At 40.4% G+C, this 115,343-nt stretch carries 87 protein-coding genes, 2 tRNA genes, 1 other RNA gene and 14 pseudogenes (1 of these 104 running past the window's edge); 56 read left to right on the top strand and 48 right to left on the bottom strand.

Annotated elements, in window-relative coordinates:
* The 5 genes from ispG to AYT27_RS09715 all read left to right on the top strand — a co-directional run.
* Positions 1 to 532: the final stretch of a flavodoxin-dependent (E)-4-hydroxy-3-methylbut-2-enyl-diphosphate synthase gene (gene ispG, locus AYT27_RS07965; RefSeq protein ID WP_011181293.1), read on the top strand. It extends 710 nt beyond the left edge of the window; only the last 532 of its 1,242 coding nucleotides appear in the window; its start codon lies beyond the left edge, outside the window; the stop codon is at positions 530 to 532.
* Positions 533 to 1,633: 1,101 nt separating this feature from the next.
* Complete coding sequence (locus tag AYT27_RS09525; protein ID WP_223396407.1) at positions 1,634 to 1,816, top strand: hypothetical protein; 183 nt, start codon at positions 1,634 to 1,636, stop codon at positions 1,814 to 1,816.
* Between the two features lie 595 nt (positions 1,817 to 2,411).
* The gene (locus tag AYT27_RS09605; protein WP_308743587.1) at positions 2,412 to 2,570 is read left to right on the top strand and encodes a ThiF family adenylyltransferase; all 159 of its coding nucleotides are present in this window, start codon (positions 2,412 to 2,414) and stop codon (positions 2,568 to 2,570) included.
* 76 nt (positions 2,571 to 2,646) lie between these two features.
* The gene (locus AYT27_RS09520) at positions 2,647 to 3,111 is read left to right on the top strand and encodes a ThiF family adenylyltransferase (RefSeq protein WP_308743600.1); all 465 of its coding nucleotides are present in this window, start codon (positions 2,647 to 2,649) and stop codon (positions 3,109 to 3,111) included.
* A gap of 364 nt (positions 3,112 to 3,475) precedes the next feature.
* The gene (locus AYT27_RS09715) at positions 3,476 to 3,736 is read left to right on the top strand and encodes a hypothetical protein (RefSeq protein WP_223396404.1); all 261 of its coding nucleotides are present in this window, start codon (positions 3,476 to 3,478) and stop codon (positions 3,734 to 3,736) included.
* Positions 3,737 to 4,640: 904 nt separating this feature from the next.
* Here the strand turns inward: AYT27_RS09715 and AYT27_RS09510 are convergent.
* The 3 genes and pseudogenes from AYT27_RS09510 to AYT27_RS07935 form a co-directional block, all read right to left on the bottom strand.
* A pseudogene (locus tag AYT27_RS09510) lies at positions 4,641 to 5,007 on the bottom strand (polyprenyl synthetase family protein); the annotation flags it as partial.
* A gap of 123 nt (positions 5,008 to 5,130) precedes the next feature.
* Positions 5,131 to 5,498 (bottom strand): annotated as a pseudogene (locus AYT27_RS07940) (polyprenyl synthetase family protein); the annotation flags it as partial.
* Positions 5,499 to 5,621: 123 nt separating this feature from the next.
* Complete coding sequence (locus AYT27_RS07935; protein WP_011181292.1) at positions 5,622 to 6,524, bottom strand: polyprenyl synthetase family protein; 903 nt, start codon at positions 6,522 to 6,524, stop codon at positions 5,622 to 5,624.
* 324 nt (positions 6,525 to 6,848) lie between these two features.
* On the opposite strand from AYT27_RS07935, the gene rpmF reads away from it, so the two are divergent.
* The gene (rpmF, locus tag AYT27_RS07930; protein WP_011181291.1) at positions 6,849 to 7,028 is read left to right on the top strand and encodes a 50S ribosomal protein L32; all 180 of its coding nucleotides are present in this window, start codon (positions 6,849 to 6,851) and stop codon (positions 7,026 to 7,028) included.
* Between the two features lie 541 nt (positions 7,029 to 7,569).
* Here rpmF and AYT27_RS07925 read toward each other — a convergent pair.
* The 3 genes from AYT27_RS07925 to AYT27_RS07915 all read right to left on the bottom strand — a co-directional run bounded on the left by AYT27_RS07925 (position 7,570) and on the right by AYT27_RS07915 (position 10,384).
* Positions 7,570 to 8,154 carry a CarD family transcriptional regulator gene (locus AYT27_RS07925; RefSeq protein ID WP_011181290.1) on the bottom strand — a complete coding sequence of 195 codons (585 nt, stop codon included), beginning with the start codon at positions 8,152 to 8,154 and terminating at the stop codon, positions 7,570 to 7,572.
* Between the two features lie 308 nt (positions 8,155 to 8,462).
* On the bottom strand, positions 8,463 to 8,801 hold the full coding sequence (gene fdxA, locus AYT27_RS07920) for a ferredoxin FdxA (RefSeq protein ID WP_011181289.1): 339 nt from the start codon (positions 8,799 to 8,801) through the stop codon (positions 8,463 to 8,465).
* 20 nt (positions 8,802 to 8,821) lie between these two features.
* Complete coding sequence (locus AYT27_RS07915) at positions 8,822 to 10,384, bottom strand: hypothetical protein (RefSeq protein ID WP_041583417.1); 1,563 nt, start codon at positions 10,382 to 10,384, stop codon at positions 8,822 to 8,824.
* A gap of 582 nt (positions 10,385 to 10,966) precedes the next feature.
* Between AYT27_RS07915 and AYT27_RS07910 the strand changes: the two genes are divergently transcribed.
* Complete coding sequence (locus AYT27_RS07910; RefSeq protein WP_011181287.1) at positions 10,967 to 11,878, top strand: RNA polymerase factor sigma-32; 912 nt, start codon at positions 10,967 to 10,969, stop codon at positions 11,876 to 11,878.
* A gap of 332 nt (positions 11,879 to 12,210) precedes the next feature.
* Here the strand turns inward: AYT27_RS07910 and AYT27_RS07905 are convergent, their stop codons facing one another.
* Positions 12,211 to 13,656 carry a M48 family metalloprotease gene (locus AYT27_RS07905; RefSeq protein ID WP_011181286.1) on the bottom strand — a complete coding sequence of 482 codons (1,446 nt, stop codon included), beginning with the start codon at positions 13,654 to 13,656 and terminating at the stop codon, positions 12,211 to 12,213.
* A 244-nt stretch (positions 13,657 to 13,900) separates the two neighbouring features.
* On the opposite strand from AYT27_RS07905, the gene AYT27_RS07900 reads away from it, so the two are divergent.
* The 3 genes from AYT27_RS07900 to AYT27_RS07890 all read left to right on the top strand — a co-directional run bounded on the left by AYT27_RS07900 (position 13,901) and on the right by AYT27_RS07890 (position 16,913).
* Positions 13,901 to 14,536 carry a thiamine diphosphokinase gene (locus tag AYT27_RS07900; RefSeq protein ID WP_011181285.1) on the top strand — a complete coding sequence of 212 codons (636 nt, stop codon included), beginning with the start codon at positions 13,901 to 13,903 and terminating at the stop codon, positions 14,534 to 14,536.
* Positions 14,537 to 14,637: 101 nt separating this feature from the next.
* The gene (locus AYT27_RS07895; protein WP_011181284.1) at positions 14,638 to 15,051 is read left to right on the top strand and encodes a glycine zipper domain-containing protein; all 414 of its coding nucleotides are present in this window, start codon (positions 14,638 to 14,640) and stop codon (positions 15,049 to 15,051) included.
* Positions 15,051 to 16,913: an ABC-F family ATP-binding cassette domain-containing protein gene (locus AYT27_RS07890; protein ID WP_011181283.1), complete on the top strand. Its 1,863-nt coding sequence runs from the start codon at positions 15,051 to 15,053 to the stop codon at positions 16,911 to 16,913. The genes AYT27_RS07895 and AYT27_RS07890 overlap by 1 nt, the downstream gene beginning before the upstream one ends.
* 282 nt (positions 16,914 to 17,195) lie before the next feature.
* On the opposite strand, the pseudogene AYT27_RS07885 reads toward AYT27_RS07890, so the two are convergent.
* The 3 genes and pseudogenes from AYT27_RS07885 to AYT27_RS07870 all read right to left on the bottom strand — a co-directional run bounded on the left by AYT27_RS07885 (position 17,196) and on the right by AYT27_RS07870 (position 20,217).
* Positions 17,196 to 17,740, bottom strand: a pseudogene (locus tag AYT27_RS07885) (GNAT family N-acetyltransferase).
* Between the two features lie 993 nt (positions 17,741 to 18,733).
* Positions 18,734 to 19,577: pseudogene (locus AYT27_RS09505) on the bottom strand (tyrosine-type recombinase/integrase); the annotation flags it as partial.
* Between the two features lie 382 nt (positions 19,578 to 19,959).
* Positions 19,960 to 20,217 (bottom strand): DUF2312 domain-containing protein, encoded by a 258-nt coding sequence (locus AYT27_RS07870; RefSeq protein ID WP_011181282.1) that lies wholly within the window; start codon positions 20,215 to 20,217, stop codon positions 19,960 to 19,962.
* 240 nt (positions 20,218 to 20,457) lie between these two features.
* On the opposite strand from AYT27_RS07870, the gene AYT27_RS07865 reads away from it, so the two are divergent.
* The 3 genes and pseudogenes from AYT27_RS07865 to AYT27_RS07855 all read left to right on the top strand — a co-directional run.
* A complete protein-coding gene (locus AYT27_RS07865) occupies positions 20,458 to 20,991 on the top strand; it encodes a DUF1036 domain-containing protein (RefSeq protein ID WP_011181281.1) in 534 nt (177 codons plus the stop codon).
* Positions 20,988 to 22,424: a pyruvate kinase gene (pyk, locus tag AYT27_RS07860; protein WP_011181280.1), complete on the top strand. Its 1,437-nt coding sequence runs from the start codon at positions 20,988 to 20,990 to the stop codon at positions 22,422 to 22,424. Before AYT27_RS07865 ends, pyk begins: the two co-directional genes overlap by 4 nt.
* A gap of 71 nt (positions 22,425 to 22,495) precedes the next feature.
* A pseudogene (locus tag AYT27_RS07855) lies at positions 22,496 to 23,079 on the top strand (pyruvate kinase alpha/beta domain-containing protein); the annotation flags it as partial.
* Positions 23,080 to 23,883: 804 nt separating this feature from the next.
* Here the strand turns inward: AYT27_RS07855 and AYT27_RS07850 are convergent.
* Both AYT27_RS07850 and AYT27_RS07845 read right to left on the bottom strand, forming a co-directional pair.
* On the bottom strand, positions 23,884 to 24,261 hold the full coding sequence (locus tag AYT27_RS07850) for a cell division protein ZapA (protein ID WP_011181279.1): 378 nt from the start codon (positions 24,259 to 24,261) through the stop codon (positions 23,884 to 23,886).
* 12 nt (positions 24,262 to 24,273) lie between these two features.
* Complete coding sequence (locus tag AYT27_RS07845; protein WP_011181278.1) at positions 24,274 to 24,549, bottom strand: DUF4164 domain-containing protein; 276 nt, start codon at positions 24,547 to 24,549, stop codon at positions 24,274 to 24,276.
* A 334-nt stretch (positions 24,550 to 24,883) separates the two neighbouring features.
* Here AYT27_RS07845 and tkt point away from each other — a divergent pair, with 334 nt between their 5' ends.
* The 5 genes and pseudogenes from tkt to AYT27_RS07820 all read left to right on the top strand — a co-directional run.
* Entirely contained in the window at positions 24,884 to 26,890 is a 2,007-nt protein-coding gene (gene tkt / locus AYT27_RS07840; RefSeq protein WP_011181277.1) for a transketolase, read from the top strand.
* Positions 26,891 to 27,219: 329 nt separating this feature from the next.
* The gene (gene gap, locus AYT27_RS07835) at positions 27,220 to 28,227 is read left to right on the top strand and encodes a type I glyceraldehyde-3-phosphate dehydrogenase (RefSeq protein WP_011181276.1); all 1,008 of its coding nucleotides are present in this window, start codon (positions 27,220 to 27,222) and stop codon (positions 28,225 to 28,227) included.
* Between the two features lie 506 nt (positions 28,228 to 28,733).
* Entirely contained in the window at positions 28,734 to 29,927 is a 1,194-nt protein-coding gene (locus AYT27_RS07830; protein ID WP_011181275.1) for a phosphoglycerate kinase, read from the top strand.
* Between the two features lie 107 nt (positions 29,928 to 30,034).
* Positions 30,035 to 31,066 carry a class I fructose-bisphosphate aldolase gene (locus tag AYT27_RS07825; protein WP_011181274.1) on the top strand — a complete coding sequence of 344 codons (1,032 nt, stop codon included), beginning with the start codon at positions 30,035 to 30,037 and terminating at the stop codon, positions 31,064 to 31,066.
* 101 nt (positions 31,067 to 31,167) lie between these two features.
* A pseudogene (locus AYT27_RS07820) lies at positions 31,168 to 31,569 on the top strand (class I fructose-bisphosphate aldolase); the annotation flags it as partial.
* Positions 31,570 to 34,275: 2,706 nt separating this feature from the next.
* Here AYT27_RS07820 and rpmE read toward each other — a convergent pair.
* Positions 34,276 to 34,497 carry a 50S ribosomal protein L31 gene (gene rpmE / locus AYT27_RS07810; protein ID WP_011181273.1) on the bottom strand — a complete coding sequence of 74 codons (222 nt, stop codon included), beginning with the start codon at positions 34,495 to 34,497 and terminating at the stop codon, positions 34,276 to 34,278.
* A gap of 187 nt (positions 34,498 to 34,684) precedes the next feature.
* Between rpmE and AYT27_RS07805 the strand changes: the two genes are divergently transcribed.
* Complete coding sequence (locus AYT27_RS07805) at positions 34,685 to 36,475, top strand: ABC transporter transmembrane domain-containing protein (protein ID WP_011181272.1); 1,791 nt, start codon at positions 34,685 to 34,687, stop codon at positions 36,473 to 36,475.
* 807 nt (positions 36,476 to 37,282) lie between these two features.
* On the opposite strand, the gene AYT27_RS07800 is transcribed toward AYT27_RS07805, so the two are convergent.
* The 3 genes from AYT27_RS07800 to AYT27_RS07790 all read right to left on the bottom strand — a co-directional run bounded on the left by AYT27_RS07800 (position 37,283) and on the right by AYT27_RS07790 (position 39,948).
* Complete coding sequence (locus AYT27_RS07800) at positions 37,283 to 38,074, bottom strand: inositol monophosphatase family protein (RefSeq protein ID WP_011181271.1); 792 nt, start codon at positions 38,072 to 38,074, stop codon at positions 37,283 to 37,285.
* 10 nt (positions 38,075 to 38,084) lie between these two features.
* Positions 38,085 to 38,660, bottom strand: a complete 576-nt coding sequence (gene efp, locus AYT27_RS07795) for an elongation factor P (protein WP_011181270.1) — start codon at positions 38,658 to 38,660, stop codon at positions 38,085 to 38,087.
* 244 nt (positions 38,661 to 38,904) lie between these two features.
* Positions 38,905 to 39,948 (bottom strand): tetratricopeptide repeat protein, encoded by a 1,044-nt coding sequence (locus tag AYT27_RS07790; protein WP_011181269.1) that lies wholly within the window; start codon positions 39,946 to 39,948, stop codon positions 38,905 to 38,907.
* A gap of 242 nt (positions 39,949 to 40,190) precedes the next feature.
* On the opposite strand from AYT27_RS07790, the gene AYT27_RS08915 reads away from it, so the two are divergent.
* Positions 40,191 to 40,655: a hypothetical protein gene (locus tag AYT27_RS08915; protein WP_011181267.1), complete on the top strand. Its 465-nt coding sequence runs from the start codon at positions 40,191 to 40,193 to the stop codon at positions 40,653 to 40,655.
* Positions 40,656 to 40,782: 127 nt separating this feature from the next.
* On the opposite strand, the gene AYT27_RS07780 is transcribed toward AYT27_RS08915, so the two are convergent.
* The 4 genes from AYT27_RS07780 to AYT27_RS07755 form a co-directional block, all read right to left on the bottom strand.
* The gene (locus AYT27_RS07780) at positions 40,783 to 41,181 is read right to left on the bottom strand and encodes a hypothetical protein (protein WP_011181266.1); all 399 of its coding nucleotides are present in this window, start codon (positions 41,179 to 41,181) and stop codon (positions 40,783 to 40,785) included.
* A 415-nt stretch (positions 41,182 to 41,596) separates the two neighbouring features.
* Positions 41,597 to 41,983: a helix-turn-helix domain-containing protein gene (locus AYT27_RS07775; protein WP_011181192.1), complete on the bottom strand. Its 387-nt coding sequence runs from the start codon at positions 41,981 to 41,983 to the stop codon at positions 41,597 to 41,599.
* A 606-nt stretch (positions 41,984 to 42,589) separates the two neighbouring features.
* Positions 42,590 to 43,336, bottom strand: coding sequence for a TIR domain-containing protein (locus AYT27_RS07760; RefSeq protein ID WP_011181264.1), 747 nt, complete (start codon positions 43,334 to 43,336; stop codon positions 42,590 to 42,592).
* 329 nt (positions 43,337 to 43,665) lie between these two features.
* A complete protein-coding gene (locus AYT27_RS07755) occupies positions 43,666 to 44,328 on the bottom strand; it encodes a thiamine phosphate synthase (RefSeq protein ID WP_011181263.1) in 663 nt (220 codons plus the stop codon).
* 110 nt (positions 44,329 to 44,438) lie between these two features.
* Here AYT27_RS07755 and AYT27_RS07750 point away from each other — a divergent pair, with 110 nt between their 5' ends.
* The 11 genes from AYT27_RS07750 to AYT27_RS09755 all read left to right on the top strand — a co-directional run bounded on the left by AYT27_RS07750 (position 44,439) and on the right by AYT27_RS09755 (position 55,257).
* Positions 44,439 to 45,581, top strand: a complete 1,143-nt coding sequence (locus AYT27_RS07750; RefSeq protein ID WP_011181262.1) for an OpgC family protein — start codon at positions 44,439 to 44,441, stop codon at positions 45,579 to 45,581.
* Between the two features lie 165 nt (positions 45,582 to 45,746).
* Entirely contained in the window at positions 45,747 to 46,265 is a 519-nt protein-coding gene (locus AYT27_RS07745) for a DUF1465 family protein (RefSeq protein ID WP_011181261.1), read from the top strand.
* A 449-nt stretch (positions 46,266 to 46,714) separates the two neighbouring features.
* Entirely contained in the window at positions 46,715 to 47,224 is a 510-nt protein-coding gene (gene ruvC / locus AYT27_RS07740) for a crossover junction endodeoxyribonuclease RuvC (RefSeq protein ID WP_011181260.1), read from the top strand.
* Positions 47,221 to 47,838 (top strand): Holliday junction branch migration protein RuvA, encoded by a 618-nt coding sequence (ruvA, locus tag AYT27_RS07735; protein WP_011181259.1) that lies wholly within the window; start codon positions 47,221 to 47,223, stop codon positions 47,836 to 47,838. Before ruvC ends, ruvA begins: the two co-directional genes overlap by 4 nt.
* Before the next feature lie 12 nt (positions 47,839 to 47,850).
* Positions 47,851 to 48,936, top strand: coding sequence for a Holliday junction branch migration DNA helicase RuvB (gene ruvB, locus AYT27_RS07730; protein WP_011181258.1), 1,086 nt, complete (start codon positions 47,851 to 47,853; stop codon positions 48,934 to 48,936).
* Between the two features lie 214 nt (positions 48,937 to 49,150).
* A complete protein-coding gene (gene ybgC / locus AYT27_RS07725; RefSeq protein WP_011181257.1) occupies positions 49,151 to 49,591 on the top strand; it encodes a tol-pal system-associated acyl-CoA thioesterase in 441 nt (146 codons plus the stop codon).
* 144 nt (positions 49,592 to 49,735) lie between these two features.
* Positions 49,736 to 50,449, top strand: coding sequence for a protein TolQ (gene tolQ, locus AYT27_RS07720; protein ID WP_011181256.1), 714 nt, complete (start codon positions 49,736 to 49,738; stop codon positions 50,447 to 50,449).
* Between the two features lie 13 nt (positions 50,450 to 50,462).
* Positions 50,463 to 50,915: a protein TolR gene (gene tolR / locus AYT27_RS07715; protein ID WP_011181255.1), complete on the top strand. Its 453-nt coding sequence runs from the start codon at positions 50,463 to 50,465 to the stop codon at positions 50,913 to 50,915.
* 78 nt (positions 50,916 to 50,993) lie between these two features.
* On the top strand, positions 50,994 to 52,175 hold the full coding sequence (locus tag AYT27_RS07710; protein ID WP_041583414.1) for a cell envelope integrity/translocation protein TolA: 1,182 nt from the start codon (positions 50,994 to 50,996) through the stop codon (positions 52,173 to 52,175).
* Between the two features lie 46 nt (positions 52,176 to 52,221).
* Entirely contained in the window at positions 52,222 to 53,550 is a 1,329-nt protein-coding gene (gene tolB, locus AYT27_RS07705; RefSeq protein ID WP_172642090.1) for a Tol-Pal system beta propeller repeat protein TolB, read from the top strand.
* Between the two features lie 1,599 nt (positions 53,551 to 55,149).
* Positions 55,150 to 55,257 (top strand): hypothetical protein, encoded by a 108-nt coding sequence (locus tag AYT27_RS09755; RefSeq protein WP_418884011.1) that lies wholly within the window; start codon positions 55,150 to 55,152, stop codon positions 55,255 to 55,257.
* A gap of 936 nt (positions 55,258 to 56,193) precedes the next feature.
* On the opposite strand, the gene AYT27_RS07695 is transcribed toward AYT27_RS09755, so the two are convergent.
* Complete coding sequence (locus AYT27_RS07695; protein ID WP_011181251.1) at positions 56,194 to 56,940, bottom strand: YebC/PmpR family DNA-binding transcriptional regulator; 747 nt, start codon at positions 56,938 to 56,940, stop codon at positions 56,194 to 56,196.
* A gap of 412 nt (positions 56,941 to 57,352) precedes the next feature.
* On the opposite strand from AYT27_RS07695, the gene AYT27_RS07690 reads away from it, so the two are divergent.
* From AYT27_RS07690 to glmM (AYT27_RS07650), 7 genes and pseudogenes are all read left to right on the top strand, one after another.
* On the top strand, positions 57,353 to 58,051 hold the full coding sequence (locus AYT27_RS07690) for a DUF1013 domain-containing protein (RefSeq protein WP_011181250.1): 699 nt from the start codon (positions 57,353 to 57,355) through the stop codon (positions 58,049 to 58,051).
* Positions 58,052 to 58,251: 200 nt separating this feature from the next.
* Positions 58,252 to 58,776 (top strand): peptidoglycan-associated lipoprotein Pal, encoded by a 525-nt coding sequence (gene pal, locus AYT27_RS07685; RefSeq protein WP_011181249.1) that lies wholly within the window; start codon positions 58,252 to 58,254, stop codon positions 58,774 to 58,776.
* 91 nt (positions 58,777 to 58,867) lie between these two features.
* Positions 58,868 to 59,575 (top strand): hypothetical protein, encoded by a 708-nt coding sequence (locus tag AYT27_RS07680; protein WP_128083837.1) that lies wholly within the window; start codon positions 58,868 to 58,870, stop codon positions 59,573 to 59,575.
* A gap of 873 nt (positions 59,576 to 60,448) precedes the next feature.
* The gene (gene tilS, locus AYT27_RS07665; protein ID WP_011181247.1) at positions 60,449 to 61,930 is read left to right on the top strand and encodes a tRNA lysidine(34) synthetase TilS; all 1,482 of its coding nucleotides are present in this window, start codon (positions 60,449 to 60,451) and stop codon (positions 61,928 to 61,930) included.
* A gap of 114 nt (positions 61,931 to 62,044) precedes the next feature.
* Positions 62,045 to 64,192, top strand: a complete 2,148-nt coding sequence (gene ftsH, locus AYT27_RS07660; RefSeq protein ID WP_011181246.1) for an ATP-dependent zinc metalloprotease FtsH — start codon at positions 62,045 to 62,047, stop codon at positions 64,190 to 64,192.
* A gap of 819 nt (positions 64,193 to 65,011) precedes the next feature.
* Positions 65,012 to 66,391 carry a phosphoglucosamine mutase gene (gene glmM, locus AYT27_RS07655; protein WP_011181245.1) on the top strand — a complete coding sequence of 460 codons (1,380 nt, stop codon included), beginning with the start codon at positions 65,012 to 65,014 and terminating at the stop codon, positions 66,389 to 66,391.
* 88 nt (positions 66,392 to 66,479) lie between these two features.
* A pseudogene (gene glmM, locus AYT27_RS07650) lies at positions 66,480 to 66,878 on the top strand (phosphoglucosamine mutase); the annotation flags it as partial.
* 793 nt (positions 66,879 to 67,671) lie between these two features.
* On the opposite strand, the gene AYT27_RS07640 reads toward glmM (AYT27_RS07650), so the two are convergent.
* Positions 67,672 to 68,109: a phage holin family protein gene (locus AYT27_RS07640; protein ID WP_011181244.1), complete on the bottom strand. Its 438-nt coding sequence runs from the start codon at positions 68,107 to 68,109 to the stop codon at positions 67,672 to 67,674.
* Between the two features lie 3 nt (positions 68,110 to 68,112).
* A complete protein-coding gene (locus tag AYT27_RS07635; protein WP_011181243.1) occupies positions 68,113 to 68,439 on the bottom strand; it encodes a DUF883 family protein in 327 nt (108 codons plus the stop codon).
* Positions 68,440 to 68,924: 485 nt separating this feature from the next.
* Here AYT27_RS07635 and AYT27_RS07630 point away from each other — a divergent pair, with 485 nt between their 5' ends.
* Both AYT27_RS07630 and AYT27_RS07625 read left to right on the top strand, forming a co-directional pair.
* Positions 68,925 to 69,767, top strand: a complete 843-nt coding sequence (locus AYT27_RS07630; protein WP_011181242.1) for a MotA/TolQ/ExbB proton channel family protein — start codon at positions 68,925 to 68,927, stop codon at positions 69,765 to 69,767.
* Positions 69,764 to 70,345 carry a biopolymer transporter ExbD gene (locus AYT27_RS07625; protein WP_011181241.1) on the top strand — a complete coding sequence of 194 codons (582 nt, stop codon included), beginning with the start codon at positions 69,764 to 69,766 and terminating at the stop codon, positions 70,343 to 70,345. The genes AYT27_RS07630 and AYT27_RS07625 overlap by 4 nt, the downstream gene beginning before the upstream one ends.
* A gap of 58 nt (positions 70,346 to 70,403) precedes the next feature.
* On the opposite strand, the pseudogene dut (AYT27_RS07620) reads toward AYT27_RS07625, so the two are convergent.
* The 7 genes and pseudogenes from dut (AYT27_RS07620) to AYT27_RS07590 all read right to left on the bottom strand — a co-directional run.
* Positions 70,404 to 70,781, bottom strand: a pseudogene (gene dut, locus AYT27_RS07620) (dUTP diphosphatase); the annotation flags it as partial.
* A gap of 10 nt (positions 70,782 to 70,791) precedes the next feature.
* Positions 70,792 to 71,157 (bottom strand): annotated as a pseudogene (gene dut, locus AYT27_RS07615) (dUTP diphosphatase); the annotation flags it as partial.
* Positions 71,158 to 71,170: 13 nt separating this feature from the next.
* Entirely contained in the window at positions 71,171 to 71,725 is a 555-nt protein-coding gene (dut, locus tag AYT27_RS07610; protein WP_011181240.1) for a dUTP diphosphatase, read from the bottom strand.
* Between the two features lie 431 nt (positions 71,726 to 72,156).
* Positions 72,157 to 72,966, bottom strand: coding sequence for a VIT1/CCC1 transporter family protein (locus AYT27_RS07605; RefSeq protein ID WP_011181239.1), 810 nt, complete (start codon positions 72,964 to 72,966; stop codon positions 72,157 to 72,159).
* A 431-nt stretch (positions 72,967 to 73,397) separates the two neighbouring features.
* Positions 73,398 to 73,562: pseudogene (locus AYT27_RS09490) on the bottom strand (disulfide bond formation protein B); the annotation flags it as partial.
* A gap of 197 nt (positions 73,563 to 73,759) precedes the next feature.
* Positions 73,760 to 74,332, bottom strand: coding sequence for a disulfide bond formation protein B (locus tag AYT27_RS07595; RefSeq protein ID WP_011181238.1), 573 nt, complete (start codon positions 74,330 to 74,332; stop codon positions 73,760 to 73,762).
* Positions 74,333 to 74,344: 12 nt separating this feature from the next.
* Positions 74,345 to 74,953 carry a YqaA family protein gene (locus tag AYT27_RS07590; protein ID WP_011181237.1) on the bottom strand — a complete coding sequence of 203 codons (609 nt, stop codon included), beginning with the start codon at positions 74,951 to 74,953 and terminating at the stop codon, positions 74,345 to 74,347.
* A gap of 296 nt (positions 74,954 to 75,249) precedes the next feature.
* Here AYT27_RS07590 and AYT27_RS07585 point away from each other — a divergent pair.
* Both AYT27_RS07585 and AYT27_RS09710 read left to right on the top strand, forming a co-directional pair.
* Positions 75,250 to 75,334 (top strand) — tRNA-Leu (locus AYT27_RS07585).
* A gap of 1,560 nt (positions 75,335 to 76,894) precedes the next feature.
* A pseudogene (locus tag AYT27_RS09710) lies at positions 76,895 to 76,969 on the top strand (hypothetical protein); the annotation flags it as partial.
* Positions 76,970 to 77,146: 177 nt separating this feature from the next.
* Here the strand turns inward: AYT27_RS09710 and AYT27_RS07575 are convergent.
* The 5 genes from AYT27_RS07575 to AYT27_RS07545 all read right to left on the bottom strand — a co-directional run bounded on the left by AYT27_RS07575 (position 77,147) and on the right by AYT27_RS07545 (position 81,872).
* Positions 77,147 to 77,368, bottom strand: a complete 222-nt coding sequence (locus AYT27_RS07575) for a hypothetical protein (protein ID WP_011181235.1) — start codon at positions 77,366 to 77,368, stop codon at positions 77,147 to 77,149.
* 128 nt (positions 77,369 to 77,496) lie between these two features.
* Positions 77,497 to 77,724, bottom strand: a complete 228-nt coding sequence (locus AYT27_RS07565) for a hypothetical protein (RefSeq protein WP_011181234.1) — start codon at positions 77,722 to 77,724, stop codon at positions 77,497 to 77,499.
* The gene (locus tag AYT27_RS07560) at positions 77,721 to 78,383 is read right to left on the bottom strand and encodes a lysozyme (RefSeq protein WP_011181233.1); all 663 of its coding nucleotides are present in this window, start codon (positions 78,381 to 78,383) and stop codon (positions 77,721 to 77,723) included. Before AYT27_RS07560 ends, AYT27_RS07565 begins: the two co-directional genes overlap by 4 nt.
* A 1,574-nt stretch (positions 78,384 to 79,957) precedes the next feature.
* The gene (locus AYT27_RS08900) at positions 79,958 to 80,104 is read right to left on the bottom strand and encodes a hypothetical protein (protein WP_155266630.1); all 147 of its coding nucleotides are present in this window, start codon (positions 80,102 to 80,104) and stop codon (positions 79,958 to 79,960) included.
* Positions 80,105 to 81,323: 1,219 nt separating this feature from the next.
* Positions 81,324 to 81,872, bottom strand: coding sequence for a hypothetical protein (locus tag AYT27_RS07545; protein ID WP_034448348.1), 549 nt, complete (start codon positions 81,870 to 81,872; stop codon positions 81,324 to 81,326).
* 41 nt (positions 81,873 to 81,913) lie between these two features.
* Between AYT27_RS07545 and AYT27_RS07540 the strand changes: the two genes are divergently transcribed.
* The 4 genes from AYT27_RS07540 (at position 81,914) to AYT27_RS07515 (ending at position 86,616) form a co-directional block, all read left to right on the top strand.
* Entirely contained in the window at positions 81,914 to 82,318 is a 405-nt protein-coding gene (locus AYT27_RS07540) for a hypothetical protein (protein WP_041583410.1), read from the top strand.
* 1,297 nt (positions 82,319 to 83,615) lie between these two features.
* A complete protein-coding gene (locus tag AYT27_RS09020; protein WP_172642081.1) occupies positions 83,616 to 83,774 on the top strand; it encodes a hypothetical protein in 159 nt (52 codons plus the stop codon).
* Positions 83,775 to 84,700: 926 nt separating this feature from the next.
* Complete coding sequence (locus AYT27_RS07530; RefSeq protein WP_041583409.1) at positions 84,701 to 85,114, top strand: hypothetical protein; 414 nt, start codon at positions 84,701 to 84,703, stop codon at positions 85,112 to 85,114.
* A 1,217-nt stretch (positions 85,115 to 86,331) separates the two neighbouring features.
* Positions 86,332 to 86,616, top strand: a complete 285-nt coding sequence (locus AYT27_RS07515; protein ID WP_011181228.1) for a hypothetical protein — start codon at positions 86,332 to 86,334, stop codon at positions 86,614 to 86,616.
* Positions 86,617 to 87,490: 874 nt separating this feature from the next.
* Here AYT27_RS07515 and AYT27_RS08895 read toward each other — a convergent pair.
* Positions 87,491 to 87,667, bottom strand: a complete 177-nt coding sequence (locus AYT27_RS08895) for a hypothetical protein (RefSeq protein ID WP_155245599.1) — start codon at positions 87,665 to 87,667, stop codon at positions 87,491 to 87,493.
* Positions 87,668 to 88,773: 1,106 nt separating this feature from the next.
* On the opposite strand from AYT27_RS08895, the gene AYT27_RS07510 reads away from it, so the two are divergent.
* The 4 genes and pseudogenes from AYT27_RS07510 to AYT27_RS08890 all read left to right on the top strand — a co-directional run bounded on the left by AYT27_RS07510 (position 88,774) and on the right by AYT27_RS08890 (position 93,748).
* Positions 88,774 to 88,980, top strand: a complete 207-nt coding sequence (locus tag AYT27_RS07510) for a hypothetical protein (RefSeq protein ID WP_034448331.1) — start codon at positions 88,774 to 88,776, stop codon at positions 88,978 to 88,980.
* A 756-nt stretch (positions 88,981 to 89,736) separates the two neighbouring features.
* Positions 89,737 to 89,948, top strand: a pseudogene (locus AYT27_RS09480) (integrase); the annotation flags it as partial.
* 1,782 nt (positions 89,949 to 91,730) lie between these two features.
* Positions 91,731 to 91,862, top strand: coding sequence for a hypothetical protein (locus AYT27_RS09600; RefSeq protein ID WP_263283915.1), 132 nt, complete (start codon positions 91,731 to 91,733; stop codon positions 91,860 to 91,862).
* Between the two features lie 1,733 nt (positions 91,863 to 93,595).
* Positions 93,596 to 93,748: a hypothetical protein gene (locus tag AYT27_RS08890; RefSeq protein WP_157774294.1), complete on the top strand. Its 153-nt coding sequence runs from the start codon at positions 93,596 to 93,598 to the stop codon at positions 93,746 to 93,748.
* 417 nt (positions 93,749 to 94,165) lie between these two features.
* Here AYT27_RS08890 and AYT27_RS07490 read toward each other — a convergent pair whose 3' ends face one another.
* The gene (locus AYT27_RS07490) at positions 94,166 to 94,732 is read right to left on the bottom strand and encodes a hypothetical protein (protein WP_011181226.1); all 567 of its coding nucleotides are present in this window, start codon (positions 94,730 to 94,732) and stop codon (positions 94,166 to 94,168) included.
* A gap of 933 nt (positions 94,733 to 95,665) precedes the next feature.
* On the opposite strand from AYT27_RS07490, the gene AYT27_RS07475 reads away from it, so the two are divergent.
* A complete protein-coding gene (locus tag AYT27_RS07475; RefSeq protein WP_034448319.1) occupies positions 95,666 to 95,884 on the top strand; it encodes a hypothetical protein in 219 nt (72 codons plus the stop codon).
* A 389-nt stretch (positions 95,885 to 96,273) separates the two neighbouring features.
* On the opposite strand, the gene AYT27_RS09475 is transcribed toward AYT27_RS07475, so the two are convergent.
* From AYT27_RS09475 to AYT27_RS07445, 4 genes and pseudogenes are all read right to left on the bottom strand, one after another.
* Positions 96,274 to 99,033: a toprim domain-containing protein gene (locus AYT27_RS09475; RefSeq protein ID WP_011181225.1), complete on the bottom strand. Its 2,760-nt coding sequence runs from the start codon at positions 99,031 to 99,033 to the stop codon at positions 96,274 to 96,276.
* Positions 99,017 to 100,162, bottom strand: coding sequence for a hypothetical protein (locus AYT27_RS09470; protein WP_011181224.1), 1,146 nt, complete (start codon positions 100,160 to 100,162; stop codon positions 99,017 to 99,019). The genes AYT27_RS09475 and AYT27_RS09470 overlap by 17 nt, the downstream gene beginning before the upstream one ends.
* Positions 100,146 to 100,406: pseudogene (locus tag AYT27_RS08870) on the bottom strand (YdaU family protein); the annotation flags it as partial. The pseudogene AYT27_RS08870 and the gene AYT27_RS09470, both read right to left, overlap by 17 nt.
* A 29-nt stretch (positions 100,407 to 100,435) precedes the next feature.
* Positions 100,436 to 101,464 carry a YdaU family protein gene (locus tag AYT27_RS07445; RefSeq protein ID WP_041583404.1) on the bottom strand — a complete coding sequence of 343 codons (1,029 nt, stop codon included), beginning with the start codon at positions 101,462 to 101,464 and terminating at the stop codon, positions 100,436 to 100,438.
* Between the two features lie 455 nt (positions 101,465 to 101,919).
* Here AYT27_RS07445 and AYT27_RS07440 point away from each other — a divergent pair, with 455 nt between their 5' ends.
* From AYT27_RS07440 to AYT27_RS07415, 4 genes are all read left to right on the top strand, one after another.
* Complete coding sequence (locus AYT27_RS07440) at positions 101,920 to 102,237, top strand: hypothetical protein (RefSeq protein ID WP_011181221.1); 318 nt, start codon at positions 101,920 to 101,922, stop codon at positions 102,235 to 102,237.
* 313 nt (positions 102,238 to 102,550) lie between these two features.
* Positions 102,551 to 102,940, top strand: coding sequence for a hypothetical protein (locus AYT27_RS07435; RefSeq protein WP_011181220.1), 390 nt, complete (start codon positions 102,551 to 102,553; stop codon positions 102,938 to 102,940).
* A 5-nt stretch (positions 102,941 to 102,945) separates the two neighbouring features.
* The gene (locus AYT27_RS07430; RefSeq protein ID WP_011181219.1) at positions 102,946 to 103,143 is read left to right on the top strand and encodes a hypothetical protein; all 198 of its coding nucleotides are present in this window, start codon (positions 102,946 to 102,948) and stop codon (positions 103,141 to 103,143) included.
* Between the two features lie 1,559 nt (positions 103,144 to 104,702).
* Positions 104,703 to 105,419 (top strand): lambda exonuclease family protein, encoded by a 717-nt coding sequence (locus tag AYT27_RS07415; protein WP_011181218.1) that lies wholly within the window; start codon positions 104,703 to 104,705, stop codon positions 105,417 to 105,419.
* A 1,213-nt stretch (positions 105,420 to 106,632) separates the two neighbouring features.
* Here AYT27_RS07415 and AYT27_RS07400 read toward each other — a convergent pair.
* Together AYT27_RS07400 and AYT27_RS08965 are read right to left on the bottom strand one after the other, a co-directional pair.
* Positions 106,633 to 106,707 (bottom strand) — tRNA-Thr (locus tag AYT27_RS07400).
* Positions 106,708 to 106,851: 144 nt separating this feature from the next.
* The gene (locus AYT27_RS08965) at positions 106,852 to 107,082 is read right to left on the bottom strand and encodes a hypothetical protein (protein ID WP_162097321.1); all 231 of its coding nucleotides are present in this window, start codon (positions 107,080 to 107,082) and stop codon (positions 106,852 to 106,854) included.
* 108 nt (positions 107,083 to 107,190) lie between these two features.
* Here AYT27_RS08965 and murA point away from each other — a divergent pair, with 108 nt between their 5' ends.
* The gene (gene murA / locus AYT27_RS07395; RefSeq protein ID WP_011181216.1) at positions 107,191 to 108,486 is read left to right on the top strand and encodes a UDP-N-acetylglucosamine 1-carboxyvinyltransferase; all 1,296 of its coding nucleotides are present in this window, start codon (positions 107,191 to 107,193) and stop codon (positions 108,484 to 108,486) included.
* Positions 108,487 to 110,464: 1,978 nt separating this feature from the next.
* On the opposite strand, the gene AYT27_RS07380 is transcribed toward murA, so the two are convergent.
* The 5 genes and pseudogenes from AYT27_RS07380 to AYT27_RS07360 all read right to left on the bottom strand — a co-directional run bounded on the left by AYT27_RS07380 (position 110,465) and on the right by AYT27_RS07360 (position 115,083).
* Complete coding sequence (locus tag AYT27_RS07380) at positions 110,465 to 111,286, bottom strand: TIGR00282 family metallophosphoesterase (protein ID WP_011181215.1); 822 nt, start codon at positions 111,284 to 111,286, stop codon at positions 110,465 to 110,467.
* Between the two features lie 18 nt (positions 111,287 to 111,304).
* Complete coding sequence (locus tag AYT27_RS07375; RefSeq protein ID WP_034448520.1) at positions 111,305 to 111,913, bottom strand: 5-formyltetrahydrofolate cyclo-ligase; 609 nt, start codon at positions 111,911 to 111,913, stop codon at positions 111,305 to 111,307.
* A gap of 1,014 nt (positions 111,914 to 112,927) precedes the next feature.
* A non-coding RNA gene (gene ssrS, locus AYT27_RS07370) (6S RNA) lies at positions 112,928 to 113,089 on the bottom strand.
* Positions 113,090 to 113,770: 681 nt separating this feature from the next.
* A pseudogene (locus tag AYT27_RS07365) lies at positions 113,771 to 114,163 on the bottom strand (helix-turn-helix domain-containing protein).
* A gap of 461 nt (positions 114,164 to 114,624) precedes the next feature.
* Positions 114,625 to 115,083, bottom strand: coding sequence for a helix-turn-helix domain-containing protein (locus AYT27_RS07360; protein ID WP_011181212.1), 459 nt, complete (start codon positions 115,081 to 115,083; stop codon positions 114,625 to 114,627).
* Between the last annotated feature and the right edge of the window lie 260 nt (positions 115,084 to 115,343).

Below are 115,343 nucleotides of genomic sequence, written 5' to 3'. Positions count from 1 at the left end.
ATTAACAGAAGCAGGAATGGGAACAAAGGGCATTGTTGCTTCTTCCGTGGCTTTGGGAATTTTGTTACAGAAAGGAATTGGTGATACGATTCGTATTTCTTTAACACCTGAACCTGGTGGAGATCGGACACGGGAAGTAAAGGTTGCTCAGGAGCTTTTGCAGGTGATGGGGTTTCGGCAATTTTTTCCCGTTGTTACGGCTTGCCCTGGATGTGGTCGTACAACCTCGACAGTGTTTCAGCAATTGGCACAAAAAATTGAAACAGATTTACACAAAAATATGTCTGTATGGCGTGAAAAATATCCTGGTGTTGAAAGTTTAAAGGTTGCGGTGATGGGGTGTATTGTCAATGGACCGGGAGAATCAAAACATGCTGATATTGGCATTTCATTGCCTGGAACAGGAGAAAGTCCAGCAGCACCTGTTTTTATTGAGGGGCAAAAGGTGAAGACTTTGCGGGGAACCCATATCGCTGAAGAATTTGAACTTCTCTTAAGTGATTATATTCATACACGTTTTGGGCAAGGTTGAAAAAGATTCTTGCAGCTCACTGTCTTTAAAGCATTTCTCTTTGATAACACTGTTTCTAAATAGATTCATCTGCAAATTAAATGTAAGATTATCTCCAGCACTTTTTTACGGATTTCATTGTAAAGCTGGATAATGCCATTAGAATTTTCCTAATTAGGGGAGCAAATTTCGTTGTTTTCAAAACCTCATTATTTAAGTTTTGTGATCAAAGTTTTATAGCTTGTGGATCATGGGGCCTCTATACTTGTTTTCTCAAAGGCCTTAATATCTCAAAAACGCCTTATATCGCTATAACAGTCTTCCATGCAAATCCATAAGTACAAAAAATCATAAGGTCACAAACTGTGCAGATTGTCTAAGGTACTTATCTTTAAAAACTCACTTCAAAATAAATATTGCAGATTTAAAACGCTATAAAAAAGCATGGCTTGAGAAATTTTGTAATTGAGTAAACTACCAAAATTATTAATTGGTATAATTTGAGACAAGTTTTGGCTTGAATTTGGCAGAGATTATTCTTCTAAATATTATTTTAAATGAGGAGGTTAAAATAAAAGTAGAGTCAAATAGAAAGTGGTACTGGGAATGAAGATCAAAGTTTATTCCTCTAAATCTGCTAAAGTAAAATCTTTGATGTGTGATTTTATGGCGTCATAATTTAAAATATTTGGAAGGGGTCGTGTGGCCCCTTTTTATCGTTTGGGGGGAAATATATATTTACAAAATGAAGATACGTCGCTGTTGATTAGCGATATGAGAAAATGCGGAGTCTAATTTGAGTATCTTTGGTTTAGAAGAAAGGCTCCGTATATCAGTCGTGAAGATATGATAAGAACGGCGATGGTTTCTTTATTTTGCACTTATAAGAAACGCATTGTTATTTCTGGTTCTGCTGGATGTGGAAAAACTTCTTTTGTGCGTGAGCTTGCTTGTCGGCTTAATTAGTCTAAGTCTATGCTGAGGGGGTATTTCATAAACATTCCCCTCGCACATCCTTTATGCAGATTAGAGGTTAATTTAGGAAGCGTGATATCTGATACAGGATTGCGGGGGGAGAGTTTGAGCGAAAAATAAGAACCTTAATAGAGACTGTTTCTCCCTATGAAAATGTCGCCCTGTTTATTGATGAAGGGCATTCAATTGCTCATACCAAAAGTGATGGGGGGGATTGGTGCTATGGATTTATTCAAATCTTTCATGTTGGAACAGAATTTAAAGCTCATTATAGCAACCACTTCTACTGAATTAGCACATATTCAAGGAGATGCAGGCCTTTTTTCGTAGATTTCATCATATAAGCTTGGGCGAGCTCTCAACAGATGAAAAAATGAGTTCTATATAAGGCTACATATAAAATATCTTGAAGAGTATCATGGACGTAAATTTTGTTGTGATAATTTAAATTTTGATAATACAAAAAGTCTGCATGATTTATTGAATCATGTTGATTTTCAACTTTCCAGGGGGAGATTTGAAAATGAATTCGCTTTATAACAACAAGTATGTTTACTCATATACTATGTCAGTAAGACAAGAAGGGGATGAGGTTTTGCTTGGTGCGGATATACATAACGTTGTAGCCCTTGATATGAGCGATACATCGCCAAATGTTATAAAAGCTTTGGCGTGTTTTGACGCAGAAGAATACTATAGGTGATATAATATTAAAATGTAACCTAGATACTACAAAAAGCGAAGATTTTTTATATTTAACAAAATATATGCTTGATAATAGAATAATAAAACCTCCCTTTTCGAAGGAAGATTCTATTAGAAAAGCTGGGCTTAATGAAAGCGGATATAACAGATTTGATAGGAAAATTAATTTATTTAAGCTGTATCAGGTAATTTTAACAATGCCCTTTTAGCTAACTCTAAATTGAAAGATGCTAAAATAACTATAGTTGGTTTGGGTGGATGCGGAAGCTATGTTTTTTATACATTATCTGCAATGGGTATCGGGCATATTAAAAGCTATGATTTTGATATTGTAGAAGAATCAAATTTGTCTAAGCAAATACTCTACAAAGTGACTTAGGTAAAAAAGTTGATGTTATTAGAGATAAAGCTCCCTATATTAGTCCTTTGCTCACTATGAGTTCTATGATGAAAAAATAGGTAATATAGAAAAAGCATGCTGTCTCTTCGAAAGAACTGATCTTGTTATATCTGCTGTAGATAATCCAAGATCAGATTTTTTTCATTTGATGAGTGAAGCTGCTGTCAATGTGAGGGTGCCGCTCTTATATGTCGGTTCGGCTACGGTAAATGCTCTTGTTCGGCCACTTATTATTCCAGGTAAAACCAGATGTTATGCATGTGTGAATCAGAATCATATGAAGGGTGTTAGTGAGTTTGAGTTTGTTAAGAATATTAAGCAAAACTCTATGAATACTTTGATAGATCCTTATAATGCGGTTGCTGGTTCTTTGGCTGCTCTTGAGGCCGTAAAATATTTAACGGATTTTGACAAATGTCAAATTATAGAAAAAACATTATTTATTGATTTTTCCAGATATAAAATTGATAGGACTGAAGATCCGTATAGCGGCTACTGCTATATTTGTAAAAAAGTGTAAATTTTTGCATTTATATATTTTATAAAGTGATGTACTGATTACTTTAAGGACGTTGATGTACTCATTGCTTTATTCGTGTTGTTGGTGAATGAATGACGAGTATATTAACGTTTGGTTTTTTGTTTAACGGTATAAGGATTCTAACTGAGGCCTTTCTTGTATTTTATATGCTTGAAAAAGGCTTAACGCTTATTGATATTGGTATCATTAAGTCATTTCAAGCTTTTGTTATGATGGTGACAAATATTCCGCTGGGATATTTTGCAGATAGAAAAAGTTATAAATATCTATCATTTTAGCAGCGGCTTTTGCAGTCACATGGCTCTTTTTCATTAGTATTTCTACAAGCTTTTATGGTTTTCTTTTGGCAGAACTTTTTAATGCATTATCGCTTACATTGATTGCTGGTGCCTATAATGCTTTACTTGTTCAATATGCAAAAACAAAAATTACATCTCCTAAAAAAGTGCTTGGTTCCAGTTCTCAATATAATTACATCGGCATGTTTGTATTTAGTTTGATAGGTGCATATTTTGCTGATTATTCTAGCCAATATATATGGTATATATCTGCATTTTTAATGTTGATGACAACAATATTTAGCTTGTTTTTTTGGATGATCTAAAAGGAGAGAAAGAAGAAAAAAGTGCCTTCTTTTATTTCTGACGCAAGAGAAATGTTCTCTATTTTTGTTAAGATTCTTTATATATCTCTGTTTTTAACTTTCAGTTATTTTTTTCAATATATTTTCACAGTATTGGCAGTGGATATTTAAAGATTATAATCTCAATGTAACGTATTTTCAGCTTGGTGTTATCTTTTCTCTTATATTGTTCTCTCAACTACTGGCTAGTTTTCTATTTACAAAATTGACTGAGAGAATGAATTTTGTTTTACTGCTGTTTCTTTCAGCTTCTATGATTTTGACAGTTGCTTTCTTTCAACCAAGAAAAGAAATTGCTGTTATTTTAGTCTGTATGATTTTTTACTTAATTAAGTATACTTATCTTTGTGTAGAAGTTGTTCTGCACGAGTGTATTAGCGATAATCTCAGAGAAACATACGAATCTTTTTTGTCAACTGTTGGAAGGCTCAGCCTCTTGGTATTTTTTTATATCAGTGCGTATATGGTCAATATGTTTGGCTTTTTGTCATTAGTTTATATTTTGGGTATATATTTATTGATTTATTTATCCGCAGTGTTTTTTTTAGAAGGAACTCTAAAAAAACTGGGTGAAAATATTCACTTATCATTATCATCAGCGTTTCATGGGGTTGTATATTGTGGCTGCTATTTGATATATTATTGAATATGAATAAGAGTTGCAAGTATCGTAGGCTTCTCTCATTTCAAATCTATATATGTTAAAATAATTAAAATCATTTAAGAAAGAAGTAAAAGTGTTTCTCATATACGCTCTCTATAGCCAAGAGTTAGTGCAGCATTGAGAGCTGATAAATAGTATAGTAAGTGTCAGCTTATACTTTTATTCAGTAAAAATGGTCGTGCAAAATAGAGAAGAAAAAGTTTAATTTTTGCGTGTTGCAGTAAAACGAGCGGCTTGCTGAAGCGGTTTTGTTTTGATGCCAAAAGATGTTAAAAGTGCTTCTGCTTGAGCGATGAGTTCGTCTCGCTTTTTTTTTGTTTCTTCAATACCTTGAAGACAAACAAAAGCGGCTTTGTGCGCTGTTTCATTTTTACCGGCCGGTTTGCCTAAAACTTTGTGCTGGCGGTGACATCAAGAAGATCATCTGTTAATTGAAAGGCTAAGTCAAGATATGGTCCAAAAGCAGCAGGTTTTTCAGGCAATTCTTAGGATGCATTGCCGATGATCGCTCCTGCTTGACAAGCAAAGCTTATAAAAGCGCTGTTTTCATGTGTTGAAGAGTTGCGATACGAGAGGCTCCTGCGGTTCTTTCGTTTTGTATGCGATACAGGTTGCAATAGAGTTCAATAAAGGTTGCAACAGAAAAAGCTTTTTGCGTGCCTTTCTCCTTATGTTTTTCTATGGTGGGGTTTTAATTTTTGCGTGTTGCAGTAAAACGAGCGGCTTGTTGGAGTGGTGTTGCTTTGATGCCAAAAGATGTTAAAAGTGCTTCTGCTTGAGCGATGAGTTCGTCTCACTTTTTTTGTGTTTCTTCAATACCATAAAGACGAATAAAAGTGGCTTTGTGCGCTGTTTCATCTTTTCCAGCGGTTTTGCCTAAAACTTTAGTGCTGGCAGTGACATCAAGAAGATCATCTGTTAATTGAAAGGCTAAGCCAAGATATGGTCCAAAAGCAGCAAGTTTTTCAGGCAATTCTTAGGATGCATTGCCGATGATCGCTCCTGCTTGACAAGCAAAGCTTATAAAAGCGCTGTTTTCATGTGTTGAAGAGTTGCGATACGAGAGGCTCCTGCGGTTCTTTCGTTTTGTATGCGATACAGGTTGCAATAGAGTTCAATAAAGGTTGCAACAGAAAAAGCTTTTTGCGTGCCTTTCTCCTTATGTTTTTCTATGGTGGGGTTTTAATTTTTGCGTGTTGCACTAAAACGAGCGGCTTGTTGGAGTGGTGTTGCTTTGGCGCCAAAAGGGAGAAGAAGCGCTTCTGCTTGAGCGATGAGTTCGTCTCGTTTTTTTTGTGTTTCTTCAATACCATAAAGACGAATAAAAGTGGCTTTGTGCGCTGTTTCATCTTTTCCAGCGGTTTTGCCTAAAACTTTAGTGCTGGCAGTGACATCAAGAAGATCATCTGTTAATTGAAAGGCTAAGCCAAGATATGTTCCAAAAGCAGCAAGTTTTTCGGTCAATTCTTGGGAAGCATTGCCGATGATCGCTCCTGCTTGGCAAGCAAAGCTTATAAGAGTCGCTGTTTTCATGTGTTGGAGAGTCGTGATATCTTTGCTTTCTTGTGGTTTTTTTTCTGCTTCAAGGTCAAGCATTTGTCCGCCTATCATGCCACCAAGTCCTGACGCTTGTGCAAGAGCGGTGATCAGCCTGATTCTGGTTTCAAAAGAGAGTTCACTAGTTTTGTGGGCAATGATTTCAAAAGCGAAAGTCAAAAGGGCGTTGCCGGCTAGAATTGCTGTGGCTTCATCAAATGCTATGTGAACGGTGGGTTGTCCGCGTCGGAGTGTATCGTTATCCATGGCGGGAAGATCATCATGAATCAGAGAATAACAATGGATACATTCTAAAGCACTTGCAACGTTGAGAGAGTATTCGATAGGGATGTCAAAAAGTGCACAACTTTGAATAACAAGAAAAGGACGTAGCCGTTTTCCACCATTGAGCACACCGTAACGCATGGCTTTGAGTAAAATTTCAGGACGAGCAATTTCACCATTTTGGACTTGATCACTTAACAGTGTGGCAAGTCGTTTTTCAACACTGTGGGCGTGTTTTGCAAGAAGGGTTATAAATTCATGCATTCTTATTTCCTTTATTTTGCAAAATGAAGTTTTAAAATTGAGTGCATAACATAAAGTGTAACTCTTTCTTATTTTATCAATTTGCGTAAGCTTTAACCCTGTCTCTTAAGTTTGCTGTTTGCCTGTACTGTATATGCGCGTTGGTGTTAAAGCCAAACAAAAAAATAAAAGAATGTCTAGTCAAAAGACTTTAATCAGTGTATAACCACATCAAGTTTTATAATGTTTTCCATAAGAGCATTGTCGAATTTATGATGTTTTTTATAAAAAACGATCATACTTGGCATTGCTTTTTCTGTTTTAATGGATTTGGAGTGTCTCTTTATGGCTGTACCTAAACGAAAAACCTCTCCATCGAAGCGGGGTATGCGCCGTTCGGCTGATGCCCTTAAAGCGCCGACTTATATCGAGGATAAAAATTCTGGTGAACTGCGTCGTCCTCATCACATCGATTTGAAAACCGGAATGTATCGCGGACGTTCAGTGTTGCCTGCTAAAGATTGAGATTTTTATCTCTCTACCAGAGATGGATTCATTTGATTCAGAGACAAATGAATCTATGCGGTGAATGGGATGTGCGCAGAGGTTTTGTTTTTCTCTTCTCTTTCTCAGAGAGGAGATGAAGCTCTTAGTTTTTCTTCTGTATTTTTGTTATCTTAACAGGTGACGTTTGCCTGTGCGCTTTGTTTTCAGTGTGCTTATGTGAAGCGACTGTAAAGGTTGTCTTTTTTTATCGGCTCTCAATGAAAGAGCACGGTAAAGAAATGTTTTCCTTCATAGTGTTCTTAAAAGTCTCTTGGAAAGACAGGCATAAGGGCAGAAGTAGAAGATCAATGTCATCTATGACAGGATGTGAAGAGATAAGGCTCCACACCTCATTTCACTTATATTGTGTTCAACACCAATATTATTTGCATGGGGAATTTATAGGAAGAATGGATGAATCTCTGACCAAATATCCTTCTAATTATTGAAGGGCCTTGATAAAAAAACGAAACCAGCATTTCGCTGGTTTTATTTTATGATCAAAAGATTTTGCACTTTATTATGCGGCATAGACAGCTTCGCTGTTTGCATTTACCTCATCTCTCTTAGTTTTAAATTGACGCTTTGGCTTTTGGGAGAGATGCATTTCTATGAGATTGATAGCCTCTGTTTCAGAAAGACTATTAATAACGGCAATCTCACGGGCCATCCTTTCAAGTGCAGCGATATAGAGTTGACGCTCGGAATAAGATTGTTCAGGCTGTAGATCTGAACGAAAAAGATCGCGTACGACTTCAGCGATACAAATAAGATCTCCTGAATTAATTTTCGCATCATATTCTTGAGCGCGGCGTGACCACATGGTTCGTTTAACTCGCGCTTTTCCATGTAAGATTTTCAATGCACGTTCAACGGAATCGACAGCAGATAATTTGCGCATTCCAACAGAAATGGCTTTTGCAATTGGCACTTTAACATCCATTTTATCTTTCGCAAAATGAATGACGAAAAGCTTTAATTTATGTCCTGCAACTTCTTGATCTTCAATTGCTATAATTTGCCCTACTCCATGGGTAGGGTAGACAATATATTCAGAAGTTGAAAATCCTTTAGCATTGGAGGACGTTCCATGTTGGGATGCCATATTTTAGTTTACTCCCTTTAGTGACCAGCAAATGTAACGGAAAACAGGCTAAAAGCCTGAACGTTGAATGTTCTTTAACCAAGTATATTATACGAATTTAATGTGCATAAAAGTTGAGTACTTTTAAAACAAACAAAAAATACCTTCCTTTACAAGGAGAAAGCAAGAAAAATACCTAGAAAGATGATCATGTTAAAATAACATTAACATCAAATGTCAAAAGAATCAATCATTTCACTGAGGAATTTTTATTTTTACAAAGAAATGATTTCAATTTTTAAAAGCTTATGATGTATGTCCTATGCTTATTATTCTCCGCTTCCTGGATTTTCTGAAAAATACTTTTCTAATTTATCCGGAATGCCATCCATTTCTTTTGCTTGAGGAAGAGGATCTTTTCTGGTGGTTAAATTAGGCCATTTGTTTGCATATTGAAGATTGAGCTCTAGCCATTTTTCTAGCCCCGGCTCTGTATCCGGTTTAATGGCTTCTGCAGGGCATTCTGGTTCACACACACCACAATCGATACATTCATCGGGATGAATGACAAGCATGTTTTCACCTTCATAAAAACAATCAACAGGGCAAACTTCAACGCAATCAGTATATTTGCAATGAATGCAGTTATCAGTTACTACATAGGCCAAAATCAAACTCCATTTTTATTTTAGTGACTTTTGGAGGAAAGTGTATGTGCGTCTTTATCTTTTTCTCTTATGAGTTGATCGCGCAACGCAGCTAATTTTGCAAAAGGTGAATCAGGATTAGGGCGCTTTTCTCTCTGAGATGATTGATGATTGCTGCGTTTGCTGTGCTGTTTGTTCGACTTGTGAGAGTGTCTGGTGTGTGATGTGGCTTCTCGAGAGTTGTTTTCCTGTGCATTTACTTCTTTTTTAAAGGGTTTGCTTTTTTTATTTTGTCCCCTGTGTCCAGATCTCTCATTGTTTTTGTGGGGATGGTGGTGGTTATAACGCCATAGTAAAACAACTTTTTCTTCTTCTAAAACGCGTTTTTGCTTAGTAGCAAAATTGCCAACAGGTTCAGCTGCGGGGAAACAGTCTCCTGTATCGGATTGTGTAATACAGGTGGGCAAAGCTTCTTTTTCTTCCTGTTTTGGCGATATATCCATGATTTGCCATTGCTCGCCAACGCACTCTGCCGCAGGAACATCCTGTACTGTTGTGCATGTATGAGCAGAGGTTTTGTTTTGAAGATAATTTTGTTCAAAAAAAGCACTGCTTATGGCATGCGATTGATAACCAAGACCTTTTAGAATTTCTTCCATATCGGTTCCATTGGCTCCAAGAATAGACATCATTGTTGGAGTGACAAAAAAACTCTTGCCGTCATAAGCTCCATCGGGTTTAGGTTCATTCCCTTGTTTCCAATAAAGTGCAGGGCGGATGAGGTTCGCAAGACGCTCTAAAATATCAATCCGTACAGCACGCTGGCCTAAAATGCGATAACCGGCTAATTGATAAAATTGCCGGTTGTAACGAGGATCAACAACTAAAGAGGTTCGTCCCGCAGACAACGCTGCAAAAATTTCATCCAAACCAGTTTGATCACACCCCTCATTTTGAAGATTCCACAGCAGTGTAATGGCTTGGACCGGGGCTGGTTTAAACATCCCTGCAACATAAATATGAAACGCGCCAAAACGCACCCCTAACCGTCGGAGAATTGCCCGTGATTCTTGATCAAGATTTTTGACAACTGTAGCTATTTCTCGACGAGGAATCACTCCTAAAGAGTTGACAAGTTGTGAAGCAAGATTACTTGTTGAGTCCGTCAATCCCTCAGCACCACGTAGATCAAACAGTGGCTTTAATGCTGTTTCAAAATGAAAGGTGACAAAACGCTCTAGTCGTTTCACGACGTTATCTCGCGCTTCTCCCGTTAATTGCGTATCTGCTAAAATAATCGGTTTGGGTTTTAAAAAATCGTCTGTGGCAGCAAGTTGACCAACCGGTTGGCCAATCCAGCGCACAATGCCATTAGAACTAAGGGTGAAATCTCCATTACCTGAAGCACAAAAACGTGCTGCACGTTTTGAAAAAGCAAGAGTTAAATTTTCATTCTCTGCTACAATTTGTGTGGTAGTTGCTTGATTGTCGGTAGTGTTCTTGTTAGCATAAAAACGAAAACCTTCAAATTTGCCACGTCCATGTTTTTCAATAAGAATATCATCCTGAAGAATGTCATTCTCTTGAACAATCTCACTATTCATGATCATTTTCTTTCTTAGTGCTAGGCTGGTAAAAAACTTATTTCCGACAATTCTATAATTGTGTTGCTCCTTTAACATGTTTGTTACATTTGCTTCAATCATTCTTGTCGTTTTTTGATGCTTCTTTTTACTATTTTAGCTTTAGATGTTTTCTTTTTCATTCATTTTTTATTCAGTTTTGATGTTGTATACACTTTCATTACATGTATTAGTTGTATTGTAAGGCTGCAAGCGTAAAATAATTTTTTACTCAAAAGGCAAGTCAGTCGAAAATCCAACAAAACATTCACTCTTTTGTTGGAATATTTTATTTTTCTGCTGCTGTTCTATTACGAACATGTGAGAAAAAAGCTTTCTTGCGCATTTCTTCGGGTAAAAGACGTATTTATATCGCTGTTTGGGACTGAAACTGTGTCTAATGACGAGAAGTTTTACGATAACAATAAAAAAACAATTGCGATTATAAAAATACACGCTAAAGTAGTTAGCATAAAAATAAACAACTTTTACGTTCTTTTTTAGAAAGAATGATGATGTCGTTGCCAAATCAACTTTGATAATTTTTAATCGCAAGGGGTTATTATGGGTAATCTTTCAAATGCTGTTTACAAAAATAGTAAAAATTATAGCGATGCAGACAAAAGTTTGGGACGCAATATGATGCGTTCTGCTATGCAGGCGCCTTATCTTGAACGGCAAAAAGAGCATGATTTGGCTCTGCGATGGAAAGACAAACGCGATGATGAAGCTATGCATCAAATTGCAGCTGCTCATATGCGTTTGGTGATTGCGATTGCTAACCGTTTTAAACGTTTCAAAATGCCATTGGGGGATTTGGTACAAGAAGGCTATGTGGGGTTGTTGGAAGCTGCTGCACGTTTTGAACCTGATCGCGAGGTACGTTTTTCAACTTATGCAACATGGTGGATTCGCGCTTCTATCCAAGATTATATTTTACGCAATTGGTCAATCGTTCGAGGAGGAACCAGTTCTTCACAAAAGGCACTTTTCTTTAATCTGCGTCGTTTGCGGGCAAAATTGGTGCAAGATGATAGCGCTCTTTCAAAACAAGATATCTTCCGTAGCATTGCTGAAAAGCTTGGCGTTTCCGTGCGTGATGTTGAAACAATGGATTTCCGTTTTTCAAGTTCTGATAATTCCTTGAGCGTTTCTGTTTCTGAAAATAGTGATAATCCTGTTGCCAAAATGGATGCTCTTGTGGATGATAGTCCTCTACCTGATGCTTTAATTGAACAAGTGATTGATGGTCAAAGGCGCACACAATGGCTTTATGATGCGTTACAAATTCTCAATGAACGGGAATTGGAAATTATTCGTTTCCGACGCTTAAATGAAGAAGGTGCTACTTTAGAAGTTTTAGGTGAAAAGTTAGGAATCTCAAAAGAGCGGGTGCGCCAAATTGAAGCGCGGGCTTTACAAAAGCTGCGTTCTGCCTTGCTTACTGTTAATCCAGCAGATGCTTATGATGTGTAAGCCATGAAGTTTTTTCAGGCAGTGGTTCGTGAGTGGTATGGGATAGGGTACAAGAAACTGGATCTCGAAAGCTCGCGCATCTGTGTGAAAAAACCTCACCCTACAAGGGAGAAGGAAGAGGGTAAAAGCGAATCAAAAGTGCAGAAAATGATGAAGTCAGTTAATTGACCAGGTGTTTATTGATATGCAAGCCGTAAAGATTTTTCAGGCAATGAACCGGAAGCATCGCTCTGCAATTGCGGGTTAGGGTACAGTTTTCGAAGTGCAACGGAGGCTGTTTCGCATATGCTTCAATGTGCAGAAAATAATGAAAGAGGCTGTCTTTTTGTTTTTTACTGTGTGATAATTTTAACGGCTGCTCCTGTCTGTAAAGCTTGGCTTGGTGAGAGCGAATTAAGAATACGAAAGAGTTTTTCGTTGTGCGGTATATTTTGCATTTTTTTCGCAAGGCTTGCAACGCTTTCTCCTTTCTGAACACGCACAATACGAATTCTCAAAGGTTTCAGCTTTTTTAGTTGTGACGAGGAAAGAAAACGAAAACTCTGTACCGTTTTTTCGGCAATCTCTGCAAAATTTTGAGAATCATGCGGAGCAGCAGTTAGAAAACGTAAGACGTGATTGTTGAACAAAATGACAACCACATCAAATTGCCATTGTGCATTGCGTGCACGGGCATGGGCTCCAGGTAAACCTTGGATTATAAATGGGTGGACAGAGGATTTATCTAGTCCTGCAAGCCAGCCACTTTGCAAATATTCACTCGCAGATATTTCAGCAGGATGCGGTATGGCATCAAAACGAATGGCAATTTTATCTGGGCCGCTAGCCCAAACAGTGTGCGCTGAATTTTCTATAATGAAATTCTGTGGAACGGAAAAAGTTATGCCCAATTGCGGGTGAATAAATTGGTTGTTTTGAACAAAACCTGTATGAGGGCTGCCCCCAAAAATCATGCCATCAATACTCTTGAGAAAAGCATCACGATCCGTGTTGCCAGTGTTTGCTGAACTGATTTTATGTGCTTTTTCTATCGCAAGACGAATCCGTTGCGGGGTGGTTGGATGTGTTATGAGAAAACCTAAGGGAGCATTTTGACTTCCTGGGATACTACGAAAAAGGCTATAGGCTGCCATTGACTGGAGAAAGCGCGGCAAAGAAAACGGATCGTATCCTGCTTGTTTGAGCATTTCCAGTGCAATCGAATCGGCTTGTAGTTCCTGATTACGTGAAAATTGTGCGAGTTTTCGCTTGTTTTCGATGCTTTTGTGAATTTTCTCTCCACTGAGAGAGAGAAGATTTGATGATATACGCTCTGTTGTCTTCAATTCTGCTTTTTTTTGTAAGCGTAAAATGCCATGATTGGCAGTAATATGGGCTATTTCATGGGCTAGAATTGCCGCAACTTCTGAAGAATCATTGGCTAGTGTTAGCATACCGCGGGTGATGTAGATAGAACCATTGGGCAAAGCAAATGCATTGACACTCTGCGTATTTAAAATTGTAAGTGAATAGCTTTTGTAAGAATTTTGTAATCCAACGGTGAGTTTACGTACAATATTCTCTAATAGGCGTTCAAGTTTTGGATTATAATAGGCACCTCCATAGATTTGTAAAATACGTGGGTGTTGTTTTGCACTTAATGTGACATAGATATTGTTCTTACTGGCTTGTTCTCTTCTTGCAGAAGAATCCCAAGAAGAAAGCGTCTCGTTGGGAGAGGAAGTCGTATGACAAGCAGAAAGGAGAAGCATTAAACTTATCAGAAGTACTTTATACATGCTGGTGCGAAAAAACGATATCTGTTGAAAAATCTGGGTTCGTTGAAAATTTGGTGCCGACGAGTGTGCCACCGTTTTTTTTTATGATATTTTGACAAATTCCATTCGTATCGTTGTGGTCTGTTTTTAAAATGAAGAAACCCTCTGGGAAAAAGTTTTTAGAAAGGATGCTTTCAACTCTATCACAGTTATTTTTATATAAAGATGATATAAAAAGAAAGCATTATGAAGGGCATAGTCTGTCATGACAACATTTACAATATTGTTAAATGGAGATCTTTTTATCACCGATCGTTTGCGTAATCAAATTCGCAACAGTCGTGTGATTGCCGCTGATGGTGGAATGCGTCATGCAGAAGCTCTCAATGTGGTACCTGAGTTGTGGTTGGGCGATTTCGATTCTTCTCAGCAAGCTTTAAAAAGCAAATATGCAGATATTCCCCGTGAGATTTTTCCCCCTGATAAAGATATGACCGATAGTGCACTGGCATGTGAAAGAGCTCTCCAAAAGGGGGCTGAAAAGCTTATTTTGTGTGGTGCTTTTGGAGGTGAAAGAAGCGATCATAGCCTTTCTCATATGACACAAGCACTGGTCATGGAAGAAAAAGGCATTTCAGTGTTATTGACCAGTGGCCGTGAAGAAGGCTGGCCACTTTTGCCAAAGCCTTTTTCATGCGATTTACCTGATGATTCTTTATTTAGTATCATTGGTTTTTCTGATTTAAAAGAATTAACCATATCAGGTGCAAAATGGCCTCTTTATAATAAAAATGTGTTGTTTGGGTCTTCTTTGACACTTTCTAACCGCATTTGTGGAACCTTCTCTTGTCATTTATGTTCTGGAAAAGCTATAGTGTTGGCATCTGTACCTATTTCATGAGTCTCTTCGAGTATATTTGAATAATGCAGAAGGGGGATAAGTAATGAAGTGCCGGCATAATAATATATTTATGTTTTGATCTTTTTAAGGAGAGGTTTTATATGTTAAAATCAATTTTGAAAGTAGCAGTTATTTCCACCATTGGTTTAAGTACGGTGGCGTGTACTGTGAATGATCAACGCATTGCACGCTACGGTGTGGGAGGTGCGGCAATAGGTGCTTTGGCTGGAACAGCAATTGCTGGAAGCACGCCTGAAGCAGCGCTTACCGGTGCAGCAGTTGGCGCAATTGCAGGGTCTGTGACAGGGGCTGCTGTCAATCAGCAAAGACAACAAAGACAAAGGCAACAAAGACAAATTGTTGCTCCGCATCCAGCAATGTGCACATATCGTAATCGTAAAGGCCAAGTTTACTCTGCGCCTTGTGCTCAAAAAGTGCAGACACCACAATTGTGTACTTACCGTGATGGAAGAGGTGTTATGTATCAAGCACCTTGTCCACAACGCGTTCGTTAATGGTGGTGCCGCTTTTGCGGCTTGACCGCATTTGCCTAACCTTTGGGAAAACGCCTTTGTTCAACCAAGCTTGTTTAGCAGTTGAACAAGGCGCGCGTATTGCCCTTGTGGGACGTAATGGGTGTGGAAAGTCAACGCTGTTAAAAATTGCCGCTGGAATAATAGAGCCAAACGAGGGGGAAATTTTTCGCCACCCTCGGGCAACACTCCGTTATCTCTCACAAAATCCTGATTGTTCAGGATTTGAAGATGTTCACGCCTTTGTAGAAGCAGGGCTCGATCATGTACCTGATGCACAGTGGATCAATACCCTTTTAGCAAATCTTGGTTTTTCAGGAACCGAAAAATTGGCAAACCTTTCTGGGGGTGAAAGGCGGCGCGTTTCATTATTACAGGCCATAGCTGCAAAACCCGATATCCTTCTCTTAGATGAACCAACCAATCATCTCGATTTACCAACCATTGAATGGCTTGAAGGTACGTTATTTTCTTTGCGTTCAGCGCTTGTGGTGATTTCGCATGATCGGCGATTTTTAGAAAATGTCACTCGTTCAACGGTATGGCTTGATCGGGGGATTACTAAAAGACTCGAAAAGCGTTTTTCAGAGTTTGAAAATTGGCGTGATAAAGCGCTTGAAGAGGAAGCTCTCGAACAACACAAATTAAGGCGACAGATTGCTCGTGAAGAACAATGGTTGCGCTATGGGGTAACAGCACGGCGTAAACGAAATGTACGTCGTCTGGGTGCTTTAAAAGAACTGCGACAGCTTCATCAAACCTATAAAGGACCATCTGGAAGTGCGCTTTTGACTGTTGCTAAAAGCCATGATTCTGGTCAATTGGTGCTGGAAGCAAAGCGCATTTCAAAGTCTTATGGTGAGCGTGTTATTGTAAAAGATTTCTCTTTGCGCGTTCAGCGTGGTGATCGAATCGGTCTAGTTGGTCCCAACGGTATTGGAAAGACTACGTTGCTGTCTGTTCTGATTGGGCAGGAAGCGGCTGATAGTGGAACGGTGAAGCATGGATATAATATCTCCATGGCGTTTCTTGATCAACAGCGCATTTTAAATGAAGAGGAAACATTAGCACATTATCTTACGGGGGGGAGAGGTGATACTCTTGTGATCAATGGGCAAGAACGCCATGTGGTGTCTTATATGAAAGACTTTTTGTTTTTGCCCGAACAAGCACGTACACCACTTAAAGAATTTTCAGGTGGAGAAAGAGCCCGCCTTATGCTTGCTCGACTTCTTTCGCGCCCAGCAAATTTTTTGATTCTTGATGAACCAACCAATGATTTGGATATGGAAACGTTGGACTTGTTGCAAGAATTTATTGCCGATTTTGCTGGAACTGTGTTGTTGGTCAGCCATGATAGGGACTTTTTAGATCGCACTGTGACTCATATGTTGGCACCCCAAGGAGATGGACACTGGATTTTGTATGCTGGCGGTTATAGTGATATGATAGCGCAAAACAAGCACGCTGCATTGTTAGGGTGCAAAGAGGGAGCAGTATCACAGGGTAAAGCCCTTTCAAATCCTCGTGTATTGGAGAATAAAAACTCCAATGCGTCAACAAATCGTGCCTCTATGGAGCCGGAGAAAATAAAACCGCGTAAGCTGTCTTATAAGCAGGTTTATGCACTGGAGAAATTGCCTGAACAAATCGCTGTTTTGCAAGACGAAATCAAAAAAATTGAACAAGAACTTTTTGACCCAGCACTGTATTGCAATGATAAAGAGCGTTTCGAGCGTCTTTCTATAAAGCTTCAAGAAAAGCAAAAGCTTTGTGCGGGGAAAGAAGAAGAATGGTTAGAACTTGAACTTTTACGCGAAGATATAGAGGGTGTGAAGTCATAAAAAAACGCGTTCATGTTAACCTTTTTTATAGATGTGGATAATCGCTTCTCTTTCATTTCCTATCTGTTTTTTGCACAATTCTTTATGATGTAAGCGCATGCACTGGAGAAGAAAAATACTTGCGTGCAAAAAAAGAACAATGATTAGAACTTGAACTTTTGTGCGAAGACAGTAAATGTGCGAAGATGTGGAAAAGAAACATCTTCATAATTTTGTGAGACTTAAAATATTATCTCTTTGTTCTGGTACATTCTCTGCTAAAACACCTTATCATGCTTTATTCTAATCTCTTATAAGATCATGAATTCGAGAGGCGAGAATGTGATCTCTCCATTTGTCAAGAATCATCAGATAATCTCTTGCGTAGCCTTCTTTATCAAAACTAAGGCGTTTCAGTAAAATTCTGCTTCTGATATTTTCGAGTCTATAGTTTACCATCACTCTATGCAGGTGGTAAACATCAAAGATATGGAGTATTAGAGCAAATAAAATCTCAAACATGGGGCTTTTGCCTTGATATTTTTCATCAAGAGAGAAATCGAGGTAACAGGCTTGAAAAATACCACAAACTACATTTGTAAAATTCACCACAGCGATGATGGTGTTGTCATTTTTCAATCGTACGGCATATCAGTATGCTGTTCTTTATGCATTTTTACAAGTAAAAGCGTTGACTCGTGCTGCTCAAGAAGGGTATTTTGATCATCAGATTTGATCGGTTCCCAAGGGCAGAGAGGGTTTGCATTGTGCAGGGAATAGGAAGACAGTTCACCTGCATCTTCTAAACCGATTAATGTGGAAATTGTCCGTTTTTTTGTGATTGCTATCATCCTCTCCTCATAGAAATATGTACGAGTCTGTACCTTTCTCATTCAATTTTTCAAATGTCTTTTTGCTTTTTGAGGTTGATGTCCTCAAAAGGCGGAAAGTTAACTAGGAATTTCATCAAAAACGATAAATTTTGTATTTGTTGGATTAGAATGAGGGGAAAAGGTTTACAAATAATCGGATATTCTTTTGATCATGTATGGTTGTTCTTGATTACACTTTACAGTGATTCTTCTATTTTTAAATTTCTTCTCTCTCAAAAACTTATGCGTTCACTCTAAAAGACAAAGCTTTTTGTTTACCCTTGATGTGATCTTTTAATGCATAAGTTTTTTTATGCTTCTTAACAATATCTTTATTGCTTTATAGATTTTTTATGTCTGATTTATTCATTCACAAAAGTGTTTTGCAAATAATAAGAAGCAATTATTGCCACTGCACGCAAATTGGCAATGCTCAATATTTTGGTGATTTAATTCACCACCCTGGATTTGTGACTCTGTGACGGTTCAGTCTCTTCTTTCCTTAAATGATTGTGCAATTTACGCTCAATGAGTGCTCTGCTTTTTATTATATCCTCAATTTTTTTGTGTTTCTGCCCATTTCTTCTTAGCAAGTTTACTAACCCGTTTTAGTGTCAATTTTTTCACGGTTTAATGTCCTCAGCTCTCTTTCTCTTTGATCCACGCAAAAGAGAGTATGGTAGAATACAATATAGGCACAGTTATCTTGCTCTATTTGCATCCACCTGTTTCCTCATCTTGCCTTTTAAAGAGTGATTGAAGTAGAAGAACACTTTTGGATGCAAGAAACATTATGCCTTCATGCAAAACAAAACGCTCCAAACAAAATACACTTGTGTGGCACATTCACGCGCTTGTTTTAACAAGACATTTCTTAATATTCTCAAGCTTCTTTCACGATGGCGCTTGTGAGGAAGCCCGTGAATGGTATAACGGTAAAGCCATTGTGCTTCACTCTCTATACACTTATGATGATAAAGGTACGCAAAAATCTTCTATAATATCACGCTTTCCTTTCAGATTCTCAGCAGGGATTGTCCATATATCGTCGTCAATCTGATCTTCACGAATATGACGTAAAGGATTTGTACGAATCCCTGTAAGGATAAGAAGACGCAAAGCCAGATGTGTGATGTTTGTTGTTTTGCGAAATATTTGATAAAAAGCCGGGATATTTCTCCAATCCACAGCAGGCATGTTTTTAACTTTATGACGTTGTTTACTTAATAAAACTCTTGCTTTTGCTGTTGTCTGTAAATCAACATCTAAACCTAAGGTATCAGCATGTTTGAGATAGAGATTGAGGGGGGATTTAAGTGCTTTCTCTGCTGTTGCAGCTTTTGTATGCCAAATAGGAACAAGGGTATTGTGTATCTCTGGTTGGGTAATTTCTAAAACAGATATAAAACCTCATTTGAGGAGAATATAAAGTCGTAAAAGTGAAAACCAGTTTCTATCTTTACCATTTCCTTTTAAGTCAGTTTTACGACTTTCAAAAGTATTTAAGAGCAATGTCTTTTAAATAATGGAGAGTACGCTTTGCTTCAAACTTTTGTTTATCGTGTTTTAAAGGAGGCACTTCCCTCAACCCAAAACAGAACGTCATTATGTTGCAGATTCACGTGCTTGTTTTAACGAGACATCTCTTAATGTTCCTAAGTCATTTTCACAATGGTGCTCGTGAAGATGTGAAGAGTCCGTGAATGCTATAACGGTAAAACCATTGTGCTTCACTCTCTATACACTTATGAAGGTGCAAGCCGGTTACACTTATGAAGGTGCAAGCCGGCACTATTCTTTGCCAGTTTAAAATGTTACGCCAGCCTTGCATGGAGGCAGTTCGTAAGAGGCATTTTACCTCTTTCTTGAAGAGTTTTTACCCATACGCTAACCCTGCTTGTGATATGGTGGTAGGGAATGATTTTGATTAATTCACTCTAAGAGGATTTGAGATGAGAGAATCTTATAAGATTCTGGGTTCTCATTCACGTAGTAAAATAATGAATTATCATTATAAATCAAATCTTTACTCTCTCAAGGCATTTCTTTCCCAAATGTGCCCCATGTTGCTGATTGTTTCGTCACAAGTGACACGCGTTGTTCATTTCTGGCATAAATTGATGTGCATTCTTCGTTTTTTGCATTTTCCATCCTCTCTTCATTTTATAAGAAAAGGTCCAATGTCATTAATGGTGTTAACTCATACCAAGCGCATCTTTATAAAGCTGGATGATGGCTTCTTCTTCCATGCGTTCATGTTCTTCTTTTTTACGCAACCGTATAATACTTCGCACAGCTTTACTATCAAAACCAGAGCCTTTCAGTTCGGCATAAACCTCTTTAATATCATCAGAAATGGTTTTTTTCTCTTCTTCTAACCGTTCAATGCGTTCGATAAAAGCGCGTAATTGGTTTACGGATATAGCATGTGTTTCATCGGTTACTGTATTCATTTGTGTTTTCTCCGGAGTGTATATTTAAAACTGTTTTTTCGACAATAAAGTTGTGTAAGGAAGCCTGAAGAACAAGAAGCTCATCAAGCTGTACAGTTTTTTTTTACAAATTGACTTTAAATATTTTGTAAAAGTTTAAGCTCTTTGCATTGACAAAAGGGCATTAAGAAGCAGAAAAGAGTAAAAATATGTCTATATACATTTGGAAAGTTCTTGAAAACAGAGAAGATAAAGGGATGTATGTTTTGTTTTAGAGGGTTACATCATAAAGGTGGTTTTGTGGTTGCCGAAAAACAGACAGGGGTGTTTCAGAGAGTACGAGAGATTTTTCTCTTGAGCGTTTTGCTCTTGTTGCCGTTTGCTGGTTTTGCAAAAGCTGATTTCCGGGTTTGTAATACGACTCAACAGCCCGTTGGTGTCGCCCTTGGGTATCGTACATTTTCAGGTTGGGTAAGTGAGGGATGGTGGGTGGTCCCCGTGACAGAGTGTAAAACCTTGATCGAGGGTCCTCTTTCTTCGCGCTTCTATTATTTTTATGCAGAGGGAGCAGAGAAAAAAAACAGCTGGCCAGGTTCGGTGACTATGTGTGTGCAAGATAGCCAATTTACTATTCAAGGGGTTCATGATTGTTTCCCTCGTGGTTATCAAAAGGCTGAATTTAAAGAAATTGATACGGGTAATCAAACCAGTTGGATGGTACAGTTGACCGATGAGTCTTTGTTCAATAATTCCGTTGTACAGTCCCCCTCTCTTTCAGGAGATTCTCCACCGTGAAGCGTGCACGTAAAGTAAAAATTATAGCCACTCTTGGCCCTTCTTCGTTTTCTATTTCCATGATTGAGAAGCTTTTTATGGCGGGAGCAGATGTTTTTCGTTTGAATATGAGCCATACTGACCGTGAAACAATGGTTGATTTGGTTCAGCGCATACGGAAGGTTGAAAAAACTGTTCGCCGGCCAATCGGTATTTTAGTAGATCTCCAGGGACCAAAATTACGCGTCGGCTGTTTTGATAAAGGGCAAGAAGATTTGCGTATTGGGCAAAGTTTTACCTTGGATGATCGTGATATTCTTGGTGATGCGCAGCGTGTTTTTTTTCCGCACGGGGAGGTGCTGGCAGCTATTAAACCCGGTGATCGGTTGTTAATTGATGATGGAAAGTTGGAACTGCTTGCACAGGTGTGTGATGGTCATTCTGTGCAGTGCCTTGTGGTTGCTGGGAACCGTATTTCTGATCGAAAAGGGGTAAGTCTTCCCGATACAGTTTTGCCTTTTGGGCCAATGACTCTCAAGGATAAAGCCGATCTTCAGGCAGTTTTGGAGCAGCCTGTTGATTGGGTTGCTCTGTCTTTTATCCAGCGTCCGGAAGATATTATAGCAGTGCGTGCGTTGACCAAAAGCAAAGTGTCTTTGATGGCTAAGATCGAAAAACCTCAAGCTTTGGAGCATATAGAAGAGATTATTGATGTTGCCGATGGTATTATGATTGCACGCGGAGATCTGGGGGTAGAAATGCCCTTGGAGAGGGTTCCTGCCATTCAGATGGAACTTATAAAAGCTTGTCGTTTAGCTGGAAAGCCCGTCGTGGTGGCCACGCAAATGCTCGAGTCAATGATTACGTCATCTGTTCCTACAAGGGCAGAAGTTTCTGATGTTGCGACAGCAGTTTATACGGGAACTGACGCTGTCATGTTGTCTGCGGAATCTGCCTCTGGTCGTTATCCTGAAGAAGCTGTGCTGATGATGGATCGAATCGCACAACAAATTGAACAAGATCAGACTTATGCGGCTCAAGTTGGCGCACAGCATCCTGCTCCAGAATCAACGGGGACCGATGCGATTTCTCTCGCTGCGCGTCAGATCGCCGAAACACTGCAATTGACAGCTATCGTTGCTTATACTGCTTCAGGCACAACGGGTGTGCGCACATCACGGGAGCGTCCAAACAGGCCCATTATTGCCTTATCGCCTATTGTAAAAACAGCAAGACGTTTGGCTTTGGTCTGGGGACTTCATTGTGTGGTCACTGAAGACGCGCGGGATTTGGAGGATATGGTTGATCGTGCGGCTGCGATTGCTTTTCAAGAAGGCTTTTGCCAAGGGGGAGATCGCTTCCTTGTGACAGCTGGTGTTCCTCTTGGTACACCTGGTGCTACCAATCTCTTGCGTATCGCTTCTGTTTCTCAAGATGGAACAAAGGGTGTTTAACGGGAACATTGGGGCATAGTTTTCTTTATATTTTGAAGAATATATTCCATTTGTCATCTGTTTTTCTATGAGCAGAGATGTGTGATGTTTCTGCAGCGGTTTATGTAGTGGGTGGTGCTGTCATGTTGTCTGCTGATCTTTATCTTGAAGAAGTCGTGCTATGATGGTGGATCGAATCGCCTAACAAATCAAACAAGATCAGACTTATGCGGTTCAGGTTGGCGCACAGCATCCTGCTCCAGAATCAACGGGGACCGATGCGATTTCTCTCGCTGCGCGTCAGATCGCCGAAACACTGTAATTGACAGCTATCGTTGCTTATACTGCTTCAGGCACAACGGGTGTGCGCACATCACGGGAGCGTCCAAACAGGCCCATTATTGCCTTATCGCCTATTGTAAAAACAGCAAGACGTTTGGCTTTAGTCTGGGGGCTTCATTGTGTGGTCACTGAAGACGCGCGGGATTTGGAGGATATGGTTGATCGTGCGGCTGCGATTGCTTTTCAAGAAGGCTTTTGCCAAGGGGGAGATCACTTCCTTGTGACAGCTGGTGTTCCTCTTGGTACACCTGGTGCTACCAATCTCTTGCGTATCGCTTCTGTTTCTCAAGATGGAACAAAGGTTTTTGAGTGTTTGTATGTGTTATCCTTTTGAATAGCGCCCGAACAGACTTATTATTGACTTCTCGCTTATCGTGAAAATAGTGCGGCGTTTGGTTTTTGTCTGGGGGCTTATGTGGGGATCAAAATGCTGTCATGTTTTCTGCTGAAGCTGTTTCTAGTCTTTATGCTTGAAGAAGTTGTGCTTATGATGGATCAGAGTCTTTAAACGTGATGTTTATGGTATATTGTTCTTTGATTTATGCTAAATTGTCTTTTGAGATATTTTAGAGATAGCTTTATCTATTATACAGTCAATATATTGATTTATAATGATAATTAATCATTTTGCAATTTGAAGGAGTGCTCTGAACCTAAGAAGTTTTTCTTAAAATTCTTGCATTGCACAAACAAAAAATTTGCTAAAAAATATGCACTTGTCTGTTTATTTAAGAGGAATTAACGTGTGAAGAAAAACCGTTGGAAAAAGAAGTAAATAGAAAGCCTATAAAGTGGCCAAAGGTAAGAGCCATCGCAATATGGAGTGCTCGTCAATATCATGATAAATGATGATACTAGTGCGCATTTCTCGATACTAGTTTGTATCTTCAAAGTATAAAGATAGCAAGGCCCACTGGCTTTTATTTTAAACTCTTTGACGAGAAGAAATTTTGTACGGGATTACGATAGTTTATGCAGGGCGCATGCGCTTTTTTTTCTTCTTTTCTTTCAGAACACATGCTGTGTCTCTGTGGTTATTACGATTGAGATGATTCTCTTGCAATGATGCGTGGACAATCATGCGTGTTTATACCGATCTTTTGGGGGTATAGCGCTGGTTTGTTAAATACGAATGCGTTTAGAGATCTTCCTGTTCTTGAGAAATAAGACTATTTTGCTCATCTTTGAGTAATTGACTGGTAAGCTTTTCAATGCGTTTTGTTGTATCACGCATAATTCTGCCCATGGTGTGGTTTTTTTCATTATGGAGCCGTAAAAGAGCTTCGTAGTCTTCTTGTAGTTTTTTATTTTCTCGTTTTATTTCTTCCATTTCATCAAGAATCATAATTCCAGCCATAACCGATAAACGATGATCACCCATTTCACCAAAATTTTTCTTTAGATGTGTGATATATTGATCCAATCGAGCCGCAAGCTCAATGAGATGGCGTTCTTGCCCTTTATCGCAAGCCATACGATAAACTTTGCCATCAATGGTGACGGAAACCGTTTCCATGTCTTCAAACCTTTATCTATCAATTACGACACGAATCGTTTCCATCGCCTTAATTAAACGTTTGGAAACTTCTTTGTTTACCGCTTCTAGCCGCTCAACTTGCGCTTCAGCCTTATCAAGCGCTTGGGCAAGACGGCTACGATCCGCGTTCATTCGTTGAATTTCTTCTTCCCATTCGTTGTTTTTATCAATAACCGCATTGCGGTTGATAATGGCGATTTCTAAGGTTCTGAGTGCTTTTTCCAGTTGCTCTAAAGTTTGTGATAGAACCGTAGTTTCTTGGTTCATGATATTTACATCCTCCAAGTGAGTGTATCCATTAATTAATTCTTTATGCAAAAACGAATCACTCATTTTCTTTTCTTGTGAAAAATCTATTTTTAAGTATGTAAGGCTTTTTAGCAAGCAAAGCGCGAGATAGCTGTTAATTAAAAGCTGGATTTTTTGAGAGTATTGGCATAAATGATATGTGCATAAAGGATGCGTGAGGGGAATGTTATTGAAGTAACCGCAAAAGTTCTCACGCTGACGATTAAAATAAACTGAAAAATATTTCTCAAATAATTTAAGAGAATATGAAAGAACAACAAAACAACGCGTTTAACAAAGTGGTTTATCATTTATGACAAATACCGAAACAAAGAAACAGATGGCCAATGCTATCCGTTTTCTTGCGATTGATGCGATTGAAAAAGCAAATTCTGGTCATCCCGGGTTACCAATGGGGGCAGCCGATATTGCCACCGTCCTTTATACAAAATTCCTTGCCCATGATCCCAAAAATCCTCATTGGCCTAACCGTGATCGTTTTGTGTTGTCCGCTGGTCATGGCTCTATGTTGCTTTATGCCCTCTTGTATCTTTCTGGTTATGAAGATATTTCCCTTGAAGATCTCAAAAACTTCCGCCAAATAGGCTCTAAGGTTGCCGGGCATCCAGAATATGGGCATGCTGCTGGAATCGAAACAACCACTGGACCACTCGGACAGGGGATAGCTAATGCTGTGGGAATGGCTCTGGGGGAGCGCCTGCTCAATGCACGCTTTGGTGATCTCATCAACCATTATACTTACGCGCTGGTTGGGGATGGGTGCCTCATGGAAGGGATTTCACAAGAAGCTCTTTCCCTTGCTGGACATTTAAAACTCAATAAGCTTATCGTATTGTGGGACGATAATAACATTTCCATCGATGGAGAAATTTCCCTTGCTGATAGTACTGACCAAATAGCCCGTTTTAAAGCGTCTGGTTGGAATACACACAAAGTTGATGGACATGATCAAGCAGCAATCGCACGGGCTATTGAGGCTGCAAGAAATTCCGATAAACCAACTTTGATCGCTTGTAAAACAACCATTGGTTTTGGAGCTCCCAATAAAGCTGGGACCAATAAAATTCATGGGGCACCTTTAGGTGCATCCGAAATTGCTGAAACCCGTATCGCTTTGGGATGGGAGGCAGAGCCTTTCGTTATTCCAGCCGATATCCTCGATAATTGGCGCTTGGCTGGTCTTAATGCCGCTAAAAAACGACAAAAATGGAAAGAAAAATTTGCCGCTCTTCCACTCTCAGAACGGATAGAGTTTGAAAGATTGATGCGTGGCGATCTCGTGGGCGGATTTGATGGTGCTATCGATGTTTATAAAAAGAAATTGGTTGAGGATTGTCCGTGTGTTGCCACCCGTAAAGCTTCGGAAATGGCTCTTGAAGTGATCAATGAAGTCGTTCTTGAAACCATTGGTGGTTCTGCTGACTTAACCGGATCAAATAATACCAAAAGCAGTCAGATGAAAACTATCTCTGCTGAGGATTTTTCAGGGCGTTATTTGCATTATGGAGTTCGTGAACATGCTATGGGAGCCGTGATGAATGGTCTTGCCCTTTATGGAGGTTTTATTCCTTATGGCGGAACCTTTTTATGTTTTTCCGACTATATGCGTCCCGCAATGCGTTTGTCTTCTCTCATGGGGTTGCGGGTCATTTATGTCATGACCCATGATTCCATTGGTCTTGGTGAGGATGGACCTACTCATCAGCCGGTGGAGCATTTGGCTTCTTTGCGTACACTTCCTAATCATCTTGTTTTCCGTCCTGCTGACGCTATGGAGACTGTCGAGTGTTGGCAATTGGCTTTGAAAACGCGAGGGACACCTTCTACTTTGGCTTTGAGTAGACAAAATTTACCACTTTTGCGTCGGGAATATGAAGAAGAAAATCTTTGTATGCTCGGTGCTTATGAATTACTCACCGCCAGTGATGATGCGCAAGTGACCCTGTTTGCTTCCGGTTCAGAATTGCAGATTGCCGTACATGCACATGCAGTCTTAGAAGAAAAGGGAATCCCAACGCGTGTGGTTTCTGTACCTTGTTTTGAACTCTTTACACAGCAATCTCCCTCCTATCAGAGGGCTCTCATTGGTGATGCACCGATTAAAATTGCCATTGAAGCTGCACTCCGGCAAGGTTGGGACTATTTTATCGGCACTAATGGGGTGTTTATTGGCATGCAAGGATTTGGTGCCAGTGGGACCATCGATGCGCTTTATGCGCACTTTGGCATCACTTGTGAAAATGTGGTCGCTGCCGTTGAAAAAAAACTTGAAGACATCCATAAGGAAAATGTGAAATAAATGCTCATGGTGCTATGAACCATTTTGATCATCGTGGGTGCGATCGTTTTTATGCCATCGTAGAAAGTTAATAAGTGATTCTTTATGATTTGGAAATCATTGAAATGAATACTCAGATGTTGTGCTATGAAAAGATCAATGAGGTGAATAAAAATGACTGCTCCTCTTGCAATACATAGATAAATCTGGACCTATTGCTTGCAAGAGTTTGTCTGTTATCGTGGAATGTGGATGACAGGATCTTAAGGTTATAGAAGTGAATGATTTTTAGATGCTTGAAACCAATACCCATGTGTTGTGCTATGAAAAATTGATAAGGAAAATATGAAATGAGTGTTCGCGTTGCAATTAATGGGTTTGGGCGTATCGGACGCAATATTTTGCGTGCCATTATCGAAAGTGGACGACAAGATATTGAAGTTGTGGCCCTTAATGATTTAGGATCGGTGGAAACCAATGCCCATTTGTTGCGCTATGATTCTGTTCATGGATGTTTCCCTGGCACTGTTCAAGTTGTTGGTGATGCCATTGATATCGGTTCTAGTTTGATAAAAGTGTTTGCAGAGCGTGATCCAGCACAATTGCCTTGGAAGGCTTTGGATATTGATATTGCTTTGGAGTGTACAGGTATTTTTACCGCTCGTGACAAAGCAAGTGCCCACTTGGATGCGGGGGCAAAGCGTGTTCTTGTTTCTGCACCCTCAGAAGGCGCAGATCTTACTGTGGTTTATGGAGTAAATCATCAGTTTTTGAGCAAAGAACACCATGTTATTTCGAATGCTTCTTGCACAACCAACTGTTTGGCGCCTGTTGCACAAGTTTTGCACAACACTGTTGGCATTGAAAAGGGCTTTATGACAACAATCCATTCTTATACGGGCGATCAACCTGTGTTGGATACAATGCATCGTGACCTTTATCGTGCACGTGCGGCGGCTCTTTCTATGATCCCTACCTCAACAGGGGCAGCGAAAGCTGTGGGATTGGTTTTGCCAGAATTAAAAGGATTGCTTGATGGGGTGTCGATTCGCGTTCCAACGCCGAATGTTTCCGTTGTTGATTTGACGTTTACTGCTAAGCGTTCCACAACGATTGAAGAAATTAATACTGCTATTCGTACTGCTGCACAGGGGTCACTCAAGGGAATTTTAGACTATACTGACGAAAAGCTCGTGAGTTGTGATTTTAACCATAATCCACATTCTGCTATTTTTCATAATGATCAAACCAAGGTCATTGATGGTCAACTTTGTCGTGTTCTGGTTTGGTATGATAATGAATGGGGTTTCTCAAACCGCATGTGTGATACGGCTGTGGCTTTTGCTAAAACAATATAAAATGAGAGGTCCTTCAGGTCCTCTTTTTATAAAAAAAAGTCAAGTGTATGATAAAATGAAAGTGCATTCTTTTTTAAAAAAACGAATCAAGACTTCTTTTGGTGTACAGAAAAGATATTGCTTCAGTCATTGAGGAACTCCTCTTTTTGAGTACAATCTCCGTGGTTTTTAAAACTGCATGAAAGGAAAGAAATCAAAAAATACCCTTTTGAATGAGACAAAGTTTTAGAAAATTCAGGCGCGGATCTTTTTGTGTAAAAGCAAAAATAGGCTCAAAAGGGGAGAAAATTAAGTGGGTGCATTTTTGTTTGAAACAATAGTAAAGTGAAGGGGGAGCAGTGATGGGTTTTCGTATAGTTGCTGATGTCGACTGAGAAATCTTTTGTTGTGCGGAGGGTGAGAAAATAAAGGTGGCTTTTTTTGATGGAAGACGACGAGAAAATTGCGTAAGAAAAAAGTGAGCGGGTAGGTTACTTGAAACAACAGAGAGTGAAAAGGGAGCAGTGATGGGTTTTCGTACACTTGATGATGTTGATGTCACAGGAAAACGTGTTCTTGTGCGGGTGGATTTTAATGTACCAATGGCGCAAGGAAAAGTTTGTGATGATACGCGTCTTAAACGACATAAAGAAACGCTCCTTGAATTGCAAAAGCGTGGTGCTAAGCTTATTCTTCTTTCCCATTGTGGGCGCCCTAAAGGACAAGTGGAGCCAGAATTTTCACTCCATCCTGTTGTGCAAGTGCTGGAAAAAATAATCAACCAACCCGTGAATTTTGCATCAGATTGTATTGGTGTAGCTGTACAGACAGCGGTTGAAGCATTGCAAAATGGTGGTATTTTACTGCTTGAAAATGTTCGTTTTCATTCAGGTGAAGAAAAGAATGCGGGCTCTTTTGCTGAGGCTCTAGCCCATAATGGAGATCTCTATGTCAATGATGCTTTTTCAGTCTCTCATCGTGCCCATGCTTCGGTAGAGGGGATAACACATTTTTTGCCTTCCTATGCGGGGCGTTCTTTACAATGTGAGTTGCAAGCATTGGAAAAAGGGCTTGGTAAGCCAGAGCGTCCGGTGATCGCAATTGTTGGAGGGGCGAAGGTTTCCAGTAAGCTTTTTGTGCTCAATCATTTGGTTAAAAAGGTCGATTATTTGGTCATTGGTGGTGGCATGGCCAATAGTTTTTTAGCAGCGCAAGGTGTGTGTGTTGGAAAGTCATTGTGTGAACATGCGCTGATCGAAACGGTAAAAAAAGTTATTGAAAAAGCACGGGAGTGCCAATGTACGCTTCTGCTCCCTGTGGATGCAATCGTTGGATTTCGCTTTGAAAAAGATGCGCCACATCGTCTCTATGATATTGGAGATATTCCTGAGGATGGGATGATTTTGGATGTTGGTACGCGCTCCATTGCGCATATCAATGCCGTGATCGATAAAGCCGCTACCCTTGTGTGGAATGGACCTCTTGGTGTTTTTGAGATGTCTCCTTTTGATCAAGGAACGATTGCAGTGGCACGCCATGCAGCAGAACTTAGTTTGACAGGGAAATTGGTTTCAATTGCTGGAGGGGGAGATACGGTGTTTGCACTTAATCATGCTGGTGTTGCTGATGATTTTACTTATCTTTCAACCGCGGGTGGAGCCTTTTTGGAATGGATGGAAGGCAAGATGCTGCCTGGTATTCTAGCCCTCACGCAGGCTTGAAGGGATTCATTTGAACAAACAGTTAAAAAAAAGCTGTATGATTATGGAGGGTGTGCTGGTGCATTGCACGCTTTTGGAAATTAAGACAGGATAAAGAGGAATTTTTTATGAATGAACGTCTGGAAGATATAGCACTTACTCTGGTAGGTGCGGGTAAAGGTATTTTGGCAGCAGATGAAAGTACTGCAACGATTGGAAAGCGTTTTGAAAGCATTGGGGTGGAATGCACCGAAGATAATCGTCGCGCCTATCGTGAAATGCTGTTTACTGCAAAAGAAGCCATGGAAAGCGCTATCTCTGGTGTCATCTTATTTGATGAAACACTGCGTCAAAAAGCATCTACAGGGCAGATGTTGACAGATCTTATTCGTGATGCAGGTGCTGTGCCGGGGATCAAAGTCGATACCGGTGCCAAACCATTGGCGGCTTTTCCTCAAGAAACGATTACAGAAGGCTTGGATGGTCTTCGTGAGCGTTTAAAGGATTATTATACTTTGGGAGCCCGTTTTGCTAAATGGCGCGCGGTCATTGCCATTGATGCACAGACTCTCCCAACAAGAGGGGCAATCAGTCAGAATGCACAAGCTCTCGCGCGTTATGCTGCTTTATGTCAGGAAGCTGGTCTTGTACCGATTGTTGAACCGGAAGTGCTGATGGATGGACCATCACGCCAGCATTCTATTACGCGTTGCTTTGAGGTGACAAAAGTTGTTTTACACACTGTGTTTAAAGAATTATTTGAGGCACGTGTTCTTTTCGAGGGCATGATTTTAAAACCCAATATGGTGATTGATGGAAAAGATGCGCGCATTGCTTCTGTGGAAGAAGTAGCTGAAAAGACAGTTCATGTTCTTAAACAGACTGTTCCTGCTGCTGTTCCAGGAATTGCTTTTCTTTCTGGAGGACAAACTGATGAAGAAGCTACGGCACATTTGTCGGCTATGAATGCTTTGGGAGCATTGCCTTGGAAATTGACCTTTTCTTATGGGCGGGCATTGCAAGCAGCTGCCTTAAAGGCATGGGCTGGAAAAAATGAAAATATTGTTGTTGCGCAAAAGGCTTTTTGTCATCGTGCTCGAATGAACCACCTTGCTGCTTTGGGACAATGGACAAAAGATCAGGAAAAATCTTGTGCTTAAAAAACAATAAAATGTTGCTTCAATATAGTTAAGATTTTGGTTTTTAAGTGTGAAATGTAAATCTTATGCTGTATCAAACTGTTGAAGGGCGCAATATTCTTCTGTGTGAGCGTTTGAAGGATTATTATGCTTTGGGAGCCCGTTTTGCTAAATGGCGTGCGGTTATTGCCATTGATGCACAGACTCTCCCAACAAGAGGGGCAATCAACCAGAATGTACAAGCTTTCGCGCGTTATGCTGCTTTATGTCAGGAAGCTGGTCTTGTGCTGATTTGTTGAGCTGGGTGCTGATGGATGGATCATTGCGCCAACATTCTATTACACGCTGCTTTGAGGTGACAAAAGCTGTTTTACATACTGTGTTTAAAGAATTATTTGAAGCACGTGTTCTTTTTAAGGGCATGATTTTAAAGCCCAATTAGGGTGATTGATGGAAAAGATGTGCGCATTGCTTTTGTTGAAGAAGTAGCTGAAAAGACGGTTCATGTTCGAAAAACGATCCCCGTTCTTCATAAACTGTCGGTGAAGAGGCTAAAGGCTCGAAGGATAGGGAGGTTGAATATACCGTCTTACAAACTCATGTGTGTGCCAAGGATCGTTCGTATTCTTTAAAAATGGTGGAGAAAGTTCTCAAAGTAAGAGAACTTGGTGGGGTTTGACTATCGTTAGATAAGTATAAAAATAGCTTTATTCCGTGGATTTTTTCCAACATTCATTCATCATTATTGATGCTGCAAAATGAGATTTGAGAACCTGTAAGGAGATGCTTCTTGAAAAATCTTACTTAATTTTTTTGAAAATGTTTTTCTGAAAATTCAGTGATTATGTGGTTTTCATCCGATGCGTAGGAATTACTTTGTATATGGAAATAAGATCTTAATTTATAAGGATAATTCATCATTTGCACCTTGAAAGAGCCCCTGAATATCGTAGGATTCTCTCATTTCAAATCCTTTTATACTGAATCAAACAAAATTATTCGCTTGCATGTTACAAGTGAGGTCGGTTGTGGATAAAAACATTTTGAGAAAGGAGTAAAAGTGCCTCTTATGAACCGTCTCAAGAACCAAGGGCTGCAACATCGTGATCTGGTAAAGAGAATGATGGGGTTGGTTTGCTTCTTCATGAGCGTAAAGATGGCTTTGTCCGTGGATGTAAGACATTCATAGAGATGTAAGAAGCAGTACTTTTCTGTATGTGGGAATTTTATGTCCTGAAAGTACCTTAAAAAAAATTTTCTAACCTTGCGCTGGTTTTGGCATTAATATGCTTTTGACGCTGGCAATTGGTGAATGATTTTAGCCTCGATAAGGGGAGCATATAATGGATTTCAACGGGTATCGTTTGACAGTAGGTTTTGTATTAAGTAGGAAGAGGTGGGATTAGGTAAGAATATGTGGTAATTTATTGTTTTTATGGTTCATTTTTACCATTAAATGTGCACTTTGATAAAATGGATTTTGACACCTAAAATCGCAAAAATCGGAATTTGAGTGTAAAAATGGGCAAAAGCTTTGAAGGGTCTTTGAAGATCCTTGAAAGCCCCTTTCAAAACCCTTTGAAAAAAATAAATTGCTACAAAACTTGATGACAAGCTACAACGGGACAAACTATCTGTTAAGTCAGAGGAGACAGTTTTGTGCAGAAAGCGATACAATGCTGAAAGAGAGCGCAAGTTCGTTCTAGAATGGCGCAGTGAGTTGCCTTGTTTCCACTTTATGGGAGGTTGAGCGTTCGCATTTTACCTTTATGAAGGCATAAAAAGCAGACCTCTTGTGATATTTACCATCACTTGTTGTGTATCTGCTCTTGCATGTAACGGCTTATGACTTATCCATTTTATCCGTTCTAAAACTGCTTTTCAAATTATACGTCAAATCCTCTATTGGCTAAAATCTCTTTTTTATGGACATGTCTATTATGAAAGAATTCGCTTTGTAGAGTCGTATTCTCGACGGTGTGTTTTTATTTCTTATTCTATCATTTTTAATGATTCCCTTTGATAGGTAATTGCGTCATGCCGTGATAGTTAAACCGCCAATATTGGCTTTTCAGCTAGCCGTTTTTTTGATTTCATCAGTAAGAATGTTTGAAATAACAAAATATAACAGTCTCAAGGAGGCTGATGTAAGAGTGGTAAAAATGGATTATATTCTTAAAATCACTTTGTTGTTCTTTATCAGCAGGGCTGGATTTAATTTAAAAGAGCAAAAATTGTTCAGACGATGAGAGAGGTTTTATGTGCTCAAAAGATTTTTGTGAAATGCACATAGCCAAGAGCAATCCAGATTGATGATTCAGTGTGCGTTATGAATGGAGCACGATATTGAACAATCGCAGTGGTGAAGAGAAAATTTGCCTCTTTTGCGGATGTATAAAGCAGAACTTTACAAACTTATTCAAGATTTTATCATAAAATAGCTTACAATGATAATCCTTAAAATGTCTATTTGGGTAGTTTTAAGGGTTCCCATCATCACTAAAAAGAGACTTTTAATTCATGCTTTATAAGAACAAATTTGTCAATTTTTATCCATGTATTATTTTTGCGAACAGTGTTGCGCGATAGCTATTGCTAGAGCAGAAAAAACGCTTCTGATTTCGCAGAGAATTTTCTGGATAAAATTATATTTTTTATTGCTTGGAAGATTATAGCTTATAGTGCTTTCGTTTTTAGCATATTTTCCTAAAGTCTAAAACAGATTATCTGTTTGCACCGCGCAATTTTCTTGCCAGAATTTTCATCATTTTGCTCGTAGCTTTTTTGCCCGTCACACTCAGAAAAAAATTTCATGCCGAGATTAGCAAAACAATTTTTAAATTGAGAAATGTGATCACCTTTATCCACCAATATTTGAAATTTGTTCACTTTGTTATTTGTCTAGGTTGGATGTTATTCTTGGATCAATATCGAGATTAAGGATAGTTTCTTCTTTTCTTTCTTTATAATCCCTGTTTAAAAGCATAATCGCTGCGTATTTTCATTGTGGTACATAAAAAACCCCGCTTTAATTTAAAGCGGGGCACTCATTTTTATACTCTTTTTTTACTAACAATCTCAATTGTAAAAGCTTTATCGTAAAAGCTCTGGGTAGAACTTTTCTGAAGGTTGAAAAAAGATCAACTACTTTCACTCTGAAACACACTCATCAGAAATGGCGTATCATTCTATTGGCAATCATTTCATTTTTCACGATCAAAAATAAGCTTTTACATGCCCAAATTACCAAAACGATTTTTAAATTTAGAAATACGACCACCATGGTCAACCAATGTTTGAGATCCACCTGTCCAAGCTGGATGCGTTCTTGGATCAATGTCCAAATTAAGAACATCCCCTTCTTTTCCCCAGGTAGAACGTGTCGTATATTGGGAGCCATCCGTCATAACAACGGTAATCTTGTGATAGTCGGGATGAATATTGGCTTTCATGTGGCAAACTTTCTACTTTTATAAAACAAAATGACACTTGCTCACTTTTTTAAGTGCGCTTGCTTCGTCTTTTTGATAAATTGGTTGAAGTATCCTCTATATAACTGAGCACGTATCAAAAAACAAGTGTTCAAAGTGCATTATCGCATCAAGAGTTATAAACAATCTTATAAGTGAGAGAAACCCTATGAATTTTTTCAATCATTCAGAAAAAGCTAAAAAATTTTTCCATACAAAGCCTTCATTCTCTTCGCTTACAACTTTTAGTCCTTATCTTGTGCGCTATCGCTGGTTGTTTGTCTTTGCCTTTATTGCTTTATCTGTTGCTGCTCTCGTGACTCTTACTTTGCCTGTTGCTATCCGTCAAATGCTTGATCATGGCTTTTCTACTTCAAGTCATGGCCATATTAATTTTTACTTCGCTCTTTTGTTTGTTTTAGCTTTGCTGCTTGCACTTGCTTCAGCCTGCCGTTATTACTGTGTCATCACTTTAGGAGAACGGATTGTTGCCGATTTACGGCGTGATGTTTTTGTGCATATTATGAAACTTTCTCCTGCTTTTTTTGATCGTTCCCATTCTGGTGAACTTGTTTCACGGCTTTTAACAGATACCACTCAAATAAAATTGGCTGTTGGTTCAACCGCTTCTACGGCTTTGCGTCATCTGATTGTGGTGATTGGAGCGATTGTTATGATGGTTATCACCAATGCCAAATTGTCTTCGCTTGTTTTGCTTGCTATCCCTTTTGTTGCTATTCCGTTAGTTGTCTTTGGGCGCAAGGTTCGTACACGTACACGCGCTGCGCAAGATCGTATTGCAGATGCCAACGCTTTAGCAACTGAACAGGTCAGCGCCATTCGCACTGTGCAGGCCTTTACCGCTGAAAAGCTTGTTTCTAAACGTTTTTCTCAGTTGGTAGAACGTGCTTTTCAGACAGCACGCTCTTCCGTCATTCTGCGTTCCTTTTTTACTGGCTTTGCAATCTTTCTGGTTTTCGGCAGTGTGGTTGCTGTTTTATGGATTGGATCCCGGGATGTTTTGAATGGCACTATGACGGGTGGGGCATTAGGTCAATTCGTGCTCTATGCGGTTTTTGGAGCTTCTACCTTTGCGCAATTATCAGAATTGGGTGCAGAATTAATCCAAGCAGCAGGCGCTGCTGAACGGCTTGCTGAATTGTTGCAAGAACAGCCTACTATTTTAGCTCCAAAAGCTCCTGCACCTTTGGCAAAACCTGTTCAAGGTGCCCTTGTTTTTGATCAGGTTGATTTTACTTATTCTTCCAGACCACAAGAGAAGATTTTGCGCTCTCTTTCCTTTTCTGTCAAACCAGGGGAAACAGTTGCTTTTGTTGGCGCTTCAGGTGCAGGAAAAAGCACACTTTTTTCTTTGATCCTTCGTTTTTATGATCCAATAAGTGGGCAAATTCGCTTTGATGGCGTGGAAATCAAGCGCCTTTCTCTGCAAGATTTACGCAGTTCGATCTCGTATGTTCCACAGGATGTCGCCATTTTTGACGGTACACTGCGCGATAATATTGTTTTTGGAACCGAAAATATGACTGAAGAGCAAATCATTGCCGCTGCTAAAGCAGCAAACGCACTTGAGTTTATTGAAGCTTTACCAAATGGTTTGGATACAGAAGTGGGAGAACGCGGTATTATGCTTTCTGGTGGACAAAAACAACGCATTGGTATTGCTCGGGCAATTTTAAGAAATGCTCCCCTGTTGCTGCTGGACGAAGCAACATCAGCTTTAGATGCAAACAGTGAAAAATTGGTGCAAGAAGCCTTAGAAGAACTGATGCAAAATCGGACAACATTGGTGATCGCTCATCGTTTGGCAACAATTTTAAAAGCTGATCGTATTCTCGTGATGGAGAAAGGTGCTCTTGTTGAAGAAGGAACACATGCAGAACTCGTCGCACAAAACGGGGTTTATGCGTATTTAGCCAAATTGCAATTTTCGCCTGAGTAAACTCTTGAATAAACTGTTATCATAGAGTTGTAAGTTGCTTTTATCAACATTGGCATCATCATTGGTTTATCAGCGTTTTGAAGAGTTCTTTCATGAGAATATAAAAGTGATACATTATTGGTTTTTATTGTCTCTCACTCTTTAGCAGAATACGCATTCTTATGGATGATTCTCATGACTCATTTTTTAGTAATACATTAATTTATAAGGATAAATCATCGTTTTTTAACTTAAGTTAGAACTTCGAATACAGTAAGATTCTCTCATTACAAGCCCTCTCATATTGAACCAATTAAAACCGCTTATTTGCTTGTCATAAGCGGGGTTGGTATGGGGGTAGAAATTGCTAAAGACAAGGAGTAAAATGCTTCTTATAAATCGTCTCAAGTGCCAAGAGCTGCCTATTTTGGGTTGGCAAAGAGAATGAGGATGCTGGCTTGCACGCTTCATAAGTGTAAAGAGAGTGGTGCTCAAGAGCTTTATCATTACCTATTCACGGGCGCTGTCATGAAATAGGTGTGCGAACATTGAGAAATGTTTCTTTAAAGAAAGCGCGTGAATTAGTGATGACATAGATGTGTAAGGGGGTAAAACGTTTTTTGGAGTAACCTTGTTTAAGAGGCATGTTTAGTTGTTGAATATGAAGCATAAAATAGTAACATTGATTGTTATAAGGTAAGATTCTCAAATAGCGTAAAGACTTTCGTATCTAATATACAAAAGAGTACATTTTTTAGCGTGTGATCGTTTTTTTAAGGTTCTAAGGGCTTTTTTAAAAGTGTATGGTTTTTTTTAAGACTATAGGGTTTAAATGCCTTTTTTGAGGGCTCTTTCTAACTTGATGCGAATGTGTTCATTGCCAGCAATGATATTTTTTTTGCGAAAGATATCATTGCCGCCTTCCTTATCCGTGACAAAACCACCTGCTTCACGAACCATCAATATTCCAGCAGCCATATCCCAAATTTGCAGGTTATCTTCCCAAAAGCCATCAGTTCTTCCAGCTGCGACATAAGCCAAATCAAGGGCAGCAGTTCCAAATCGGCGAATGCCGGAAACTTCCGCCATCACATTGCGCAATTCAATAAGATAGGTTCCATGACCTGGACGTCCCAAATGGGGCATGCCTGTGGCAATCACACAATCTTCTAATCTTCGCCGTGCAGAAACACGACAACGCCGGTCATTAAAAAAAGCACCACTCCCGCGTTCAGCGGTAAAAAGTTCATCATTGATAGGATTATAAATGACACCAGCAACGATTTTTCCTTGACTTTCTAAGGCGATGGAAACAGCAAAAAAAGGAATGCCATGAAGAAAATTTGTCGTGCCATCTAAAGGATCAACAATAAAACGATGTTGGGAATCTTCACCAATAATTTCTTCAGATTCTTCCATCAGAAAACCAAATTTTGGTCGTGCTTTGCTTAATTCATTGAAAATAATTTTTTCTGCTTTACGATCCGCTTGGCTTACATAATCTGCCGGCCCTTTCAAGGATACCTGCAAATTTTGCACTTCACCATAATCGCGCACTAAAGAACGCCCTGCTTTCATGGCGGCTTGCACCATGACATTCATGACTGCAGATTGCGGCATCTTTTATCCCTTATTTATCTTTTTCATTTGCACGACGCACATAAATCAATTCATTGGTGTCAACAATGATACGTTCGCCGGCGTTAATAAAAGGTGGTACAAGAATACGAATACCATTTTCAAGAATGGCAGGCTTATAAGAGGCTGTGACCGTTTGCCCTTTGAGGGCAGGGTCAGCTTCAACAATCGTTACACTCACCTGATCGGGAAGCGATATACCAATCGGTTTTTCTTGATAAAGTTCAACAGTTACAGTCATCCCATCTTGGAGAAAAGCAGCACGTTCACCAACAAAATCTTTTTGTAATTCAAGTTGTTCATAGGATTGCGAATCCATAAAAATTAAAGCATCACCTTGTTGATAAAGAAAAGTAAAATCCTTTTGTTCAAGACGTACTCTTTCAACCGTTTCGGCTGCACGAAAACGTTCATTGAGTTTTGTACCATCTATCAGATTTTTCATTTCAACTTGATTAAATGCGCCACCTTTTCCTGGTTTTACAGCATTGCATTTCACAGCGACCCATAAGCTTCCTTGATGCTCAATCACATTACCAGGTCGAATTTCATTGCCATTAATTTTCATCGTCTCTATCCAATTCCATTCTTGCAAAAAGTGCTCTCTTTTTACCCTTGAGAGAGATCACTTATCGTCTTTGCAGAGGAAAAAGCCTAAAAACTGCTTCCAAAAAACTTTTGTGTATTTTCGCTTTCAACCTTTGCAAGACCATAAAAAGCACTCAGACGCAAGGCTTTTAAAAATTTGCACAAAGATTTTTGTGAAAATTTATAGATTTGAAGCAAAAAACATCATTTTTCTGAAGCCTGTGTTAAAAAATAGGTAGAAGCTTTATGATTTCTTTGCGTGCTTCCTCTAGCTGTGCATGGTCCATACCTTCAAGCATCATTTCAAGATCAGGGGCTTGTATTTTTGCATGCTTTGCAAGCATATACCACGCTGCTGCTCTTACTATATCGCCTTTTGTTCCTATTCCATCGCGATAAAGCCTTGCAAGAGCAACCTGTGCCGGAGCGATCATTTTGGTGGCGTTGCTTAGAAGCAGATGAAAAGCACGTTGAAAATCAGTTTCTCCCCCACGACCTTGTACAAGCCATTGTGCCAAAAGAATTTGGGCTTCAAGATGTTTATTTTGCGCAGCAACTTCCATAAGTTTGCGGGCATTACGATCATCCTTTGGCCGTGTTAAAGTCCCTAAAGAAAGAATTTTTGCTGCAGCGAAGGCAGCTGCAGCATCACCAAGGGCTGCACCTTTTAAGAACCATTTTAGTGCCTGATCTATTGCTTCGTTTTCTTGGCTTTGGGAAAAAACACCTGCAAGAGCTTGCTTCTCGCGTGAGGCTTTATAAAGAAGCAATTGTCCATAATAATAATAGGCCTCTTTTACTCCAGCATCTACAGCTTTTCGAATAAATTCTTCACCAATTTCTTGGTTTTGTGCAATAAAATTACCATCAAATAACATAAGTCCATAGCGCAACTGCGCTTGGGGTTCACCTTGTTTTGCTGCACGTCCAAACCATAAAGCAGCGCGTGCGCCATCTATGGGAACAGCACATCCTTCCATGTAAATCCGAGCAACCAGGGTTTGTGCAAAGGGATCATTTTGTTCAGCACGCCTGAGTGCTTCACGAAAAGCTTTCAGATAATAACCTTGGATATAATAATCATAGGCTTGATCATATTCTCCAGCTTGTAAGGGCTGGAAAGGTTTGTCAATGTTCTCGGGATCTTGAATGGTATTGAGATAGCGTTCAAGATCTGACGATTTTTCAGCCCTTCCAGTAGAGTTTGCAACAGAAATTGCAAACCAAATGATTCCCATGGTAAGCAGTCTGATGCTTCTTTTGAGCATGGATGTTTCCTCCTCATCACAGCGAAGAAGTTTCACATTTTTCTTTTCTCATTTCAAGCAGAATCAAAGGGTTATCCCTGTAAAAAAAGACCATAAATGTACATCTGGCTTTATCATCTCTATTTGCTGCTTGTGTTCATTGAATAAGGCGGAAGAAGGGCGTGTGGTTTTATATGAGTACCTTGATGTTTTTGCTAGCTGCTCTTTGATAAAATCTCCCCAAAAAGGTGGATTGCTTTCGTATGAAATTTTACTTTGTAGAAAAAGAAAATATTTTTAACAGAGTAAAAAGAGCATTTTTGACATTCTATTCTTTAGGATTGTTATGTCGTGAGAGTACAACATATTTTTCATTGAAAACAAAATTTGGATTAATGAAGTACCAACTTTTACGAATATATTTGGCAGTTATCTTGGCTTCTTCCAGCTCTACCAAGCCATGCGAAAATGTTGATGATGATATGGACAATGGGCGCACCTTTGAGAGGGAGCGTATTTTATTGTTGAGAAAATCTTGCAAACAAAACTGTCTAAAGGTACGGGATTTTTATCGATACCCTAAAAATGCTACACGAGATATAGCAAGCTATTCAGCTACTTCAGTTACAGATAAACCAAATTTTGCGATTACACTTCCACGCAATAGTTCACTGAAGTGTAGAGCATTTTTCATTGTTTTTAAAGTCATAACTCTCGTATCGTTATGAATACAGAAAGGATTTATCCATTCTGGCTAAAAATGAGGTTTTTTGTTGAGGTACAAATCTCTTTGTCTTTCGCAAGAACTTTTCAGCCTTTATGTCTGATAGAGAGCGTTCACATTAAATAGTGGGTTCATCTAGGACGAGAATGTATATGAACACGTGGCTCTCCAGCTACATTATACTGAAGAACATACACTATAGTTCTATTATTTAATTGTATTCTATAATTCAAATTCACACCTATGTTTTGCTGCTTTTGGGGTTGATCTGTATAAATCACATTATATCCAGTCCGTTGCAACAGATTGATAAATAAAGGAGTAAAGTTGTCTGCTGTATCATTTTTCTTTATAAGAATTGTCGTTGTAGCTGGTGGTAAAGGTCTTTTGATATTGCTAATAAAATCGTTAGCGACTAATTTTGCCTCATTCTCCGTAATATTTTGATCAACATAATTTGATGAATAACTACCCACAGATGCGCAACCAGCTGCCAACACAAGCGATGACAGAAATAAATATTTTAACATCTTAATTCCCCCCTATTCATTTTTACTTTCTCTTGGGAAGTTCCTACACAAGAAAGAAAAGCAACTTTTCGATAACTATGCTAATCACATATCGGTATTTAATCAAGCGTTAATTCATCAATTTTTACTCGTTTTTTAAAAAACTGCCATCATCTCCCATAGCATTTAAAGCTTATGCTTAACATCCAAAATAAAATGATGTGTTAGGCGCTATTCTAGATTGACCAAATAAATTTTTAAGAATTGCTTTTGGGGGCTGCCTTTAAGAATGCGCATGATTGCTGATGCACAGAGCCTTTGGGGTGCGCATGGTTTTTATGCTCTGACGAAATAAGAGCACTATCGTCATGGTAAGTGATTTTTAAAAATATGCATGCATGTTTATGAGCAGAGAGTGAAACACTCTAAGCATATTTTAAAAACTTTCATTTTGATCAGAGATCAACCATAAAATTGCCTTCTGTTTTTTCGGTTTGAGTTCTCTAAAACTTTTCAAAAGGAAGTATTCCTCTCTGTTTGAGGCGATTTCATCATGCTGGGTGGGGGTGTCTTGTTTTGTAAAGAGATCAGCGTAAAAAAAGGCAATAGGAACACTTAAGATATCAGCAATTTCCTTTAAACGCCCTGCACTCACACGATTTAATCCTGTTTCATATTTTTGAATTTGTTGGGAACTTACCTTCAAATGATCAGCCAATGTTTTTTGAGACATTTTCAGCATTTTTCGCCGAAAACGAATTTTTTTGCCCACGAAAATGTCATTATGAAGATTTTTTGCTTGATGAAGATTTCTCGCTTGCATCTTCCCCCCGCCGGTTGCGAGCGCCCTCGCATTGGTATTCCGGGAGTCTAAAAATACTGAATCCGAGTCAGCTTTTTGCTTTTAGTGCTTGTAGCACCTGGACATAGCAAAATCTCCCGGAATTCCGGGATACCCACATCAGTGGGTTCATTTTTACGCTCGGATTTAGGGTTTTTAGATCCCTATTGGTCGTTGCGTATGCGACCAAAACATCTTTTAAGTCATAAAGGAATTTCAGAGGATTTACAATAACAATTAGAACAGTTTGTGAAGTTACAATTTTTGAATGAGGGAGTGATCGCTGGAGAATGAGGGGTGGAGGATGAGAGGTGGAGGATGAGAGATGAAGAGTGAGGGATGGAGAATGAGGGGTGGAGGATGAGAGGTGGAGGATGAGAGATGAAGAGTGAGGGATGGAGAATGAGGGGTGGAGAATGAAGGTGGAAAGCCCTTCATTCAATCAAAAATTAATGAGAAAAGGAGAGCCTTCGGAATTTTCAGGATAGCCGTCATAGCTCTTTATATTCATTGGTTTTTGCTTGCTAAAGCAAATTATCGAGAAACGGAGTGTGCTTTAAAAACTAAAGGTGAGGGCGTTATTCAAATTTAACTTGATGCATAAGCAAGTTTCTCTGGATCTATAGTAAAACCAGCTTCGCCTAATCGTTTGGAAAGTTTTGGCATTATTTCTTTTACGTATTCATTAAAAGAAAGGTAGTAAACTCCATGAATATCTGAAGGGATTTCAACGCCTTTTTTTTGTAAAATAGCAATCCTCTCAAGAGGAAAAACGGCGGCTAACATGCCCATTTCGAAAATAACATTTTGTCGAGCACGGGGTTGTGCCGCTTCTTCACCGTCAGATTTAGCATAGCCCATGTCATCAGGAGTCAGCAGTACAATACCAAATCCTATAGAATCGTTACAAATTTCTTTTTTTAAAGTTTCAATGATGGGTAAACCGTTACCGCCAGTATTTTGTAAAATGTATGGTTCGAACCCAAGTCTGCGAAGAGAAAGTTCAAGGTCTTTTAAGGAGACATGATCATGACCGTGAACGATAAAGATTTTTTTATTTGAGGTATTGGAAGAAGTTTTTGGGGAAGGAGTCTTTGATTTTTGTTCTATATATGGAGTTAAATCTTCTTTTAGCTTTTTCGCCGCGGGGTCTTTACCTTGAAAGCTGAGTGTTCCTGTTTTTTCAAACCAAATAATGACTCCTCCACAGAAGGTTTTGATCTGATATGTTCCAGGGGATTGATGTGGTAGAAGTTTAGCTTCTAGAATGCAATACCCAGCCTCGCAAATTGTCTTTTGAAAATCTTCAAACGTTCCTCTGTATTTGTATTCCATTTTTATGTCCCCTTCATATCTCTATCATTCGTTGTTGGTATTTATGACCAATCTTAACAATGATGAGTTTCCCCAATCATAATGGTTTCTTTTTATAAGACATTGAACGAGAAAGTTTTTATGATGTTTTTCTCTATATATTATGTAAGAAAAAGATGCTAGCTTTTTCATCTCATTTTATTGAATTTTGAGGCAATTTGATTGAGTGATGAGGCAAGCGGAATACATTTTTATCCCCTTTATTTGTAATTGTGGGCGCTACTTGGAAATTGAGGGATGATGCGGTGGGCTTTTTAATTAACGTTTTTATTTTCTTATAAGAGTAAATTTTACAAAGGTGAATTTTTACATTTTTCTTGCATCATTTTAAGCAGCATTAAAGGGTTGTCATGGGCAAAAATGACTTCTTCGATGGCTATAAATTCACATGCGGTTTTTATCACTTCATCAAAGGTTGCAAAATCGCTTCCAGCTTGAACAATGGCAGGGGTTTCCATAATCTCTGCCCACCACCGTGCTAACTGGAGATTGCGAGGATGGGCATGCGGTTTTTTATCCGCACCTAATTTGCCAAATAACAGATAGTCAACACCTGCTTCTCCAGCAACCATTGCACAATGGCGATTACGAATATTGCCAAAACCGATGATTTTTTGTTCCTTTTTCTGATAATCACAATATTCGAGAGCCTTAAGATCACCTTCTATATGCAAACCATCTGCCTTTATTCGTTCAGAAACTCTCCGCTCACCAGAGATGAGAAAAGCCGCACCGTTACTTTGAATATCCTCTGCGTAGATTTGCGCTTGTTTTTGTAAAAAAACCGCATCATCCTGCACCCCTTGAGAATCATAGAGGATAACGCACGCAAAAGACCTCGTTTGTAAAATTTGTCGTAAAAAAGTGGGTGTGAAAGAACGACGAACGTCTAATGTTAAAACCAATTGCGGAAAAGGATGGTACTCAACGGGTTTACTCTTTTGTTTTGTCATACAAAATCCTTGACTCTGAAAAAAAAATTTGACACTTAAAAATGAAAGATTCATCTTAGCATTTTTGCTGAAAGAGGCCGCTACTTTATGTAACTTTTTGGGGGGCCATTATGGCATACCAGAGTGTTTTAAAGCATAATATACATCCTCTTCATCGTGATACACGCATTGATGTTTTTCGTTCTTTAGCGTTGTTGACAATTTTCATCAACCATATTCCCGGAACTCTCTATGAGTCTCTAACACATAGAAACTTCGGTTTTTCTGATTCAGCAGAAGTCTTTGTTTTGCTTTCGGGGGTTGCTCTTGGACTCAGCTTTCATAATCGCTTACAGCAGAAGCCTTTTACCTTCATTGTGCGTAAACTTTGGCGCAGAGCTTTGCAGCTTTATGCGGCATATCTTTTCACTACCTTTGTAACGTTAAGCCTTTTTTTAGGAGCCTTTTGCTTATGGCAAACAGAGAAACTTTTATCGATGAATAATGTGGGTTTATTTTTTACACAACCCTTCATCGCTTTTTTTAGTGTTTTAAGCTTTGGACATCAATTGGGGTATAATAATATTCTTCCTCTTTATATTGTGCTCATGCTTTTTGCGCCTTTTGCGCTTTATTTGAGTTGTAAACAAAAAGGATTGTTGCTTTTAGGTTCGTTCATGCTCTACCTCCTCAGTGGATTTTATGAAATTGCTCCTCCTTCTTATCCATTAAAGGGAAAGTGGTTTTTGAATCCTTTATCCTGGCAATTCCTGTTTGTTATAGGATTGGTCAGCAGTTTATCTCTTCAGCAAGGAAAAAATATTGCCTGTCAGACTTTTTTTCTCGTTTTTGCTGCCGCGTATCTTTTGTTTTCACTGTTATGGGTTCGCTTAGAATGGTGGGGCGTTTTGGGGTGGCTTGGCTGGTCTTCTCCGTTGATTAATTTTAATAAAACATTTTTAAGTTTGCCGCGTCTGCTCCATGTTGTTGCGTTATCATTCTTTATTCTTTGTTTGCCTCGCTTTCATACGTGGTTTCATGTTGCAGAAAAGCATCCCTTAGCAATTTTAGGGAAACACAGTCTCCCCGTCTTTGTAACAGGGACTGTTTTTGCCATGGTAGGGCAAATTTTAAAAACAGTGATGACAGGAACGTTTTTTTCCGATAGCCTCTTGATTATAAGTGGTATTGCTCTGCAATTTGGGGTCGCCTATTATTATGAAAAACGCCCATCTCTTCATCGGTTTTTCGCAAGAAAACCTCTCTGTTTGTAATGGCGTTCTATGACGCGTTAACCTTAGCATAAGAAGCACATTGCGCAAAAGTTTGAAAAGGGGTACTCATTAAAAAAAGCATTCTGTTCAGTAGGAAAGGAAACTTTTTATCCCTCATTTCGTTGAGTGTCGTGATTTTTGTGCTGATATTTGGAGTATAAAAGTGTGAGTGCATATAAACGTCCCTATGATGAACCTATTATTATGGTTGAGCATAATGCTTTTGACAATGCTTTTAACCGCCTCTACGAAGAAACAATGGCGCTGATTGAACAAACAGCAACTTATATTGATACGGAAGGCAAATTAGCAGCACGTTCTCTCTCTGCAGAAGTTTCTGCTCTTTATGCCAAAGAGGCGATGTATTTAAGTACACGGCTTATGCAAATCGCTTCTCAACTTCTCCTTCTTCGTGCAGAGCGCGAAGGAGAGATGTCACCAGAACAAATACAAAAAGAGCTCGCGAAAGTCTCGCTTCATACACCGACGCTGAAACTAGAAAGCGCTCATTGGCAAGAATTTCCAGAAGTTTTCCGCAACTTTGTTGCTCGTTCTCTTCGTTTAGAAGCACGCATGCAATATTTGCGCACTGGCAGAGAAGGTATCTCTTCCCCTGTTTTGGAGGACGAAAATCCGGTGGGCAAACAAATCGAATTGCTTAAAACGGCTTTTCGGCGCTCTTAGAAAATTTTGTATCTGTTGCTTTTTTCTTCTTCATTCTGTTTAGGATGCTCTTTGTTTGTGAAAGCTAATTTCGGTAGAATCCCTCCCTTTCCTCTGTACCATTGTTTTGTACTGTTATTCCTTGGTTCTTTTTTGCTGCCTCGCCATTTTACTCAAGTGTTCGAAAAGCCTAGAGGTTTTTTATGGGAGGGGTGTTTGCTGTTGAAAGGGCGGTCGCTTTTGAAGAGGCGGGCGGTTGGCATTGAGGGAATGGTTCCCTTTTTTGTTTAGAAGCACGTATGCAATATGTGCGCACTGGTAGAGAAGGTATCTCTTACTCTGTTCTCAAAGATGATACTGTCTTGAAGACGACAATCCGATAAGCAAACAAATCGAATTCTATCTTTCTTTCGTGTTCTTTGCTTTCGTGCATCTATTCAAATACGGAAAAAGTGTATAAACTTGGCTTTATGGCAGAGACGATTCGTATTATAGGCATTGATCCAGGATTACGGCGAACAGGATGGGGGGTTATCGATTTCTCTGGCAATCGTCTTCAATTTGTTGCAGCGGGTACGCTTACTTCTGATGCACGTTGTGATCTTGCTTCTAGGCTCTGCCAGCTTTACAAAGGGCTTACAGATATTTTGCATCAGTTTATGCCTCAGGAAGCCGCCGTAGAACATGTGTTCGTCAACAAGGATGCTACGGCAACTTTAAAACTTGGTCAAGCACGGGCCATTGCACTTCTTGCTCCAGCGCAGGCAAATTTGCCTGTTTTTGAATATGCTCCAAACAAAGTGAAAAAATCAGTTATTGGAGTTGGTCATGGCGATAAGGAACAAATTCACATGATGGTGAAAGTTCTTCTTCCACGTGCTGAATTTGATAGCAGTGATGCCGCTGATGCACTTGCACTTGCTCTTTGTCACAGTACTCACCGTATCGGCGCTTCTTATCATGCAAGGATTATGGCATGATTGGCAAATTAAAAGGTATCCTTGAACACATCTTTGATGATCATATCATTGTGAATGTTCAGGGTGTGGGCTATGTAGTTTTTATTTCAAATCGCCTGCGTCCTTCTTTACCAGCTTTGGGGGAGAGTTTAAGTTTGTTTATTGAAACGCATGTTCGTGAAGAAGCCATCCGCCTTTTTGGTTTTATTGCGAAAGCGGAACAAGAATGGTTTTGCTTATTACAAAATGTGCCTGGTGTAGGAGCAAAAGTTGCTTTGGCAATTTTGGGAACTTTATCGCCAGATGAACTGGCACAGGCGATTGCCTTAAACGATATTGCAATGATAAGTCGTGCTCCAGGCGTTGGTAAAAAAGTCAGTGAAAGAATTGTGAGCGAACTGAAAAGCAAAGCTCTCCCTTTTAGTGAAAAGGTGATCCATAGCGCTCCACTCCCTCATTTGGAGGTGACCAATCAACCTACAAATGATGCACTTTCCGCTTTGATTAAGCTTGGTTTTGAACGTGATCAAGCAGCTAGAGCTCTTGCTTTAGCGGTGAACGCTCTTGAAGGGGAGACTGTTTCCTCTGCATTGCTTATTCGCCATAGCCTCAAATTGCTTTCTCCTCCTACTTAGCGCAAGGTCACAATGCATAAAGATGAAGATCAACGCCTTTTGGGTGCCGTCCCCCTTCCTAATGATCCAGATCGTTCCTTAAGACCACAAGTGCTTGATGACTTTATTGGTCAAGAGGCAGCACGGGCCAATTTAAAAATATTTATTGAAGCGGCAAAAGCGCGTCAAGAGGCCCTCGATCATGTTTTGTTTGTAGGACCACCTGGTTTAGGCAAAACAACGCTTTCACAAATTATGGCTAAGGAACTAGGGGTTAATTTTCGCTCTACCTCAGGTCCTGTTATTGCTAAGGCGGGAGATTTGGCAGCTCTCTTAACCAATCTAGAAGAGCGCGATGTTTTGTTTATTGATGAAATTCATCGTTTAAGTCCGGCTATTGAAGAAATTCTTTATCCCGCCATGGAAGATTATCAGCTTGATCTTATTATTGGTGAGGGACCGGCAGCACGTTCGGTTAAAATTGATCTTGCTAAATTTACTTTGGTTGCGGCAACCACGCGTTTAGGGCTTTTGACCACACCATTACGAGACCGTTTCGGTATCCCCATTCGATTGAATTTCTATACCATAGAAGAATTGGAATATATCGTTCAGCGTAATGCACGGCTTTTTTCGGTACAGATCAGTGAGGATGGTGCTCATGAAATTGCTCGTCGAGCACGCGGTACTCCACGGATTGCCGGGCGACTTTTACGGCGGGTTTGTGATTTTGCTCTTGTCAAAAGGGCAAAAAAAATTGATCGAAAAATTGCTGATGAAGCACTGTCTCGTCTAGAAGTTGATCATCTAGGGCTCGATCCACTTGACCGTCGTTATTTGTTGCTGATTGCTCAGACTTTTTTAGGTGGTCCAGTGGGTATTGAAACCATTGCTGCTGCTCTTTCAGAACCGCGGGATGCTATTGAAGATATTATTGAACCCTATCTTCTCCAACAAGGTTTTATTCAGCGAACTGCCCGCGGGCGCATTTTGCACCAAAAAGCTTGGAGTCATTTGGGGCTTTGTGCCCCGGCTTCCACACAAAAACATCCTCAATTGTTCGATATGCCAGACAATGCATCCCGCCAGACGGTTTTATGGGATGAGGCTGATGATTGATTTCCTTTTTCAAGAGATGCTATGCAGATGTTTTGCATGGATGATATATCATGAATTATAAGCCTATTTGCCCGTAGGGGAATTCTTCCCCAAAAAGCTTGGAGCCATTGAGAGCTTTGTGCTCTGGCCTTCACGGTTTTAACACAAAAGCATGTTCAATTGCGCAAGACGCTCAATAATTCATTATGATAGACGATTTTATGGGATGAAGCTGATGCTGGAAAAAAAAACTTTCAAAAGTAGCCATACAAATGCTTTTCATGATTTTCAGGCTCGGGTTTATGTTGCTGATACAGATTTTTCTGGTGTGGTTTACCATGCGCGCTATCTAGAATTTTTTGAAAGGGGACGCTCAGAGTTTTTACGGGATACAGGTTTTAATAACACGCTTTTAGCATCAGGTGTTGAGGGTGAAAAACTCTTTTTTGTTGTACGTCATATGGAAATCAATTTTTCTAGGCCAGCACAAATCGACAATCTTTTAACCATTAAAACACGCATCAGTCGTCTTCAAGGCGCACGCTTTTTTATGGAGCAATATATTCTACATGGTGAGAGCATGTTGGTCACAGCAAAAGTTGAAATTGCCCTCATTAATGAAGAGGGAAAACCACGACGTTTACCTAAAGAGCTTTTTTCAACAATTGTTGTTTAAAAGTGACCTTTGTTAAAAAAGTGCTATGATAGTGGTTCTCTCTAAAGACAAAGTGCAGTTTGTTTTGTTAAATTTAGAAACTATAAAACAATCTGTTTTATTGAATTTTAAGAAATGAAAGGTTCATTTAGAGGGACAAAAATTATGCCGCATATAGAACTAACAAATCCAGAAACAATAGGCATAGTGCACTTGTTTATGCAAGCGGGTTTCGTTGTGAAAGCTGTTATGATTGGGTTGCTGCTGGCTTCCATATGGAGTTGGGCAATTATTTTTGATAAAATCTTGACCTATCGGAGAATACGGCGTGAAATAAAACAATTTGAACGTATATTTTGGTCAGGGAAACCTCTTGAAGACCTTTATGCAACCTGTAAAAGTCAGCGCACCAGTAGCATATCAGCGGTTTTTATGGCAGCAATGGTGGAATGGAAAAAATCTCTTGAAAAAGGAATCCATACATCAATAAGTTTGCAGAGCAGGATTGATAAGGCTATGGATCTTATTTTAGGGCGTGAAAGCGCAAAAATAGAAGCAAAATTAAGCTTTCTTGCTACACTTGGATCGGCTGGTCCTTTTATCGGCCTTTTTGGAACGGTTATTGGGATTATGGGGTCGTTTCTTTCTATCTCTGCCTCTCAAAATACCTCATTGGCCATTGTTGCACCAGGTATTGCAGAGGCGCTTTTAGCAACTGCCATTGGTTTGTTTGCTGCAATCCCAGCCGTTATTGCTTATAACAAATTTGTTAATGAAAGTGCACAAATTATTGCACAGATAGAAAACTTCGCCGATGAATTTTCGACAATTATCTCACGGCGTATTGATGAGACACTCACATCTCATTCACCATTATAAAGAGGAGTTGTCTATGGGGATTTCTGTTGCTTCTTCTGCTCACAAAAACACACGCAGACGGCGTCGTTCACATAGCCAACTGATGAGTGAAATCAATGTCACACCTTTTGTTGATGTTATGCTGGTGCTGTTGATCATTTTCATGGTTTCTGCTCCACTTTTGGTGAATGGTGTTCCGCTTGATTTGCCGCGTAGTCAAGCCGGACCGGTGCAAATGGAGAAAACGCCATTGACAGTTTCACTCGATGGGCAAGGGCGCTTGGCTCTCAATCAAGACTATTATGAAACATTTGAAGCTTTGATTGCACAACTTAAGACTCTGCTTAAAACGGATGTTGAACAAAAAAAACAACGTATTTTTGTACGTGCTGCTAAAACTATTGAATATCAAAAAGTGTTACAATTGCTTGCTGAACTTCAAAAAGCAGGTTTTTCACAGGTTGCTTTAGCAAGTCTAGCACAATAAAATTTTTTAGAAACTATCGCTTGTTATTTGTAAAAACAACAAACAGTGATTAAAAGTGAAAAACGCAAGGCCATGGAGATGAACAGAGACTCTTATCATAGCATGAAACGAGGCTTGGCTTTATCTCTGGTTGTCCATGTGATTTTTCTCAGTTGGGGAAGTATTTATTTTACCAATCCCGTTTCTTTGCCACAGCAATTGGAAGCAGTTCCCATCATTCTTGCTCCTGTGACTGAAGAATTTGCCTCTCAACAGGGTGCCTTGAATGCTCCTGTGCGTGCAATTCCTGCAGTAAAGCCTACTACCAAACCACAAGAAAAAGAAGACGCTCGTCATTTTGGGGAGGGACAGATAGATAGTCTTGCGCCTTTTAAACCAAAAGAAAAACCACGCTCCGTTGAAACAACCCCTTCATCATCCGGAGAAGAGAAGGCGTCGGAAAAATCTTTACCAGTAATTAGGGAACAAGAATTACGAGAAACAAAAGCAGAAAAAGTTTCAGAAAAACCTTTAGAGGTTGCCGAGAAGATTGCGCCAGCATCTCCTGAAGAGGTGCATCCAGAGGTTGCCGAGAAGGTTGCATCTGAGACAGTCCAACAAACGCATAAAAATCAAGGCGGGATATTGCCACAAGACTTGGCTTCAACGGAAAAAAAAGTTCCTGGAGATCAAGCAACAAGATATCAACAGCTTCCCAAAATTGCGCTGCCAGAAAAGTTTCCTTTTCCACAGTTTAAACCAAAACCCGTCAAAGAATCTGCTGTGCAAAATGCGCAAGCAGTGAAAAAGCAAAATCAGCGCATGAAAGAAAAGACCATCGAAGATGTTTTGGCAATGGAAGAAAATAATCTTCTCAATCATGCACGTAGCCAAGGAGGGGGGGCAAAGCGCTCCAGCGAACTAGAATCTTTGGGGGCAAGAAAAAATATCAATGATACCACAAAAATGGCGCAAACATTAGTCAGTATCGCTGGGGGATGTATTCAAAAAAAGCTTAAACTCGTTGCTCTTGGCGGAGATTTAAAAAACCGTCCGGTTGTCCGTTTGCGGTTTTACTTAAATCGTGAAGGAATGATTATGGGAGATCCCATCATTGACCCCTTAAGTGGAGAACAGAGTCAGCAAGCTATTATGATAAGGCAGGTCTATGCAGCTGTTTTTTCATGCCAACCTTATACAGACCTTCCACGTGATCAATATGATTTATGGGGACAGGGTTTTGATTTTAATGTTGATCCCCTTCAAGAGATAATACGATGATATATACTTCATTTTTCGCTCTTCAGTAAAAGGATACACATCCATGATGATTATGACGACACGCACATTTTTTTCTTGGTTTATTGTCATTTGTGCTTTTTGGCTTACAAGTTTTTCATCTGTTCCTGTTCATGCACAACTGAAAGGCACTATTTCAACGGCTGATTTTAATCCCATTCCCATTGCGGTTACAGACTTTTTTTCCAACGATTCCATTGGACTGAAGATTGCAGCGGTGGTGGCAGCAGATCTTGAACGGTCAGGACTTTTTTTACCGCTTGATAAGGCCTCTTTTTTAGAAAAAATCTCCAACCCTAACCGTCAACCCCATTTTCCTTATTGGCAAGAAATAAAAGCCCAAGGTTTAGTCATTGGGCAAGTGATAAGAGAAAATGACGGACGCTTGAGAGTCGATTTTCGTTTATGGGATGTCTTTGGACAGCGACAACTGAAAGGACGACGCTTTTATACAGCGACAGAACGTTGGCGGCGTGTCGCGCATATGATTGCAGATGAGATCTATAGTGAGATGACCGGAGAAAGTGGTTATTTTGATACACGGATTGTTTTTATCGATGAAACAGGTCCACAAAATGCACGTATCAAACGCTTAGCAATTATGGATCAAGATGGAGCAAATTTGATCTACATTTCTGATGGGAGTGAATTGGTGCTTACACCGCGTTTTTCACCCAAACGGCAAGAAATTACTTATATGGCTTACGAACATAATCAAGTGCCTCATGTTTATCTTCAACAAATTGAAATGGGACAAAGGGAGTTGATAGGAACTTTTAACAATATGACAATTGCTCCGCGTTTTTCTTCTGATGGACAAAAAGTGATCATGAGTTTGTTGCAAAATGATGGGAGCGCAAATCTTTACACTATGGATTTACGTACACGCATGATGACGCGTCTTACCACAACTTCTGCCATTGATACTTCTGCTTCTTATTCGCCAGATGGGACAAAAATCGTCTTTTCATCGGATCGCAGTGGAAAGCCACAAATCTATACGATGAATGCCGATGGGAGCAATCTCCAGCGTATTTCTTCAAACGAGGGCAGTTATTCTACACCCATTTGGTCTCCACGTGGTGATTATATTGCTTTTACAAAACAATTGGAGGGACAATTTTCTATTGGCGTTATGCATCCTGATGGACAAGGAGAACGAATTTTAACCACCGGTTTTCACAATGAAGGACCAACTTGGGCTCCTAATGGCCGCGTGTTGATGTTCTTTCGCAAAAATCCGGGTATGGGGCCTAAAATCTACACAATTGACATTACTGGACGCAATGAACGTCAATTGCCCACACCTAATGATGCTTCTGATCCAGCATGGTCCCCATTGCTCAATATACAATAAAGGCAACTCTTTCATAAAAAAACAGCAGATAAGCAATGCGCTCAGAAAGCGTAACTGTAGCTATAACTTAAAAAAAGGGGGATATTGCTTTCGATAATTGGTTTATCTGAATAGGTGATAAGTTTTATAACACTTTTATTACAGTTCTTCATGTGGAGGGTTTTCTTAAGGGGATTTCTATCGAGAATATTTCCTTTAGAAAAACCCTCTAGGGAGAAAACTTCTTTAGAAAAAATCCTTTCAGGAATTCTTTTAGGATTTTTGCACTTAGGTTTTTTGATGAAAACCCTTTGTGCTTATGTGCCTTTAGTTAAGGTTTGAAAGACACGGTGGCGTGGTGGAAAGGTTGCCTTTATAAAGAATACCAACGTATTGTAGGCTTCTTCAATTAACATGAGTATTTTAGACGTATTCCTCGTGATTGGATAAAAGCTTCTTTTTTAAGGAATTGCTGCCTTGAGCTTCAATCATTCTCGTTTCAATTTTCCTCTAGGGCTGAGAGCATCGGGTTTACGGAGTCTAGAATACCAATGGGGTGTTCTGCTTTAAGGAGATTTTTGTCTGTGTATTATGAGGTAAAACTACAGCCGATGACATCTATGAAGACAGGGGTGAGTGTTTAAGAGGGGAAGCGCACAACCAAAATTGTATGGAAAAGGTCATAGAGGAGGAAGAAGGTTTTCTTAAGGGGATTTCTATCGAGAATATTTCCTTTAGAAAAACCCTCTAGGGAGAAAACTTCTTTAGAAAAAATTCTTTCAGGAATTCTTTTAGGGCTTTTGCACTTAGGTTTTTTGATGAAAACCCTTTGTGCTTATGTGCCTTTAAGTTAATGTTTGAAAGACAAGGTGGTGTGGTGGAAAGGTTGCTTTTATAAAGGATAGGAATATTACGAGGTGAGAAAATATAATATCAGCTAAGAATTGACAAAGGTATTATCGTCGATTTGAGGATAAGTTTCTATGATGCCCGTTGAGATTTCAATATTCTGGCGTTATGTTGGCCAATAGTTCACTTCCAAAACCTTTAAAATTCGGCTTTTTATCTCGTTGGCTCCAATCAGACCTTCTCCAGCTAATTGAAAAAGCAAAAACACAACGTTATAACGTTATAATGACGTGGTATAAAAAACTTGTCATGTAAGGACATGACAAAGATTCTCTAAAATAGTCATCGAATAATAGCAAAATCCATCCTGTGACGCAACGTTATAGGATGAGGAAAATGTGCTCTTTTACAAATGCTCAAGGCATGACAAATGCGTGCTTGGTGTTTGCTATGGGGCTTATGGTCTTGTCCGTTGCTCTGCTGCCTATGATGATAGGCTGTCTAGCTGATTGTTTTCCTATGCATGGAATGCGCATCTTTTACTTTGTTGTTATGCTGGCTGTTCTTTTAGAGAGATCATACAAGCTCTCATAAGAATAGGTTTATTGGGGTAACAAGTATTTTAGGATAAGGCTTATTGTCAATAGGCTCTCTTTCTCAAAACGGTTCTGTTCTGATCTCAAAAAGGCAAAACAGTAGGCTTATAAAGCAGAAAAGATTTGGCAATAAAGCCAACCGATAAAAGATACCTTAGCAAAGGTTTATTTACGCATGCGGGGTATTACTTGTGAATTGCCTCCCCATTTACGTTTTCATGATAAGTGTTTTTATGCCTTGGGAATAATTTTGCCCGCGTTGGTTGCTCTTGTTAAGGAGTGAACATCTTACCCATTGTTTTATTGAAGGCATTTATTTTAAAATTGGGGGGCATTATTTTTTTAAATGGAAGTTCATTTAAAAAGAGAGGCTTAAAGGCATTGGAAAATTTATTTTTCAATGTGCAGGAAAAGATATAGCTAGGGTAATTAGGAAAAGTGGTTGATCGATTTTTGGACCTTGAGAAAGGTGCATTTTTAGGGAATTTACACTTAAGGTTTTCGTTGAACGTGTTTTGGCGTATGTAATATGCATACGAAGCTTCGCTTTGAGGCGGTTTTTGTCTCTGTGTTGAGAAGTACAACTACAGCCGATAACATCTATGCAGACAGGGGTGCGTGGTGACTTTGAAGAGGGCAAGTGTACAACCAAAATTGTATGGAGAAGGTCAGAAAGGTTCCTATAGAGAGATGCAAGCCGGCATCATCATACTCTTTGCTCACTTCCAATGGTGTAGCCTGCTTTTGCTTTGAGAAGGTTTATGAGAGGCTGACTCTTTTCTGAAATGGTTTTTATCCATAGGGTGATCTCTTTTGTGGGGTGTAGGTGTATGGTTTTTTCTGATTTTGAATGTACGGGGGTGAAAGGAGAAAATCTTACTGTATTCGAGGGGGATGCACTTTGTAGAATGTTTATTATCTTTATAAATCAATATGGTATTGCAGTAGACATCCGCAGACGATGATGGAGAAATGATTGCATGGGGAAAAAATTTGACAAAAAGCTTTTGGATCCTTCAAATTTGAGATTTTTATTGAAAGTTTTTTAAATATACATTGCGGCCCCGCTGTAATGCGGGGCTTTTTATGGGTTGGGAAAAATAAGGGATATTTATGCTTGGTCAAAAGCGGTTAAGAGGCTCTCAGGGAGAAGGGGAGAGCACGCTTAAGAAGAAAACAGTACAGGGGAGGATCGATAGAGTAAAAATTGCCTCTCCACTTAAGCAGATAGTTTCGCCAAAATCTCATCGCTGACATCAAAATTGGCATAAACATTTTGCACGTCATCATCTTCTTCTAATGTCGAAATAAGCCGTAAAATTGACAAAGCTTTTTCTTCATCTACGGGTGTAAGGGTGGTGGCTTTCCAAACAGTTTTGATTGATTCTGCTTCGCCAAGTTTTGCTTCAAGCATTTTAGAAACTTCACCAATATCTTCAAATGTACAGATAATATGATGCCCAGTTTCTTCCGATTGCACATCTTCAGCCCCTGCCTCTATCGCTGCGTCCATGATGTTGTCAGTTGTTCCTGCTTCCGGCTTATAGATGATTTCACCAATCCGGTTAAACATGAAGCTTACAGAACCTGTTTCTCCTAGTGCGCCACCTGATTTGGTGAAAGCGGCGCGTATGTTTGAAGCAGTGCGGTTGCGATTATCCGTTAAAGCTTCAACAATAACTGCAACACCACCTGGACCATATCCTTCGTAGCGCACTTCATCATAATTTTCGACATCACTCCCTGAAGCTTTCTTAATTGCACGTTCAATATTGTCTTTCGGCATCGATTGTGCTTTCGCATTTTGCACTGCAAGCCTTAAACGCGGATTCATAGCCGGATCAGGAGAGCCTTGTTTGGCTGCAACGGTAATTTCACGTGCAAGCTTTGAAAATATTTTCGAGCGCATTGCATCTTGACGCCCTTTACGGTGCATAATATTCTTAAATTGTGAATGGCCTGCCATGGCTTCCCTTTCAGTTTTTTGAGGTTTCCCTTTCAGTTTTCAAAGACCCCTCCCTTTAGGCGTCAACTACCTATCTCGATTGAATAAATGGGCCCCAAATCTGCCAACAAATTCATTGTACCATAAGGTGAAGTGACTGAATAAGCCCTTTCATAAAAAAATTCCCCTTAAAGGTAAAGAGGCTTTCTTGAAGGACATCATTAGGCTGGTGTCTTGTCGTCAATCAAAAATCACGCTATAACAGAGCGTGATTTCTTGGAAAAAGTAGTTTATTCCATGTCTCGCTTTATCGGAGTGGGTGAAAAGAGCCTGACAATATAGGAAAAATACTCTAGATAGGAGAAAATACTCCAAAGCTCCAAAGGGGGCGATAACGTGCCTATTAAAAGGCGAATAAGAGGATATTATAAAAATGGCAACGCAACTTTTGATGCCCAAAGCTACAGCTGTTTGGCTGGTTGATAATACAGCGCTTACTTTTGATCAGATTGCAGAATTTTGTAAATTGCATGTGTTGGAAGTAAAAGCTATTGCTGATGGTGAAGCTGCTTATGGTATTAAAGGCCTCGATCCCATTAGTTCTGGTCAGTTGACACGCAGTGAAATTGCACGTGTGGAAGCAGACAAAAATGCGCGCTTGAAAATTTCTCAGTCAAAAGTCCATATTCCAGAAAAAAAACGTAAAGGGGCTCGCTATATCCCTCTTTCGCGACGTCAAGATCGCCCAAATGGTATCTTATGGCTGGTGACCAATCATCCTGAGTTAAAGGATGCACAAATTGCACGGTTGATTGGAACAACAAAAGGAACTATTGAGCAAATTCGCAATAGAACCCATTGGAATAGTGCTAATTTGGTCGCTCTTGATCCGGTAGGGCTTGGCTTGTGTTTGCAAATCGATTTGGATATCGAACTCAAGCGTGCTGCAAAAAATCGTCCTCTCTCTAATGAGGAAGACAAATCTTTACTTCCCGCATCGGTTACAGAAAATGTTGCCATCCATGAAAAGGAACATGAACAAGATTTCAACAAGAATTTCGATGCTGATAAAGTTTTTGCTAAACTCAATGCATTGCAGAAAAATCGTGAGAATGACGCATCAACAGAATGACACAAAGTAAAAGGTATCCCGGTTGTACATTGATGCTCAAAGGCTGTCAATGAGAAGGCTATGGGAGACTAAAAAGAATGGTCAGGGAAAAAATAAAAAATATTTTTTCTTCATTAGGGATTAAAAGTTATCCCTGAGGCGCTCTTTAAAGAATATATCCACTTCAATAGTGATGTTTACTAACTAAGGAAAATCAGTACATGCGCTTTCTCAAAAATATTATCTTTCAGCCCCTAACAGTGGTCCTTTTCTTCTCACTGTCTCTTGTGGGGTGCGGCGACAAAAAAAATGTTGGTGCACTTAGCGGTATAAATGGCGCTTTTTTGAATAATGCGGGTTTTAATCAGGCAACTTTAGGTTCAAGTCAGGATTTTACTGTTAATGTTGGAGATCGTGTTTTCTTTAGTCTTGATTCTTCTTCTATTGAGCCTGACGCCGAAGCTATTTTAATGCGTCAAGCAGAATGGTTATTGCGTTATCCCTTCTATTCTATTGTCATTGAAGGCCATGCTGATGAACGTGGTACGCGTGAATATAATTTGGCTCTTGGTCAGCGCCGAGCCGTTGCTGTACGCAATTATTTAATTTCTCTTGGTGTTTCTGCACAACGGATTCAAACAATTTCTTATGGAAAAGAAAGACCTGTAGCAGTGTGTGACGATATTTCTTGTTGGAACCAGAATAGACGTGCTGTTACTACGATAAATAATATAAACCGTAATTAAAAAAATGGTTTGCTTAAACTATTGGACTGATTCTTAAGAGGAGAAAAGCATGTGGATGTATTGTAGAAAAAAATTGAAAATTGTCTTTTATATGGCGATATTTATAGCTTGCTCTGCTTCGTTTGCTCAAAGTGCAGCACATTGGGTTTCCAAATATTTTACACATGACTCGGAGTCTAGTGCTACGGATAAGCCTTCTGATGCAGTGGATGAGACTGCTCCTGGGGCTACGGATAAGCCTTCTGATGCAGTGGATGAGACTGCTCCTGGGGCTACGGATAAGCCTTCTGATGCGATGGATGAGGCTGCTCCTGATGCTGCAGATAAGCCTTCTGATGCGATGGATGAGGCTGCTCCTGATGCTGCAGATAAGCCTTCTGATGCGATGGATGAGGCTGCTCCTGATGCTGCAGATAAACCTTCTGATGCGGTGGATGAGGCTGCTCCTGATGCTGCAGATAAGCCTTCTGATGCGATGGATGAGGCTGCTCCTGATGCTGCAGATAAACCTTCTGATGCGGTGGATGAGGCTGCTCCTGATGCTGCAGATAAATCTTCTGATGCGGTGGATGAGGCTGCTCCTGATGCTGCAGATAAATCTTCTGATGCGGTGGATGAGGCTGCTCCTGATGCTGCAGATAAACCTTCTGATGCGGTGGATGAGGCTGCTCCTGATGCTGCAGATAAATCTTCTGATGCGGTGGATGAGGCTGCTCCTGATGCTGCAGATAAATCTTCTGATGCGATGGATGAGGCTGCTCCTGATGCTGCAGATAAGGCTTCCGATGTAGGTGAATAAGAATACTACGGATCTCTTTTTTCAGGAGATGTTGCAAAGACAAGAGTTTATTTTAGAAAATCAGAAGACTCTTTTTAAAGATTATGATTTGGATAAACTCTTGCATAATATACCGATGGTGCTTGAGCATACTGGTTTGAAAAATGTGCAAAAGCAATTCCATCGGTTTTTTGATAAAAAGACTCTTCTTTTTATTCTTGTGTTTTTGAGAGTGTTGATTTGGATGAAAACGTGCAGGTTATAAAGAAAGGTTGGAAAGCGCATAATACAAAAATGGTGAGAAAAATGTTGCTGTTGTGAAAAGCCATAATCATAAAAGCTGTTTGCAAGAAATGCATGGTTATTTGAACGAGACCGGTGAACATCTGAAGGAAATGCATAAAGATGCAAAAGAAACAGAGGGGTGTCTGAAGGGAGCGTATAACCTGTTAGAGAAAAGGCATGAAGAAAGAGATCATGTCGAACTACATTATGGTGAAAATTTTTCTCTTCTCAAGCTTCTCTTCTCAAGCATTGTATAAAAAGGGTATAATTTTATTCTTTCTGTCAATTATGTTGATGCTGAAAAAGCCTTTTGCACTTTTCAACAGTGTTATAAAAAAGCCCCTTTGTGTGATGATGCTTTGTTTTGGTTGGCAGAAGCGTTGTTGAGATAAAAACGTTATCACAAAGCAGCACAAATTTATCTTAACGTATGGTATACAGACAAAAAGAAACTTTACACTTCTGAAATTTTGCTGAAATTAGCAAGGAATATGATTGCTCTTGAACAGAATAAAGAGTTTTGTTCACTTTTTGTAGAAAGATCAAAGCATCAGAAAATGTTGGAGTCTGTTTTTTGTAAACCTCTAAAAAGGAAAGGAGTCGTTTACGGTGTGCGTTAGACTAGCAGGAAATCTCTTTAAAACATCAGATTTTATTCAGTGTCAGAAGTTGATACTTGCAGTCTCAGGCGGAAGTGATTCTCTTGCTTTGCTATTTCTGGTCAAGGACCATTTAAAAACGCTCTCTGTTCCTCCGGAAATAATTGTCGTGACCGTTGATCATCAATTGCGTCAAGAATCAGCGCGTGAAGCTTCAATTGTTGCGGAAATTTGTCGTGCTCATCATATTCAACATCGCATTGTGCGCTGGGAGGGTAAAAAGCCAAAGACCCATATCGCTTCAAGCGCTCGTGTTGCACGCTATGATCTGCTCTTTCAAGAAGCGCAAAAACAAGGCGCAACACTTATTATGACAGGGCATACGCTTAATGATCAGGTTGAAACTTATCAAATGCGGTATCAACGTCTCCAAAAGAGCGCGGATGTTTTGCAGCAGGAAGCTTTTGCAGAAATGGGTGGGGGAGTTCATGCGGATGTTTTGCAGCAGGAAGCCTTTGCAGAGAGGTGCGAGAGGATGGGTGTTGGAGGTCATGGAGGAGATATTGCCGAAAAAAGTGATGGGCTGATCTATGAGCGCGGTTTATCTTGTATTCCGCGTGAAGCACTGTTGCGTGGAACAGTGCGTTTAATTCGTCCGCTCCTTGGTGTAAAGCGTGAAACATTGCGGACGTATCTACGTTTAAAAGAAAAAACATGGATTGAAGATCCAACCAATGAAGATTGCAATTTTGAACGTGTGCGTGTGCGTCAATCCCTTCAACCCAAAAAGTTTACCTGCATCGCGCGAAAAGTTCATGAAGCGGCGCTTCAACGTCGTCAACAGGCAAAAAATATTGCGGATCTGATTTTGGCTCTGGATATCACTGTTGAATATGGGCGTTGTTTTATTGCAAAGCCTGCGTTATTCTTACAGAAACATCCAGGTTTTCCTTTTGTCGTGGGGCTTTTCGCTGTTTTGATGGGAGGCGGCTTTTACTTGCTCCCTCATAAAAAATTAAGCACTCTCGTTCAAAAATTATCTCTCCATTCTTCAGAAAAACGCCGCTTTACTTATGCTGGATCTGTCATTGAATATAACAGAAGCGGAATCGCTTTTTGGCGTGAAGCGCGAAATATCAAAGAAGCTATTGTTGAAAAAGGACAAACTTTTTTATGGGATGGGCGCTATCAGATCACAAATCATAGCCATGAGCCCATAAAAGTTGGAGCAGCGGGTTTGCAACAGTTGAAATCTCTCTTCAAAAACAACAATTTCAATCTTGAAAACACCCATTTCCCTTCTCTAAAATCCCTGTTGATGATCTCAAATGATAAGGGGTACGATATTCCAGAATTGGCTTATCACGCTGCTATGCAACACACTATCACCATAAGACGCATTATGGCTCCCTTCGATTGGCTTTTGTCTTCTCAAGATGCTGCTTTTGTGAATGTTGTGCAGCCTTTTTTTGATATTAAGGTGAAAGGATAAAGAAAAATCACTCTAAAAGAGAATAAACATCCTCTCATATCTTGGCAAGGAGCTGACAAGGTTATATGTTAGGGGTAACTATTTAGGATCTGTATTTTATTAAGTGGACTTGATATGAATTCCAATTACCGCTCTCTCCTCATTTGGGGAGTTATTGCCTTGATTTTGATTGTATCCTTTTCTCTCTTTAATGGAGATAGCCAGCGTTCTGGAGGTGGAGAGCTCTCTTATTCCGAATTCTTGCAGAAAGTCGAGAATAATGAGCTTCAGGCTGTTACCATTCAAGGACAAAAGTTAACAGGAAAAACCGTTGAGAACAGAGTTATTTCAACCTATGCTCCACGGGATCCAGGCTTGATACAAAAATTGGAAAGCAAAAATGTGAACGTTAAAGCTGTTCCTGAAAGTTCTGGCAATAGTATCTTCCTCAATCTTCTCTTTTCCTTGTTGCCTGTTATTATTATCGTTGGAGCTTGGATCTTCTTTATGCGACAAATGCAAAGTGGATCGCGTGGGGCAATGGGGTTTGGCAAATCAAAAGCAAAATTGCTCAATGAAGCGCAGGGGCGCGTTACCTTTCAGGATGTTGCTGGTGTTGAAGAAGCAAAACAAGATCTACAGGAAATTGTCGAATTTTTACGTGAGCCACAAAAATTTCAACGCTTAGGTGGACGTATTCCACGCGGCGTTTTGCTTGTTGGTCCTCCTGGAACTGGTAAAACCTTGCTGGCTCGCTCCGTCGCTGGTGAAGCCAATGTACCGTTCTTTACTATTTCAGGGTCCGATTTTGTCGAAATGTTCGTCGGTGTTGGGGCAAGTCGCGTGCGGGATATGTTCGAACAGGCTAAAAAAAATGCTCCCTGTATTATCTTTATCGATGAAATCGACGCTGTCGGGCGCCATCGGGGCGCCGGATTAGGAGGCGGGAACGATGAACGGGAGCAGACCTTAAACCAGTTGCTTGTCGAAATGGATGGCTTTGAACCCAATGAAAGTATTATTCTCATTGCTGCAACAAACCGTCCCGATGTGCTCGATCCTGCTTTGTTAAGACCAGGACGTTTTGATCGGCAAGTTGTTGTGCCAAACCCTGATGTCTCTGGGCGTGAACAAATCTTGAAAGTCCATGTGCGCAATGTGCCTCTAGCTCCTAACGTGGATCTGAAAGTTTTGGCAAGAGGAACGCCAGGATTTTCTGGTGCTGATCTGATGAACCTTGTCAATGAAGCCGCTCTCATGGCTGCGAGCCGTAATAAAAGAGTCGTCACTATGCAAGAGTTCGAAGATGCAAAAGATAAAGTCATGATGGGGGCTGAACGCCGTTCAACCGCTATGACACAAGAAGAAAAAGAACTTACTGCTTATCACGAAGCAGGTCATGCTATCGTCGCTCTCAATGTGCCTGTGGCTGACCCTGTCCATAAAGCAACAATCGTGCCAAGAGGAAGGGCTTTGGGAATGGTTATGCAATTGCCTGAGGGTGATCGCTATTCCATGAGTTATCGGTGGATGATTTCTCGTCTGGCTATTATGATGGGGGGACGTGTGGCTGAGGAATTGAAATTCGGAAAAGAAAATATCACTTCTGGTGCTTCTTCCGATATCGAACAAGCAACAAAATTAGCACGTGCAATGATTACGAGATGGGGCTTTTCTGATCTACTTGGAAATGTCGCTTATGGCGATAACCAAGATGAAGTCTTTTTAGGACATTCCGTTGCACGAACACAAAATGTCTCTGAAGAAACAGCGCGTATGATCGATGCTGAAGTGCGTAAGCTTATTGATGATGCTTATACAAATGCTACCAAAATTTTGAAAGCAAAAAAGAAAGAATGGTTCGCTCTTGCCCAAGGCTTGTTGGAATATGAGACTTTAACTGGCGCTGAAATTCAAGAAGTCATCGCAGGAAAACCTCCTTCACGAACCCAAAAAAATGAAAATGCTTCTCCACGGACTTCTTCTGTCCCTAAGGCTGGAGCAAGTAAAGCTGAATTCGATCAAGAAACACTGGATAAAAAAGATGCGCATAAAGCAGATAAAGAAAAGGAAAAACTAAAAGCTGGAATGGAAAAAGTAAAATCTAATCATGCTAAATCCAATGATAGCGTGTCTAAAAGAAAAAAATCTCCTGGGGCTGAGAAAAAAACACAAAGCACAAAAAAAACTCCCCAAGCAGCCAACTTCTCTGGAAGCAAAGAAAACACTGAAAAAGACCTAAATGCTGCTGAACGTAAAGGCAAACAGGAACCCAAAGCTTGAGGGACTCTGTCTTGGAAAAATCCTACGCCAAATTCTTTAAGACAAGGTGCTAATTTGCCTTAAGGTTTTGAAATACTCTTTCGAAGAGGATATAAAAGGTAATGTATTACTTTCGGGTTTGCCAAGGGGCATGAAAACAGGTGGTGCACTGCTTTAGGTTTAGGAGACTTTGAAAAGGGGCTGTGATGCGTGTCTTGATTGAGAAAAATGTCAGAGAGAATCAGTGTGGTTTTTGGCAAAGGTATGCGTGCGTGGTGTAGGAGGGTATTTCGTTATCTTTGAGGTGTTCAAAGCGAGCGTAGGGACAAATGCGTCATAGAAAAACAGTGTGTAGTGCTGTGCTCTCAGTTTGCAAAAGGATGTAAAAGAGGTGATGTATTGCTTTCCGATTTGCCAAGGGGCATGAAAACAGGTATTGCACCGCTTTGGGTTTAGGAGACTTTGAAAAAGGGCTGTGATGCGTGTCTTGATTGAGAAAAATGTCAGAGAGAGCCGGTGTGGTTTTTGGCAAAGGTATGCGTGTGTGGTGTGAGAGCTTGTGGGTTTATCTTTTAGGTGTTTAAAGTAAGTGTTCAAAGCGAGCGTAGGGACAAAATGCGTCATAGAAAAACACTGTTGAATGTGGAGGGCATAAAACTATGTTCAATGGTCCAGGGGCTTTAGAAAATCAGAGATTTGTGCAGGAGGAAGACGTGAGGCGGGTATCTTGATTGTCTGAAAAAATGGTAAGACTCTAATGATCTCTTGGGAGATTTTGCACTACTAGAGCGCTGTTTGGTTAAGACTGCAAGAAAAGAAATGCATATAAAGGAAAGAGGAATGCCACAAAAATATTTTGGTACAGATGGAATTCGCGGCAAAGCCAATGTTTTTCCCATGACACCAGATTTTGCTATGAAAGTGGGGATGGCTGTGGGAATTTTGTTTCGGTCACAAAATCAGTCGCGTCGTGTGGTAATTGGTAAAGATACCCGTTTGTCTGGTTATATGCTCGAAAATGCTTTGGTTTCAGGATTTACCGCTGCTGGAATGGAGGCGTTCTTATTAGGACCGGTGCCAACACCTGCTGTTGCTATGCTTTGTCGCTCATTGCGTGCTGATCTGGGGGTGATGATTTCGGCCTCTCATAATCCCTTCTATGATAATGGTATTAAACTTTTTGGTCCTGATGGCTTTAAGCTTTCAGATGAGATAGAAGAAAAAATTGAACAATTGATCGATACAGATCTTTCAAAATCTTTAGCCAGTTGTGCCGAAATTGGCTATGCAAAACGGGTCGAGGGTGATATTTACCGCTATATCGAATATGCCAAAAGAACTTTGCCGCGCGATGTTCGTTTGGATAATTTGCGTATCGTTGTCGATTGCGCTAATGGTGCTGCTTATAAGGCGGCTCCGCGTGCTTTATGGGAATTGGGAGCTGAGGTCTTTGCGATTAATGATACACCAAATGGTACCAATATTAATCACAAATGCGGTTCAACCGATTTGGCCTCTTTAAAACAAAAAGTTCATGAAGTGCGCGCTGATGTGGGTATTGCTCTCGATGGGGATGGAGATCGTGTTCTTCTTGTGGATGAAAAAGCTCAAACCGTTGATGGGGATCAGTTGATCGCTGTTATTGCTGAACATTGGCATAAAAACGGACGTTTGCAGTCTAAGGGTGTTGTTACAACTATTATGTCAAATCTTGGACTCGAGCGCTTCTTAAACAGCAAAGGGTTAGATCTTGTTCGGACAAAGGTAGGGGATCGCTATGTGGTCGATGCGATGCGCAAGAAGGGATATAATGTTGGGGGTGAAGCTTCTGGGCATATTGTGCTGAGTGATTTTGGTACAACGGGTGATGGTTTAGTAGCTGCTTTGCAGATTTTAGCTTGTATGCAAGAAATCCAAATTCCTATGAGTCACTTGTGTCAGCGCTTTGAACCTGTGCCACAAATTTTCAAAAACGTAATGATTAAAAACAAAAATGTGCTGAAAAAAAATCCGGTCAAAACAGCAATAGAGCAAGCAACACAGCGTTTAGGAAAAAAAGCAAGACTGGTGATTCGTGCTTCTGGAACCGAGCCCGTAATTCGTATTATGGGGGAAGGCGATGAGAGAGAAATGCTTGATGCTGTTGTGACAGAGATGGTAGATATTATTACACATCATGATACCCTTTCAAAAGCGTGTGCTTCTCTGGAAAGATCGTGAAGATTTTGAGAGAATTGATCGAATAATTACGTAACATTCTTAGGAAAGAGCTTCGACAGGTAATCTGTGCTTCTGAAACCGATCTTGGCTCGAGCGCTTCTTAAACAGCAAAGGGTTAGATCTTGTTCGGACAAAGGTAGGGGATCGCTATGTGGTCGATGCGATGCGCAAGAAGGGATATAATGTTGGGGGTGAAGCTTCTGGGCATATTGTGCTGAGTGATTTTGGTACAACGGGTGATGGTTTAGTAGCTGCTTTGCAGATTTTAGCTTGTATGCAAGAAATCCAAATTCCTATGAGTCACTTGTGTCAGCGCTTTGAACCTGTGCCACAAATTTTCAAAAACGTAATGATTAAAAACAAAAATGTGCTGAAAAAAAATCCGGTCAAAACAGCAATAGAGCAAGCAACACAGCGTTTAGGAAAAAAAGCAAGACTGGTGATTCGTGCTTCTGGAACCGAGCCCGTAGTCCGTATTATGATTGAATGTATAAATGCAAAGTTTTACGCAGTATGTTGAGGAAAAGTTTTCTTGAAAATGGCGTGTTTTTGAGGGAGAAGAGGATTGTGCAAATTTGCTGGTTGAGGAGAAGAGTGGCAAGCAAAACCACTGATCAATGCTGTTTTATGTTTGGTAAAAAAAGCTCTGTTGGTGATCTAGTTTTCTACAAATAAGCTGGTTATCCGCATGAGGGCTGGAGGCGATGAGAGGGAAGTGCTGGATGCTGTTGTGATACGAGATGGTGGATGTTATCGCGTATCATGATATGCTTTTTCAAAAGCGCATGCTTCCCTTGAAGGATCGTGAAGGCTTTTTTTTTAAACAAGAGATCATCATTGCTTTTCTCTTATAAAACTTTGCGGCTGAGAATTTCATCATCTTTTTAGAATAGTCAAATGAGGCAGAATAGTTAGATACATCTGGAAACAATGCTCATTCGCTGGAGTTTCCGTAGGAGAGCCTTTTGTAGAACATCCTCTTTATTTTATCACCCATAACATGAAGGGTATCGGTGAACATCTGAAAGAAATGCGTAAAGATGCAAAGGAAACAGAGGGGTGTCTAAAGGGAGCATATAACCTGTTAGAGAAAAGGCATGTTATGATACAGGGGATGGTAGATGCGTGGGATGTAAAAGCTTATCGGTTCTTATTGTTTCTCTTCACTCGCAAGGATGAAGGTTTCTAAAACATTGCTGGATGAGAAGCAAAAGAGGCGCTTTCTCTCGCATGGAGAAAGTACCTCGGAAGAGATGAATTGTACAATACAGACTTTGATCTTAAAAACGGTCTTTTTTCTCTTTTTTCCACAAAAAATAAGTTGCAAGTCCAAGGATCGGAATACCTAATTTTGCAAAAGGTAGATGTTTGCTAAGCAATGCAACACTTTCTAGAGTTGCTTCTGTCATAAGTTTATGGCGTTGTTCTTCTGATTTCTTTTGTTGATCATAGTGCTGATAGGCTTTGAGAAAGCGGCTGATTAAAATACCTAAGGTTGCAAGAAAAAGCCAAATGAAAAATAGCACACTGGCTGCTGTAAGAGGTTTTATTACTGAAGATAATGCAATAAAACCAATGACAGATAAAAAGATCAAAGACATAAACAAGGAAATGCCAATAATTCCAAAGCAAATTGCTTGGAGACGGACTTGCTTGACAGTGCTTTTCAGCTCCCCACCGACAAGATGGTTTAAAAGAGGCGCGATAAACATAAGCATGCCTTAACGACGCAATAAGTGTGCTAGAATAAAACCAATCCCTGCTGCAAACAGAACACTTTTGCCAGGATTGTCTCGAACGCATTGGTTCATAGTGTGTTCAAGGTCACCAATTTTGTCTTTTGCTTGAGACAGAATGTCTTCACTATTTTCCTTGGCAGAATTATACAGTTTTCCTGCCTTATTTTTGACGCTATTCAATTTGCTCGAACCAAGATCTGTCAATGTCGAGGTTATACCAGAAATTTCAGTGCGTAGATTTTCTAATTGTGTTTGAAGATCTTTTTCTGCTGCTGTTTTATTATGCTCTGTTGTTTTGTTATTTGCCATGATGCTTTTTCCCTCTCTTGACTCATTTTTACGCATTATCATTATCATTCTTGTGTGTTCGTAGTGATCATTTGCTTTGGAGTAAAAATTTTCACTGCTTGGATAACGTTAAACAATTTTCTTAGTTCCATCCCTTTGTGCGATTTTAAACTGTTTTTGATAAACTCAATCTTGCTTGTTTGATCCATGTTGCATGGGAAAGGTATTTTTCTGCTTTAATCCTTTAAAAAATGGATTTTCTGTTTTTAAAATAAAATGATTATTACTGTGTATAGAAAAAAATTCTTTAATAGCCCCTCTTGAAAGAGGCTTTTCTTGAAATAAAACTATACTTGATTTATCAAGTTTTATTTTTTAGACTCAGCGTAGGGTGACATGAAAAGGAAAATGGTATTGTGGCAAAGTGATGCTACGCCGGGTGATGGTACAGCTGTAAGATCAAAAAGTGAAAACCACAATGAAAACCACAATAATGTGAGACAAAAATGGAATCTGAAACAATACCTTTAGACACTCCACCTGCTGTATTTGCAGCGCATGATCTTTCTCCTTTTTCTATGTTTATGGCCGCTGATTTTGTGGTGAAAGCCGTTATTGTGTTGTTGTTGCTGGCTTCTCTGGCATCTTGGACAATTGCTTTTGTAAAGATCATTGAAATTACCTTGGCAAAACGAAAAGCACGTCATGAACTGCGCTTGGTTCTTAGCGCTCAAACTCTGACACGTTTGGCTGCTAGCTTGAAAGACAGCAAAGGACCTGGTGTGTTTTTTTTTAAAGAAATGCTTAAAGAGGTGTATCTTTCCACGCAAAAGGTCAACTTTATTGCAACGGAGGATTCCAGTGAAAGACAAGGGGAACAAACGGTTGTCTGTGAAGATGCTATCCCCTATGCAGAGATTGCGCGATATGGAGAGACTGCTCGTGGTGTTAATGAGGGCTTGAAGGAGCGTGTGCATTCACTTTTGTCGCGTTGCTTACTGGCTGCTACACGCCGTGTTGCATGTGGGAGCGCTGTTCTTGCAACTATTGGTGCTATTGCTCCCTTCGTTGGTCTTTTTGCAACCGTTTGGGGGATCATGAATTCTTTCATCGGAATTGCTCAATCGCAAACAACACGGCTTGATGTCGTCGCTCCTGGAATTGCCGAAGCCTTGCTTGCAACGGCTATCGGCCTTTTTGTGGCTATTCCCGCTGTTGTTATGTATAATAGCCTGATGCGTGCTTTGAGCGGTTATCGCAATGATTTGGGTGATATCGCTGCTGCACTTGAGAGACTCTTGAGCCGTGAACTCGATCGATATAGACAACAGAAAAGTCATAAACAATGAAAGCAAACTTTAATGAAGATTGGGATCTCGATGAGAGTGGGTTGCACAACGAGATCAATGTTACCCCTTTCATTGATGTCGTTTTAGTGTTGCTTATTGTTTTTATGGTTGCTGCACCTTTGGCCACCTCTGTTATTCCTGTTCAATTACCTTCCATTACTCAGGCACCTTCTGTGATTCAGCCTGACGAACCTCTTTATGTGACCTTGCAAAAAGATCATTCTCTTTATGTTGGTGATCATCTTGTCAGCAAAACAACCTTTGTAGAAGCCTTGTTGAAGGAAACAAATCAGAATCTAGAAACAAAGGTTTTGATCAAAGCCGATAGCGAAATCGATTATGGGACTGTGGTGGATTTGCTTAATCAAATACGTACTGCTGGATATACCAAAGTCGGTCTTATAGGATTGCAAAAATCTACCAATATTTCTGCACGAGGTGTAAAAAATAATAAAACGGCAGGTGCGGTAGAAGCTACGGAGATAAATGTTACAGGCGATGCTGGCGTGGTAGCGAAAAGCGGTGAGGTGGTAAACGCCAATACTGCTACGATGGAAATTGTTTCTCCTGGAGAATAAATAGACTGTTAAGGGTGTGCTTTGCCATTTATTGGCTGCTTACGTGTGTTCTGTTGTGCTAAATTCCCATAGCATTTAGTTTTTGGCGCCTCGATAGTGGCACTTCGATTTCCCGTATAGCTTTTATGCTCTCGTTTTGCTGTGGTTCAAGGGCGCACACATTGACTTGAAGAACTGGTGCGATAACCGTTTGTGCAATGCGCATGCCACGTTTTATGGCAAAGTCTTCCTGGCCACAATTGATAAGCAGAACTTTGACTTCACTACCGGCTAATCGCACTCAATGGTTCCAGGTGTGTTTAGACAGGTGATGCCGTGCGCTAAGTGAGAGCGTGGACGTATTTGCGCTTCAAACTCAAGGAGACAAGTGAAAGATTAGACCCGTTAGAATGAGTGCGCGTTGCCCAGGGGCAAGGATAACCGTTTCTTCTTGCGCAATGGGGTGCTTAATCGTGTCCTGTTGAGCCAAAGCCTCCTGCTCCTCGGTTTCCCACAGTGTTTTTTGTGCTCTCGTTTTGCTGTGGTTCAAGGGCGCACACATTGACTTGAAGAACTGGTGCGATAACCGTTTGTGCAATGCGCATGCCACGTTTTATGGCAAAGTCTTCCTGGCCACAATTGATAAGCAGAACTTTGACTTCACTACCGGCTAATCGCACTCAATGGTTCCAGGTGTGTTTAGACAGGTGATGCCGTGCGCTAAGTGAGAGCGTGGACGTATTTGCGCTTCAAACTCAAGGAGACAAGTGAAAGATTAGACCCGTTAGAATGAGTGCGCGTTGCCCAGGGGCAAGGATAACCGTTTCTTCTTGCGCAATGGGGTGCTTAATCGTGTCCTGTTGAGCCAAAGCCTCCTGCTCCTCGGTTTCCCACAGTGTTTTTTGTGCTCTCGTTTTGCTGTGGTTCAAGGGCGCACACATTGACTTGAAGAACTGGTGCGATAACCGTTTGTGCAATGCGCATGCCACGTTTTATGGCAAAGTCTTCCTGGCCACAATTGATAAGCAGAACTTTGACTTCACCGCGGTAATCGCTATCAATGGTTCCAGGTGTGTTTAGACAGGTGATGCCGTGTTTTAAGGCTAAGCCAGAGCGTGGACGTATTTGCGCTTCAAACCCAGGAGACAAGTGAAAGATTAGACCCGTTGGAATGAGTGCGCGCTGTCCGGGGGCAAGGATAACCGTTTCTTCTTCACTAAGTGCTGCTCTTAGATCAAGTCCAGCAGAACCAGCTGTGGCATAGTGAGGAAGTTCTAAACCTTGTCCATGGTCAAGACGCTGGATTGATAATGTCATTGGCTGTGAAGGGCGAGAAGAAATAAGAGATGAAGAAAAATTCTCTTGATTGTTTTGGTGTGCGTCAGTTTGAGTGTGAGGCATGATCAAAGCATTTCTAAACTATAAAATAGATCTCAAAGAACAAAACAGTTGCTAGTCTAACAAAAGTCGCGCATAAAACAAGTTGATAAAGCACTACGCATGGAGATTGTCCCCAATGCTTGTTTGTTTCAGTGCTGGTTATTTTGTCGATAAAAAGCGTTGGAGTAAAAATAAAAAATCCTCCCAATGATAATCTGTTAAGATGCATGCTAAAAAGGGAGAGGGTTCTCCATTCAAAAAAGTTTGATGCGTATCATCCGTTGCAAGAGTTGCTGTACAATTGTGGCAAGCGTGGAGATAGAGCTATCCATTCAGTTTGCAAATACCCGCTGAATCCACGTTAAAAGTGTTTGTTTTTGTGCTTTTGATGGCTTTTTTTGGGAAAACTCAATGATGGAAACTTATGGGTGAGAGGTGTTTTAGTATTCATATCAGATACTACCAATAAAAATACCCGTGGCAAAAACCAGAGCACCACCAATCAGCACCTGTAAAGATGCTCGCCAAAATGGAGTCGCCATAAATTTATTTTGAATCCACACGATGGCCCATAGTTCGAAGAAAACAATAATAAAGGCAATAATTGTGGCAATATAAAAAGAGCTGATCAAATAAGGAAGTGCGTGACCTAATCCTCCTATCGTTGTCATAATGCCGCTGGCAAGGCCTCTTTTAAATGGAGAACCTCGGCCTGATAATTTGCCGTCATCGTGGGCTGCCTCTGTAAAACCCATCGAAAGACCTGCTCCAATCGAAGCCGAGAGCCCTATCAAAAAGGTTTGATGCGTGTCACCCGTTGCAAAAGCTGCCGCAAAAATCGGGGCAAGCGTGGAGACAGAACCATCCATTAAGCCTGCAAGGCCAGGCTGAATCCACGTTAAAAGTGTTTGTTTTTGCGCTTTCGATGGCTTTTTGGTGGTTTGCGTTGTCGTTTTGGTTCGAGAGTATGTATGGGGTTGCTTTCTTGCTACAAAAGAAGATCGACCACACGCTGAATCCATAGTTCCAGCACGATTGCTACAAGAAAGACACAGAAGCTGCTTATAATTTTCAAGCTCTTGTATGCCCATTGCTGTAAAAACCGCTGCTTGCTTGGGAGAATAAGGCTTTAAAGCTCTTGCATATCCCAAATAAAGAGCTGCATGCTGTTTTTTTGTCTTGAGTGCTCGAAATATTACTCTTTGTGCTGAACGAAAGGATAAAGCTTTACGTTGTACAAATGAAAAAAACGATCTCAACATTTTTTGTTCCTTTGCACTTTAGAATAATTCTAAAGATATAAGAGAAAAAGAACGAAAGTCAATCCAAAATTAAAAAATCTGAAAAAACACTGATGAAAAAGAAGAGCGTTGGTGTGTGAAGAAAGTAAAAGACTGGCTAAAAAACAACATAAACTGGCCAAAAAACTGTATGCGAAAAAATGAGAAAAATGCCGGAGATTCTACTAAGAAAGCGTTTCAGTGGATAAGACGGTGAGGATGAAGGGTATGGGGTGTGGCGTGTTGGCGGTGTGCATGGCAAGGGTGCATGGCAAGGGTGCATGGCAAGGCTTCCAGGTATGTTGGGGAGTGCTGTGAGAGGTTTGTACTGGTGCTGGGTATGGGAAGAGGGGCGGTATGTTGGAGAGTATGGGAACATGCGGGTTTGCTCTTGTTTTGCAGTTATCGTTTTTATAGTCTGAAAGGAGCCCTTTTGAAGCAATATATAAGCTCGTAAGCATAGAAAAGAGGCTGACAACGACATTCCAACCAGCAAATGAGAGAAAAAGAAAGCGTATGGATGCTTCAAAACAAGAGGGAGGACGGATGTTGTTCAATTGTCTGGAGAAAAGAAAATTGGGAGGGGTAAATACGAGTATTGGGGGTGGGTATGCTTGGGAAAGGGTGCCGGTGTTAGGAGCGATGATGGTATTGGGGGCAGGGTACTGGTGCTTTGAGAGGGCTTATGTGTGTGCTTTGCAAGGTGCGTGCGTGCTTTGGCTGGAAAGCGGGGACTGGAGAGCAAGGGGTACAGAGTTTGGTTTTCGTGATGCGGTTAAAGTTTTTTATAACTTGCTAAGAGCCCTTTTGAAGCAATATATAAGCTCGTAAGCATAGAAAAGAGGCTGGCAACGACATTCCAACCAGCAAATGAGAGAAAAAGAAAGCGTATGGATGCTTCAGAACAAGAGGGAGGATGGATGTTGTTTAATTGATTGAAAAGCTGGTTGACATCTGGTGTTCTTCTTATCATGTTTACACCACAACTGAGAGGCGCTGGCCAAAAGCCATATTCAACACCCGCATGATATACTGCTAAAACAAGGCTGATGGTCATTAAGACAAAAACACACCAAAATGACAGTTGCACCCAAAAAGATGTGCGAAAAAACCATGCTCCAACACCTGCTAAAAGCAAAAATGGTAGAGAACCGTAATAGGGAAAACGTTCAATGAAGCATAAATCGCAAGGAATATATCCCCCAATATGTTCAAAACCAAGTGCTAAACCTATTATGCTTAAGAAGAAAAAAGAAAGAGAAAAAGCCCACAAAATCTGCTCTTTTCTGCTTGATTCATTCTGAAGATGCTTATGCAGAATATATCGAAAAGATAAAATATGTGCCATCGAGCATGTTCCTTAAAATAAAAGGTACTTGTTCACAAAAGTTATGAAAATTCCATAAACCAAAAATAGAGTAACACAACCAATCAGAACAATCCATTTGAAATGGCGGGCAAGAAAATGCATTGCTTGACGTCCAAAATGCTTAATCAACCACGCCAGAAGGTAAAAACGAGCTCCCCGTGCAAAAATACAGGTGAGAATAAAAAGTCCAAGATGCACACCCATAACACCTGCTAAAAGTGTAGTAATCTTGAGAGGCGGAAGATGTAAAAAACCTGAAGTGATCAGTAAAATTACAAGAAATTTCAGTGTCGCACTGTTTTTTAGCGTTTGAAAACTTTCAACTTTACCGTAAAATTCTAAAATCGGTTTGGCAAGTGTGTCATAAGCAAAATGACCAATAAACCAACCGGAAACTCCTCCCAAAACAGAACATACAGTAGCAATAAAGGCATAGCGATAAGCCTTCTTAGGGTGAACAAGGGCCATCGGAAGATACAAAACATCTACAGGAATCGGAAAAAAAGAACTCTCAATAAAAGCAATGAACCCAAGCCAATATGATGCTGTGCGTCGATTCGCTAAAGAAATCGTCCAAAGCTTTAGTTTGTTCAATATCATGAGATCTTTCATAAGCTGAAGAAGTAAAGACTTTACAAATTGTAATCCATAAACCAGTTTGGGAAACAGAACGAGCAATCTTTGCGGGAAGTACTTCATTAATCAGATAGGGCAAAGACTCATTAAATCCAATAAGAAAATTCTCCTATAAACGAGATAGCACAAAGATCCATCAAATTACTATGGAACAAAAATAATACGATTTTTTAAAAAACAAGAAGTCTACTGTTGACGAATCTGTTCTTCTTCCTATAGTGCAAAAAGACAATGGATAACCTTGTCCTTTATGAGAGTGTGCGGGTGTGGTGGAACTGGTAGACGCGCCAGACTCAAAATCTGGTTCCGAGAGGAGTGTCGGTTCGAGTCCGACCACCCGCACCACTTTTCTTTCCCCTTAGAATTTTCTACAATATCATCCGAGAGCGTTTTCTATCACTTTTTCCTTTTAATTAATTGTTTTTATTAGATTTTTATTTCTGGTATATGTAGTTTTGATCTCAGATGAGAGTGTTCCAAACACAACGCAAAAGGTGGTCCAAAAGGTGGTTTTAGAGATGGTTCGAAGAACAAGAATGCGTAACATTCTTTCCGTCTTATCCGTAAAAGTCTTCCCAAAGAAAATATGCTGATGGAGCAGGTTTAGGGCACTAATATGGTCTGTAAAATTTTACAAGGTGTTTCATTGCTGGATCTATTGATGAAGAATATTAATTGGGGCGTCCATACAGCTCCTAGCAAAGGAGGATGGAAACCAAAGGTTCTTGCTCCCAGCACAAGTGAAAAGGTCGTTTTAAAGAGAAAGGGTTGCTTTAAAGCTGATGCAAAGAGCAAGACGGTTTCGTCTTCGAACCATCGGTTTTATCTTGAGATGATTGAATAAGAAGCTTCTTCTTTATCTTATTTATGCCGTAAAACACCGTCGTTTAGGCGGTAATATAAAGTCTGTAAAACTTTATGTATCAGGTGTTTTGTTGTTGGATCTATCGATGAAGAGTGTTAACTGGTGCACCACAGATCTTAGAAAAGAAGGATGGAGACCAAAGGTTCTTGTTTCATAGTTTTTTGGGTGATAAACAATTTTTCTGTTTTAGCATTCTGCTAGAAACACCTTTTAAGCTGTTAATGAGTATAGATCTTGCTACTTTAGGTGGATAATTGAGAAGGCAACGCATTGATTTATAAAGCGCATTTAGCAGCTATTCAACTTGAATGAGAACTCCGAAAAAGCGTAAGATTTTCTCATTGCAAATACTCTCGTAATGAATTACTCAAAACTCTTCACTTGCATATCACAAGCAGGGTTGGCGTGTGGATAAAAACTCTTCAAAAAAGAAGTGAAAATGCTCCTTATGAATTGTCCAAGTGCCAAGGATTTCGTGATATTTTGCGCTGGCAAAGAAAATGATGATGCCAGCTTGCGCTTTCATAAGTGTAAAAAGAATGGTGCATAATGGTTTTACCATTATGTCCTTTACGGGCATCGTCGTGAAATGGGCTTTTGTGCCTTAAGAGATGTTTCATGAATACACCATACGAGCACAATTCATAAAATTGTCTAATCTTACAGATTTTCTCACTATAAAGTACATGAATTGGAAATACAATGGCGTTTTTTTGTGTGGGCGTTTTTGTTTTGTATGAGAGACGTGCCCCTATTAAACAAGTAAACATGATCAGCTTCACTATCAAATTTGGCACATTCAGCTGCAAAAGTTAAACAAATATTTTTAAAAATAAAATGTAAATTTTCTCCTATTACTTTCGTAAAAATTTTTCTACGCTACTTTGTTATAAAGACTAAGTGGATATGTTGATTAAAAACACAATCCTTTTGCGTCTTAATTTAGTTTTTGTCATGAATGAAGTATAAGAGAGTAGAGTAAAGTAATAACAAAGACTCTTTTAACAGATCTTCTGCAATGACGCTAAGCCTTTGAATTTCAAATTTTGCCGAATGGTGAGAAAGCCTGCAAGATTAGACAATTTTGTGAATGTGCTCGTATAGTGTATTCATGAAACATCTTTCAAGGCACAAAAGCCCATTTCACGACGATGCTTTTGAAGGGATACCGTAAAAGCTATTCGAGCAGATATAAAATGATAAGAAGAGTACAATAGAGCTTTGTGGATTTTCTTAAACAAGGGTTTTTTTACTCTCTCTTGCAACACAAAGAGAGAGAATAATTTTGTTCTTTACTTCTTTGAGATGACCCACTGCTTTAAATGTGCAAAGATATTCTCTATTGCGTCTATGAGGCGAGCAAAATCAAGGATCAATAAAAAGAGAAAAAATGCAATCCATTTCATAAAACGAGACATCATTTTCACACTTTGATAGGTCAGGATTATTTCTTGAAGCATTTCTTTTTCTGCTTCCGTGAGTTCTTTCATTTTTTCAGTTTTTTTTCTAGCCATGTTTCCACCCACACAAGTACTCACCCTGTTTGTTATGTTTTAAGATCTCTCTTGCTAAGTTTGCACTGATGACATTGAGATCTTTCCTCTCTAAGTAAATGGGCAACCATCCTTCACAGGAAGAACGCTTATTTATCGCGCAGCCAACTAGAGAGCTCAGCACGCACATCAGCATCACTTTTTTTGTTAACTTCATTTTCTATCTCAAGCCTTGTTGTTGCTGACTTTAGAGTCTTTTCTGTTTGCTTTTGCTGCTCAATCTTTTTGCCGAGCGTAAAAGCTTTTGCTAAAGCCATAAAAAAAGCGGCCAAAACCGCACTTGTTACTATCAAGTTTCTTTTCATCCACCAGATCATAGACGATGCTCCTGAAAGCGTTTCGCAACGAAGAAAATTCCAGCACAGGCAGCTATAATCATCACCGTTGCCAATGCCCATTGGACCGGACCATTGACTGTTAACAAGCCTCCAAGCCCTGAAGCGGAGCCTATAATTGGTGCAAGCGCTTCTAATTTGAAAAGACCTGTTGCATCTTTCATTTCTACTTTTTGAGTGTTGGAAGAAACATAAGAGCGCTTCGCCCATAACCCTGTTTCTGCTGCACGTCTATTGACGAGACCTTGAAGACGTTTGCCTCCTGCTTTGGTCCATTTCTGTAATTCGGTTGGGATTGCTTCATAATCACCATTATTGAGTTTCTTTAAGAGTGTCGAGTTGCAAAAAGCTGTTGTTCCTACATTATAACAAAACGAAACTAACGCTGCGAATTGTTCATCTGTTAAAGAAACAGTGACAGCTTGCTCAACAGCGTTTTCAAATTGTTGCAAGTCTCGACAAAGAAGTTCTTCGGCTTGCTTTTCAGTGATTGTCATGCCTTTGCGCACAAAGGGTTTTCCAGCACTCTTTGTATGGCCATAACCGATTGTCCATACACCAATAGAATCTTGATAGGCGCTCAAACGTAATCCTTCCCATTGTTTAATCAGCGCAAGTCCTTCTTTTGATATTTTTCGCATAAACTTCTCCATAAAAAAACTCTGCATAAAGCAGAGCAGTATGACCATGACATATTCTCAAATTGCATTTTTCTCGCTTTTCAAAAACAGAAGAGACATGAGATTTGACAAAGATTAAAACATCAGGTTGTCTTTTTGTCTTTTGTGGTTGATTGCTGATAGTGCGGTTTTCGCTAGGGGTGGGCGGATAAGGTGAGATCAGGTTAGGCAATGGCTTGGAGAGCGGGGCAAAGGGGGTGCTAACGAGGCGGAAGAGTTTGCCAGTGAGGTGGGTGGCTTGTGAGAGGAGTGTTACTGCGGTTTCCTTTTTACAGCGGTGTTGTTGGTTTTCTCTGTCGTGAAGAGTAAGAGGAACAGTGGCTTGGAGAGCGGGGCAAAGGGGGTGCTCAAGAGGCGGAAGAGTTTGCCAGTGAGGTGGTTGGCTTATGAGAGGAGTGTTACTGCGGTTTCCTTTTTACAGCGGTGTTGTTGGTTTTCTCTGTCGTGAAGAGTAAGAGGAACAGTGGCTTGGAGAGCGGGGCAAAGGGGGTGCTAACGAGGCGGAAGAGTTTGCCGGTGAGATGGATGGCTTGTGAGAGGAGTGTTACTGCGGTTTCCTTTTTACAGCGGTGTTGTTGGTTTTCTCTGTCGTGAAGAGTAAGAGGAACAGTGGCTTGGAGAGCGGGGCAAAGGGGGTGCTCAAGAGGCGGAAGAGTTTGCCAGTGAGATGGATGGCTTGTGAGAGGAGTGTTACTGCGGTTTCCTTTTTACAGCGGTGTTGTTGGTTTTCTCTGTCGTGAAGAGTAAGAGGAACAGTGGCTTGGAGAGCGGGGCAAAGGGGGTGCTCAAGAGGTGGAAGAGTTTGCCAGTGAGATGGATGGCTTATGAGAGGAGTGTTACTGCGGTTTCCTTTTTACAGCGGTGTTGTTGGTTTTCTCTGTCGTGAAGAGTAAGAGGAACAGTGGCTTGGAGAGCGGGGCGAAGAGTGTGCTAAAGAGGTGGGAGGTTGGTGAGACGCTTTTTGATTATTGCTTTTGTGGGGGGAGGGATTGTGGAGAGATTTCTGGAGAGGATGGGTTCTACTGGGAGGGACGTACATAAAAAATGCTCAGCGTAAATTAAAGCTGAAGAACATTCTCTCATATTAAACTTTTCCTGTTTTCTAAAAACAGAAATAAAACTTTACAAAGATAATGATGAAGGCACTGCTGGAAGTAACGGTGAAATTTAGTCACAAAAAAACTTATACCGCACGTGTCATTAAATACGATTTTCTCTTCATTGTCAACAGAAAAACTAAGATCTTGTGTTTTTTATTTTAAACAACTCCGCTGGTTTTGTAATAGAGTGTGCCGTTTTATTCGGAAGTTATTTCGAATACGAATAAGAAGCACTTTTTCATCTTTCTTCAGTTTATAGTGTGGCTTTTGGGTGATTTTGGAGGCTAGTGAAGCGCTTTTCGATTATTACTTGTGTGAGTGCGGGGTGCCGGTGGAGAGATTTTCGAGGAGTTGGCTTCTGGTGTTGTTGGTTGGTTTTCTTTGTGGACAGAGTGAGAGGGACAATGGGTTTGGAGAGTGGGGGTAACGAGTGTGTTAAAGAGGGGTTAAGGATGATGAGGCTGGATGCCCATTCCCGTTTGCTGCTTTTGTCGTGCTTGGTGCTGATAGAGAGATTTCTGAGGAAATGGTTTCTGGTGTTGTTGGTTTATAAAAAATGCTTTGCATAAGGCAGGGCAGCATGACGTACTCTTAAATTGCATTTTTTGTGCTTTTCAAAAACAAAAGAGATATGAGATTTTGTAAAGTTTAAAATCAGGTTGTTTTTTGTAGTTGATTGCTGATGGTGTGGTTTACTTTTGGTGGTGGTTTTCATCAAGGGTGTGCTGGTGAGATCAGATTAGGTTGGGGAATAACTTGGAAAGTGGGCTGAAGAGGCTGTGAAAGAGGTGGGAAGCCTTTCCAGTGAGGTGGGAGGGGTGGTGAATGGGGTGTTAATAAGACTTGATGCTGGTGAGACGCTTTTTAATTATTGCTTTTGTAGGGATTTTTGATGGGGTAAGAATTTGTCTGTCACCATATTGATTTACAAAGATAATGCATCTTTTTTCAATTTGAATGAGAGTCTCGCATATCGTAAGATCCTTCCATCTCAAATGCTCCATTCATCATCAGAAAAACCATTCCTTTGTGTGTCACAAGTGCGGTTGTCGTGGGGGTAAAAACTCTTTAAAGAAATCCCTTATGAATCATTTCAAGGGCCAAGGGTTATGGCAACATTGAAAGCTGGCAAAGGAATAATGGTGCCGGTTTGTGAGAATAAGGGTCCTGGCTTATACGCTTCATAAGCGTAAAGAGGGGGGTGCACGTAAAAAGGGGGTGCACAATGGCTTTATCGTTAATATTATTTGGATTTATCATATACTATTTATGAGCGTCGTTGTGAAATGGGCTTGGAGTGCGTGCTTTTGTGCGCTAAGAAATGTTTCTTTAAAACAAGCGTGTAACTGTACAACACAGTGGCGTTTTTGTTTTGCGTGAAGGGCGTGATTCTTCTTAAAAAACGTCAGAAACAAAAGTGTGAGGTAATGCGCACTCCCCATTATTTATAAAAATATTGCCCTAAATCGTTTTGGAAAATATAAAGCCGAATGAAAGGTGATGGTAAAGATGAGCGCTTTTTTGTCTTTAAAGTTTTATATCTTCCCAAATTAAGCTGTCTTCCCGTTTCAAAGATTATGCAAACAGATAGAGGCAATAGTCTTATTCTAATTTGGTATATTCAAAGTTCTCATGTAGCGGTTTGTAATAAATTTTTAGCCTCTCATTTTACGACAGTGCTTCCATTCTCAAACAATAATATTATGATGTTCCAATATAAATGCATGAATGCTTAAATATTTACAGATTGTTGGGTTGTCGGGCGCAGACACGCGCTTCTCAGCGAATGATCATTTTTTGTTTAACCGTCAAAATGTTTGTGAAGTGCGTCAAGAATAAGACGGAGAGAACAAACGAGAGAGGGAAGCGATTGATCTTCTACAACAAGATATTGTAAAGCCCCATGAAAGTTATGTTGACGATGCAACTGTTGTGCTTCTTTGATTGCTTCTTGCATCTCTTCATAGTGATCGGTTGCTCTGCGAACCCATTGTTTTTTTGCCTTTTCATCAGATAATGCATGCGTAAAGTTATCATAATAGCCACTCGGCAAACCTTTTGCGCATAGATAGTCGTTTCTGATTTGAAGATACCTTTGCGCAGTATCATATTGCTCTTTATTGATGCCTGAACCATTTTGTTTAGTGCCAAGCATATAAAGTCGCCCAATATAAGAACTCGAAAGCGGGTTTTTCGCTTCTTCTATGCTTAAACCAAAATGTTTCGCACGCATTTCAATCGTAACTTGTGGAACAGCCTTGTTTGGTCTTTTTGCACGTGAAATACGGCCATTGGGTTCTCTTGGTTTGCCTGTTATTCTAGGTCTACCGCGTTTTTTAACTGTTTTCATGAATTTACCGTTTGAAGTAAAAAAGAACTCTCTCGCTAACGATGACAGCATGGGGAAAATTCTCTCAGTCATGCTTTTATGGGGAGGCGCCTATCGGTGGGAGGGCGATGAAAAGCAACGCGTTTAAAATGATCTTCCTTCTTTCTCAAAAAAGGACAATACTTCTTGAAAGTATAGAAAAATACTCTTCCTTCCACATTGTTCCCCTCTTCTTTAACCTGCCATTTCTAGCTGATCATTTGCTTGCTTTTGTCATCTTTAAACCTGTGCTTCGTTTGGAAGAAAAATTTTTACCAGGTCTGGTGTGCCTATGGGGTACCAAATCTGGTATGCCAAATCCGAGTGTTATAGATGTGCATGAAAAGCCACAAGAAAATGCCCTTTTGTTTCCTGACTGGTTGTTTTATGGGCTTGTGTGTGAAAAAAAGCTTTGCACCAGCCTTTAAACTTTATTCTAGAAGCCATTGCTCTGTTTCTTGGGATTTCTTTTGGAGTTTTGCCGTTGGTGGTTGCCAAAAAATACCTCAGAGAGAGCACTTTTTTGAGTATCTCTCCTGTTTAGCAAATCTCTCTATCCTCTTTCGAAGAAATTTTAGACTCTGTTTAACAGACAAAATCTGCGGATATTTACAAAAAATAAACCTCCCCCTTTCTTATAATACTACAAAATGGCTTATCTTTTCAAATAAAATATCCATAAGATAGCGGGAATACAACATGAATGATAAAATGACCCGTTTTCGTTGATTTCTTTTTGCTTTATTCTTTATAGAGGATATTTTTAGGTTTTTGTCTTCATTTTTGCTGTTTTCTAACGCAATTTGGTAATTTTTGATCATGGTACTGTTATAAAGTATGGAGAGGGAAAAAATGGTCATCTGCTTTTGAAAAAGCGGTTTTTGTTATGCCTTCATCTTTCTTTATGAACTGCTGTTCATCCCTGTTTGCGAGATGCTCCGCTACTTTTACCTTTTGATTGAAATCTTTATCGCTTTTTAAAAGAGAGGGTTGAAAATTTTTGTTGGATTTGTTACACGAATCCCTAATGTATGAACATTGAAAATTGTATAGCTATGTGCGTTGTGGTGAAGGGCCTTTTGCTTTTTGAAAGATCAAATGCTGCAGAAAGTCCAGGGGCGGTTTTCATTATGTGTTTTGATTGAGAAAACAACCTACAGCTTTACGTCAGTATCTGCAGTTTTCCTTCTCATATTTATGACATAGGGGAAGATCAGTCAGAAGCTCTTTATAGACTTTATAGAGAAAGTGCTGGTTGCTACTGCGGTGAAATGTTAAAGTGCTGTGCAGTTTTAAAAAGCGGGGAAATGTCAGTATGATAACAAACAAATCACCATCATACCAATTTTTTCAAGAGCATGTTGATATACTCTCTGTATCACATTCAACATGTGACACAGAATCTAAACTTCTTTCAAAAAATCAATGGTGCTTTCTTCGAAAGATTACGCCATAATATTTTGCATCTCTCTTGTCCTATTGGTTTTAATGGCTTTTATTCGGACTGAATTTTTGCTTCATTTTATGGATGGTGTTTGAGTGGATGGCTTTATTCCCTCTATGTTTCTTCTGTCGATTGCTGGGGATGTCTTATCATCTTCTTGCCAATTATTCTGCTGCTCCATATCGTACTGAATTATAAATTGAAAAAAAGGATTCAAAAAATGGAAAATCAACAAAGCAGTGCTATAAATCACTCACTCTACAGAGCGTGATGGGGAAAAAATGACTTTTTTTACAACATTATTGGTTGGTCTTGCTATTTTAGGACTCATCATCCTGGTTATTTTAAACAATATGATGATTGTTGGAATTTATTACTTTTGTATCAAACGTGCGAGATTATACTTTCGTATGAATAAAGAACTGAAAAACAATCATTGAATAGCGTATGTGGTAATTGTGTGAAAAAAGAAGTAAAAAACATAAAGAAGAAGAATTCAATCTTTAAGAAAAATATATTCCTTTTCTTGGAAAGGTTATACCTAGAAAGATTATAAAAGAATAGTCTTTATCTTTCTCGTAATGGTAATGGTGGTTTTTCCAATTGCTCTTTTCTTTTATGCTAGGTAATATCTTTCATTCCAGTCAATGGGCGAGGGGAGAAAGCTTTTCCTTTATTCTATTTCGGCTCCTCGCATGGATTGTTGTGTCTGCTCTTTTTGCTGCCAAGCTTTTTGCTTCTTCGTGTAAGAGTGATAGGTCAGTTAAGAAAATGATTTAGAAATTGAAAGAAAAGATGGAGCCGTAAGATACTGATGACATCACGGAATGCAGGAGAAGGGAACAATGAAGAGTTTTTTATATCCTTTGTTTGTGTTGTTTGCAGAGCTATGATTTTTGCTCTTTCGTTAAGAAGGTGCATTCATGAGTCAAAGGTAGCATTTTGTTGCAGTGACGGTGGTGTTATTATTGCAGTGTATAACACTATTATAACATGTTCGAAATTCTATAGCAAAATGGTAAGGGAATTGAAAAAAGTGATAAAACCATGCCTCAGAGCGCTTGAGAGATTCTTAAAAATGGAGCAGTTATGAGATCTAGGAAAAGAAGCCTCGTTTGAACGATCTTTAAGAGGTAAACAGACAAGGATAAGTTGGCCTATGGGGGTAAGTTTGTTACGGAGAGATAAGTCTGTGAAGGGTAAATTCGTCATGACGGAGGAAGCTTTCATAGGACTAAATATGCGGATTGATGGAGGCGCAGTTATGAGGTTCGTTATGGAAGAAGTAAGAGGAAAATAAAGGGGAAAGTTCAGTTTCTGCTCGGGATTTATATTTTCTTTCGTTTAAAAAACAAGGGTGTTTTCGTTGAAAAATTATACATTGAAAAATAATAAAAAAGCGTCTCTCAAGTTTCTTATCACGCTCTCTATATTCCTCATTATAATGGTTGTAGGGTCTCCTGTTTTGGCAATGTCTCTCATGCATATATTGAGTGAAACACAGATGTTGGGTGGAGTCAGATGGAATGGTATTGGTTATCTGATATTTTCCCTCCCGGTTTTTCTCTGGGCCTGTATTTTTGTACCCCTCCCTATCTTGTGGGGGATAAACCGTTTGCGAGATCGTAAATTGAAAAAAAATATTCAGAAGCTGGAAGAAGCAATCTGTACAGGAGCTAAAATAAGCCGTTTACAGAACGAACCGTTATTGGGGGAAACAAAGAGCTGTTTTATACGAGACCAAGAACAGCTCAAAAATTTTAAAGAAAGTGAAGAATAAAAGAAGTGAAGCACAGGAATTAAAGGAGGAATTAGGGGGGTGATCAAAAACTGCGCTCTTTTTTATTTGAAGAAGCATTTCTTTCAGAAAGAAATTATAAACGCAGCTTTTACATCTCTGTTATGATTGTCGTATGAATTATGGTTTTTTATAATATTAAGACTTATTAGCTTAAAAGCTAACAGAGTGCTAAAAGAGTATTCTTGCCATTAGCTTTGTATGGATGATAGCCATAATAATATGTGCGCTTTTCTTTATATCAGTTATAGGGGGGTATCTTTTGAAAAAACATTCAGAAGCTGGAAGAAGCAATGTGAAATGATCTTCCCTCTATCTAATTCTGGAAGACTGGGAATAAACCATGTAGAAGGAGAGCAGCTTTTTTGTTGTTTTTGTGTTGCTAAAAGTTATCACGGTATGTGTGTTAGTGCTTTTATATCGGTTATGTTGGGACTCTCCATGCTTTTTACGTATCTTTTGAAAAAAATATCCTAAAACTGGAAAAAGCAATTCGGCAAAAAGGTAAAACAACCTGTTATCAAAATGAGCCGGATAAATAAGGTAATAGGGAGAAAATGAATAATCATCTTATAAGATTATTTATTCTAGGAATTTTTTTCGTGATACTTTTTGTTTCTGAGAGTGTCTCCTTTATCATTTCGGGGTTTTATTATTCTGTCTTCAAGTGGGCGAAAATGTATTTCTAAGTAAAAAAAGAACTAAAAAGAGTGCTGAAAGAATATGATACAGCGTTTGAAAAGCTATGAGAGGGAAAGAGACAATGATAAAGGAAACGAGGATGAAGGAGACGGGGATGAAGGAAATGTGTGAGAAAGAAGAGTAAGAAAAAGTTTATGACGATGATGAAATCTTCACTATGGAAAGCGTGCTGCGTTTTTGAAAAGTCTGGGGTGGCCGGTGAAAATCGAGGGAAAAGGCGACTATTTGATGATCTATTATTTACCAGATTGCGAAGTGTAATTTCTCTATAATGATGAAATCAGCAAAGATTACCTACAATTTGATTACGGGCTTTTAATAATAAACGGCGTTTTTATTGTTACTTTACTGCTACTTGTCAGACCATTAATCCTTGCAATTCTTATGTTTTGCCAACGGTAGCTTTGAATTTTAGGGTTAAGGGACTGGAAATTTTTGAAGTAAGAGTCACACAAGAGCGTTTAGAAAAGGCGCTTGATAAAACTTTATAATGGGCAGTGGGTGATTTTGTTCTGCATAAAATGCTGCGCTTTCAATTCAGTATTCCACCTTGGAAAAAAGACTTTTTATCTTGGTCAACAGGCAAAACAAAGGTGATATCTTATGCTCTAACCTATCTTGGGGTTCTTACTTTGCTTGGTGATGTAGAAGTTTTACAGTTTTACAGCAAAAGCTTTGCAGTAGTTGATCAGCTTGGCTTTGATGAAAATAGAGAAGATTTTTATCGTGAAGAAATCCATCTTAAACATGCTTTGCTGATTGATTGCAGACGAGATGGCTAAAACAGAGCACCTCAGTTACGATTTTTTTGAACAGGTTGCAGAGAAACTGTCTATAAAAGTGGAGAAGTATCAGTGTTTTAGAGCCAGAGATCCGAATTTTTGTCATAAAAATAGAGCCTAACATAGAAAACTTGTCAAGCAGAAGAAACAGGAATTAACGGAATAAGATATTCGATGATATAAGTCATGAAGCGCTCATATTTGAAGTTAGTGGAAGGGTTTGAAGTTAGTGGAAGGAAATATTGTCTCTATAAAAATGGTGAGTGCGCGTTTATCGATATACAAATTGATGCGTTGAAAGAAACCCATTGTTGGGGAACATAAAAAGCTTTTTTATGTGCTCAAGAATTTCTTAAAAATTTTAAAGAAAATGAAAAATTAAAAGTTTCAAAGAAAGTCGACTGAAAATGATTTGCTCTACACAGTGAAAGAGAATTGTTGAAACAGAGGAAGAAAACTGTTGTGATCAAATTCACTGTTATCTTGTCTTTCAAGAAAAGACCTTTGCTGTGTTTTGGTGGAAAAAGAATATAGCAATTAAAGCTGTGCTAAAGATCAATACAAGAGAATCCATAAGCAGAAGAAAATCTTTGATAAAAAGAAAAGTCCCTTTAAAAAAGGCTCCGTCTTTTCTGGAGCCTTTTCAATATTTATTTTTGTAATAGATCACTGCCGCTTGGTAATACATTACACTATATAAGTACCTCTTTGTTTTTTATTTATTCTCAATTAATGCAATCTTAAAATTGTATATATTAAAAATAAGAGCACAAAATGCAAAAATGCAGCTGGCGTATAAAATAGTTTTTTTCTGTTTGGATAGAGAAGATTTATATTCATTTTTTCTTTGTTGTTAATAGTTTTTTAAAATATTTTATTTATTTAATTCAATATTTATAAGCTCAATGAACTGTAAATCGCTGCCAGGAATAGTATAAGGATTAATAATATTGGCTTGTTGGGTATTAATAATATAATCATTTTCTTGCATAGCAAGAGCTAAACTACTTGTAATTGCTCCTGCTATAAAAATATATCTAATGTTCATCATTTTCTCCTACTATTTTTTAATATAAATAAATATCAAAATGTATAATACGTAAATTAATTTTAGATTACCATAGTAAAAATACAACACTCATAAAAAAGAATAAATTTAAACTCTATTTAACTAAATTTTGTTCTTTTTATATTTCATAATTTATTTCAAATATTGTTTTATTGATTGTGTAAAGGAGAAGAAATTCTGCCGGACACTCATACGAAAAAGGATGTCACAAAAAAGTATTAACCAACATTTTCTTGCTCCCGTGGTGAAGGGGCGCATTAAAGAGCGCAATATCCATAAAAACTCGGTAAAACCTCAGGATTTCGGCTGTGATCTGTGCCAATTAGGTCTCTGCAGTGAAGGCTCTATATCTCTTGTTGTGTATATGTATTGCCTGTGGTGCGCCTATTTCCTATAGGGTGTATCTCTCTTGTGGGGTGGGGAGATTTTATGGAGGTTGGAGGGGGACATTCTGTGTGAGGCTGGATATTCCGCGAAGCTGTGGATATCCTGTGGAAATGTGGTCAATTCTTTTAGAAAAGTTGAAAAAATAAGGAGCGTTGGTTCTTTCTGTCTCTCATACCAAAGGCTTATCTTTCTCTTTTGGCTGTTTCTTTGATGTCTTGCATATGGGGTGATTCTATGATGAGGATTGAACAGAGTAAGCCAGGAGAGTAAGACGCGGAAAAAGCTATAGCAATTGGTGAATCTCAATGCTGTGTCTAATCATTTTTTGATTGTGTTTTGATACGCTTTATGAAGTGCGCTTCATCTTAGATGCTAGTGTTGTAGAGTATAAATGTAATAAAAAATTCTATAGAGAGCAATTTATTATAATGATTGTTGTTTTATTTATTCTTTCTTAAGTTATTTATTTCTTCGATATATTATTATCTTATAAAAGAAGAACTTAGAGTGCTAAAGGTACGAGAGTATAGTATTCTTATAAAAAGGTTTTTTTATTTGTCGAAACGGAATTTTGACAAGAAAAATAAGCCTGCAAAAATTTACTTATGTCTGCAAAATAATGAGAGTGGTTTCTTATACTGGAGGAATGAAGAGCTGAAAAAATAAAGGACCATTGATCAAAATCTGAAAGAAATGAACCAATGGTTGTAAAAGGACAGCCTTGCAAGAAAGCTGAGGATTGTTGGATTGCTCCTCTGGCGGCTTTATGGGAGAGGGTTGTCTCTGGATGTCATTTGAAGTCCCTTTTATCCTCATTGGGAAAAGGGGGAATGAGAAAGGAAGAGGTGATCCTCCTTTGTTTTATGTCTGTTTTTACCCTTCACGCTGTTTATCAAATTGGATTTTGAGAGCCAAAAAGCAAAAAAAGAGCGAACACTTTCAAAAATCAACATTTGATGGCAAAAAGAAGAGAAAGTTATGAAGAGTCTTTAAATCTACGGCCTTTAAAATTCTTGTAAAGATTTTTAAAAAGTTTTCGAAAGATGAGAAAACTGTTTTTGAAAAACCTTTGAAAAAATCAAATAAAAAATAAAACTGCTTTGCAATCGGCTTAAAATAACAAAAAAGCAAAAAAGATTTTCCTCTTAATTTTTTATTGGATAAAAGATTGATTTATAATGATAATTTAGCGTTGTGCATATTCAATGAAAACCCTAAATACCGTGGATTTTCTCATTGAAAATCTGTGTATGTTGAATAATTACAACCACTCGCTTGCACGTTACAAGTGGGATTAATGTGTGGATAAAAACTTTTAAAGATAAGGAGTAAAGATACCTCTTATGAATTGTCTTAAGTGTCAAGAGTTGCTGTAACATTTTGAGCTGGCAAAGAGTATGATGGTATCGGTTTGCACGCTCAATAAGTGTAAGGATGGGGGTGCTCAATGGATTTACCATTATAGTATTCACGTTCTGAATTGTCTTAAGTGTCAAGAGTTACTGTAACATTTTGAGCTGGCAAAGAGTAGGATGGTATCGGTTTGTATGCTCAATAAGTGTAAGGATAGGGGTGCTCAATGAATTTACCATTATAGCATTCACGTTCTGAATTGTCTTAAGTGTCAAGAGTTGCTGTAACATTTTGAGCTGGCAAAGAGTAGGATGGTATCGGTTTGTATGCTCAATAAGTGTAAGGATGGGGGTGCTCAATGGATTTACCATTATAGCATTCACGTTCTGAATTGTCTTAAGAGATGTTTCTTTAAAACTAGCGCGTGAATTGGTAACGCAATGGCGTTCTATTTTGCGTTGAGGGGAGTCCCCCCATTAAAGAACGCGAGAAACAAAAGCGTGAGGCGATGTGCAATTTTCATTAAAGAAATACATAGGTTGAATCTTCTATCATCGCTCGATATGCTGTTGCAGCTTCAATTTGATGCTTTAGATACATAGCCTCCACAGCAAAGACCTAATCGGCACAGATCATAGCCGAAATCTCCAAGATCTGCCGAGTTTTTTGGGTATTGCGCTCTTTGATGGGTCCCCTTCATCATGGATCCAAAAAGCGGTTAATACTTTTTTGTGACATCCATAAGTACAATAAATTTTTAAAAGAGGAGAAGGAATTTTAATAAGGAGAACAGCCCGCTTGAACTTATTCGCTGTCATTGATGTGATGAATAAGTTGTTGCTACTTTCCAGAAAGCTATGTCGCGAATTCTGTTCTCTCTTCAGAGGAGATTTCATTTTTGCATCACGATAGGGTGTGTAGGAGAGATATGTCAAAGCTTTTGCATAGGTTTAGCAGGAATGGTCGGTGCGTTAAAACCTGCTGTTTGTGTTTTTGTTATGCCCATAAATGTTTCATCCTTTACTTATCACGAGCCAATAAGGATGAAGGCTATAGGGTCTATGATAGGACTTTATTCCTGAGTATGGTGGCTTCTTTGTTGTAATTTTATCATTGGCCAGGGTATCTCGTTGTCAATTAAGACCTTATATAATGAAGGCAGTGCACAAAAATATCATATTTTGTCATTCACTTTATTGCACGCACCCGTTTTGTCCGTTCTCTTTTTGTTTTCTTTTTTCGGTTTTATTAGGGGGAAGTAAAAATTACTCTCATATAAAATATTTTGTCAGCAAAATATTTGCTCTAAAGCTTTTCTTATGTCCGTTAAAAGAGGGTGCTATGATATACATTCTTCTAAATAAAACAGATGTTTTTACACCCGTTTAAGCAGAAGAAAAATTATGACAATCATAAAAATAAGGGGATCTCTCTCGTATTTTAGCGGCATAACTCGGTAAAATATGGCTTAAGTGCATAAAATTTACCAAGTAGCGTTTTTCAGGAGCAAGAATTTAGAGAAGGTTTCGTGAAAAGTTAAACGTGTCATGGCCGATTTTATCGGTTTGCCTATCAAGCAGGTTTATGTCGACCGTTTTCTAAAAGCTGTAGTCGCTTTTTCAAAGCAGCAAAACAGTCTATTCTGTTTTTTCTTTTTTACTCTGTATTGCATAACAATCTTGTTTGAAATGTTGTTGCCAAGATGTTTACACGCATTTCTCATAATTTTTAAATTTCATAAGATAAAGATTTATCAATGTCTTAAAATCAAGACAAAGGAGCAAGAAAATTACGTACGGTTGTGTCATTGCGCAGTCGTTTGCAGTGGATTGAAATTAGCTGTTGGTAGGTTGGCTGCTGTGGAGGAGAAGATGTTGGAAGAGCGGGTTGAAAGGTTTCACTAAGGGATAAGGTGAGGCGAAAAGTGGCGTACTGATTGAATAAGGAGTAGGTGCGCTAAGGGTGGGTATCTTCTGGCTATTGGATAACCTGTGGTTGTTAAAAGAGGTGGTGGCTGCTGGGCTGTTTGCTTGTTTTTAGTTTATAAAAAGTTCTGAACAAAACAGAGCAAAATGGACATTCAAATGAGCGTTTTTACTATTAACGAACAAAAATGGTTTTTTTGCAACGGTTAAACCAAAAGGCTTGTTTCCAGTGGGGTGATGGTCGGTAGAGTGGCTTCAAGGTTGGTTGTCGGTGAGGGATAAGGTGAGACGAAAAGTGGTCTAGTGATTGGGTTGAATGGATGGAGGAAGGATGGGTTGGTTGCCGGTAGAGGTTGCTGTTTAGGAGGGCTTCCCGTGGATTGGCTGCTGGTGCATTGATTGCCGGTGGGGGAAAAGGGACAGGTGAACAGGGTGAATGGATGGAGAAAGATGGGTTGGTTGCTGGGGAAAAGGGATTGGTGAGCAGAGTGAAAGGGTGGGGAGAAGGGTGAGCTAGCTCTTATTGAAGGATTTTGGGAAACAGCTGTTTGTGGGGTGATTGCCGGTAGAGGGGAAGGGGCTGGAGAGTAAAGTGAAGGGTTGCATGAAGGGATAAAGTAAGACGAAAACTAGCGTGGTAATTGGGGTAAGGAGTATAGTGCATTAGAGGTGTGTATCTTTCTTGGTTTTTAGATAGCTGACGGTTGTTTTTGAGGTAGTGGTTGTTGGTGAGGGTGCTTGTTGTGATTGGTTGCTTGTGGGCAGGCTTCCGATGGAAAAGAAGGGGCTAGAGAGTAGGGAGAAGAGTGGTGGCTGCTCATGGGGAGGTTGCTCGATGGAGGGGAGGATGAGAAGGGTACTGGAAGGGTTGACTTAGAGGTTTGTGAGGTGGTTTTGAGTGTTTGTTGCTTGTGTGCTGGTTGCTGGTAGAGGGGCTTGGGTGATTGGCTTCCCGTGGATTGGCTGTCGGTGTATTGATTACCAGTGGGGGAAAAAGGACAGGCGAGCAAGTGAAAGGGGTGGAGAAAAATTGTGTGGATCAGTGGAACTGATTTTAAAAGCGTTTTATTCGATTCAAGGAGCCCTCGAATATGTTGCTCTGGTCTTTTGATTGGGGTTTTTTATCAGAAGTTTATTGCCTGCTTTCTGTAAATTTGTAAAAACGCAAAAACGATAAAGCGTGAATACGCAAAAGCGGAAAGCATAAGGATTGCGCAAGGTACGTGCCCTTATCAATACCGTGTAAAGAATGAAAGAATGGGTTGAGGGCTTTTGAAAGAGTGAAGGAAAAAGTAGTGTGGTGATTGGGTTGAATGGATGGAGGAAGGATGGGTTGGTTGCCGGTAGAGGTTGCTGTTTAGGAGGGCTTCCCGTGGATTGGCTGTCGGTGTATTGATTGCCGGTGGGGGAAAAAGGACAGGTGAACAGGGTGAATGGATGGAGGAAGATGGGTTGGTTGCTGGGAAAAGGGAGTGGTGAGCAAGGTAAAAGGGTGGGGAGAAGGGTGAGCTAGCTCTTATTGAAGGATTTTGGGAAACAGCTGTTTGTGGGGTGATTGCCGGTAGAGGGGAAGGGGCTGGACGAGCCAGTGAAAGGGTGTGATGAGGCGAAAAGTGGCGTGGTAATTGGGGTAAGGAGTAGAGTGCATTAGAGGTGTGTATCTCCTGCTTGTTGGATAACTATTGGTCGCCTGGGATGTATTGGCTACTGGGCTGTTTGCTTGTTTTTAGTTTATAAAAAGTCCTGAACAAAACAGAGCAAAATGGACATTCAAATGAGCGTTTTTACCTTTAATGAAGAAAAAAGATTACATCACGAGGATTATTTCCAGTGAGGTGATGGTTGGTGGAGTAGCTTTTGGTGGGATGGCTTTCGGTGTGTGCAGTGCCTAATAAGGTTAGCTGCCGTGGGGGAAGAGACTGGAGAGAAGATGAGGTGGGTATTGGGGAGAAGGGATTGGTAATTGGAAGCTCGTAGGTTGAGCTATTGGTGGGAGAGAAGGATTGGTGAGCAAGGTAAAAGGGTGGGGAGAAGGGTGAGCTAGCTCTTATTGAAGGATTTTGGGAAACAGCTGTTTGTGGGGTGATTGCCGGTAGAAGAGAAGGGGCTGGAGAGTAAAGTGAAGGGTTGCATGAAGGGATAAAGTAAGACGAAAACTAGCGTGGTAATTGGGGTAAGGAGTAGAGTGCATTAGAGGTGTGTATCTCTCTTGGTTTTTAGATAGCTGACGGTTGTCTTTGAGGTAGTGGCTGTTGATGAGGTGGCTTGGGATGGTTGGTTGCTTGTGGGCAGGCTTCCGATGGAAGAGAAGGGGCTAGAGAGTAGGGAGAAGAGTGGTGGCTGCTCATGGGGAGGTTGGCTCGATGGAGGGGAGGGTGAGAAGGTGCTGGAAGGGTGACTTGGAGGTTTGTGAGGCGGTTTTGAGTGTTTGTTGCTTGTGTGCTGGTTGCCAGTGCATTGATTGCCGGTGGGGGAAAAGAGGCTGGCAAGCGGGTTGAAAGGTTTCACTAAAGGATAAGGGGAAGCAAAAAGTGGTGCGCTGATTGAGGTAAGGAGTAGGTGCGCTAAGGGTGGATATCTCCTGGTCTTTGTATAACTGGTGGTTGTCTTTGAGATATTTGTCGGTAGAGGGGCTTAGATGATTGGAAGCTCATTTGGTTGAGGTATCGGTGGGAGAGAAGAGGCTGGAGAGTAGGAAAAAGAGTGGGAAATGAGAGGTGGCAGGGGAAACGTGTAGAAAGTTGCGTGGAGAAAGATGGAGAGAAAAAGGCGTAGGGAGGGATGGGAAAAAAAGGCACAGAGATTATTTAGAGTCTTAACCGCTTGTATATCCCCAATGGCACGCAAGTAGCTCTAAGCAATCTCGTAAATGATCTGCAAGGGAGTTTTGTTTGCGTTTTGAAGGATTTAAGTCTTTGATCGCTTGACCATAACCAACAACTTGTTCAATAAGCGAATAGCCAAGAATACCAAGCAAAACTTTGACCTTTTGTAAATGATTGGATGCTTCTATTTGTCGTTCAATGGGGTGTGTGTAACTCTGTCCGCACGCAATTTTTGGGCGTGTGTAATCAGGACTCATATGCAAGTCAGATTGACTTTGACGCCAATAAACATAAAAACGTTCTGCTGCTCTATATTGCGCTTTGCTGATATGCCCTTTCGCATATAAAAGCGCAATGGGACGGCTCCCGGCATTGACAATGGCTTTGATGGTGCGCGGGTTGTTAGAGCTTTCTAAATGCGTTGGTTGAAAATAAGGGTTGCTTGTTTCAATCACCACTTCTTGCGTCTTTAAATGGCCAAGATGCGGTTGCTCTTTATCACAGTGGGAGCGAGCAGAAGGTGGTGTCGTGTTTTTTCTTTTATCTTGATGTTTCATGTCATCTCCTCAAAAGTTATAAGTTTTGCTTTAAAGAAATTGGATGCTGTTCAATGTATGCCTGTTGAGAGAAAGTTTTTATGCGTGCTCTTTTGCATAGAGGGAGTCTTTGAAAAGTTGAAGTTGCCTTTATTGTTGCGAGTTCTATGGGGCTTTGCTCATGAGAGAATCTGTTAATATTGCGTAGATTGCTGTTTTTAATTGGTTAGTGTTTTGTTGCATTGTGAGCGCTGTCTTTGCTTTTACTTCTATGGGAGCAAAGCATTTTGGTTTTAGCTGACTTTGGTTCTTGAGTGAGTGGGGGTTCTTGAGTGAGTGGGGGTTCTTGAGTGAGTGGGGGTTCTTGGGTGAGTGGGGGTTCTTGGGTGAGTGGATCTTGATCTGTATTGTTGGAAGTGTCCTTAGGGGTGCCTATGAAGGGAGTTTTGCTAATGAGGTGGCGAAAGGTGTTAGTATGACATGGCTTTGGTTTTCGAAAGGGAAGGGTTTTGCTGTACAGTGAGAGTTGTTGTTGATTTTTTTCTCATGAGATGGCGCATTGATGGTGTGTGAATTTGGTTCTTGAAAAGGTGGGCATTTTTCTGCATTGCCAGTATTATCCTTTGGTTTGGTGCATATGGGAGAAAAGCATCTTGGATTTGAGAGCGCTTTGCTTCTCGAGGAAGTTGCGCGTTTATTTGCATATTTGGGTTTTTCTTTCCTTTTATTTATGATTTTGTTCATGAGGGCATAAGGTGTTGTGGTATTATGGGGGGTGGTTTTTCAAGAAAGTGTGGGCGCGTTCTGGATAGTGCTGTAAGATGTAAGGGGTATTCAGAGGAACAGCGATAGTGATAGGTTTGCTGGTCAAACCACAGTTTCTGTTTTGTCTTTAAAATCACCGGAACGTTGTTTGGAAATATTCATAATCACGCTTGGGCGTTTTACTGTATTGTGGGCGTTGTCCTTGGGTTTGTTTCTGTGGGAGCCGGGAGTAAAGCTGTTACGTGGGAATTATTCTTGCAGGCGGTGGGATTTTGCTGCTTTTTCGCTATTGCTCTTGCGTTTTCTTATGCGGAAGCAAGGCGATTCGATATTGCAGAGGTCATTGTGGCTTTTGAATTTTGTGGTGTCTTGCTGCATTTTTTGACTTATCTTTTGTTTTGTTTATGAGGAAGCAAAGCATCTTGGGTTTGCTTATATAGAGATGCAAAGCGTTTTGATATGATTTGGCTTTGGCTCTCAAGAGGAGAGTCTTTTTCGTCATAATTGGATTTGTTTCTTCTTTTATTCATGGGGGGTGCTCGTGTGATGGGAGAGGCACTCTTGAAAAGGATTGGTGTCTTGCTTCATTGCCGGCGTTATCTTTAGTTTTACTTTTCTAAGAGGTGGGGGATGTTGATGTCGCATGGTTCGTAGTTTTTACCGTTGTTGGTGTTTTTCTGCCTTTTTACTCTCGCTTTGGTTTTTATTTATATCGGCGCGAAGTGTCTCAGTCTTACAGGGTGGATTTTTGGAAGTGGGTGGTGTTCTATTGCTTTATTGGCGTTTTTTATTTTGGGTTATATAGGTGCAAAGCGTTCTGGTTTGACTTGGCTTTGGTTCTTCAATAAGTTGGTGTTTTGGATCGGGTGTTCCAGATAACGCCGTGGGGTTAGGGGGTGTTCAGAGGAACAACGATAGCGGTAGGTTTGCCGGTCAAACCAAAGACCTATTTTACCTTCAAAGTCACCAGAACGTTGTTTGGCGATATTCATAATAACGCTTGGACGTTTTGCTAAATCTGCTTTTTCTTGCTCGAGAGAGGCAGCAAAAATTTTGTCTTCTAAGGATCGATTGCGCCAAATTGTGATAATATTAAAGGCATTGGCTCCAATCTCTGAGGCGCCTTTAATGTCTTCAGTGCCTGGGATATCCTTATCCAAACCGCTTTTGCGTGCATGGGCAACAAGGTGAATGTGTACATTGTTTAAAATAGCCCAATCAACCATTTTATAAACTGCTTGTTCTTGACCGGTATAATCATCTGAGGCAATGCCAAGCCGCATGAGACTGTCGATGATAAATTGGTCGCAGCCATAGCGCGCACGGCAATAGTCAAAAACATCCAGCAATGTGTCGACGCTCGACTTGCCAACATGCTCATAGAGAATAAGTCCGTCATCTAAAAACTGTAAAATTCGTTCAATCATCTCTCTGGTGGGGTGTTCTAAACCTCCCGTTTGTTTCGTTAAACGACGTAAAGATTGTGCTCCTTTCATTTCCAGTGAGGCTAAGCAAAGACGACTCTTTTGCGAAATCCAATGGGGAATACAGTCTGATAACAATTGGCTTTTTCCAGCACCACTGGCACCACTCCATAGCGTTAATTCCGCTGGACGAAAATACAGCTTGCCGTTGAGTTTAGGATAGGGAACCGTATAGCCAAGATGCTGCTTAGGCTCTGGCCAAAAGAGCCCTATAACTTGATCTTTATAATCTGAGGCGCGTCGTAACCCTTTTGGTGCAAAGCTTTTTGCTGAGGAAAAGGCAGCTTTTATGGTGGCTGCATCAATACCAGCGGTTAAACAGTCATTGGCATCCTTGCAGGGGAGTTGTACACGGTAGCAGCGATGACGACCAAGCCTATTGGCAATCTCATGGGCTGCTTCTTCACCAGGTTTGTCCATATCGGTGGCTAAAAAAATGATTTCAAAAGATTCTAAATGATCAAATTCATTTTCAATCCAATTCTGTTTACCTCCAACACCTCCTCCAAATGGAACTGAAACCGCTGGATAACCATAGGCAGCGAGCGAAAGGGCATCAATTTCTCCTTCAGTGATGACAAGTGTACGATTCGTGAAGCAAAAAGCCTGATCTGTGGGGGTGGGAGCGTGGTCTGTTGAAGCAGACGCGTGGTGTGTGGAGGAAGCTGTGCGATCTGAGAAAGAGGATGCGTTTTTTGTATTTATCTGCAAGCTTGTGGGATTCTTGGTGTTTGTCTGTGAATGGTTAGAACTTTCTTCATTTGTCGGTGTGGCAGGGAGGCTTTGGGTTTTGCTGTTCGTTTCGAGGATGCAGTTCATGGAAGAGAGCGTGTGGTCTGTGGGGGTGGGAGCGTGGTGTGTTGAAGCAGACGCGTGGTGTGTGGAGGAAGCTGTGCGATCTGAGAAAGAGGGTGCGTTTTTTGTATTTATCTGCAAGCTTGTGGGATTCTTGGTGTTTGTCTGTGAATGGTTAGAACTTTCTTCATTTGTCGGTGTGGCAGGGAGGCTTTGGGTTTTGCTGTTCGTTTCGGGGGTGCAGTTCATGGAAGAGAGCGTGTGGTCTGTGGGGGTGGGAGCGTGGTGTGTTGAAGCAGACGCGTGGTGTGTGGAGGAAGCTGTGCGATCTGAGAAAGAGGATGCGTTTTTTGTATTTATCTGCAAGCTTGTGGGATTCTTGGTGTTTGTCTGTGAATGGTTAGAGCTTTCCTCGTTTGCTGGTGTGGCAGGGAGGCTTTGGGTTTTGCTGTTCGTTTCGAGGATGCAGTTCATGGAAGAGAGCGTGTGGTCTGTGGGGGTGGGAGCGTGGTCTGTTGAAGCAGACGCGTGGTGTGTGGAGGAAGCTGTGCGATCTGAGAAAGAGGATGCGTTTTTTGTATTTATCTGCAAGCTTGTGGGATTCTTGGTGTTTGTCTGTGAATGGTTAGAACTTTCCTCGTTTGCCGGTGTGGCAGGGAGGCTTTGGGTTTTGCTGTTCGTTTCGGGGGTGCAGTTCATGGGGTAAAGAGCTTGCCAGCCAAACAAGATTGCTTCACATTGTGCTGCTGTTGGTTTTGCTTTTGCTCCCGCTTGTGCCAATCGTTCTTTTACCAAAGCAAGGGTGCCATCAGGTTTATAAAAGGGAAAAATGATTTTTTCGCCTTCTTCTCCTATGCGGTAACGCTTTAAAATCTCAAGGGGAATGCCGCGTTCTTTGTTTAAGTAGATCTTGACCAAATTTTGGGGTGTGCCCCCTGTGGGAACTGGTGGACGCCGATAGGAACGATGCGGTGCTATAAAGGGTTTGGGACGGGTTAGATTGAGGAGGGTACGTGCTTCCTCTAACGCTTGAGAGAGGTTAATCCCTTTGACTGCACACCAAAGGTCTAAAAGATCACCGCCGCTGCCTTCTGCAAAGTCATACCAGAGACCGGCTTTACTGCCGCTCAAGCAGACCGATAAACTTTGGCCCGCTTCTCCTCTTGTGTTGCCGACAACCCAATCATTGCCACGTTTCCGCCCTTGGGGAAGCAACATTTCTGCTATTGCGCCTGCTTGAGAGTTAAGTTTTTGTTTGATTTCAACAATGGTGCTCATGTTCATTCCTATGGTCATTGATGAGAGTTCGGTAGAGGGCATCGCTGTCGCTAGAATGCCGTGTGAGAGATGCGTGAGAAGAAAACATGGCAAGTCTTTCTTGATGGTCTTTTATTCGTTCAATCTTGCTTTGAAACCAATTGCGCCTTGTGGCTTGCCAATTGTCTTTTAGCGCCTCTTTGCCGCTTTTTGCACGCCAGTAATCACGAAATTTCTTTTCTTGCCAACGTGCTTGTTTTTCACTCAAACCTGATGCAACCGTCGAGGCAAAAGCCCGGTCTGTTGAGGGAGATGTGTGATCTTTTTGGGTAGGTGTGTGGTTTGTGGAGGAGGATGCGTTTTTTGTATTTATCTGCAAGCTTGTGGGATTCTTGGTGTTTGTCTGTGAATGGTTAGAACTTTCCTCGTTTGCCGGTGTGGCAGGGAGGCTTTGGGTTTTGCTGTTCGTTTCGAGGATGCAGTTCATGGAAGAGAGCGTGTGGTCTGTGGGGGTGGGAGCGTGGTGTGTTGAAGCAGACGCGTGGTGTGTGGAGGACGTTGTGCGATCTATGAGAGAGGGTGCGTTTTTTGTATTTATCTGCAAGCTTGTGGGATTCTTGGTGTTTGTCTGTGAACGGTTAGAGCTTTTTTCATTTGTCGGTGTGGCAGGAAAGCTTTGGGTTTTGCTGTTCGTGTTGGAGATGAGGTGCTTGGAAGAGGGCAGGTGATGCGTGGAGGAGAAGGCAGGTGTGTGGTCTGTGGGGGTGGGAGCGTGGTGTGTTGAAGCAGACGCGTGGTGTGTGGAGGACTTTGTGCGATCTGAGAAAGAGGGTGCGTTTTTTGTATTTGTCTGCAAGCTTGTGGGATTCTTGGTGTTTGTCTGTGAATGGTTAGAGCTTTCCTCGTTTGCCGGTGTGGCAGGAAGGCTTTGGGTTTTGCTGTTCGTGTTGGAGATGAGGTGCTTGGAAGAGGGCAGGTGATGCGTGGAGGAGAAGGCAGGTGTGTGGTGTGTTGGGGTAGGTGCATAGTCTGTAGGGTAAAAAACTTGCCTGCCAAACAAAATTATTTCACACTGCGATATTGCCAATGCGTTTGTTCTTGTGCTCGCTTGAGAGTTAAGCTTTTGTTTGATTTCAACAATGGTGCTCATGTTCATTCCTATGGTCATTGATGAGAGTTCGGTAGAGGGCATCGCTGTCGCTAGAATGCCGTGTGAGAGATGCGTGAGAAGAAAACATGGCAAGTCTTTCTTGATAGTCTTTTATCCGTTCAGTCTCACTTTGAGACCAATTGCGCTTTGTGGCTTGCCAATTGTCTTTTAGCGCCTCTTTGCCGCTTTTTGCATGCCAGTAATCACGAAATTTCTTTTCTTGCCAATGCGTTTGTTCTTGTGCTCGCTTGAGAGTTAAGCTTTTGTTGGATTTCAACAATCGTGTTCATGTTTATTCGTGCGGTAGTTTATGAGAGTTCGGTAGAGGGCATCGCTGTCGCTAGAATGCCGTGTGAGAGATGCGTGAGAAGAAAACATGGCAAGTCTTTCTTGATGGTCTTTTATCCGTTCAATCTCACGGCGAAACCAGTTGCGCCATGTGGCTTGCCAATCTACTTTTAGCGCCTCTTTGCCGCTTTTTGCATGCCAGTAATCACGAAATTTCTTTTCTTGCCAACGCGCTTGCTCTTCACTTAAACCTTCTGAAATCGCTGCACCGATGTCTGCTTGCCAATCGCTGGGAAGACGTTGCCCTTTGGGGAGCATTGACCGGCTTTTGGTTTGGCCACTAGAGCCGGAAAACTTTGCTTGCTCGCCGATAAAATCAGCACAGTGCTTGGTGCCCTCTTGCTCTGGAGGCGCCGTAAGAGAACAAGCTTGTGTGGATGTCTGTGTGGACGTGCATCCAGAACATAGGTCTGTGCAGGTTGTCTCATGCCCTTTCTCTTCTCCTGTTTGCGTCAAAAAAGAGGGCTTTTCTGAAACACCGTAAGGTGTTTCCTTTTCTTTAACCTTCTGAGATTCTGAGTTACGTTTATCATCTCTTGCTCTCTCGTTGAGCAGTTGTTGAATCTCAGCATTGATTTTCTTGCGTTTTTTTGCCGAAGAACGACCCGCAAAAGATTTTTGTTCAAGCAATTTCGCTCGCTCATAAAATACATTTTCGCACCGCTTATTCCATAAACCATGCGCTAAATTTAAAATCTTGCCCTCTCGCACAAGCATTTCTAAAACATTTACAAAAGTGCGCTTGTCACAACCGCAAAGGCGCGCTAAACGTTCTATCGATAACTCTAGAGGACGACCACGTGCGTACATTTCGTTGAGAAGAATCGTATAAATTCCAATTTCATGTGCTCGCATCCCACGAACACCTCCTAGAAAATCATTCTGATACCAACAAACATAAGGAAGTGTACACGATTCATAATATGGATTTTCTTGTTGATTGGCGTGTTGCATACTTCAATCCACTTTCTTCTTTTTTATATATTTTTGTTCACAACAAAACCAAAACAATGTTCTTGTGCAGTTGTTGATGTGCGATTAAAGTTTTTACCCTTTAGTGCAGTGTGTTACGGGTTTGTTGCGGTTGTTCTGTTAGAGAACGTGCTCTTGAAAGGTTTTTGTGCACTCTAACAGCGTGTTGTGCATTTTCGGGTGCATGCTTACAGTTTGAGATTGTATGGATGACAAAGGATAAACAGTACAAAACTTGAGAGACGCACGGCCTTTCGGGGGGCGCCTTTTCACATCCTTTGGGGTGGGAAAGTGTTCTTTTGACCCGAAAATGAGCTCTTACCCCCCTAAAAAATTAAAATTTGTTTCCTTAATTTTATCCTTTTTAGAGGATAATGCAAGTCTGTTTTATAAAAAAGGACGTGTTTTTTTTAAAAGACGCGCTATATGGTGAAACTATGTATATTAATGGTTGGCGTCAAAGACTCGCAGCAGCACTCGAAAAAAGTGGCCGCTCTAAAAGATCTATTTCCCTCGCAGCCGGTAAAGGTGCGGGGTATCTTCATTCTATCCTCGTTGAAGGAAAAGAACCAACAATTGAATCTTTAGCGCGCGTTTGTCATGAAATTAATATCAGTATGAATTATATTCTCTATGGACAGGGAGCTAGTCCTGAAGATAAAGAATTCCTCGATCTCATTTCAAAGCTCTCTCCTCAGGAGAGGCAAGCGATTTTGACTCTTTTGCGGCGGCCATCCGATGAAGCATCAGAATAAGTTCTTTCTGTGTTTTTAAATCAAGAGTGCGCCAGTACTTTATCAGTTCTAAATCACTCATTTTAGCTCTCCTGTCTGTTTGTGGTTGCGTTGAGTAAGAACAAATAGAGAACAATACAAGGACATGAGGTGAGCAAAATAAGGCAAACTTTTGTTCACACATGCCGTTTGGAACGTCGTATAGACTAAAAATATATCTTTTATTAAGGATAAAATAATTTGACATCTCTCCCATAGAGGATATAAGACTAACGCTATATTTGTTTATGTCAAGACAAAGCTTTGCTTTATTAACTTACAAAGGGGGGAAATCATGAAAAATATTGCATTCGTTAAAGAGGACGAAATTATCGTACTTCTCTGTGAAGATGAAAGTTGTGATGCTCTTGAAGGACCAATCGAACAAGTCGAAGAAGTGCTCGAATTTATTGATGAGAAAGAAACTGTTCACAGAATCTTACGTCTTGATCTTACAACACTGCATGCTGATGATGTGAGTGAACAAATCGCTGATGCATACGTCCTCAATTATGAAATTGACGAACAAAATACCCAACTGCAGCCATTCATTCTCAATAGTGATGCTTATCATGCTTGTTTAGATAAAAAAGTCGCGCACGAGTATGACGATAATCTCTATGGTTCTTACGAAAAACAGCATCGTTTGCGCCCATGTGACGTTTTGAACGATTACTGGTGGTAAAGATCATGGCACGTTATTTGAAGACTTTTTATCAGGGATTTCCACTTTACTACGCCGGGAATGCTCAAAATAAAATCAGACTCGAGCCGCAAAAACACAACGCTGTTCTTTTCATATCGCAAAAGGCCGCAGAGTGTGTGGCAAAAAATTTGGCAGAAAAATATCTGCGAAATGATTTTTTCGTTGTGCAACAGCGTGATTGAAAATCTTTTGTTATGGTAGCTCAGAATAAAAAAGCCCTTAGAATTCTTCAGATCGAAGATGCGGCTAGCTGAAAATTTTTCAGGCTGAAAGTCCTTTGGAATGAAAGTGCTTCGGATCGATGATTTTGCGGATCGAAGATTCTGCAAGGCGAAGGTTCTTTAGATCGGAGGTTCTACGGGTCGGAGGTTCTGTGAGGTTTCATGGCAAAACAGAAAAGTTGTTTGCTTCACTTGGGAGGCTAAGTGAGGCAAGCAAGGGGGAAGTGTCGTGCGCTTATCGGGGATGTGGGCATTTATTGAGGGGAGGATCATGATTAGTCAATGAAGTGGGGATGTAGATTTAGAGGTCTTCTGTGACTTGGTTGATGGCTCCTTAAGATAGGCATGAAAGATGCTCAAAGTGCTTTATGACTGAGGTGTTTTGGGAAAAGCCGCATCGGGTTGATGGGGAAGGCAGAGATTGTGAGGTTAGCGGCAAAAGAGCAAGCTCTTCAGGCTGAAGTTCCTTTGGGTCGAAGGATTCTGCGGGGTCAGAGGTTCTGTGAGGTTTCATGGCAAAACAGAAAAGTTGTTTGCCTCACTTGGGAGGCTAAGTGAGGCAAGCAAGGGGGAAGTGTCGTGCGCTTATCGGGGATGTGGGCATTTATTGAGGGGAGGATCATGATTAGTCAATGAAGTGGGGATGTAGATTTAGAGGTCTTCTGTGACTTGGTTGATGGCTCCTTAAGATAGGCTGCAAAATGCTCAAAGTGCTTTATGACTGAGGTGTTTTGGGAAAAGCTGCATCGGGTTGATGGGGAAGGCAGAGATTGTGAGGTTAGCGGCAAAAGAGCAAGCTCTTCAGGCTGAAAATCCTTTGGGTCGAAGGATTCTACGGGTCAGAGGTTCTGTGAGGTTTCATGGCAAAACAGAAAAGTTGTTTGCTTCACTTGGGAGGCTAAGTGAGGCAAGCAAGGGGGAAGTGTCGTGCGCTTATCGGGGATGTGGGCATTTATTGAGGGGAGGATCATGATTAGTCAATGAAGTGGGGATGTAGATTTAGAGGTCTTCTGTGACTTGGTTGATGGCTCCTTAAGATAGGCTGCAAAATGCTCAAAGTGCTTTATGACTGAGGTGTTTTGGGAAAAGCTGCATCGGGTTGATGGGGAAGGCAGAGATTGTGAGGTTAGCGGCAAAAGAGCAAGCTCTTCAGGCTGAAGTTCCTTCGGATCGAAGATTCAGATCGGAGGTTCTACGGGTCGAAGGTTCTTGAGGCTCTTACAGCTGTATAGAGAAGTTGCTTGGTTTTTTGGGGGGAGTGTCTAGGTGGGGTAGACAAGGGGGGAAGTGTTTATACTGGAAAGAGGTGTAGTGTGTCTATGGGGATGCGGGGTTTGCAGGGGATAGACAGTGCGCCCATGGGGATGTGGGCGCGTATCCATGGGGGTGGGAGCATAGCGCACAATGTTGCAAAAGTATGGAAATAGCAGATGAGCTTCGAAAGAGGTGCTGCTTTATAGAAAAGGCTTCTTCAAGCCTTTTCAAAAAGTGAAGGTGCTTTAAATATTAGGGGGAATAATATGCCAATTATTATCGATTGTATTCAAGGAACAGAGCAATGGTATCAAGCACGCAATGGCTTGATTACGGCGTCTTTATTTGAAATGGTGATGGCACAAAAAAAACAGGGGCAAAAAACCTCAAAATATCATGCTGTTATGAGGAAACTCGCGGGAGAAAGAATCACCGGAAAAACCGTCGAAGAGGCGACAACGCTTTCTATGCGCCGCGGTACAGAATTGGAACCAACTGCACGCAAGCTGTATGCTACACTCACGCATACCGAACCTCAGTCGGTTGGTTTCGTTCTGGCCGATGATCGCATGAAAGGGTTTTCTCCCGATGCTTTTATTGGAACAAATGGACTCTTGGAAATTAAAACCAAAAAACCTGAAATCCTGATTCCGTATTTCACACAAAAAAGTTTTCCTGCAGAGCATAAAGCGCAATGTCAGGGAGGATTATGGATCGCTCAACGCGAATGGATCGATTTGATGCTCTATTGGCCTGATATGCCGCTTCTGATTAAACGTGCTTATCGTGATGAAGCTTATATTCGTAAACTGGAAAGTGAGATTAACCGTTTTAATGAAGCTTTAGAAATGATGGTGCAACAAATTCAGTGTGTCAAAACAGCAGAAGGTGTGAGAATCCAAAATACTTCGGAGGAGGGTACAAGTAGGAGGCTTGTGAGGGGAGGATGCTTTGGGGGAAGAGTATCAACGGGATGCGTGTGAGGGGGAGAAGGCTTAGGGGGAAGAGTATCAACGGGATGCGTGTGAGGGGGAGGAGGCTTTGAGGGGAGAGTATCAACGGGATGCGTGTGAGGGGGAGGAGGCTTTGAGGGGAGAGTATCAACGGGATGCGTGTGTGAGGGGAGGAGGCTTTTGGGGAAGAGTATCAACGGGGTACGTGTGTGAGGGGAGGAGGCTTTGAGGGGAGAGTGTCAGCGGGGTACGTGTGTAAGGGGAAGCACTCTTAGGGGAAAGAGTGTCAGCGGGGTACGTGTGGGGGGGAGGATCCTTTGGGGGAGAGTATCAGCGGGATGCGTGTGGGGGGGGAGTATGCTTTGGGGGAAGAGTGTCAGCGGGGTACGTGTGTGAGGGGAAGGAGGCTTAGGGGAAGAGTGTCAGCGGGGTACGTGTGTGAGGGGGAGGATGCTTTGGGGGAAGAGTATCAACGGGATGCGTGTGAGGGAGGATGCTTAGGGGGAAGAGTATCAACGGGATGCGTGTGAGGGGGAGGATGCTTTGGGGGAAGAGTATCAACGGGATGCGTGTGAGGGAGGATGCTTAGGGGGAAGAGTGTCAGCGGGATGCGTGTGAGGGGGAGGATGCTTTGAGGGGAGAGTATCAGCGGGGTGTGTTGAGGGGGAGGAGGCTTTTGGGGAAGAGTATCAACGGGATGCGTGTGTGAGGGGAAGGAGGCTTTTGGGGAAGAGTATCAACGGGATGCGTGTGGGGGAGGATGCTTAGGGGGAAGAGTATCAGCGGGGTACGTGTGTGAGGGGAAGGAGGCTTTTGGGGAAGAGTATCAACGGGATGCGTGTGGGGGGGGAGAAGGCTTTTGGGGAAAAAGGCGAAAAAAGCTCAAGCAGAGACAGAAAAAAGGTGGATGAGTACAGTGCTTAAAATTCACAGAAAAGACTGAAACAAAAGTTTAGAAGTTCGTAAGAGCGTTCCTAGATTGTGCGCAAGAAGACTGCTCAACAATGGTGCTGTAAACGCACTCTTTTTTTCTTCCCTTAGCATACTTTACGATATCATTTAAGAGCGTTTTCTATCACTTTTCTTTTTAATGAATTGTTTTTCTTACATTTTATTTCTGGTATCTGTCGTTTTGATCTCAGATAAGAATGTTCCAAATACAACGTAAAAGGTGGTTTTACAGGTTGTTTCATTTTCTCTTATTTTCAATAACCCATTGAAAAAAAAGGAACCTGTATCGCAATGGTGCTGCGAGAGAGGATTGAACTCTCGACCTCTCCCTTACCAAGGGAGTGCTCTACCACTGAGCTACCGCAGCATTTTCTTAGTCGCTATGCTGCCTTGTGCCATATTGTCATGAAATAGGCAAGAGAGCATTTATGCATTCTTGAAAGAAAACACGTCTTGTGTCATGACATATATTCTTTCTTTCTATAACCTTTATATAACAGCAGTGGGTTGCTTAAAAATGCTCAAGACTACGCAAAAGGCTGCGCAATGACACAAATGCATCAAAACCAAAAGCAAGAAAAAATGAATCACCAAGAACAAAAAGAAAAACAGCGCCAGGAAAGGTTGGCGCAACAATTGCGTCAAAACTTAAAACGTCGAAAAGAGCAAAGTCGAAAAAGGGCGCAAAAAGAATTCTAAAAAGAATGCCCTTTACGGCTTCTTTGCAACCAAACTTCTTCATGATTCGTTCTAAAGTTTGGAATTCGTTCTAAAACCATAACAAACAATAAATTCCCAAGAGGGCAAAAGCTTTCGAAGGGGAAACGCAAAGCAAAAGAGGGAAAGTTCTATGGATTCTATTGAAATTGTTGGGGGAAAAAAACTTAAAGGTATCATTCCTATCTCAGGGGCAAAAAATGCTGCATTGCCTCTTATGATTGCTGCTTTGCTTACAGAAGAAACCCTTTCTTTAGACAATATCCCCCATCTTGCTGATATCGAACTGCTCATTCGTATCCTCAATAATCACGGTGTCGGATATGCTGTCGATGGGCAAAAAAACCATACCGAATGTGTTCATTCAAGAACAATTCATTTTACGGCACAAAAAATAACCACAACATATGCACCATACGATCTCGTTCGAAAAATGCGCGCAAGCTTTTGGGTCATCGGCCCACTGCTCGCACGATGCCGAGAGGCCTATGTTTCACTGCCAGGAGGATGCGCTATCGGAACAAGACCCGTTGATTTTATCCTCGAGGGGCTCAAAACTTTAGGCGCACGTATTACTATCGAAAATGGATATGTCCATGCTAAGGTCCCAAAAGGATTAAAAGGTGCGCACTATCGTTTTCCTAAAGTCACTGTCGGCGGAACACATGTTATGATCATGGCTGCTGTAACCGCAAATGGAAAAACCGTCCTCGAAAATGCTGCTTGTGAACCTGAAGTGACAAACCTTGTTCAAGCCCTTAATGCAATGGGCGCAAAAATAACCGGTGAAGGAACAACAATTCTTACCATCGAAGGCGTTCAAAAACTTAACGGAGCAAGAATATCTGTCATCCCTGACCGAATTGAAGCCGGAACTTATGCAATGGCTGTTGCTATGACTGGGGGGGATGTGATGCTCAAAAATGCTAACCCTCACCATCTTACACAAGTGCTTGAGATCCTCCAAAAAACTGGACTTGATATCGAAATCAAACCTCAAGGAATTCATCTTAAAAGAAATTTACGCCAAACAAAAATAATGCCCGTTGATATTAAAACAGGTCCTTATCCGGCTTTTCCAACGGATCTCCAAGCCCAATTCATGGCTCTGATGACCCGCGCTCAGGGAATCTCTCATATTACCGAAACAATTTTCGAAAATCGCTTTATGCATGTGCAGGAACTCAATCGTTTGGGTGCGCAAATAAAGCTCGATGGTCAGACGGCAACCGTCTTTGGAACAGAGCACCTACAAGGTGCGCCGGTAATGGCAACCGATTTGCGTGCTTCTGTCTCTCTTGTGATTGCTGCACTCGCTGCAAAGGGAAAAACGACCGTTAATCGCGTGTATCATCTTGATCGTGGGTTTGAAAGGTTGGAAGAAAAATTAGCACGCTGTGGGGCTACCATTCAACGCATCACAGTATAATTTCCTCTCTACTCTCTTCACCCCCCTTCGGGGGGTAGAGGGTTCTCCTTGTTTAGGTGTCGTTTCTTCAAGCTCTCTCTCCTACTTTCGATGACTTTTCTTCTAAAGAATTTATTTCTCGAAGAAGGTCGCTCCAATAAGCGTTTTCCCCAATAAGTATGCTTCAGCGAGGCTTTCCTTCGAAGATGAGGCAGCCTTTTAAGCAAGCTTTTAAGCAAGGTTATTGCGGTGGATGATCATCCGTCAGATTTCCACCTTTAAAAACGGTGTTCAAGAAAGAGAAACTCGAAAAGAAAGCTTCTTAAAAGGAGGGGCTCAGGAGTCTGCGTAAAAGGGGCTTTCTTACCCCAAATATGTCTCATATGCCTTGAAAAGGTGGCTCTTTTTAAAAAGATTCTCTGAAGAAAAGTTCCAAAAGCTGCCTTCATCCCCATCACTCCCTTCAGGGGATCAAGGGTATATTTTTGTTCCAGTATAGTTTCTTCAAGCTCTCTGTCCTTTGACGAAACACTGCCCCTCGAAGGGGTGATCCTTCAAAGAGGACTAACCTTTGAAGGTGAAGCAGCCAAAAAGAGTGCTTCTTTAGACAGTTTTTTTATGAAATGTTTTTTTGTTACCTCTGTTGGAGAATTGGAACGAAAACTCCTTCGAGTATAGGGGCTTTAGAAAGGCTTTTTCAAAAGGACTCTCTTCAGCGCTCTCTTGCTTTTGGGCATCTCTTTCTGTGTCTCCTTGTCTTTGGGAGAAATTTCCTTTCGGAATTTGTGCTTTTTGAACAACCTCTTCAAGGAGAATCTTGGGAAAAAAATTCTTTCTAGCAGAGCATTTCGGGGAATGAAGCTTTTCAGGAGTGTTTCCTTTGAAGGGCGCTCTTTTGATGAGGATTTTCCGTATCCCATCCCATTATGGTTTTAAAGGCGTTTTGTACTAAGGAGGAAAAGCTGGCATGAAAGATATGTGGTAATTCATTGTTTTTAATTATTTCTCAAATTGGATTTAGAGAGTAAAAAATCAAAAAAAGACCTAAAATTACAAAAGTTAGAATTTAATGGCAAAAAAGGAGAGAAGGTTGCGGAAAGTCTTTTAAGATTAAAAAAAAGTCTTCTCAAATTTCGTTTGAAAGACCTTTAAAAAATACACTCCTATAAAATTTGCTGACAAGTTACGATTATCTGCAAGAAAAAAATCTTCGAGGAAGTTTCTTTGTATGAGAAAGCTGAGATCCTGTAAATGAAACTTCTTGGGGTGTTTTCTTGCTTTAGGGTCTCTTCTTACCTTGTGAAGAGACTTTGGAGACTTAGTTCCTTGAGAGATAGCTTCTTTGCGGCAACGTTTTTTGAAGGATCACCCCTTCGAGGGGCAGTGTTTCGTCAAAGGACAGAGAGCTTGAAGAAACTATACTGGAACAAAAATATACCCTTGATCCCCTGAAGGGAGTGATGGGGATGAAGGCAGCTTTTGGAACTTTTCTTCAGAGAATCTTTTTACGAGGAGCCACCTTTTCAAGGCATATGAGACATATTGTGGAGGTGAGAAAGCCCCTTTTACGCAGACTCCTGAGCCCCTCCTTTTAAGAAGCTTTCTTTTCGAGTTTCTCTTTCTTGAACACCGTTTTTAAAGGTGGAAATCTGACGGATGATCATCCACCGCAATAACCTTGCTTAAAAGCTTGCTTAAAAGGCTGCCTCATCTTCAAGGGAAGGCCTCACTGGAGCACGCTTATTGGGGAAAACGCTTATTAGAGCGACCTTCTTCGAGGGAAAGTGCTTAATCAAAGAAGAGAGCTTAAAGAAACTGCACTAAGACAGGGGGATAATCCCAAACCCCTGAAAGGGGATGAAGGGGGCTCTTTGAGGGATAATTTCTTCGAGGGGCAGTGTTTAGTCAAAGGGGGAAAGAGTTTGAAAAAACTACACAGGACAGGGACAACCCCGAACCCTTAAAAGGGGCGAAGAGGGTGATGGAAATAATGGGGGGGTTACCAAAAATCTGGACTTGCAGGTTTCAAATGCGGACCAATCCGTACCGGTGAGACCTTTTCTGCTAAACCTGTTTTCTCTGAAATCTCAACCGCTAAACCGCAAAGCGTTGCAGGACCTCGCGCTGGCTCATAACGGTCTTGCTTCTTCTTATAAAGAAAACGGTGTAATGGTTCTTCCTTATCCATTCCAAGAGACGAATTATAATCTCCGCACATTCCCGCATCCGATAAATAAGCAGTGCCACCTTCTAAAATTTGCGCATCAGCTGTTGGAGTGTGCGTATGGGTGCCTACAATAACGCTGACACGACCATCAAGAAAATGAGCAAAACATTGCTTCTCACTCGTCGTTTCTGCGTGAAAGTCAAAAATAATCGCATCTGCTTGTTCTTGCAAAGAGCACGCCAGAAGAATCTTCTCAGCTATTTCAAAGGGATCATCAACTTTGCACGGCATAAAAATACGTCCTAAAAGATTCACAACAAGAACACGTGCTCCGTTCTTTGCTGTAAAAACGCCTGAACCTCTTCCTGGTGTCTCCTTAGAAAAATTGGCTGGACGTAAAAAACGATCATTCTCATGCATATAGCGTATTATTTCTCTGCGTGCAAAAGCATGATTCCCTGTGGTTACAACATCAGCACCTGCCATTAAAAGATCTTGATAAGTCTCTTGCGTGATCCCAAAACCACCAGAAGCGTTTTCGCCATTCACAACAACAAAATCAAGTTGCCATTTTTTAACAAGCCCTGGAAGCTTTGCAAAAACAGCGTTACAGCCCGTTTCTCCAACAATGTCACCTAAAAATAAAAAACGCATGAGCGTTTTAATCATATTTTAACGTTTTAAGAAACCTTTTTCTGTAAAAATTCCCTCTACTATTAGATCATGTTCTGTATGGGGAATGGAGGAAACTTCCTGACATGAAAAGCCTAAGCCCAATAGAGCAATTTGATGCCCTTGTTTTTGAAGAATTTCAACAGCGCGATCATAGTAGCCTCCTCCATAACCAAGACGGTGACATTGGCTATCAAACGCTGAAAGAGGCACAAGAATAACGCTTGGAATAACAACTGTATTTTCTGCACCAGGACCCAATGTGCCAAAGTGCATAGGTTCTAAAACTGTGCTTTGTGAAAATGTACGAAAAACCATGGTCGTGGAATCAAGCACTGCCGGTAATGCTAAATTTCCACCACGTACTCTTATGCAATCGAATAAAGGACGTGGGTCGATTTCTGATTTGATTGGCCAATAACCCGCTAGAATCATACGGGAAAAATCTTCCCCTCTTTGTTCAAGGACATGCATTAGATGAGAACAGGCTTGCTGCGAAAAAACATCGCGCTCTTGTGCTGAGAGTGCATCGCGTTTGGATAAGCCGCTCTTGCGTAACTGTGCGCGAACCGATGAGAGAGATTGCGTGGTTTTTGTGTCTTGGGTCATTCTTTCGTCAATCATTTCATAAAGGGTGATAAAGCATTCCATAAAGGGTGAAAAGGTACAATAAATCAGCTACTCTAAGGAGAGCTCTCACAAATCTTTTAAAAAGATCAGAGTGATTTTTTCCCCACCAAAAGGATGATAGCATCTTGCTGTATTTGTGCAAGCAAGTGGTGATCCACAACAACCGATGGAAAAAGTTGATCCCTGGGAACCTATATAAATAGGTGGGCGCCCTATGAAAAAGCCCACGAGCTTAATCGAGGGTAGCTTCAAAGGATGATAGCATCTTGTTGTATTTGTGCAAGCAAGTGGTGATCCACAACAACCGATGGAAAAAGTTGATCCCTGGGAACCTATATAAATAGGTGGGCGCCCTATGAAAAAGCCCACGAGCTTAATCGAGGGTAGCTTCAAAGGATGATAGCATCTTGCTGCATTTGTGTAAGCAAGTGGTGATCCACAACAACCGATGGAAAAAGTTGATCCCTGGGAACCTATGTAAATAGGTGGGTGCTCTATGAAAAAGCCCACGAGCTTAATCGAGGGTAGCTTCAAAGGATGATAGCATCTTGCTGTATTTGTGCAAGCAAGTGGTGATCCACAACGACCGATGGAAAAAATTGATCCCTGGGAACCTATATAAATAGGTGGGCGCCCTATGAAAAAGCCCACGAGCTTAATCGAGGGTAGCTTCAAAGGATGATAGCATCTTGTTGTATTTGTGCAAGCAAGTGGTGATCCACAACAACCGATGGAAAAAGTTGATCCCTGGGAACCTATATAAATAGGTGGGCGCCCTATGAAAAAGCCCACGAGCTTAATCGAGGGTAGCTTCAAAGGATGATAGCATCTTGTTGTATTTGTGCAAGCAAGTGGTGATCCACAACAACCGATGGGAAAAGTTGATCCCTGGGAACCTATATAAATAGGTGGGCGCCCTATGAAAAAGCCCACGAGCTTAATCGAGGGTAGCTTCAAAGGATGATAGCATCTTGTTGCATTTGTGCAAGCAAGTGGTGATCCACAACAACCGATGGAAAAAGTTGATCCCTGGGAACCTATATAAATAGGTGGGCGCCATATGAAAAAGCCCACGAGCTTAATCAGGGACAGCTCCCTTGGAAATCACTAAGGTCTCAGGAATATGTTATTTCCTGTCGAGAGGCGCAGAACACCATTTTCATTATAAAACAGTTTGAAATCTTCGGCTAGAGAGAAAATGACCTTGCATGCAATTCTTTTCTTATACTTTCTTTGCCATTATTTTTTCAAAATGGAAATCAAAGAGTGAATACTTAGAATGCATTGATAAAAGTCTCATCCATAGCATGATCCTTGGCTAAAAAACACAGCATATGTAACCTCTTATTGGAAATTAAAAGAAGTAGGGTGAGAGAAGATTGTAGTCTTTAAGAAGTCTTACATTGCTTATTAAACACGCAGTTGAATCTATTCCATTTAAGAGTCAATTGTATAATGTGCGCTCTTTTGTGCGAGCCTGACCTAAGAGTGGACTTTCTTTTATATTTGAAGCTTTAAGGGTTAATATCGTTATGCAACTGTATCGTAAGGGTAAGGTTGTTAAAGATTTATGAAACAAACTTTTGAATGGCACACAGTCGTCTCTATTTATCCTTCGTGCCGTAAAATATTGTCCATCATAACCAATGATATGAGGCACATTAAAGCTTACATCTCAAGTATTTGCTGTTGTTTGGGTGTTTTGACGAATGGAGAAAAATGCTCATTCAAATTTTGGCTACAGAAGTAGAAGCTGCACTTGCACGTATTTTGGAGCGGACCAAAAAATTTGAAAGGTGGAGAGTTTCTTATTATAAAAAGCGGATTTTAAAAATTTTAATCGGAAAGCAAGCACAAAATTGCCTTCTGTTTTTTCGGTTTAAGTTCTCTAAAACTTTTCAAAAGGAAATCTTCTTCTTTGTTCGATATTCCTTTATCACGAGGGTATGAAACATGTTCCTTTTTTGAAATATCCGCATAAAAAAAGGAAATAGAAACATCCAATAGAGTGGCAATTTCCTGTAAACGTCCTGCTCCTACACGATTTATTCCTTTTTCATATTTCTGAATTTGTTGGAAAGTGACTCCTAAGGAGTGGCCTAACTGTTTTTAAGAAAGTCCTAGCATCTTTCTTCTATAACGAATTCTCTTGCCTACAGAAATATCATTAAAATGCGGATTTTTGTTTTGCACTTTAAAGTCCCCCACCGGGTGCGAGCGCCCTCGCATTGGTATTCCGGGAGGTTGAAAATACTGAACCTAAATCAGCATTTTGCTTTTAGTGCTAAGAAGCACCTGGACATAGCAAAATCTCCCGGAATTCCGGGATACCCACATCAGTGGGATCGATTTTTATGTATCGAGTTTTCGGGTTTTTAGATCCCTATTGATCGTTGCGTAGACGATCAAAATCACAGACCCATCCATAGAGCAATTTCAGAATTTTGGCAATGAAAATTTAAACAGTCTTTGTTTTCGAAAATGCTCTAAAGACCGCAGAGACATCGTACCAGAGAGACATCGTAGCGAAGATACATCGTACCGGAGATACATCGTACCGGAGATACAAGAGGAGAAATGCTTATTCATTGGTTGCAGCAGTAGAAGCTGCATCTGAACGTATATGGGAGCAGATATGAGAATTTGAAAGGTGGAGAGTTTCTTATTATAAAAAGCGGATTTTAAAAATTTTAATCGGAAAGCAAGCACAAAATTGCCTTCTGTTTTTTCGGTTTAAGTTCTCTAAAACTTTTCAAAAGGAAATCTTCTTCTTTGTTCGATATTCCTTTATCACGAGGGTATGAAACATGTTCCTTTTTTGAAATATCCGCATAAAAAAAGGAAATAGAAACATCCAATAGAGTGGCAATTTCCTGTAAACGTCCTGCTCCTACACGATTTATTCCTTTTTCATATTTCTGAATTTGTTGGAAAGTGACTCCTAAGGAGTGGCCTAACTGTTTTTGAGAAAGTCCTAGCATCTTTCTTCTATAACGAATTCTCTTGCCTACAGAAATGTCATTAAAATGCGGATTTTTGTTTTGCACTTTAAAGTCCCCCACCGGGTGCGAGCGCCCTCGCATTGGTATTCCGGGAGGTTGAAAATACTGAATCCGAATCAGCTTTTTGCTTTTAGTGCTAAGAAGCACCTGGACATAGCAAAAACTCCCGGAATTCCAGGAAAGCTCACATAATAAGCTAATTTTTTAGAATTTAGGGTTTTACTTCTCTTATTGATCGTTGCGTAATCGACCAAAAACATCTCATTAATAAAATAATCTTAGAGTATTAGCAATGAAAATTTAAACAGTCTTTGTTTTCGAAAATGCTCTAAAGACCGCAGAGACATCGTACCAGAGAGACATCGTAGCGAAGATACAAGAGGAGAAATGCTTATTCATTGGTTGCA

The organism is Bartonella henselae str. Houston-1 (genome assembly GCF_000046705.1).
Classification (GTDB): domain Bacteria; phylum Pseudomonadota; class Alphaproteobacteria; order Rhizobiales; family Rhizobiaceae; genus Bartonella; species Bartonella henselae.
This window is presented reverse-complemented; position numbering and strand designations above follow the sequence as displayed.

What these genes read in the sequence shown, in the direction of transcription:
- glmM (WP_011181245.1), top strand. Translation starts at nt 65,012, where the DNA reads ATGCCACAAAAATATTTTGGTACAGATGGAATTCGCGGCAAAGCCAAT.
- AYT27_RS07680 (WP_128083837.1), top strand. Translation starts at nt 58,868, where the DNA reads ATGGCGATATTTATAGCTTGCTCTGCTTCGTTTGCTCAAAGTGCAGCA.
- AYT27_RS09470 (WP_011181224.1), bottom strand. Translation starts at nt 100,162, where the DNA reads ATGAGCACCATTGTTGAAATCAAACAAAAGCTTAACTCTCAAGCGAGC.
- AYT27_RS07415 (WP_011181218.1), top strand. Translation starts at nt 104,703, where the DNA reads ATGCCAATTATTATCGATTGTATTCAAGGAACAGAGCAATGGTATCAA.
- tkt (WP_011181277.1), top strand. Translation starts at nt 24,884, where the DNA reads ATGACAAATACCGAAACAAAGAAACAGATGGCCAATGCTATCCGTTTT.
- AYT27_RS07825 (WP_011181274.1), top strand. Translation starts at nt 30,035, where the DNA reads ATGAATGAACGTCTGGAAGATATAGCACTTACTCTGGTAGGTGCGGGT.
- AYT27_RS07935 (WP_011181292.1), bottom strand. Translation starts at nt 6,524, where the DNA reads ATGCATGAATTTATAACCCTTCTTGCAAAACACGCCCACAGTGTTGAA.
- tolR (WP_011181255.1), top strand. Translation starts at nt 50,463, where the DNA reads ATGGGGATTTCTGTTGCTTCTTCTGCTCACAAAAACACACGCAGACGG.
- AYT27_RS07850 (WP_011181279.1), bottom strand. Translation starts at nt 24,261, where the DNA reads ATGGAAACGGTTTCCGTCACCATTGATGGCAAAGTTTATCGTATGGCT.
- AYT27_RS07865 (WP_011181281.1), top strand. Translation starts at nt 20,458, where the DNA reads ATGTTTTGTTTTAGAGGGTTACATCATAAAGGTGGTTTTGTGGTTGCC.
- AYT27_RS07430 (WP_011181219.1), top strand. Translation starts at nt 102,946, where the DNA reads ATGGCACGTTATTTGAAGACTTTTTATCAGGGATTTCCACTTTACTAC.
- rpmF (WP_011181291.1), top strand. Translation starts at nt 6,849, where the DNA reads ATGGCTGTACCTAAACGAAAAACCTCTCCATCGAAGCGGGGTATGCGC.
- AYT27_RS07755 (WP_011181263.1), bottom strand. Translation starts at nt 44,328, where the DNA reads ATGACAAAACAAAAGAGTAAACCCGTTGAGTACCATCCTTTTCCGCAA.
- tolB (WP_172642090.1), top strand. Translation starts at nt 52,222, where the DNA reads ATGATTATGACGACACGCACATTTTTTTCTTGGTTTATTGTCATTTGT.
- AYT27_RS07690 (WP_011181250.1), top strand. Translation starts at nt 57,353, where the DNA reads ATGGCAACGCAACTTTTGATGCCCAAAGCTACAGCTGTTTGGCTGGTT.
- ruvB (WP_011181258.1), top strand. Translation starts at nt 47,851, where the DNA reads ATGCATAAAGATGAAGATCAACGCCTTTTGGGTGCCGTCCCCCTTCCT.
- AYT27_RS07625 (WP_011181241.1), top strand. Translation starts at nt 69,764, where the DNA reads ATGAAAGCAAACTTTAATGAAGATTGGGATCTCGATGAGAGTGGGTTG.
- AYT27_RS07545 (WP_034448348.1), bottom strand. Translation starts at nt 81,872, where the DNA reads ATGAAAACAGTTAAAAAACGCGGTAGACCTAGAATAACAGGCAAACCA.
- AYT27_RS07435 (WP_011181220.1), top strand. Translation starts at nt 102,551, where the DNA reads ATGAAAAATATTGCATTCGTTAAAGAGGACGAAATTATCGTACTTCTC.
- AYT27_RS08895 (WP_155245599.1), bottom strand. Translation starts at nt 87,667, where the DNA reads ATGATGAACATTAGATATATTTTTATAGCAGGAGCAATTACAAGTAGT.
- AYT27_RS07805 (WP_011181272.1), top strand. Translation starts at nt 34,685, where the DNA reads ATGAATTTTTTCAATCATTCAGAAAAAGCTAAAAAATTTTTCCATACA.
- AYT27_RS07575 (WP_011181235.1), bottom strand. Translation starts at nt 77,368, where the DNA reads ATGGCTAGAAAAAAAACTGAAAAAATGAAAGAACTCACGGAAGCAGAA.
- AYT27_RS07640 (WP_011181244.1), bottom strand. Translation starts at nt 68,109, where the DNA reads ATGCTTATGTTTATCGCGCCTCTTTTAAACCATCTTGTCGGTGGGGAG.
- AYT27_RS07915 (WP_041583417.1), bottom strand. Translation starts at nt 10,384, where the DNA reads ATGAATAGTGAGATTGTTCAAGAGAATGACATTCTTCAGGATGATATT.
- AYT27_RS08900 (WP_155266630.1), bottom strand. Translation starts at nt 80,104, where the DNA reads ATGCTGCCCTGCCTTATGCAAAGCATTTTTTATAAACCAACAACACCA.
- AYT27_RS07635 (WP_011181243.1), bottom strand. Translation starts at nt 68,439, where the DNA reads ATGGCAAATAACAAAACAACAGAGCATAATAAAACAGCAGCAGAAAAA.
- AYT27_RS07380 (WP_011181215.1), bottom strand. Translation starts at nt 111,286, where the DNA reads ATGCGTTTTTTATTTTTAGGTGACATTGTTGGAGAAACGGGCTGTAAC.
- AYT27_RS07890 (WP_011181283.1), top strand. Translation starts at nt 15,051, where the DNA reads ATGGTGGTGCCGCTTTTGCGGCTTGACCGCATTTGCCTAACCTTTGGG.
- AYT27_RS07605 (WP_011181239.1), bottom strand. Translation starts at nt 72,966, where the DNA reads ATGTTGAGATCGTTTTTTTCATTTGTACAACGTAAAGCTTTATCCTTT.
- tolQ (WP_011181256.1), top strand. Translation starts at nt 49,736, where the DNA reads ATGCCGCATATAGAACTAACAAATCCAGAAACAATAGGCATAGTGCAC.
- AYT27_RS07830 (WP_011181275.1), top strand. Translation starts at nt 28,734, where the DNA reads ATGGGTTTTCGTACACTTGATGATGTTGATGTCACAGGAAAACGTGTT.
- AYT27_RS07490 (WP_011181226.1), bottom strand. Translation starts at nt 94,732, where the DNA reads ATGAAACATCAAGATAAAAGAAAAAACACGACACCACCTTCTGCTCGC.
- AYT27_RS07375 (WP_034448520.1), bottom strand. Translation starts at nt 111,913, where the DNA reads ATGACCCAAGACACAAAAACCACGCAATCTCTCTCATCGGTTCGCGCA.
- gap (WP_011181276.1), top strand. Translation starts at nt 27,220, where the DNA reads ATGAGTGTTCGCGTTGCAATTAATGGGTTTGGGCGTATCGGACGCAAT.
- AYT27_RS07565 (WP_011181234.1), bottom strand. Translation starts at nt 77,724, where the DNA reads ATGATCTGGTGGATGAAAAGAAACTTGATAGTAACAAGTGCGGTTTTG.
- AYT27_RS07710 (WP_041583414.1), top strand. Translation starts at nt 50,994, where the DNA reads ATGAACAGAGACTCTTATCATAGCATGAAACGAGGCTTGGCTTTATCT.
- AYT27_RS07870 (WP_011181282.1), bottom strand. Translation starts at nt 20,217, where the DNA reads ATGAATACAGTAACCGATGAAACACATGCTATATCCGTAAACCAATTA.
- AYT27_RS07760 (WP_011181264.1), bottom strand. Translation starts at nt 43,336, where the DNA reads ATGGAATACAAATACAGAGGAACGTTTGAAGATTTTCAAAAGACAATT.
- AYT27_RS09525 (WP_223396407.1), top strand. Translation starts at nt 1,634, where the DNA reads ATGAAAATGTCGCCCTGTTTATTGATGAAGGGCATTCAATTGCTCATA.
- ybgC (WP_011181257.1), top strand. Translation starts at nt 49,151, where the DNA reads ATGCTGGAAAAAAAAACTTTCAAAAGTAGCCATACAAATGCTTTTCAT.
- AYT27_RS08915 (WP_011181267.1), top strand. Translation starts at nt 40,191, where the DNA reads ATGAAATTTTACTTTGTAGAAAAAGAAAATATTTTTAACAGAGTAAAA.
- ruvC (WP_011181260.1), top strand. Translation starts at nt 46,715, where the DNA reads ATGGCAGAGACGATTCGTATTATAGGCATTGATCCAGGATTACGGCGA.
- dut (WP_011181240.1), bottom strand. Translation starts at nt 71,725, where the DNA reads ATGCCTCACACTCAAACTGACGCACACCAAAACAATCAAGAGAATTTT.
- AYT27_RS07750 (WP_011181262.1), top strand. Translation starts at nt 44,439, where the DNA reads ATGGCATACCAGAGTGTTTTAAAGCATAATATACATCCTCTTCATCGT.
- AYT27_RS07925 (WP_011181290.1), bottom strand. Translation starts at nt 8,154, where the DNA reads ATGGCATCCCAACATGGAACGTCCTCCAATGCTAAAGGATTTTCAACT.
- AYT27_RS07800 (WP_011181271.1), bottom strand. Translation starts at nt 38,074, where the DNA reads ATGCCGCAATCTGCAGTCATGAATGTCATGGTGCAAGCCGCCATGAAA.
- efp (WP_011181270.1), bottom strand. Translation starts at nt 38,660, where the DNA reads ATGAAAATTAATGGCAATGAAATTCGACCTGGTAATGTGATTGAGCAT.
- AYT27_RS07560 (WP_011181233.1), bottom strand. Translation starts at nt 78,383, where the DNA reads ATGCGAAAAATATCAAAAGAAGGACTTGCGCTGATTAAACAATGGGAA.
- AYT27_RS07595 (WP_011181238.1), bottom strand. Translation starts at nt 74,332, where the DNA reads ATGGCACATATTTTATCTTTTCGATATATTCTGCATAAGCATCTTCAG.
- AYT27_RS07440 (WP_011181221.1), top strand. Translation starts at nt 101,920, where the DNA reads ATGTATATTAATGGTTGGCGTCAAAGACTCGCAGCAGCACTCGAAAAA.
- AYT27_RS07900 (WP_011181285.1), top strand. Translation starts at nt 13,901, where the DNA reads ATGACAACATTTACAATATTGTTAAATGGAGATCTTTTTATCACCGAT.
- pal (WP_011181249.1), top strand. Translation starts at nt 58,252, where the DNA reads ATGCGCTTTCTCAAAAATATTATCTTTCAGCCCCTAACAGTGGTCCTT.
- AYT27_RS07445 (WP_041583404.1), bottom strand. Translation starts at nt 101,464, where the DNA reads ATGCAACACGCCAATCAACAAGAAAATCCATATTATGAATCGTGTACA.
- AYT27_RS07895 (WP_011181284.1), top strand. Translation starts at nt 14,638, where the DNA reads ATGTTAAAATCAATTTTGAAAGTAGCAGTTATTTCCACCATTGGTTTA.
- AYT27_RS07540 (WP_041583410.1), top strand. Translation starts at nt 81,914, where the DNA reads ATGACAGCATGGGGAAAATTCTCTCAGTCATGCTTTTATGGGGAGGCG.
- AYT27_RS09020 (WP_172642081.1), top strand. Translation starts at nt 83,616, where the DNA reads ATGACTTTTTTTACAACATTATTGGTTGGTCTTGCTATTTTAGGACTC.
- rpmE (WP_011181273.1), bottom strand. Translation starts at nt 34,497, where the DNA reads ATGAAAGCCAATATTCATCCCGACTATCACAAGATTACCGTTGTTATG.
- AYT27_RS09755 (WP_418884011.1), top strand. Translation starts at nt 55,150, where the DNA reads ATGCGGGGTATTACTTGTGAATTGCCTCCCCATTTACGTTTTCATGAT.
- murA (WP_011181216.1), top strand. Translation starts at nt 107,191, where the DNA reads ATGGATTCTATTGAAATTGTTGGGGGAAAAAAACTTAAAGGTATCATT.
- AYT27_RS07590 (WP_011181237.1), bottom strand. Translation starts at nt 74,953, where the DNA reads ATGATATTGAACAAACTAAAGCTTTGGACGATTTCTTTAGCGAATCGA.
- AYT27_RS07780 (WP_011181266.1), bottom strand. Translation starts at nt 41,181, where the DNA reads ATGTTAAAATATTTATTTCTGTCATCGCTTGTGTTGGCAGCTGGTTGC.
- AYT27_RS07775 (WP_011181192.1), bottom strand. Translation starts at nt 41,983, where the DNA reads ATGCAAGCGAGAAATCTTCATCAAGCAAAAAATCTTCATAATGACATT.
- AYT27_RS09475 (WP_011181225.1), bottom strand. Translation starts at nt 99,033, where the DNA reads ATGAGCACCATTGTTGAAATCAAACAAAAACTTAACTCTCAAGCAGGC.
- AYT27_RS07910 (WP_011181287.1), top strand. Translation starts at nt 10,967, where the DNA reads ATGGGTAATCTTTCAAATGCTGTTTACAAAAATAGTAAAAATTATAGC.
- AYT27_RS07790 (WP_011181269.1), bottom strand. Translation starts at nt 39,948, where the DNA reads ATGCTCAAAAGAAGCATCAGACTGCTTACCATGGGAATCATTTGGTTT.
- AYT27_RS07845 (WP_011181278.1), bottom strand. Translation starts at nt 24,549, where the DNA reads ATGAACCAAGAAACTACGGTTCTATCACAAACTTTAGAGCAACTGGAA.
- AYT27_RS07905 (WP_011181286.1), bottom strand. Translation starts at nt 13,656, where the DNA reads ATGTATAAAGTACTTCTGATAAGTTTAATGCTTCTCCTTTCTGCTTGT.
- ruvA (WP_011181259.1), top strand. Translation starts at nt 47,221, where the DNA reads ATGATTGGCAAATTAAAAGGTATCCTTGAACACATCTTTGATGATCAT.
- AYT27_RS07630 (WP_011181242.1), top strand. Translation starts at nt 68,925, where the DNA reads ATGGAATCTGAAACAATACCTTTAGACACTCCACCTGCTGTATTTGCA.
- ftsH (WP_011181246.1), top strand. Translation starts at nt 62,045, where the DNA reads ATGAATTCCAATTACCGCTCTCTCCTCATTTGGGGAGTTATTGCCTTG.
- AYT27_RS07510 (WP_034448331.1), top strand. Translation starts at nt 88,774, where the DNA reads ATGGTTGTAAAAGGACAGCCTTGCAAGAAAGCTGAGGATTGTTGGATT.
- AYT27_RS07695 (WP_011181251.1), bottom strand. Translation starts at nt 56,940, where the DNA reads ATGGCAGGCCATTCACAATTTAAGAATATTATGCACCGTAAAGGGCGT.
- AYT27_RS08965 (WP_162097321.1), bottom strand. Translation starts at nt 107,082, where the DNA reads ATGAAGAAGTTTGGTTGCAAAGAAGCCGTAAAGGGCATTCTTTTTAGA.